The organism is Streptomyces sp. NPDC012835 (assembly GCF_042900885.1).
GTDB lineage: Bacteria > Actinomycetota > Actinomycetes > Streptomycetales > Streptomycetaceae > Streptomyces.
In genome coordinates this window covers 1-111,959 of record NZ_JBIBBW010000010.1, presented here as the reverse complement: position 1 = coordinate 111,959, position 111,959 = coordinate 1, and the positions used below count along the sequence as shown (strand labels likewise).

Annotated in this window: 103 protein-coding genes, 7 tRNA genes and 1 riboswitch; of the genes, 27 read left to right on the top strand and 83 right to left on the bottom strand. The window is 71.6% G+C overall.

The annotated features are described in order from the left end of the window. Positions 1-40: 40 nt before the first annotated feature. On the top strand, positions 41-1,303 hold the full coding sequence (locus tag ACFY6S_RS30905) for a glycoside hydrolase family 18 protein (RefSeq protein WP_388825878.1): 1,263 nt from the start codon (positions 41-43) through the stop codon (positions 1,301-1,303). 107 nt (positions 1,304-1,410) lie between these two features. On the opposite strand, the gene ACFY6S_RS30900 is transcribed toward ACFY6S_RS30905, so the two are convergent. The 3 genes from ACFY6S_RS30900 to ACFY6S_RS30890 form a co-directional block, all read right to left on the bottom strand. Further along, positions 1,411-2,109, bottom strand: a complete 699-nt coding sequence (locus ACFY6S_RS30900; protein WP_388825881.1) for a TetR/AcrR family transcriptional regulator — start codon at positions 2,107-2,109, stop codon at positions 1,411-1,413. A gap of 99 nt (positions 2,110-2,208) precedes the next feature. Further along, positions 2,209-2,385 (bottom strand): SCO1431 family membrane protein, encoded by a 177-nt coding sequence (locus ACFY6S_RS30895; protein ID WP_388825884.1) that lies wholly within the window; start codon positions 2,383-2,385, stop codon positions 2,209-2,211. Between the two features lie 248 nt (positions 2,386-2,633). Next, positions 2,634-3,995, bottom strand: a complete 1,362-nt coding sequence (locus ACFY6S_RS30890) for a peptidase C39 family protein (protein ID WP_388825887.1) — start codon at positions 3,993-3,995, stop codon at positions 2,634-2,636. Between the two features lie 367 nt (positions 3,996-4,362). Between ACFY6S_RS30890 and ACFY6S_RS30885 the strand changes: the two genes are divergently transcribed. The 3 genes from ACFY6S_RS30885 to ACFY6S_RS30875 all read left to right on the top strand — a co-directional run bounded on the left by ACFY6S_RS30885 (position 4,363) and on the right by ACFY6S_RS30875 (position 8,264). Beyond that, entirely contained in the window at positions 4,363-5,004 is a 642-nt protein-coding gene (locus ACFY6S_RS30885) for a nucleotidyltransferase domain-containing protein (RefSeq protein WP_388825890.1), read from the top strand. A 356-nt stretch (positions 5,005-5,360) separates the two neighbouring features. After that, positions 5,361-5,990 (top strand): hypothetical protein, encoded by a 630-nt coding sequence (locus ACFY6S_RS30880; protein WP_388825893.1) that lies wholly within the window; start codon positions 5,361-5,363, stop codon positions 5,988-5,990. Positions 5,991-6,362: 372 nt separating this feature from the next. Then, positions 6,363-8,264 carry an AAA family ATPase gene (locus ACFY6S_RS30875; protein ID WP_388825896.1) on the top strand — a complete coding sequence of 634 codons (1,902 nt, stop codon included), beginning with the start codon at positions 6,363-6,365 and terminating at the stop codon, positions 8,262-8,264. Positions 8,265-8,275: 11 nt separating this feature from the next. Here the strand turns inward: ACFY6S_RS30875 and ACFY6S_RS30870 are convergent, their stop codons facing one another. From ACFY6S_RS30870 to ACFY6S_RS30820, 11 genes are all read right to left on the bottom strand, one after another. After that, positions 8,276-9,376: a hemolysin family protein gene (locus ACFY6S_RS30870; RefSeq protein WP_388825901.1), complete on the bottom strand. Its 1,101-nt coding sequence runs from the start codon at positions 9,374-9,376 to the stop codon at positions 8,276-8,278. Beyond that, positions 9,373-10,839, bottom strand: a complete 1,467-nt coding sequence (locus ACFY6S_RS30865; RefSeq protein ID WP_388825904.1) for a hemolysin family protein — start codon at positions 10,837-10,839, stop codon at positions 9,373-9,375. Before ACFY6S_RS30865 ends, ACFY6S_RS30870 begins: the two co-directional genes overlap by 4 nt. Positions 10,840-11,038: 199 nt before the next feature. Then, positions 11,039-11,527 carry a PH domain-containing protein gene (locus ACFY6S_RS30860; RefSeq protein ID WP_388825907.1) on the bottom strand — a complete coding sequence of 163 codons (489 nt, stop codon included), beginning with the start codon at positions 11,525-11,527 and terminating at the stop codon, positions 11,039-11,041. A 35-nt stretch (positions 11,528-11,562) separates the two neighbouring features. Then, complete coding sequence (gene hisG / locus ACFY6S_RS30855; protein WP_388826790.1) at positions 11,563-12,411, bottom strand: ATP phosphoribosyltransferase; 849 nt, start codon at positions 12,409-12,411, stop codon at positions 11,563-11,565. Positions 12,412-12,493: 82 nt separating this feature from the next. Beyond that, positions 12,494-12,766, bottom strand: coding sequence for a phosphoribosyl-ATP diphosphatase (locus ACFY6S_RS30850; protein WP_329070370.1), 273 nt, complete (start codon positions 12,764-12,766; stop codon positions 12,494-12,496). A gap of 8 nt (positions 12,767-12,774) precedes the next feature. Further along, on the bottom strand, positions 12,775-13,287 hold the full coding sequence (gene ribH, locus ACFY6S_RS30845; protein ID WP_388825911.1) for a 6,7-dimethyl-8-ribityllumazine synthase: 513 nt from the start codon (positions 13,285-13,287) through the stop codon (positions 12,775-12,777). Between the two features lie 63 nt (positions 13,288-13,350). Continuing rightward, positions 13,351-14,649 (bottom strand): bifunctional 3,4-dihydroxy-2-butanone-4-phosphate synthase/GTP cyclohydrolase II, encoded by a 1,299-nt coding sequence (locus ACFY6S_RS30840; protein WP_388825914.1) that lies wholly within the window; start codon positions 14,647-14,649, stop codon positions 13,351-13,353. Next, positions 14,646-15,227 carry a nicotinamide riboside transporter PnuC gene (locus ACFY6S_RS30835; RefSeq protein ID WP_388826793.1) on the bottom strand — a complete coding sequence of 194 codons (582 nt, stop codon included), beginning with the start codon at positions 15,225-15,227 and terminating at the stop codon, positions 14,646-14,648. Before ACFY6S_RS30835 ends, ACFY6S_RS30840 begins: the two co-directional genes overlap by 4 nt. 65 nt (positions 15,228-15,292) lie before the next feature. Then, a complete protein-coding gene (locus tag ACFY6S_RS30830; RefSeq protein ID WP_388825917.1) occupies positions 15,293-15,913 on the bottom strand; it encodes a riboflavin synthase in 621 nt (206 codons plus the stop codon). Next, entirely contained in the window at positions 15,914-17,002 is a 1,089-nt protein-coding gene (gene ribD, locus ACFY6S_RS30825; RefSeq protein WP_388826796.1) for a bifunctional diaminohydroxyphosphoribosylaminopyrimidine deaminase/5-amino-6-(5-phosphoribosylamino)uracil reductase RibD, read from the bottom strand. It abuts the gene before it with no gap. Between the two features lie 185 nt (positions 17,003-17,187). Further along, positions 17,188-17,318, bottom strand: a riboswitch (FMN riboswitch). Between the two features lie 85 nt (positions 17,319-17,403). After that, positions 17,404-18,624, bottom strand: a complete 1,221-nt coding sequence (locus tag ACFY6S_RS30820) for an ROK family transcriptional regulator (protein WP_388825920.1) — start codon at positions 18,622-18,624, stop codon at positions 17,404-17,406. A 146-nt stretch (positions 18,625-18,770) separates the two neighbouring features. Between ACFY6S_RS30820 and ACFY6S_RS30815 the strand changes: the two genes are divergently transcribed. Together ACFY6S_RS30815 and ACFY6S_RS30810 are read left to right on the top strand one after the other, a co-directional pair. After that, a complete protein-coding gene (locus ACFY6S_RS30815) occupies positions 18,771-19,994 on the top strand; it encodes an MFS transporter (RefSeq protein WP_388825923.1) in 1,224 nt (407 codons plus the stop codon). A gap of 96 nt (positions 19,995-20,090) precedes the next feature. Next, the gene (locus ACFY6S_RS30810) at positions 20,091-21,485 is read left to right on the top strand and encodes a uracil-xanthine permease family protein (protein WP_388826799.1); all 1,395 of its coding nucleotides are present in this window, start codon (positions 20,091-20,093) and stop codon (positions 21,483-21,485) included. Between the two features lie 43 nt (positions 21,486-21,528). On the opposite strand, the gene ACFY6S_RS30805 is transcribed toward ACFY6S_RS30810, so the two are convergent. The 9 genes from ACFY6S_RS30805 to fmt form a co-directional block, all read right to left on the bottom strand. Further along, on the bottom strand, positions 21,529-23,250 hold the full coding sequence (locus ACFY6S_RS30805) for a flavin monoamine oxidase family protein (protein ID WP_388825926.1): 1,722 nt from the start codon (positions 23,248-23,250) through the stop codon (positions 21,529-21,531). A 23-nt stretch (positions 23,251-23,273) separates the two neighbouring features. Continuing rightward, complete coding sequence (locus tag ACFY6S_RS30800; protein ID WP_388825929.1) at positions 23,274-24,089, bottom strand: carbon-nitrogen hydrolase family protein; 816 nt, start codon at positions 24,087-24,089, stop codon at positions 23,274-23,276. Positions 24,090-24,294: 205 nt separating this feature from the next. After that, entirely contained in the window at positions 24,295-24,750 is a 456-nt protein-coding gene (locus ACFY6S_RS30795) for an Lrp/AsnC family transcriptional regulator (protein WP_388825932.1), read from the bottom strand. Positions 24,751-24,858: 108 nt separating this feature from the next. Next, the gene (locus ACFY6S_RS30790; protein ID WP_388826802.1) at positions 24,859-25,725 is read right to left on the bottom strand and encodes an RNA polymerase sigma factor SigF; all 867 of its coding nucleotides are present in this window, start codon (positions 25,723-25,725) and stop codon (positions 24,859-24,861) included. Positions 25,726-25,893: 168 nt separating this feature from the next. After that, on the bottom strand, positions 25,894-27,336 hold the full coding sequence (locus tag ACFY6S_RS30785) for a GuaB1 family IMP dehydrogenase-related protein (protein WP_388825935.1): 1,443 nt from the start codon (positions 27,334-27,336) through the stop codon (positions 25,894-25,896). A 154-nt stretch (positions 27,337-27,490) separates the two neighbouring features. Continuing rightward, complete coding sequence (locus tag ACFY6S_RS30780; RefSeq protein WP_329070348.1) at positions 27,491-28,540, bottom strand: sugar-binding domain-containing protein; 1,050 nt, start codon at positions 28,538-28,540, stop codon at positions 27,491-27,493. 106 nt (positions 28,541-28,646) lie between these two features. After that, the gene (gene rpe / locus ACFY6S_RS30775) at positions 28,647-29,330 is read right to left on the bottom strand and encodes a ribulose-phosphate 3-epimerase (RefSeq protein WP_388825938.1); all 684 of its coding nucleotides are present in this window, start codon (positions 29,328-29,330) and stop codon (positions 28,647-28,649) included. Positions 29,331-29,429: 99 nt separating this feature from the next. Next, a complete protein-coding gene (locus tag ACFY6S_RS30770; protein ID WP_388825941.1) occupies positions 29,430-30,863 on the bottom strand; it encodes an RsmB/NOP family class I SAM-dependent RNA methyltransferase in 1,434 nt (477 codons plus the stop codon). 48 nt (positions 30,864-30,911) lie between these two features. Further along, complete coding sequence (fmt, locus tag ACFY6S_RS30765; protein WP_388825944.1) at positions 30,912-31,856, bottom strand: methionyl-tRNA formyltransferase; 945 nt, start codon at positions 31,854-31,856, stop codon at positions 30,912-30,914. 282 nt (positions 31,857-32,138) lie between these two features. On the opposite strand from fmt, the gene ACFY6S_RS30760 reads away from it, so the two are divergent. After that, positions 32,139-32,681, top strand: coding sequence for a hypothetical protein (locus tag ACFY6S_RS30760; RefSeq protein ID WP_388825947.1), 543 nt, complete (start codon positions 32,139-32,141; stop codon positions 32,679-32,681). 322 nt (positions 32,682-33,003) lie between these two features. Here ACFY6S_RS30760 and ACFY6S_RS30755 read toward each other — a convergent pair whose 3' ends face one another. Then, entirely contained in the window at positions 33,004-35,205 is a 2,202-nt protein-coding gene (locus ACFY6S_RS30755) for a primosomal protein N' (RefSeq protein ID WP_388825950.1), read from the bottom strand. 212 nt (positions 35,206-35,417) lie between these two features. On the opposite strand from ACFY6S_RS30755, the gene ACFY6S_RS30750 reads away from it, so the two are divergent. The 4 genes from ACFY6S_RS30750 to ACFY6S_RS30735 are packed head-to-tail and all read left to right on the top strand — an operon-like array spanning position 35,418 to position 40,692. After that, positions 35,418-36,728, top strand: coding sequence for a helix-turn-helix domain-containing protein (locus ACFY6S_RS30750; RefSeq protein ID WP_388825953.1), 1,311 nt, complete (start codon positions 35,418-35,420; stop codon positions 36,726-36,728). Positions 36,729-36,787: 59 nt separating this feature from the next. Next, positions 36,788-37,570 carry a toll/interleukin-1 receptor domain-containing protein gene (locus tag ACFY6S_RS30745; RefSeq protein ID WP_388825956.1) on the top strand — a complete coding sequence of 261 codons (783 nt, stop codon included), beginning with the start codon at positions 36,788-36,790 and terminating at the stop codon, positions 37,568-37,570. After that, positions 37,567-39,543 (top strand): ABC transporter substrate-binding protein, encoded by a 1,977-nt coding sequence (locus tag ACFY6S_RS30740; RefSeq protein WP_388825959.1) that lies wholly within the window; start codon positions 37,567-37,569, stop codon positions 39,541-39,543. The genes ACFY6S_RS30745 and ACFY6S_RS30740 overlap by 4 nt, the downstream gene beginning before the upstream one ends. 18 nt (positions 39,544-39,561) lie before the next feature. Beyond that, on the top strand, positions 39,562-40,692 hold the full coding sequence (locus tag ACFY6S_RS30735) for a hypothetical protein (protein WP_388825962.1): 1,131 nt from the start codon (positions 39,562-39,564) through the stop codon (positions 40,690-40,692). Between the two features lie 86 nt (positions 40,693-40,778). On the opposite strand, the gene metK is transcribed toward ACFY6S_RS30735, so the two are convergent. The 13 genes from metK to pyrR all read right to left on the bottom strand — a co-directional run bounded on the left by metK (position 40,779) and on the right by pyrR (position 55,532). Continuing rightward, positions 40,779-41,987, bottom strand: coding sequence for a methionine adenosyltransferase (gene metK, locus ACFY6S_RS30730; protein ID WP_388825965.1), 1,209 nt, complete (start codon positions 41,985-41,987; stop codon positions 40,779-40,781). 419 nt (positions 41,988-42,406) lie between these two features. After that, the gene (gene coaBC, locus ACFY6S_RS30725; RefSeq protein ID WP_388825968.1) at positions 42,407-43,630 is read right to left on the bottom strand and encodes a bifunctional phosphopantothenoylcysteine decarboxylase/phosphopantothenate--cysteine ligase CoaBC; all 1,224 of its coding nucleotides are present in this window, start codon (positions 43,628-43,630) and stop codon (positions 42,407-42,409) included. Between the two features lie 186 nt (positions 43,631-43,816). Continuing rightward, positions 43,817-44,089, bottom strand: coding sequence for a DNA-directed RNA polymerase subunit omega (gene rpoZ / locus ACFY6S_RS30720; RefSeq protein ID WP_003970369.1), 273 nt, complete (start codon positions 44,087-44,089; stop codon positions 43,817-43,819). A 123-nt stretch (positions 44,090-44,212) separates the two neighbouring features. Beyond that, positions 44,213-44,776: a guanylate kinase gene (gene gmk / locus ACFY6S_RS30715; RefSeq protein WP_388825971.1), complete on the bottom strand. Its 564-nt coding sequence runs from the start codon at positions 44,774-44,776 to the stop codon at positions 44,213-44,215. A 38-nt stretch (positions 44,777-44,814) separates the two neighbouring features. Beyond that, complete coding sequence (locus ACFY6S_RS30710) at positions 44,815-45,138, bottom strand: integration host factor (RefSeq protein ID WP_388825974.1); 324 nt, start codon at positions 45,136-45,138, stop codon at positions 44,815-44,817. Between the two features lie 311 nt (positions 45,139-45,449). Then, positions 45,450-46,292 (bottom strand): orotidine-5'-phosphate decarboxylase, encoded by an 843-nt coding sequence (pyrF, locus tag ACFY6S_RS30705; protein WP_388825977.1) that lies wholly within the window; start codon positions 46,290-46,292, stop codon positions 45,450-45,452. Beyond that, positions 46,289-47,398, bottom strand: coding sequence for a quinone-dependent dihydroorotate dehydrogenase (locus tag ACFY6S_RS30700; protein WP_388825980.1), 1,110 nt, complete (start codon positions 47,396-47,398; stop codon positions 46,289-46,291). Before ACFY6S_RS30700 ends, pyrF begins: the two co-directional genes overlap by 4 nt. 75 nt (positions 47,399-47,473) lie before the next feature. Continuing rightward, positions 47,474-50,785 (bottom strand): carbamoyl-phosphate synthase large subunit, encoded by a 3,312-nt coding sequence (carB, locus tag ACFY6S_RS30695; protein ID WP_388825983.1) that lies wholly within the window; start codon positions 50,783-50,785, stop codon positions 47,474-47,476. Next, complete coding sequence (gene carA, locus ACFY6S_RS30690; protein ID WP_388825986.1) at positions 50,778-51,923, bottom strand: glutamine-hydrolyzing carbamoyl-phosphate synthase small subunit; 1,146 nt, start codon at positions 51,921-51,923, stop codon at positions 50,778-50,780. Before carA ends, carB begins: the two co-directional genes overlap by 8 nt. After that, positions 51,920-52,522: a hypothetical protein gene (locus tag ACFY6S_RS30685; protein WP_388825989.1), complete on the bottom strand. Its 603-nt coding sequence runs from the start codon at positions 52,520-52,522 to the stop codon at positions 51,920-51,922. Before ACFY6S_RS30685 ends, carA begins: the two co-directional genes overlap by 4 nt. A gap of 5 nt (positions 52,523-52,527) precedes the next feature. Continuing rightward, positions 52,528-53,814, bottom strand: a complete 1,287-nt coding sequence (locus ACFY6S_RS30680) for a dihydroorotase (protein ID WP_388825992.1) — start codon at positions 53,812-53,814, stop codon at positions 52,528-52,530. A gap of 2 nt (positions 53,815-53,816) precedes the next feature. Next, positions 53,817-54,833, bottom strand: coding sequence for an aspartate carbamoyltransferase catalytic subunit (locus tag ACFY6S_RS30675; RefSeq protein ID WP_388825995.1), 1,017 nt, complete (start codon positions 54,831-54,833; stop codon positions 53,817-53,819). 117 nt (positions 54,834-54,950) lie between these two features. Continuing rightward, positions 54,951-55,532, bottom strand: a complete 582-nt coding sequence (pyrR, locus tag ACFY6S_RS30670; RefSeq protein ID WP_388825998.1) for a bifunctional pyr operon transcriptional regulator/uracil phosphoribosyltransferase PyrR — start codon at positions 55,530-55,532, stop codon at positions 54,951-54,953. 268 nt (positions 55,533-55,800) lie between these two features. Between pyrR and bldD the strand changes: the two genes are divergently transcribed. Further along, positions 55,801-56,301 (top strand): transcriptional regulator BldD, encoded by a 501-nt coding sequence (bldD, locus tag ACFY6S_RS30665; protein ID WP_030355502.1) that lies wholly within the window; start codon positions 55,801-55,803, stop codon positions 56,299-56,301. Between the two features lie 92 nt (positions 56,302-56,393). Here bldD and nusB read toward each other — a convergent pair whose 3' ends face one another. The 15 genes from nusB to rpsD form a co-directional block, all read right to left on the bottom strand. Continuing rightward, complete coding sequence (nusB, locus tag ACFY6S_RS30660; RefSeq protein ID WP_329070317.1) at positions 56,394-56,822, bottom strand: transcription antitermination factor NusB; 429 nt, start codon at positions 56,820-56,822, stop codon at positions 56,394-56,396. 2 nt (positions 56,823-56,824) lie between these two features. Further along, a complete protein-coding gene (gene efp, locus ACFY6S_RS30655; protein WP_329070315.1) occupies positions 56,825-57,391 on the bottom strand; it encodes an elongation factor P in 567 nt (188 codons plus the stop codon). A gap of 61 nt (positions 57,392-57,452) precedes the next feature. Beyond that, entirely contained in the window at positions 57,453-58,559 is a 1,107-nt protein-coding gene (locus ACFY6S_RS30650; protein ID WP_388826002.1) for a M24 family metallopeptidase, read from the bottom strand. A gap of 108 nt (positions 58,560-58,667) precedes the next feature. Next, complete coding sequence (locus ACFY6S_RS30645) at positions 58,668-59,603, bottom strand: AAA family ATPase (RefSeq protein ID WP_388826005.1); 936 nt, start codon at positions 59,601-59,603, stop codon at positions 58,668-58,670. A gap of 183 nt (positions 59,604-59,786) precedes the next feature. Then, the gene (aroQ, locus tag ACFY6S_RS30640) at positions 59,787-60,227 is read right to left on the bottom strand and encodes a type II 3-dehydroquinate dehydratase (protein WP_388826008.1); all 441 of its coding nucleotides are present in this window, start codon (positions 60,225-60,227) and stop codon (positions 59,787-59,789) included. After that, on the bottom strand, positions 60,224-61,318 hold the full coding sequence (gene aroB / locus ACFY6S_RS30635; protein WP_388826011.1) for a 3-dehydroquinate synthase: 1,095 nt from the start codon (positions 61,316-61,318) through the stop codon (positions 60,224-60,226). The genes aroQ and aroB overlap by 4 nt, the downstream gene beginning before the upstream one ends. Continuing rightward, positions 61,315-61,908 carry a shikimate kinase gene (locus ACFY6S_RS30630; protein WP_388826014.1) on the bottom strand — a complete coding sequence of 198 codons (594 nt, stop codon included), beginning with the start codon at positions 61,906-61,908 and terminating at the stop codon, positions 61,315-61,317. Before ACFY6S_RS30630 ends, aroB begins: the two co-directional genes overlap by 4 nt. After that, entirely contained in the window at positions 61,905-63,089 is a 1,185-nt protein-coding gene (aroC, locus tag ACFY6S_RS30625; protein ID WP_388826017.1) for a chorismate synthase, read from the bottom strand. The genes ACFY6S_RS30630 and aroC overlap by 4 nt, the downstream gene beginning before the upstream one ends. 195 nt (positions 63,090-63,284) lie before the next feature. Then, on the bottom strand, positions 63,285-64,121 hold the full coding sequence (locus ACFY6S_RS30620) for a shikimate dehydrogenase (protein WP_388826020.1): 837 nt from the start codon (positions 64,119-64,121) through the stop codon (positions 63,285-63,287). Then, the gene (gene mltG, locus ACFY6S_RS30615) at positions 64,099-65,949 is read right to left on the bottom strand and encodes an endolytic transglycosylase MltG (RefSeq protein ID WP_388826022.1); all 1,851 of its coding nucleotides are present in this window, start codon (positions 65,947-65,949) and stop codon (positions 64,099-64,101) included. The genes ACFY6S_RS30620 and mltG overlap by 23 nt, the downstream gene beginning before the upstream one ends. A 123-nt stretch (positions 65,950-66,072) precedes the next feature. Next, positions 66,073-66,546: a Holliday junction resolvase RuvX gene (gene ruvX / locus ACFY6S_RS30610; protein WP_388826805.1), complete on the bottom strand. Its 474-nt coding sequence runs from the start codon at positions 66,544-66,546 to the stop codon at positions 66,073-66,075. Continuing rightward, positions 66,543-69,212: an alanine--tRNA ligase gene (gene alaS, locus ACFY6S_RS30605; protein WP_388826025.1), complete on the bottom strand. Its 2,670-nt coding sequence runs from the start codon at positions 69,210-69,212 to the stop codon at positions 66,543-66,545. The genes ruvX and alaS overlap by 4 nt, the downstream gene beginning before the upstream one ends. Then, on the bottom strand, positions 69,212-69,538 hold the full coding sequence (locus ACFY6S_RS30600) for a DUF6167 family protein (RefSeq protein ID WP_388826028.1): 327 nt from the start codon (positions 69,536-69,538) through the stop codon (positions 69,212-69,214). Before ACFY6S_RS30600 ends, alaS begins: the two co-directional genes overlap by 1 nt. Before the next feature lie 7 nt (positions 69,539-69,545). After that, positions 69,546-69,968, bottom strand: coding sequence for a DUF948 domain-containing protein (locus ACFY6S_RS30595; protein ID WP_388826031.1), 423 nt, complete (start codon positions 69,966-69,968; stop codon positions 69,546-69,548). Positions 69,969-70,295: 327 nt separating this feature from the next. Further along, entirely contained in the window at positions 70,296-70,910 is a 615-nt protein-coding gene (rpsD, locus tag ACFY6S_RS30590; protein WP_114622954.1) for a 30S ribosomal protein S4, read from the bottom strand. A 188-nt stretch (positions 70,911-71,098) separates the two neighbouring features. Here rpsD and ACFY6S_RS30585 point away from each other — a divergent pair, with 188 nt between their 5' ends. Next, entirely contained in the window at positions 71,099-71,788 is a 690-nt protein-coding gene (locus ACFY6S_RS30585; protein WP_388826035.1) for a DUF2470 domain-containing protein, read from the top strand. Positions 71,789-71,844: 56 nt separating this feature from the next. Here the strand turns inward: ACFY6S_RS30585 and ACFY6S_RS30580 are convergent, their stop codons facing one another. The 4 genes from ACFY6S_RS30580 to ACFY6S_RS30565 form a co-directional block, all read right to left on the bottom strand. Further along, the gene (locus ACFY6S_RS30580) at positions 71,845-73,203 is read right to left on the bottom strand and encodes a replication-associated recombination protein A (protein ID WP_388826038.1); all 1,359 of its coding nucleotides are present in this window, start codon (positions 73,201-73,203) and stop codon (positions 71,845-71,847) included. Positions 73,204-73,280: 77 nt separating this feature from the next. Then, entirely contained in the window at positions 73,281-73,916 is a 636-nt protein-coding gene (locus tag ACFY6S_RS30575; RefSeq protein ID WP_388826041.1) for a vitamin K epoxide reductase family protein, read from the bottom strand. Positions 73,917-74,069: 153 nt separating this feature from the next. Further along, positions 74,070-75,332 carry a histidine--tRNA ligase gene (hisS, locus tag ACFY6S_RS30570; protein WP_388826044.1) on the bottom strand — a complete coding sequence of 421 codons (1,263 nt, stop codon included), beginning with the start codon at positions 75,330-75,332 and terminating at the stop codon, positions 74,070-74,072. A 13-nt stretch (positions 75,333-75,345) separates the two neighbouring features. Continuing rightward, on the bottom strand, positions 75,346-76,071 hold the full coding sequence (locus ACFY6S_RS30565) for an MBL fold metallo-hydrolase (protein ID WP_388826047.1): 726 nt from the start codon (positions 76,069-76,071) through the stop codon (positions 75,346-75,348). A gap of 168 nt (positions 76,072-76,239) precedes the next feature. Between ACFY6S_RS30565 and ACFY6S_RS30560 the strand changes: the two genes are divergently transcribed. Further along, positions 76,240-77,028, top strand: coding sequence for a peptidylprolyl isomerase (locus ACFY6S_RS30560; protein ID WP_388826050.1), 789 nt, complete (start codon positions 76,240-76,242; stop codon positions 77,026-77,028). Positions 77,029-77,178: 150 nt separating this feature from the next. Next, complete coding sequence (locus ACFY6S_RS30555; RefSeq protein ID WP_388826053.1) at positions 77,179-78,408, top strand: DUF349 domain-containing protein; 1,230 nt, start codon at positions 77,179-77,181, stop codon at positions 78,406-78,408. A gap of 72 nt (positions 78,409-78,480) precedes the next feature. Here the strand turns inward: ACFY6S_RS30555 and ACFY6S_RS30550 are convergent, their stop codons facing one another. From ACFY6S_RS30550 to pgsA, 15 genes are all read right to left on the bottom strand, one after another. Continuing rightward, positions 78,481-81,030 (bottom strand): RelA/SpoT family protein, encoded by a 2,550-nt coding sequence (locus ACFY6S_RS30550; protein WP_388826056.1) that lies wholly within the window; start codon positions 81,028-81,030, stop codon positions 78,481-78,483. A 159-nt stretch (positions 81,031-81,189) separates the two neighbouring features. Then, complete coding sequence (locus ACFY6S_RS30545; protein WP_388826059.1) at positions 81,190-81,735, bottom strand: adenine phosphoribosyltransferase; 546 nt, start codon at positions 81,733-81,735, stop codon at positions 81,190-81,192. Further along, positions 81,732-82,871, bottom strand: a complete 1,140-nt coding sequence (secF, locus tag ACFY6S_RS30540) for a protein translocase subunit SecF (protein ID WP_388826062.1) — start codon at positions 82,869-82,871, stop codon at positions 81,732-81,734. The genes ACFY6S_RS30545 and secF overlap by 4 nt, the downstream gene beginning before the upstream one ends. Before the next feature lies 1 nt (position 82,872). Continuing rightward, positions 82,873-84,651 (bottom strand): protein translocase subunit SecD, encoded by a 1,779-nt coding sequence (secD, locus tag ACFY6S_RS30535; protein ID WP_388826065.1) that lies wholly within the window; start codon positions 84,649-84,651, stop codon positions 82,873-82,875. A 143-nt stretch (positions 84,652-84,794) separates the two neighbouring features. Next, positions 84,795-85,298 carry a preprotein translocase subunit YajC gene (gene yajC / locus ACFY6S_RS30530; RefSeq protein ID WP_388826068.1) on the bottom strand — a complete coding sequence of 168 codons (504 nt, stop codon included), beginning with the start codon at positions 85,296-85,298 and terminating at the stop codon, positions 84,795-84,797. A 165-nt stretch (positions 85,299-85,463) separates the two neighbouring features. Continuing rightward, positions 85,464-86,546, bottom strand: a complete 1,083-nt coding sequence (ruvB, locus tag ACFY6S_RS30525) for a Holliday junction branch migration DNA helicase RuvB (protein WP_388826071.1) — start codon at positions 86,544-86,546, stop codon at positions 85,464-85,466. Between the two features lie 71 nt (positions 86,547-86,617). After that, a complete protein-coding gene (gene ruvA / locus ACFY6S_RS30520) occupies positions 86,618-87,241 on the bottom strand; it encodes a Holliday junction branch migration protein RuvA (RefSeq protein WP_388826074.1) in 624 nt (207 codons plus the stop codon). Continuing rightward, entirely contained in the window at positions 87,238-87,795 is a 558-nt protein-coding gene (ruvC, locus tag ACFY6S_RS30515) for a crossover junction endodeoxyribonuclease RuvC (RefSeq protein WP_388826077.1), read from the bottom strand. The genes ruvA and ruvC overlap by 4 nt, the downstream gene beginning before the upstream one ends. Before the next feature lie 129 nt (positions 87,796-87,924). After that, positions 87,925-88,677: a YebC/PmpR family DNA-binding transcriptional regulator gene (locus ACFY6S_RS30510; RefSeq protein WP_388826080.1), complete on the bottom strand. Its 753-nt coding sequence runs from the start codon at positions 88,675-88,677 to the stop codon at positions 87,925-87,927. Between the two features lie 62 nt (positions 88,678-88,739). After that, positions 88,740-89,330: a pyridoxal 5'-phosphate synthase glutaminase subunit PdxT gene (gene pdxT, locus ACFY6S_RS30505; RefSeq protein ID WP_388826083.1), complete on the bottom strand. Its 591-nt coding sequence runs from the start codon at positions 89,328-89,330 to the stop codon at positions 88,740-88,742. A 7-nt stretch (positions 89,331-89,337) separates the two neighbouring features. Beyond that, complete coding sequence (gene pdxS, locus ACFY6S_RS30500) at positions 89,338-90,261, bottom strand: pyridoxal 5'-phosphate synthase lyase subunit PdxS (protein ID WP_388826086.1); 924 nt, start codon at positions 90,259-90,261, stop codon at positions 89,338-89,340. Between the two features lie 105 nt (positions 90,262-90,366). Beyond that, positions 90,367-90,912 carry a hypothetical protein gene (locus ACFY6S_RS30495; RefSeq protein WP_388826089.1) on the bottom strand — a complete coding sequence of 182 codons (546 nt, stop codon included), beginning with the start codon at positions 90,910-90,912 and terminating at the stop codon, positions 90,367-90,369. Positions 90,913-91,107: 195 nt separating this feature from the next. Then, positions 91,108-92,271, bottom strand: a complete 1,164-nt coding sequence (locus ACFY6S_RS30490) for a glycosyltransferase family 4 protein (protein WP_388826092.1) — start codon at positions 92,269-92,271, stop codon at positions 91,108-91,110. Continuing rightward, positions 92,268-93,194 carry a phosphatidylinositol mannoside acyltransferase gene (locus ACFY6S_RS30485; RefSeq protein ID WP_388826095.1) on the bottom strand — a complete coding sequence of 309 codons (927 nt, stop codon included), beginning with the start codon at positions 93,192-93,194 and terminating at the stop codon, positions 92,268-92,270. The genes ACFY6S_RS30490 and ACFY6S_RS30485 overlap by 4 nt, the downstream gene beginning before the upstream one ends. Beyond that, a complete protein-coding gene (gene pgsA, locus ACFY6S_RS30480) occupies positions 93,191-93,898 on the bottom strand; it encodes a phosphatidylinositol phosphate synthase (protein ID WP_388826098.1) in 708 nt (235 codons plus the stop codon). The genes ACFY6S_RS30485 and pgsA overlap by 4 nt, the downstream gene beginning before the upstream one ends. A gap of 545 nt (positions 93,899-94,443) precedes the next feature. On the opposite strand from pgsA, the gene ACFY6S_RS30475 reads away from it, so the two are divergent. After that, positions 94,444-96,099 (top strand): hypothetical protein, encoded by a 1,656-nt coding sequence (locus ACFY6S_RS30475; RefSeq protein ID WP_388826101.1) that lies wholly within the window; start codon positions 94,444-94,446, stop codon positions 96,097-96,099. A 30-nt stretch (positions 96,100-96,129) separates the two neighbouring features. Here ACFY6S_RS30475 and ACFY6S_RS30470 read toward each other — a convergent pair whose 3' ends face one another. Beyond that, complete coding sequence (locus ACFY6S_RS30470; RefSeq protein WP_388826103.1) at positions 96,130-96,693, bottom strand: HIT family protein; 564 nt, start codon at positions 96,691-96,693, stop codon at positions 96,130-96,132. Positions 96,694-96,757: 64 nt separating this feature from the next. On the opposite strand from ACFY6S_RS30470, the gene ACFY6S_RS30465 reads away from it, so the two are divergent. Continuing rightward, entirely contained in the window at positions 96,758-97,468 is a 711-nt protein-coding gene (locus ACFY6S_RS30465; RefSeq protein WP_388826106.1) for a potassium channel family protein, read from the top strand. A 48-nt stretch (positions 97,469-97,516) separates the two neighbouring features. On the opposite strand, the gene thrS is transcribed toward ACFY6S_RS30465, so the two are convergent. Beyond that, positions 97,517-99,493, bottom strand: a complete 1,977-nt coding sequence (gene thrS, locus ACFY6S_RS30460) for a threonine--tRNA ligase (protein WP_388826109.1) — start codon at positions 99,491-99,493, stop codon at positions 97,517-97,519. A gap of 222 nt (positions 99,494-99,715) precedes the next feature. Between thrS and ACFY6S_RS30455 the strand changes: the two genes are divergently transcribed. After that, the gene (locus ACFY6S_RS30455) at positions 99,716-100,462 is read left to right on the top strand and encodes a 3'-5' exonuclease (RefSeq protein WP_388826111.1); all 747 of its coding nucleotides are present in this window, start codon (positions 99,716-99,718) and stop codon (positions 100,460-100,462) included. A 117-nt stretch (positions 100,463-100,579) separates the two neighbouring features. On the opposite strand, the gene ACFY6S_RS30450 is transcribed toward ACFY6S_RS30455, so the two are convergent. Together ACFY6S_RS30450 and ACFY6S_RS30445 are read right to left on the bottom strand one after the other, a co-directional pair. Beyond that, positions 100,580-100,651 (bottom strand) — tRNA-Val (locus ACFY6S_RS30450). Positions 100,652-100,773: 122 nt separating this feature from the next. Further along, positions 100,774-100,845: transfer RNA gene (locus ACFY6S_RS30445), tRNA-Val, on the bottom strand. Between the two features lie 280 nt (positions 100,846-101,125). Between ACFY6S_RS30445 and ACFY6S_RS30440 the strand changes: the two genes are divergently transcribed. Together ACFY6S_RS30440 and ACFY6S_RS30435 are read left to right on the top strand one after the other, a co-directional pair. Next, positions 101,126-101,539 carry an SsgA family sporulation/cell division regulator gene (locus ACFY6S_RS30440; protein ID WP_003959770.1) on the top strand — a complete coding sequence of 138 codons (414 nt, stop codon included), beginning with the start codon at positions 101,126-101,128 and terminating at the stop codon, positions 101,537-101,539. A gap of 216 nt (positions 101,540-101,755) precedes the next feature. Then, positions 101,756-102,325, top strand: coding sequence for a CGNR zinc finger domain-containing protein (locus ACFY6S_RS30435; RefSeq protein WP_388826113.1), 570 nt, complete (start codon positions 101,756-101,758; stop codon positions 102,323-102,325). 45 nt (positions 102,326-102,370) lie between these two features. Here the strand turns inward: ACFY6S_RS30435 and ACFY6S_RS30430 are convergent, their stop codons facing one another. Together ACFY6S_RS30430 and ACFY6S_RS30425 are read right to left on the bottom strand one after the other, a co-directional pair. Continuing rightward, entirely contained in the window at positions 102,371-102,523 is a 153-nt protein-coding gene (locus tag ACFY6S_RS30430; protein WP_388826116.1) for a hypothetical protein, read from the bottom strand. A 182-nt stretch (positions 102,524-102,705) separates the two neighbouring features. Beyond that, positions 102,706-103,158 (bottom strand): hypothetical protein, encoded by a 453-nt coding sequence (locus tag ACFY6S_RS30425; RefSeq protein WP_388826119.1) that lies wholly within the window; start codon positions 103,156-103,158, stop codon positions 102,706-102,708. A 197-nt stretch (positions 103,159-103,355) separates the two neighbouring features. On the opposite strand from ACFY6S_RS30425, the gene ACFY6S_RS30420 reads away from it, so the two are divergent. Next, positions 103,356-103,862: a DsbA family protein gene (locus tag ACFY6S_RS30420; RefSeq protein ID WP_388826122.1), complete on the top strand. Its 507-nt coding sequence runs from the start codon at positions 103,356-103,358 to the stop codon at positions 103,860-103,862. Positions 103,863-103,874: 12 nt separating this feature from the next. Here ACFY6S_RS30420 and ACFY6S_RS30415 read toward each other — a convergent pair whose 3' ends face one another. The 3 genes from ACFY6S_RS30415 to ACFY6S_RS30405 form a co-directional block, all read right to left on the bottom strand. Further along, positions 103,875-104,714: a GNAT family N-acetyltransferase gene (locus ACFY6S_RS30415; protein ID WP_388826125.1), complete on the bottom strand. Its 840-nt coding sequence runs from the start codon at positions 104,712-104,714 to the stop codon at positions 103,875-103,877. Positions 104,715-104,775: 61 nt separating this feature from the next. Beyond that, positions 104,776-105,597 (bottom strand): aminotransferase class IV, encoded by an 822-nt coding sequence (locus ACFY6S_RS30410; RefSeq protein WP_388826128.1) that lies wholly within the window; start codon positions 105,595-105,597, stop codon positions 104,776-104,778. After that, on the bottom strand, positions 105,594-106,691 hold the full coding sequence (locus ACFY6S_RS30405; protein ID WP_388826131.1) for a chorismate-binding protein: 1,098 nt from the start codon (positions 106,689-106,691) through the stop codon (positions 105,594-105,596). The genes ACFY6S_RS30410 and ACFY6S_RS30405 overlap by 4 nt, the downstream gene beginning before the upstream one ends. A gap of 156 nt (positions 106,692-106,847) precedes the next feature. Here ACFY6S_RS30405 and ACFY6S_RS30400 point away from each other — a divergent pair. The 5 genes from ACFY6S_RS30400 to ACFY6S_RS30380 all read left to right on the top strand — a co-directional run bounded on the left by ACFY6S_RS30400 (position 106,848) and on the right by ACFY6S_RS30380 (position 107,300). Continuing rightward, positions 106,848-106,920 (top strand) — tRNA-Gly (locus tag ACFY6S_RS30400). Positions 106,921-106,957: 37 nt separating this feature from the next. Further along, positions 106,958-107,028, top strand: a tRNA-Cys gene (locus tag ACFY6S_RS30395). Positions 107,029-107,032: 4 nt separating this feature from the next. Beyond that, positions 107,033-107,104: transfer RNA gene (locus ACFY6S_RS30390), tRNA-Val, on the top strand. Between the two features lie 19 nt (positions 107,105-107,123). Then, a tRNA-Val gene (locus ACFY6S_RS30385) sits at positions 107,124-107,195 on the top strand. 30 nt (positions 107,196-107,225) lie between these two features. Next, positions 107,226-107,300 (top strand) — tRNA-Val (locus tag ACFY6S_RS30380). Positions 107,301-107,508: 208 nt separating this feature from the next. On the opposite strand, the gene ACFY6S_RS30375 is transcribed toward ACFY6S_RS30380, so the two are convergent. Beyond that, positions 107,509-107,715, bottom strand: coding sequence for a hypothetical protein (locus ACFY6S_RS30375; RefSeq protein WP_388826134.1), 207 nt, complete (start codon positions 107,713-107,715; stop codon positions 107,509-107,511). A 580-nt stretch (positions 107,716-108,295) separates the two neighbouring features. Here ACFY6S_RS30375 and ACFY6S_RS30370 point away from each other — a divergent pair. Beyond that, positions 108,296-109,546: a protein kinase gene (locus ACFY6S_RS30370; RefSeq protein WP_388826808.1), complete on the top strand. Its 1,251-nt coding sequence runs from the start codon at positions 108,296-108,298 to the stop codon at positions 109,544-109,546. 23 nt (positions 109,547-109,569) lie between these two features. On the opposite strand, the gene ACFY6S_RS30365 is transcribed toward ACFY6S_RS30370, so the two are convergent. Together ACFY6S_RS30365 and cobA are read right to left on the bottom strand one after the other, a co-directional pair. Beyond that, positions 109,570-110,388, bottom strand: coding sequence for a TrmH family RNA methyltransferase (locus ACFY6S_RS30365; protein WP_388826137.1), 819 nt, complete (start codon positions 110,386-110,388; stop codon positions 109,570-109,572). 80 nt (positions 110,389-110,468) lie between these two features. Beyond that, on the bottom strand, positions 110,469-111,692 hold the full coding sequence (gene cobA / locus ACFY6S_RS30360; RefSeq protein WP_388826140.1) for a uroporphyrinogen-III C-methyltransferase: 1,224 nt from the start codon (positions 111,690-111,692) through the stop codon (positions 110,469-110,471). Positions 111,693-111,959 lie beyond the last annotated feature (267 nt).

Sequence of the window (111,959 nt, the reverse complement as noted above, 5' to 3'; positions counted from 1 at the left end):
CTCCCCCCCCACTCGCTCTTCTCCCCCACGAGGAGACTCCATGCCCACCCTTCCCCGTGCCCGCCTCCGGGCACTGACGGCCGCCGCCTGTACGGCCGCGCTCGGCGTGACCCTGCTCTCCGGAGCGGCCGGTGCCTCGGCGCGCGACACGGCGACCGCCCAGCCCGCGGCGGCCACCACCACCGTGGCCGAACCGGCCGCCGCCGGCGACAAGGTCGTCGGATACTTCACCAACTGGGGTGTCTACGACCGGAATTACCATGTCAAGAACATCGAGACCTCCGGCTCCGCCGACAAGCTCACGCACATCAACTACGCCTTCGGCAACGTCACCGGCGGCAAGTGCGCGATCGGTGACTCGTACGCCGACTACGAGAAGGCGTACACCGCCGACCAGAGCGTGGACGGCGTGGCCGACACCTGGGACCAGGAGCTGCGCGGCAGCTTCAACCAGCTGCGCAAGCTGAAGGAACGTCACCCGGGGCTCAAGGTCATCTGGTCCTTCGGCGGCTGGACGTGGTCCGGCGGCTTCACCGAGGCGGCCAAGGACCCGGCCGGCTTCGCGAAGTCCTGCCACGATCTGGTCGAGGACCCGCGCTGGGCCGATGTGTTCGACGGCATCGACATCGACTGGGAGTACCCCAACGCCTGCGGGCTGACCTGCGACTCCAGCGGGCCGGACGCCTTCAGGAACGTCGCGGCGGCGCTGCGCGGCGCGTTCGGCACGGATCTGGTGACGGCGGCCATCACCGCGGACGGTTCGGACGGCGGGAAGATCGACGCCGCCGACTACGCGGGCGCCGCGCAGTACCTCGACTGGTACAACCCGATGACGTACGACTTCTTCGGCGCCTTCGCCGCGCAGGGCCCCACCGCCCCGCATTCGCCGCTCACCTCCTACGAGGGCATCCCGACCGAGGGCTTCACCTCGGACGCGGCGATCAGCAAGCTCAAGGGCCTGGGCGTCCCCGCCGAGAAGCTGCTGCTCGGCATCGGCTTCTACGGCCGGGGCTGGAGCGGCGTCACCCGCGCCGAGCCCGGCGGCACCGCCACCGGCGCGGCCCCCGGGACGTACGAGGCGGGCATCGAGGACTACAAGGTGCTCAAGACGTCCTGCCCGGCGAACGGTACGGTCGCGGGCACCGCGTACGCCTTCTGCGGCGACCAGTGGTGGAGCTACGACACCCCCGCGACCATCGCCGGGAAAATGGCGTACAAGGACCAGCAGGGCCTTGGCGGGACCTTCTTCTGGGAGCTGAGCGGGGACACCGGCGACGGTGAGCTGATCAAGGCCATCGAATAGGGCCGTCCGGAACTCGCCGGGGGCGGGGAGCCCGAGCGGCCCCCTCCCCCGGCGGCCGTGTCACCCGGCGGCGGTGGCCCCGGCCCGCCCGGGCCCCGGAGCACCGCCTACGCGCCGCTCTCGCCGCTCTCGTCGCCCGCGCCGCCCGGGACCGTCCGGCCGGTGAACGGGCGCCACTGGGGGTCGGGCGGCGGCGCCGGGCACTCGGGGGCGAACTCCTCGATCGTGTTCAGCGTGTGCCGCAGCATCCGCACCAGCAGATCCCGGGGCACCTCGCGCCGGAGGTCGTCCCGGTACTCCAGCCATTCGAGCGTCAGCCACTCCACGCTGCTGAGCCAGCCGAGCAGCGCGAGCCGGGCGATCGGCGGGATGTCGTGACGGCCGTAGGCGCCCTGGGCGACCGTCGCGACCAGCCCGGTGCGTACGGCGTCCCTGATCTCCTGCACCTGGGTGTCGAAGCCGACCCCGCCCGTGATGATGGTGCGGTACGCGGCCTCGTTCTCCTGGGCGAAGCGCAGATACGCCTCGACCGTCCGCCGCACCCGCTCGGTGCGCGGGAGTTCGCCTCCGCCGGCGGCGAGCGAGACGAGTTCCGCGACGGAATCCTCGACGATGGCGAGGTAGTAGCCGCGCTTGTTCTTGAAGTAGTAGTAGATCAGCCCCTTGGCGACCCCGGCGTGCCGGGCGATGTCGTCCATCGACAGCGCGTCGTACGAGGTGTGGGCGAACAACTTCCGTCCGGTCGCGATGAGTTCGGAGCGCCGCAGCTGCGATCGTAAGGAGGCGCCCCGCTGTTGACTGCTCATCAATGCGCGTCCTGGTCTCCGTCTGCCACAGAATCCACCCGAGAATTCCCGCAGTATCGCAGAGACACGACGGCCGCCTCTTCCGGGTCGCCCAAGCGGCTACAGCAGACCCGTGTGACTGACGAGGACGGCGAGCAGCACCACCAGGGCCCAGCCGAGCAGCTGCTCGACCAGCTCGGGTCCGTCGTCCTCGGGGCCTCCGGTGCGGGCCCGGTCGCGGAGGCGGTCGAGCGCGCCGGTGAGGGTCGTGCGGGCGGCGGTGGCGGTGGCAGTCATGGACATCTCGTTCGTTCGTACGGCGGTGGATGTCCCCCCGGCCACCGTCCCCTCGGCGGCCCCACCACAGTGCCGGACAATCCGGCCGCCGGGAAGAGACCCGCGTCACGCACCCGGGCGCCCGGCGGGTCCCGGCGCGTGAATTCGGGGGCGTACGGGGGTGTACGGCCACGAAATGTGCCGTACACCACACCGTGGCGCCCCACCGCGCGCCACCCCCGTACCCGCACGCCCTCCCGGTGCCGGGATCAGATCAGCCCCACCGCCCGCAGGGCCCGGCGCTGGGCGGCGGACGGCTCGGCGGGCCAGTAGACGTAGCAGACGCCGCCGGTGCCCGAGGAGACCTTGCCCGCCGCGTTGTACCGCTTGGTGCGGAGCCAGATCGTCTCCCACTCGGCGCGCCGGTAGACCCGGCGCACGGCGGCGTCGTCCGGGGAGGCCGGGTCGTTGGCGATCACGTCGCCGTCGGCGGTGAAGCCGATCAGGGTCATCAGATGGCCCGCGGTCCCGTATCCGGCCCCGGTCAGCTCCTCCTTGAGGAAGGACTGCGAGGTGATCAGGGGGATGCCCGCGCGGACGAGGGTCTCCGCCTCGGCGAGCGAGCCGAGCCTGGTGACGGCGGAGGACATCTCCCGATAGGTCGCGGCGTACGCGGCGTTGAACGGCCAGTTGCCGCAGCCCTCGTACTGGTAGTCGAAGGTGAACCGGGCCGCGTGACAGACCTGCGGATCGGCGAAGGCCGGGTTCACCCAGGCGAGTTCCTCCGCGGTGGGCCCGCGCCCCCAGTACTCGATGATCATCTGCGAGGAGGTGGGGCTGCACCACGCCTCGCCGCCGTTGTCGTACTCCGGGTACTGGCCGGCGTGGATGTTCTGCGAGTAGCGCGGTACGGGCAGCTCACGGACGAGCCCCGGCGTGGAGGCCGGGACCGTGAACCGGTCGGGGATGTCGGAGGCCATCGCGCCGACGCGGTGCACCACGGGCGTGAGCCGGGTGCCCGGCCTGCGGTGCAGCGTGAGCCGCAGCCGGTACGAGACGAGCCGGTCCCCGCCCGCCGCGTCGTTCACCGCGAGCGTGTCGGTCCAGACGCTGCTGCGCCCGTCGCCCTGGCCGTCCACGGAGGTGCGCCTGATGTCGTCGTCGCCGTCCCCGGAGGTCCAGCGGCCCATCACGTACCAGGGGGTGTCGGTGCCGTCGGAGTAGCGGCCGCGCAGTTCGATCTGGAGCCAGGTGCCGGCCGGGGTCCCGGCGTTCCAGGAGGCGATCACCTCGGTGGCGGGGACCTCGGAACGGTGCTCGGGCGAGGTCCAGCTCGCGTACTCCCAGGTGGTGGTCTTCCCGGTGTGCGGATCCTGGTAGTCGCGGCGGCCGGCCGGGTCGTCGATCACCAGCGAGGGGCGGGCGCCGGGGACGGCCCGGGTGCCGTGCCCCGTACCGGCGCGCCAGTCGGCGTACGAGGTCCAGAAGGCGTTGTCCACGAGCGGCTCCGCCGGGGCGTCGGGGGCGCCCGGGGCCGCCGCGGCGGCGGAGACGGCGGCGCTCGCCCCGGTGCCGGCGGCGACCGCGAGCGCGGCGGCGAGAACGGTTCTGCGCGAGGGGGGACGGGGCATGGGAACCTCCGGTCGAGAGGCGGAGAAGGGGAGGAGGGAGGTGAGGCGGAAGGCGAGGAGCGGGCGGAGTCCGGCCGGACGGGCCGGGTCGAGGTCGGAGTCGTCCACTATCGCGGCTCACGGCGCGCTTCTGCCAGCGATTCGCCCCGCGTCGGACGAGGAAATATTGGTCTGCGCCAGTGGCACGACCTGCGGTCGCGCCGGTGGGGCCGCCCCGGTGCCGGTGGGCTCGCGCGTGCAACCGACGCCAACCGGCCCCGGCCTTCTGTGAGCGCCGGCGGCGTACGGATCCACGTCCCGTCAGGTCCCGCCGGTCTCCTTCACCGACCACGGCCAGGGACTTCGCGGCCACTGATAGATTCCCGCGATGAGCGAGCTACTGCCCAGCGGCGGCACCGAGTTGTCACCCGACGAGATCGAAGCCCTCCACGCCAGATGGTCTTCCTGCTGGTCCCCGAGTGAGGTCGCGCGGCGGTTGGCCGGGATCGGCACGCCCTGGTACGTGGCGGCGGGCTGGGCGCTGGATCTGTTCCGCGGCAGGCAGACGCGGGCTCATGGGGACATCGAGATCGCGATTCCGGCCGCGAGCTTTCCCAAGGTCCGCCCCCGCTTCCCCGGATATGTCTTCGACGCGGCGGGCAGCGGCCGGATCTGGGAGGACGCCACACCGGAGGTACTGGCCGCCGTGCATCAGACATGGCTCCGCGATCCGGCCACCGGCAACTACCTGCTCGACGTGTTCCGTGAACCGCACGACGGCGACACCTGGGTCTGCCGCCGTGATGAGGGGATCCGGCTTCCCTACAGCGAGGTCATCCACCACACCCAGGACGGCATCCCGTATCTGGCGCCCGAACTGGTCCTGCTGTTCAAGGCCAAACACGTCCGCCGAAAGGACCAAACCGACTTCGACGCGACCGTCCCGCACCTGGCCCCGGCTCAGCGCGAGGCCCTGGCCCGGCTGCTCGCCCGCGTGCACCCGGGGCATCGCTGGCTCGCGGACCTGTAGCCCCCCGAACATCCGGTCGCTCGGGGGCGCGGACGGCGACGTCGCCGTGGGCGCGGGAGGAGCGGTTTCCCGAGTGGCCGCGGTGGGTGCGTCGGACCGGAAGCGGTGGTACGGCGGACTCGGCGTCCGCGACGTAGGAGCTGACGCCCCTCCGGCAAGCGCTGCCCCGGCGCGGCGCCGGAGCCCGTCCGGTCGATCGTGTGCGGAGCCGGATCATGAGAGCCGCGACCGCGACGGCGACCGCGGAGGCCGCGATCCTGTGCTCGCCTGTCCGCCGGAGACCGCTCCGTGCGGCATCGCCTGCGGCGCGCGGGGACGGTGCGGGCGGCGCCGCGCGGACTCGTAGGCTGGGCCGTATGGACGATCTGACCACGTCGGCCGCGGCCCTGCGCGCCGCGCCACCCTCCTGCGGCCCCGTCCGGCTGGTCGCGGTCGACGGCCACGCGGGCTCCGGCAAGAGCACCTTCGCCGACCGGCTGGCGGCGGCGCTGGACGGCGCGCCCGTGCTGCGGCTGGACGATCTGGCCAGCCATCGTCACCTCTTCGCCTGGACGGAACGGCTGACCGAGCAGGTCGTCGAGCCGCTCTCCCGGGGCGCGACCGCGCACTTCCGGGCGTACGACTGGACGGCCCGCCGGTTCGACGCGCCCCGCACCCTGCCGCCGGCGCCGGTCGTCGTCGTGGAGGGCGTCGGGGCCGGGCGCCGGGCGCTACGGCCGTATCTGGCCCGGCTGTTCTGGATGGACCGGGGCGCCGAGGAATCCTGGCGACGGGGCCGTCGCCGCGACGGCCCCGCCCAGTCCGGCTTCTGGGACGGCTGGACGGTGGCGGAGACACGCCACTTTGAGGTGGATCCGTCCCGCCCGTTCGCCGACGCGCTGGTACGGGAGACGCGGTCGGGGTACGAGGTGGCCCGGGGGCCCGGAGCGTCCCCGGGACCGGACCGGTCCCTCACCCAGGGTGATCAGCTCGGGCCGTCCCGCTGAAAGTCGGCGATCCGGCACCATGGAGTGCCCAACTCGGCTTGACCGGGGGGCCGGACAGGTCTTACGTTCTTAATGTGCGGCTTTTCGGAGCCGCCGCAGACGCGAAGCCCCCGGTTGTTCCCCCGTGACCGGGGGCTTCGTTCTGCCCGTATCGTCGCTTTTCCCGCCGGTCGTCCCGCACCGTCACCGGCGCCGCGATCACGTTGGGTCACGACCCTTCCTCCCTGGCGGCACCCTTAATCGCATACCCTCTGCGCAGGTACGATGCCTCTGAGTGCGGTCAATTCCCGTCCGCGACACAGTGGTTCGGCACGCCGCCGATGGGCGCCCGCCCTGCGGGACATCATGGGGGCACGGTTTGTGGGGGACCTGATGGATATCGGCACGCAGGGAACGGGAGCCCCGGCCGACCTCGCCTGGGCGCGCGGCGTGGACGCGTACACCATGGGGGCGTACCCGCAGGCGGAGGAGGAGTTCAGGAGCGCCGTCCGGCTCGACCCCGGTATGGCCGACGGCTGGCTCGGGCTGCACGCGCTGCGGGTCGACACCACCGCCGCCCTGCTGCACATGTACCGCCACCGCGAACGCTTCGGCGAACAGCGCTCCCGCCACCGCCGCACCCTGAACTCCTGGTACTGGCTGGGCTGGTGGGTCCAGCCCGTGCTGGAGAGCGGCCGTGATCTGCTGCTCGCCCACGCCTCCCACTGGCTGGACGGCCGTCATGTCCCCGAGCTGGACCGGGCGTTGGCCGGTCTGCCACCGGTGGACGCGGACGCCCAGGTGCGTTTTCTGCATGCCTGCCGCGCCTATCTGGTCAAGGACTGGGAGCAGTTGGTCCGCCACACCGAACCGCTGGTCCACGATCCGCTGCTCGGCATCGAGGCCGGGCTGTTCGGCGGCATGGCCCGGGTCCGGCTGGAGATGTACGGACAGGCCGAGCCGGTCCTCGCCACCTCCCTGATGCGCTGCCGCAGCGAGCAGCCGCAGCGCAAGGAGCTGCGTTACTGGCTGGCGCGGGCCCACGAGGGCACCGGCCGCAGCGCGGCGGCCCTGCCGCTGTACCGGGCCGTGCACCGGCTCGACCCGGCGTTCATGGACACCGCGGCCCGGCTCGCCGCGATCACCGACCTCGACGGGTACGAGGGGCCCGACGACCCGATGGGGCTCGCCTCCGTGGCGCTCGCCGGACTGGGCCAGGACACCGCCGACGGCGCCGAGGCCCAGCCGACGGCGCCGGGCGAGCCGGACGGGCCGCCCGGTTCCGACGTGCCGCTCGGCCGGGAGTCGCCGCCGGGGGCCGGCGGGGGCCCGGCCGCCGCCGTACCCGTACCGGCCCCCGTCCGCGAGAAGGCCGCGCCGCCGGCGCCGCCTCGCTTCCCCCAGGGGCCGACCGATCCGGCGCTGCTCGCCCGGGCGCTCGCCGAGCTGGAGCGGATGGTCGGCCTCGATCCGGTGAAGCGGCAGGTCAAGGCGATCTCCGCGCAGCTGAACATGGCCCGGCTGCGGGCCGGTGAGGGGCTGCCCGTGCAGCCGCCCAAACGTCACTTCGTCTTCTCGGGCCCCTCGGGCACGGGCAAGACGACCGTCGCGCGCATCCTCGGCCGGATCTTCTACGCCCTCGGGCTGCTCGGCGGCGACCATCTGGTCGAGGCCCAACGGGCCGATCTGGTGGGCGAGTTCCTCGGTCAGACCGCTGTGAAGGCCAACGAGCTGATCGACTCGGCGATCGGCGGGGTGCTGTTCGTGGACGAGGCGTACAGCCTCTCCAACTCCGGCTACAGCAAGGGCGACGCCTACGGCGACGAGGCCCTTCAGGTGCTGCTCAAGCGGGCCGAGGACAACCGTGACCATCTGGTGGTGATACTCGCGGGCTACCCCGAGGGCATGGACCGGCTGCTGGCCACCAATCCGGGGCTCTCCTCCCGTTTCACCAGCCGGGTGGACTTCCCCAGCTACCGGCCGCTCGAACTGACCGCGATCGGCGGGGTGCTGGCGGCGGAGAACGGGGACGTCTGGGACGAGGAGTCCACGGACGAGCTGCGCTCGATCAGCGGGCATGTGGTCGACCAGGGCTGGATCGACGAACTGGGCAACGGCCGCTTCGTACGCACCCTGTACGAGAAAAGCTGCGCCTACCGCGATCTGCGGCTCTCCGGCTACGGCTCCACGCCCACCCGCGAGGATCTGGCCACGCTGCGGCTGCCGGACCTGATGCAGGCGTACGGAGAGGTCCTGTCGGGCCGCGGTCCGGTCGACCGCGGCCCCCAGGAATGACGGCCTGACGCTCAGCGGGCCAGGACCTGGTCCGCCCGGTCGGTGCGCTGCTCGCCCACGAGGGTCGCGTGCTGGACGTCCTGCCGGTGGGAGGGGTCCCGTACCTCTCCCACGAGCTTCTCCAGCACGTCCTCCAGCGCGACGAGCCCCAGCACCCGCCCGGACGCGTCCGCGACCTGGGCGAGATGGGTGGCGGCGCGGCGCATCACGGCGAGCGCGTCGTCCAGCGGCAGTTCCGCCCGCAGGGTCGCCATCGGCCGCCACACGTGCTGCGGCACGGCCCGTTCGACGGCCTCCAGGTCGAGGACGTCCTTGACGTGCAGGAAGCCCATGAAGGCGCCGCTGCCCTCCGCGCAGACCGGGAAACGGGAGAAGCCGGTCCGCACGGTCAGCTCCTCGATCTCGCGCGGGGTGACGGCGGGGGTCACCGTGACCAGGGAGGCGCGGGTGAGGAGTACGTCGGTGACCGGGCGGCTGCCCAGCTCCAGCGCGTCCTCCAGGCGCTCCTGCGCCTCCGGTTCGAGCAGTCCGGCCTGGCCGGAGTCCTCGACGAGCCGGTTGAGCTGTTCGCTGGTGAAGACGGCCTCGACCTCGTCCTTCGGCTCGACGCGGAAGGCGCGCAGCACCAGCCGGGCGCAGGCGCCGAGGCCGGCGGTCACCGGCCGGCAGAGCCGGGCGAAGCCGACCAGACCGGGGCTGAGCCAGAGCGCGGTCTTCTCCGGCGCGGCCATGGCGAGGTTCTTGGGGACCATCTCGCCGATGACCAGGTGCAGGAAGACCACCAGGGCCAGGGCTATGACATAGCCCAGGGGATGGATCAGGCCCTCGGGCAGTCGCGCCGCCTCGAACACGGGCTCCAGCAGATGCGCCACGGTGGGTTCCGCGACGGCGCCCAGGGTCAGGGAGCAGACGGTGATGCCGAACTGGGCCGCCGCCATCATCCGCGGCAGGTTCTCCAGCCCGTACAGCGCCTGCCGGGCGCGGGCGGAACCGCGTGCGGCGTGCGGCTCGATCTGGCTGCGCCGTACGGAGACGAGCGCGAACTCGGCCCCGACGAAGAAGCCGTTGGCCAGGACCAGCAGCAGGGCGAAGACGAGTTGCAGGGCGCTCATCGGCCGCCCTCCGCCATCGCTCCGGCGCGCACGGGCACCGGCTGGTGCGCGGCCACCGGCTCGTACGGGCCGTCCGCCGGGTCGCAGGACCCGTCGGCGGGCAGGTCGGCCGGTACGGCGGCGGGCCGCTCGGGCAGCGGGCCCGCCGGGGCGCCGGCGGTCCGTACGAGCCGGACGCGTTCGGCCCGGTAGCGGTCCACCCGGCGCACCGAGAGCCGCCAGCCGGGCAGCTCGGCGCGGTCGCCCGGGGCCGGGATACGGCCGAGGAGATCGGCGACCAGCCCGGCCAGGGTCTCGTAGGGCCCCTCGGGGACGTCGAGTCCGATCCGGCGCAGGGTCAGGACCCGGCAGCTGCCGTCGGCCTCCCAGGCCGGCCTGCCGTCCTCGGGCGCGGCGGGCGCCAGATCGGGACGGCCGTCCGGCTCGGCGTCGTGCTCGTCGCGGACCTCTCCGACCAGTTCCTCGATGATGTCCTCCAGGGTGACGACACCGGCCGTGCCGCCGTACTCGTCGACCACGATGGCTATCGGCTGCTCGCTGCGCAGCCGCCCCAGCAGCTGCTGCACGGGCAGCGTCTCGGGCACCAGCAGCGCCGGGACGGCGATCCGCCCGGCGGGGGTGCGCGTCCGCTCGGGGACAGGCACCGCGAGGGCGTCCTTGAGGTGGACCATGCCGACGATCTCGTCGATGCGTTCCCGGTAGACGGGGAAGCGCGACAGACCGGTGGCCCGGGTGAGGTTGAGGACGTCCGCCGCCGTGGCGTCGGACTGGAGGGCGCTCACCTTCACGCGGGGCGTCATCACGTGCTGCGCGGTGAGCCGGCCGAGCGAGAGCGTCCGTACGAACAGGTCGGCGGTGTCCTGTTCGAGGGTGCCCGCCCGCGCGGAGTGGCGGGCGAGGGAGACGAGTTCGCCGGGCGTACGGGCCGAGGCGAGTTCGTCGGTCGGCTCCACACCGAGCATCCGGACGAGCCGGTTGGCGACGGTGTTGAGCAGCGAGATCACCGGCCGGAAGACAGCGGAGAAGCGGTGCTGCGGTCCCGCCACGAAGCGGGCGACCTGGAGCGGTCGGGAGACCGCCCAGTTCTTGGGGACGAGTTCGCCGATCACCATCTGGACGGCGGAGGCCAGCAGCATGCCGATCACCACCGCGATCCCGGAGACGGCCCCGGAGGGCAGCCCGGTCGCGGCGATCGGCCCGTCGAGGAGCCGCGCGAGGGCGGGCTCGGCGAGCATGCCGACGACGAGGGAGGTGATGGTGATGCCCAGCTGGGTGCCGGAGAGCTGGAAGGAGAGTTCCCGCAGGGCCTCGACGACGGTACGGGCGCGCCGGTCGCCGGCCGCGGCGGCTCGCTCGGCGTCGGGGCGGTCCACCGTGATGAGGCCGAATTCGGCGGCCACGAAGAAGCCGTTGGCGAGGATGAGAAGGAATGCTGCGGCGAGCAGCAGAAGGGGGATGGTCATGCCGCCGCCTCTTCGAAGGGGGCGGCGCAGGTACTACCGGACGATCCGTCCATTGCTGGAGGGAGTCACTCCTCGGGTCGCAGGATGCCCCGCGGGCCGGTCGCGGCCGTCGAGTGCGGGGCGGGGCGCACTCGGCGCCTCCACCACCAGAGTAATCAAGAGCGGGCGGGTGAGGGCAGTGGTGTGTGGGGCAAGTGGCTCAGTCGCCGGCCGGCGCCGGGTCCGGTCCGGCCGCGCCGGCGGCGGCGCGGGATTCGCCGAGGGCGCGCAGCGCGCGGGCGTCGCGCAGGGCGTGGGCCCTGGCCACTCCGGGCTGAATGCCCAGTACGGGCAGGCTGGAGCCGTCGCTGAGGTCGAGGAAGACCCAGGCGTCGCCGGACCGCAGATTGACCCGCAGGATCTCGGCCCACTCCAGGCGGTGCGTCCGCGTGATATTGACGACAGTCACCCCGGTCTCGTCGGCGACGACCTTGGGGCGGCTGAGCAGCACCAGCACGCCGGAGAAGAGCAGGGCCGTGAGGATGAAGCTCAGCCGCTCCCCCGGGTGCAGGTCGTCGAGCAGCAGTCCGACGGCCGAGATCGCCACGAACATCGCGGCGCCCGCCGTCAGCAGGACGGCTCTGGTGCGGGTCGGCCGGAAGGTGACCGGCAGGGCGGACGGGGCCGGCTGGGGCGCGGGGGCTGCCATGGGTTCTCGCTCTTCCCGGTGGAGGGTCGCGGGGCTCAGAGACGGCAGGCGTGAATGGCCGTGGTGAGGATCGCGCGGGCGCCCAGGTCGTAGAGGCCGTCCATGATCCGCTGCGCTTCCTTGGCGGGGACCATCGCGCGGACGGCCACCCAGCCCTCGTTGTGCAGCGGGGAGATGGTCGGTGACTCCAGCCCCGGGGTGAGGGCGACGGCGCGCTCCAGGTGCTCGGCGCGGCAGTCGTAGTCCATCATCACGTACGAGCGGGCGACGAGTACGCCCTGGAGCCTGCGCAGGAACTGCCGGACCTTGGGCTCGTCGGGGTCGGCGCCGGTGCGGCGGATGACGACGGCCTCGGAGGTCATGATCGGCTCGCCGATCACCTCCAGGCCGGCGTTGCGCAGCGAGGTGCCGGTCTCCACCACGTCGGCGATGATCTGGGCGACGCCCAGTTCGATGGCGGTCTCGACCGCGCCGTCCAGGTGGACGACGGAGGCGTCGACGCCGTGGTCCGCGAGGTGCCGGGCGACGATGCCCTCGTAGGAGGTGGCGACGGTCATGCCGCCGAAGTCGGCGACGCCGGTGGCGGTGCCGGGGCGGGTGGCGTAGCGGAAGGTGGAGCGGGCGAAGCCGAGCGGCAGGATCTCCTCCGCCTCGGCCTCGGAGTCCAGCAGCAGGTCGCGGCCGGTGATGCCGATGTCGAGCTTTCCGGAGCTCACGTAGATGGCGATGTCCCGGGGGCGGAGGTAGAAGAACTCCACTCCGTTCTCCGGGTCGACCAGGACGAGTTCCTTGCTCTCCTTGCGCTGCTGGTAGCCGGCCTCATGGAGCATCGCCGACGCCGGTCCCGAGAGTGAACCCTTGTTGGGGATGGCGATGCGCAGCATGAGGTCGGCTTCCTTCGTACGGTGGGTGGCGGAGTGAGCGGAGCGGGTGCCCGCCCGGTGCGGGCCGGGCACGGGTCAAGGCTCAGAGATGGGCGTACACGTCGTCAAGGGAGATTCCGCGCGCGACCATCATCACCTGGACGTGGTAGAGGAGCTGGGAGATCTCCTCGGCGGCGGCTTCCTTGCCTTCGTGCTCGGCGGCCATCCAGACCTCGGCCGCTTCTTCCACGACCTTCTTGCCGATGGCATGCACACCTTTTCCGACCAGTTCGGCGGTACGGGAGGTGGCGGGGTCGCCGTGGGCGGCCTTCTGCTGGAGCTCGCTGAACAGCTCCTCGAACGTCTTCTTCGGCATGGTGGGGCCTACTTTACGCGGCCCGCAGCGGCCTGCTGGCGCCAGGGTTCCGCGATGGTGCGCAGCGTGGTGGCGGTGGCCACGGCGGCGGTGACCGCCTCGTGGCCCTTGTCCTCGTGCGAGCCGTCGAGGCCCGCCCGGTCCAGGGCCTGTTCCTCGGTGTCGCAGGTCAGCACGCCGAAGCCGATGGGCACTCCGGTGTCGACGGAGACCTGGGTGAGGCCCTGGGTGACGCCCTGGCACACGTACTCGAAGTGCGGGGTGCCGCCCCGGATGACGACGCCGAGGGCCACGACCGCGTCGTATCCCCGGCCGGCGAGGACCTTGGCGACGACGGGGAGTTCGAAGCTGCCGGGCACCCGCAGCAGGGTCGGCTCGTCGATGCCGAGGTCGCGCAGGGCGCGCAGGGCGCCGTCCACCAGACCGTCCATGATCTTCTCGTGCCACTGCGCCGCGATCACGGCGACCCGCAGGTCACCGCAGTTCTTCACGCTCAGCTCGGGTGCGCCTTTGCCGCTCATGTCTCTCCTCGGATGCCGGACGGACGCCGGATGGCCGGCGTACGGGGTCGGTCTGGTCGGGTGCTACTGATTGCCGCAGGTCGACGCGGCGGCCGGGTCGAGCCAGGGCAGGTCGTGGCCCATCCGGTCGCGCTTGGTGCGCAGATAGCGGAGGTTGTGCTCCCCCGCCTGGACGGGCATCGGCTCGCGGCCCAGGACCCGCAGCCCGTGCCGGACGAGGGCGGTGGTCTTCTCCGGGTTGTTGGTCATCAGCCGGAGGCTGCGTACCCCGAGGTCGTCGAGGATCCGCGCGCCCGCCGCGTAGTCGCGGGCGTCGGCGGGCAGGCCGAGTTCCAGATTGGCGTCGAGGGTGTCCCGGCCGCGCTCCTGGAGTTCGTACGCCCGCAGCTTGGACAGCAGGCCGATGCCCCGGCCCTCGTGGCCGCGCAGATAGACGACGACGCCCCGGCCCTCGGCGGTGACGCGCTCCATGGACGCCTGGAGCTGGGGACCGCAGTCGCAGCGCTGCGAGCTGAAGATGTCCCCGGTCAGGCACTCGGAGTGGACCCGTACGAGCAGGTCCTCGCCGTCGCCGATCTCCCCGTGCACCAGGGCGACGTGCTCGACGCCGTCGGTCGTGGAGCGGTAGCCGTACGCGGTGAACTCGCCGTACGCCGTGGGGAGGCTGACCTCGGCCTCGCGGCGCACGGAGGGTTCGGAGGTGCGGCGGTAGGCGATCAGGTCCTCGATGGAGATGATCGTCAGGCCGTGCTTGCGGGCGAACGGGATCAGCTCGGGCAGCCGCAGCATCACCCCGTCCTCGCCGGCGATCTCCACGATCGTGCCGGCCGGCCGCAGCCCGGCCAGCCGCGCCAGATCGACGGCGGCCTCGGTGTGGCCGTTGCGGACGAGGACCCCGCCGGTCTTGGCGCGCAGCGGGAAGACATGGCCCGGCCTGACGAAGTCGGCGGGCTCCGCGTCGCCCGCCGCGAGCAGCCGCAGGGTGGTGGCGCGGTCGGCGGCGGAGATCCCGGTGGTGACGCCGTGGTCGGCCGAGGCGTCGACGGAGACGGTGAAGGCCGTGCGCATCGACTCGGTGTTGTGGCCGACCATCTGCGGGAGTTCGAGCCGGTCCAGCTCGGGGCCTTCCATGGGGGCGCAGATCAGGCCGCGGCACTCGCTCATCATGAAGGCGATGATCTCGGGGGTGGCCTTCTCGGCGGCGATGACGAGGTCGCCCTCGTTCTCGCGGTCCTCGTCGTCCACGACGACGACGGGGCGGCCTGCGGCGATGTCGCGGACGGCCTGCTCCACCGGGTCGAGGGCGAGGTCCTCGGCGTTGTCGGTGGAGTACCACGTGAGGGGCCGGGGGCTGGAGGTCATGCTGCTGCTCCTTCCAGGGACGGGGCGCCGGCGCGGGAGCGCTGCCACCAGTCGCGCATGCCCCACAGGACCAGGGCGAGGTAGATCACGTACACGAGGCCGGAGAAGGCCAGGCCGCTGCTGAAGGCGAGCGGTACGCCGACGATGTCGACGAGCAGCCAGGCGAACCAGAATTCGACGAGTCCGCGGGCCTGGGCGACCATCGCGGCGAGGGTGCCGACGAAGATGTACGCGTCGGGCCAGGGGTTCCAGGAGAGTTCGGGTACGGCGACGAACAGGCCGCCGACGGCGAGGGTGCCCACGGCGGTCCCGGCGAGGAGCAGACCGCGCTCGCGCCAGGAGGCGAACCGGACGGCGATCGAGCCGTCCTGCGCCTGCCGCCTGCCGCGCTGCCACGCGCGCCAGCCCCACAGGGCCACGCCGATGACCAGGAGCTGTTTGCCGATCCCGCCGCTGAGTCCGGCGGAGGCGTAGGCGCCGACCAGGATGACGCCGGACAGGAACTGGGCGGGCCAGGTCCAGATCGAGCGGCGCCAGCCGAGCGCGAGGGCGGCCAGCCCGATGGTGTTGCCGACCATGTCGGACCAGAGGATGTGCTGGCCGAAGGCGGCGAACGCCTCGCCGTTCAGCCAGGAGAGGGTGTTCACCGTTCGGACTCCTCGGCCGGGGCCGGCCGGCCGGGGGCCAGCAGCCGTTCGACGTATTTCGCGATGACGTCGACTTCGAGGTTGACCGGGTCGCCCGGTCCCTTGATGCCGAGGGTGGTCAGCGCGAGGGTGGTGGGGATGAGGCTGATGGTGAAGTGGTCGGCTCCGGCGTCGACCACGGTGAGGCTGACGCCGTCCACGGTGATCGAGCCCTTCTCCACGACGTAGCGGCTCAGGGCGGCGGGCAGCGAGACCTTGACGATCTCCCAGTGCTCGGAGGGGGTGCGCTCGACGACGGTGCCGGTGCCGTCCACATGGCCCTGGACGATGTGTCCGCCGAGCCGGCCGCCGACGGCCATGGGCCGCTCCAGGTTGACCCGGGAGCCGGTCCGCAGCGCGCCGAGACTGGAGCGGTTCAGCGTCTCGGCCATCACATCGGCGGTGAACTCGCCGTCCCCGTGGTCCACGACCGTGAGACAGACGCCGTTGACGGCGATGGAGTCCCCGTGCCCGGCGCCCTCGGTGACGACGGGGCCGCGCAGCCGGAAGCGGGAGGCGTCGCCGAGGTTCTCGACGGCGACGACCTCACCCAGCTCTTCGATGATTCCGGTGAACACTCAACGCTCCTTCGGGACGGTGGGAACGGCGGTGGGAGCGACCGGGACCGCGGTGATCCGCAGGTCGGGTCCGATCCGTACGGCCTCGGTCAGCCGCAGGCGCAACGCCTCGGTGATGGTGCTGATTCCGGCGTCGGCCAGGGCGGCCGGCCCGGCGCCGAGCAGGGCGGGTGCGAGATAGCCGACGACCTTGTCGACCGCTCCGGCGGCGACGAAGGAACCGGCCAGCGCCGGGCCGCCCTCCAGGAGTACGGAGCGCACCCCGCGTTTGTGCAGGGCGGCCAGCAGGGCGGGGATGTCCAGGCCCCGGTCGGAGCGCGGCAGCCGTACGACGTCGGGCAGCGCGCCCGCGTCGGCGTCCTCGGCGACGGCGACCAGGGTGGGCGCGGCGTCGTCCAGCACCCGGGCGCCGGGGCGCACGGCGGTGGCCTCGGTGTCCACGACGACCCGCAGCGGCTGGACGAGGTCCTCGGCCGGCCCGGCGACGCGGGCCGCGAGGTGCGGGTCGTCGGAGCGGGCGGTGCCGGAGCCGACCACGACGGCGTCGGCCTCGGCGCGCAGCCGGTGGACGTCGGCGCGGGCCTCGGCGGAGGTGATCCAGCGGCTGGTGGAGTCGGCGGCGGCGCTGCGGCCGTCGAGGGTGGCCGCGTACTTCCAGGTGACATGGGGGCGGCCGAGCCGTACGGAGGTGAGCCAGGCGATGTTGCCGTCGGCCGCCTCGTCGGCGAGCAGACCCCGCTCGACGGTGACGCCGGCGGCCCGCAGAGTCTCGGCGCCGCCCCTGGCCTGCGGGGTGGGGTCGGCGACCGCGTACACGACACGGGCGACGCCCGCGTCGACGAGCGCGCGGGCGCAGGGCCCGGTCCTGCCGGTGTGGGCGCAGGGTTCGAGGGTGACGTACGCGGTGGCGCCCCGGGCCCGTGCGCCGGCCGCGCGCAGGGCGTGCACCTCGGCGTGCGGGCCGCCCGCACGCCGGTGGTATCCCTCTCCGACGAGCCGGCCCGCGGCGTCGAGGATCACGCATCCGACGACCGGGTTGGGGCTGGTGGAGCCGAGTCCACGCGCGGCCAGTACGACGGCCCGCCGCATGGCGTCCGCGTCGGTGACGGCTTCGGCTTCCGTGGCCACCGGGTCCTCCTGCCTCTTCGGGCACGGACTCCGGGGCCTGTCGATGACGACAGATGAAGCGGGAACGCACATGGGTGGCGCCACGGCCGGACACCCGGTCCTCCGAAGGACCGGTCGTCGGACACCGACGCGCCCGTGAGGGCCCGCCGCGCACTGCCTCCCATCCGGACTTTCACCGTCGGTCCAGGAATCTCACCTGGTCAACCGGCCGCTGGCTGCGGACGGGTCGCGGACTATAACCGCCGGTTCGGAATTGCACCGACCCCGGAGTGCGCTGCTTCTGTTACCCGACCAGTGTGCCACGGCTGATCGTCGGCCATCCGGGTGAGCCCTGTGGCGTGACTCACAGGCAGGCGGGCGTCTCATGGAGTGAACAGCTCGTCCTGCGCCGCCTCCCGGGCCGTCAGCAGCGCCCCGCGCAGCACGGCGGTGCCGCCGAGGGTCCCGGCCCTGACCTCCGTACGGAGCGGGGACATGAGGGCGAGCCGGTCCTCGACGCGGGCGGCCAGCGTGTCGCCGCCCGCGTGGCCGGTCTCACCGGCGAGCACGATCCGGCCGGGGTCGAGGACCGCGCCGACCGCCGCGGCGCCGATGGCCAGCCGGTCGGCGAGCGCGTCGAGGAACGCCCCGGCGTCCTGCCGTTCGGACCCGGACCCGGACCCGGACCCGGACCCGGCCCCCGCCTGCGCCCGCGCGACCGCCGCGCGCACCAGGGCGGCGGCGGGCGGTTCCTGGGGGCCGGCCGCCGCCGAGACGCCGTATTCGGCCGCGAGTTGGGCGACGGCGGCCGACCCCGCCAGGGAGTGGAAGCCGCCCTCGCAGCCGGCCGCCGAGGGCAGCCGGCTGGTGCCGGGCACGGGCAGGAAGCCGATCTCGCCCGCGCCGCCCGAGGCACCCTTGCGGAGCCTGCCGTCGAGGACCACGGCGGCGCCGACGCCGTGGCCGAGCCAGAGCAGCACGAAGGTGTCGTGGCCCCTGGCCGCGCCGAGTCGCTGTTCGGCCAGGGCGGCGAGGTTGGTCTCGTTCTCCACCAGGACGGTGGCGGGCAGCCGTTCCTGGAGCGCGGCGACGAGCCTTCGGTGCCAGGCGGGCAGCCCGGTGGTCTCGCGGAGTTCCCCGGAGACCGGGTCGACCAGCCCGGGGGCGCCGATGCCGACGCTGTGCAGGGGCACGGCGCCGGCCTGGCGCGCCGTGCGTTCCAGCAGGGCGGCGGCCTGTTCCACGGCGGCTTCCGTGGCGGTCTCACCGCCGATGGGCGCGGTGGCCTCGGCGAGGGTCTCCCCGAGCAGATCGGCGACGACCACGGAGACGCTGCCGGTCCTGACGTCGAGGGCCGCGAGATGGGCGCGGTCCGCGGCGATCCCGTACAGCCGGGCGTTGGGACCCCGGCGCCGGTCGCCGGCCTCCCCGACCACCCTGACCAGACCGGAGTCCTGGAGCCGCTCCACCAGATCGGCGACGGTGGGCCGGGAGAGCCCGGTCATGGTCTTGAGCTGTCCCGCCGTCAGGGGGCCTTCCCGCTGGAGCAGTCCGAGGGCCAGCCGGTCGTTGATGGCCCGGGCGGTACTCGGGGATGCGGCCATGCCGGGATCCTTCCAGATGAGACAGAACCGGCCCGGACGGTACCGGCGCCGGTGCTCCGATTGAAAGCCCTATTTATCAGGCAAGCTTCCTGATAGTTTACTGCGGCGCCGGAGGTCGGCGCACCACCGGAAGGGAAAAGACGCGGATGCCGGCTGAAGTGGTCTACGACAAAGAGCGGTTGCGGCGGGCCAGGATCGCCATCGCCGCCGTCTTCTGCACGCACGGCGCGGTCACCGGCAGCTTCGCGACCCGGGTCCCCTGGATCCAGGACCACGCGGGGCTCAGCGCCGGGCAGTTGGGGTTCGCGCTCGCCTTCCCCGCGATCGGGTCCGTGACCGCGATGCCGCTGGCGAGTGCGATCAGCCACCGCTTCGGGGGCCGTAACGCGCTGCGCGGACTGCTCGGGCTGTGGACGCTGGCGTTGACGCTGCCGTCCCTCGCCCCCAATCTCCTCACGCTGTGCGTGGCGCTCTTCGCGTACGGCGCCGCCGCGGGCACGTCGGACGTGGCGATGAACGCCATCGGTCTGGAGACCGAGTCCCGTCTCGGCCGGTCGATCATCTCCGGTCTGCACGGCATGTGGAGCGTGGGCGCGCTGATCGGCTCGGCGGTCGGCGCCCTCGCGGCGCACCTGGGCACCGACGCCCGGCTGCACCATCTGTTCGCCGCGCTCGCCCTCACGCTGCTCGGCACCGTCGCCTGCCAGGGCGTGCTGAACATCCGTCCGGCGGCCGAGGAGGAGCCGCCCCCGCGCTTCGCGCTGCCGCCGAAGTCCTCGCTGCTCATCGGCGCGATCGGGTTCTGCGCCGTCTTCGCCGAGGGCGCGAGCATGGACTGGTCCGCCGTCTACCTCCGGGACATCCTGGACACCTCGCCCGGCGTCGCCGCCGCCTCGACGACGGCCTTCGCGCTCACGATGGCCGTCGCACGGCTGGTGGGCGACCAGGTGGTCGACCGGTTCGGTGCCGTACGGACGACACGGGTCGGCGGGCTGCTGGCGGCGGCCGGCGGCGTCCTCGTGATCGTGGCCCCGCATCCGGTGGTCGCCATGGGCGGTTTCGGACTGCTCGGACTCGGGATCGCCACGGTCGTCCCGCTCGCCTTCGCTGCGGCGGCGCGCTCCGGGCCGAACGCGAGCCCGGCCATCGCGGGCGTGGCCACCATCACGTACACCTCCGGACTGGTCGCGCCCTCCGCGATCGGCGCGGTCGCCGACGCGACCTCGCTGGTGGTGTCCTTCGGTCTGGTGACCCTGCTCGCCTGCGGCCTGGTGCTGGGCGCCGGGGTGCTGCGTTCCGGCCGTACGAAGGCGGTGGGCGCGCAAGCGCCGGCGGGCGGCGGCGTGGAGACGACCCCGGCGGCCGACTGAGGGCGGCGGTCTCCGGAGCGGGGGCGTCCGGGGGCCGACCGGACCACGACTAATATGAACTGATCTTTTTCGGCCATGACTGACGTGGAGCCCCTCATGAATCTCGGCGTGCGCTGGACCCTGCACGGAGACGGGCGCACGCCCGCCCCCGGCGCCGTCGTACGCCCCGACGAGCGGCTCTCCTGGCCCCGTACGGCGGGGCTCGGCGCGCAGCACGTGGTCGCGATGTTCGGGGCGTCCTTCGTCGCTCCGGTGCTGATGGGCCTGGACCCCAACCTCGCGATCATGATGTCCGGCGTCGCGACGGTGATCTTCCTGCTGGCGACCCGGGGCCGGGTGCCGAGCTATCTGGGCTGCTCGCTCTCGTTCGTCGGCGTGGCCGCCGCCATCCGGGCCTCGGGCGGCGACAGCGCCACCGTCACCGGCGCGATCCTCGTCGTCGGCGCCGTGCTCTTCCTGGTGGGGCTCGTGGTCCGGCGCTTCGGCGCCCGGGTCGTCCACGTGGCGATGCCGCCCGTGGTGACCGGCGCGGTCGTCATGCTGATCGGTTTCAACCTGGCGCCGGTGACGGCCGCCACGTACTGGCCGCAGGACCAGTGGACGGCGCTGCTGGTGATGGTCTTCACCGGGCTCGCGGTGGTCTGTCTGCGCGGCTTCTGGTCCCGGATCGCGATCTTCCTCGGGCTGGTCTTCGGATACGGCGTCTCCTGGCTGTTCGACCGCGTCTTCGGCCGTATCCACTCCACCGCCGGCGGCGCGGAGGCGGTGGACCACTGGCGGCTCGATCTGTCCGGCGTCGGCAGGGCCGACTGGATCGGCCTGCCCGACTTCCACGCGCCGAGCTTCGAGTGGTCGGCGATCCTCGTCGCGCTGCCGGTCGTCATCGCGCTGATCGCGGAGAACGCCGGCCATGTGAAGGCCGTCGGCGAGATGACCGGCGATCCCCTCGACGACGAACTGGGCACGGCGATCGCCGCCGACGGCGCCGCCTCGATGCTCTCCACCGCCGTGGGCGGCCCGCCCAACACCACGTACTCCGAGAACATCGGCGTCATGGCCGCCACCCGCGTCTACTCCACCGCCGCCTACTGGGCCGCCGCCGGCTTCGCCCTGCTCTTCGGGCTCTGCCCCAAGTTCGGCGCGGTCGTCGCGGCGATCCCCGGCGGGGTGCTGGGCGGGATCACCGTCATCCTGTACGGCATGATCGGGCTGCTCGGCGCGCAGATCTGGACCAACGCCGGGGTGGACCTGCGCAATCCGCTCAATCTGGTGCCGACGGCCGCCGGGATCATCATCGGGGTCGGCGGGGTGAGCCTGAAGATCACCGACACCTTCGAGATCGGCGGGATCGCCCTCGGCACGATCGTGGTGATCTCCGGTTACCACGTGCTGCGGGCCTTCGCCCCCGCCCACCTCAAGGAGCAGTCGCCGTTGCTGGACTCCGGCACCTCGGCCTACGACAAGGACGGGTCCCGCACTCCGGGCGAGTGAGACCTCGCTCGTCACGGCCGGGGATCAGTCCTCGGGCCGGGGATCAGTCCTCGGGAAGCTCGACCGGCGCCAGCGCGTCGAACAGATCGCCGGGGCCCGGGTTGGTGGGGTCGGTGGCGCCGCCGAAGTGGCTCATCACCCCCCACACCGCGTTGAGCGCGGTCTGCACGGCGCCCTCGGCCCAGCCCGCCGTCCACGAGATGTCGTCCCCGGCGAGGAAGATCCCGCGCTTGTCGGCGGGCAGCCGGTCCTGCATGAAGTGGGTGAACAGGCGCCGCTGGTAGCGGTAGTGGCCCGGCAGGTTCGCCTTGAAGGCGCCCATGAACCAGGGCTCGTTCTCCCAGGACACGGTCACCGGCGCCCCGATGACATGACGGCGGATGTCGACCTTCGGATAGATCTCGCCCAGCGAGGTCAGCATGACCTCCATCCGCTCCTCGGCGGAGAGCGGAAGCCATTTGAGGCTGTCGTCGCACCAGGTGTACGAGAGGCACATGACGGCGGGCCGATCGGGGCCGTTGTCCAGCAGATAGGTGCCGCGCGTCATCCGGTCGGTGAGCGTCATCGACATCACGTCGCGCCCCGTCTCCTCGTCCTTGTCCAGCCAGAACGGCCGGTCGACGGGGACGAACAGCTTGGACGACTCCATGTAGTGGGTGCGCTCCATCGCCGTCCAGTGGTCGATCGGGAAAAGCCCGTCGTCACAGGCGATCCTGGAGAGCAGCAGCCAGGACTGCGCGGTGAAGACGGCAGCGCGGTAGCCACGGACGGCGCCGGAGGCGTCCGTCACGGTGATCCGGCCGTCGGCGGCGCGCCGCAGCCGGGTGACGGCGGGCAGCGGCTCGCCGCCGTGCAGCGAGGAGAGCGAGGTACCGGCGGGCCAGTGCGTGATCTTGCCCGGCTCGCGCTCCCACAGCCGCAGCGGCAGCTGTCCGCTGCCGCCGACGATGGAGCGGTGGTGGTCGTCGGCCTCGGTGTAGACCACCCGGAGGATCTCCAGGATGGAGTGCGGGAAGTCGGTGTCCCAGCCGCCGGTGCCGAAGCCGACCTGGCCGAAGATCTCCCGGTGCCGGAACGAGGCGAAGGCCGGCGAGTCGCAGAGGAAGCCGTAGAAGGTCTGGTCGTCGAGCTTCTCGACCAGCCGTGCCCAGATCTCCCGGATACGCGGGATGTCGCGCTCCCGCAGCGCCCGGTTCATACCGGAGAAGTCGGCGCCCTCTTCGAGACAGGTGTTCCAGGCGTCCATGACGTCGCGGAAGACCCGCGGCAGGTCCTCGACGGTCTCGGCGTAGTGGGAGACGCCCTTCAGATCGACGACGGTCGAGGGCGTGCCGGGGGCGAGCGGGTTGGGGAACGGCCGGGTGCGCAGCCCGACCAGGTCGATGTAGTGCTGGAGCGCGGTGGAGGAGGGCGGGAAGCGCATCGCGCCCATCTCGGCGGTCAGTTCGGGATCGCAGCCCTCGAAGCCGACGGTACGCAGCCGGCCGCCGAGCCGGTCGGCCTCGTACACCACCGGCCGGAGGCCCATCTTCATCAGCTCGTACGCGGTGATCACCCCGGAGAGCCCGCCGCCGATGACCGCGACCTCGGCGCCGTGTTCGGTCGCGGGGATCTGGCCGAGCCCGGCGGGGTGGGCGAGGAAGTCGTCGTACGGGTAGGGGAAGTCGGGGCCGACCATGGTGATGGGCGGCAGCTCGCCGGAGGCGTGCGGGGCGGGGTGCTCCGGCCCGGCGGGCCGGTCGGCGGCGGGCGGCGTGGATGTCATGGGGTACGGGCTCCTTGCGGGCGCTACGGGGTGCGGGAGGGGCGGACGAGGGAGCCGTACAGGGCGGGGCGACGGTCCCGGAGATACGGATTGGCCGCGCGCGAGACGGCCAGCAGCTCCGGATCCACCTCGCCGAGGACCAGTTCCTCCCCGCGCCCCGCCCGTGCCCGGGTCGCGCCGTCGGGCCCCGCCAGACAGCTCAGCCCGACGAACTCGAACTCGCCCTCCGGGCCGGTCCTGTTCACATACGCCACGTACATCTGGTTCTCGAACGCCCGGACCGGCACGACGGACTCGGCGACGAACTGGAAGGGGTGCATCTGGGCGGTGGGCACGAGCAGCAGATCGGTGCCGGCGAGCGCGTGGGCCCGCGTGTTCTCCGGGAACTCCACGTCGTAGCAGATCATCAGGCCGAGCCGGAGCCCCGCCACTTCGGCCTGGACGACGGCGTGCTCCCCCGGTGTGAACCACTCGCGTTCGAAGCAGCCGAAGAGATGTGTCTTGCGGTAGTTCGCGAGCCGGGTCCCGTCGGCGCCGATCAACTGCGCGGCGTTGAAGATCCGTTCCCCTTCCCGCTCGGGGTAGCCGTAGACCACCGCGAGTCCGTGCCGGGCCGCGACGGCGGCGACGGCCTCGGCCCCCGGGCCGTTGGCCGGCTCGGCCAGCCGGGGGACGGCGTCACCGAGGGCGTACCCGGTCAGGAACATCTCGGGACACACCAGCAGCCCGGCCCCGGCGGCCGAGGCGCGCTCGGCGGCCGCCGCCAGGACGTCCAGGTTGGCCGCCACCGCACCGGGGCGGCCGGAACTCTGGAGCAGGGCGGTGCGCAGGGGCGGCATGGCTGACCTCGGGCGTGACGAAAGGGGCGGCCGGGGCCGCCGGGCGGGTGGTGGGGAGCAACACACCGACCGTACGGTCCGGGCCGATCACGCGACAAGACACGCCTGTTGCGCGCAGACCATCGATCTGTTGCGTCTTTCCCACGCCCGTCGGCGATCCGTTGCCGAGGGAGGGGCGCCCCGCCCGGCTCACCTGGTCATCCGGTCAGCGCGGCGCGCCCGAGGAGTAGCGGCGCAGCAGCGGGGAGAGGACGAGCACGGACTTGGTGCGCTCCACATACGGCTCGCCCGCGATCCGTTCGAGTACCTGCTCGAAGTGGCGCATGTCGGCGGCGAACACCTGCGCGATCGCGTCCGCCTCACCGGTGACGGTGGAGGCGGCCACCACCTCCGGCATCCGTTCGAGGCTCCGGTGGATGACCTCGGGCGAGGTGTTGCCGCCGCAGTAGATCTCGATGAACCCCTCGGTCCGCCATCCCAGCGCCGCCGGGTCCACCCGTACGGTGAAGCCGGTGATCGCCCCGGCGGCGCGCAGCCGGTCGACGCGCCGCTTCACGGCGGGCGCGGACAGACCGATGCGCGAGCCGATGTCGGCGTAGGTGCGGCGGGCGTCCTCGGCGAGGGCGTGGACGATGCGTTCGTCGAGATCGTTGAGTCGCACGGCTGGTGGTTCTTTTCTGCGCGGTGACCGGTCGGGGACGGCGCGGGCCGGGTGCCCGTGGTGCCGTATCCGAAGTAGACCACGCGCCCGCGCGGTGCCGCGTCGCGGCTACGCGGCGGCCAGCAGACCCGCCCGGAGCCGGCCGGTGACGCGGCTGAGCAGGCGCGACACCTGCATCTGGGAGATGCCGAGTTCGGCTCCGATCTCGGCCTGCGTCATCTCGTCGCCGAACCGCATCCGCAGGATGAGCCGCTCCCGGTCGCTCAGCAGCGCGAGGAGCGGCTTCAGCGCCTGGACGTCCTCCACCGTCTCCAGCGCGGCGTCCGGGGCGCCCAGCCGGTCGGCCAGCGGGGGCGGCGAGTCCGACGTGTCGTCGGCGGGGATGTCGATCGAGCCGGCCGTGTAGCCGTTGCTCGCGACGATGCCCTCGATGACCTCCTCCTCGTCCAGCCCGAGGTGGTGCGCCAGCTGCGCGGTGGTCGGCGCGCGGTCGAGGCGCTGGGTCAGCTCGTCGGTGGCCTTCGCCAGGTCGAGGCGGAGTTCCTGGAGCCTGCGGGGTACGTGCACGGCCCAGCTGGTGTCGCGGAAGAACCGCTTGATCTCCCCGACGACGTACGGGACGGCGAAGGTCGCGAACTCCACCTCCCGGCTGAGTTCGAAGCGGTCGATCGCCTTGATCAGACCGATGGTGCCGACCTGGACGATGTCGTCCATCTGGTCGGCGCGGTGCCGGAAGCGGGTGGCGGCGTAGCGCACGAGCGCGAGATTCAGCTCGATCAGGGTGTTGCGCACGTACTGGTGCTCGCGCGTGCCCTCCTCCAGCCGGGTCAGCCGGGCGAAGAAAAGCTTCGACAGCTCCCGGGCGTCCCGGGGCGCCACCTCCACCGGGCAGGGCACATCGGGAAGCCCCGGAACCACCGCCTCGGCCCGCGGGCGGCTTCCGTACCCTGTGCGTCCGGTCGGGACCGTACTCACCGTGGCCACTTCGGCCTCCCCTGTTCCGCTGCTCCGTCTTCCGGCGCGCCGCGACGGCGCAGGGCGCGTGTACCCCGTCCCGGCGCGCTCATGCCGGTTTCCCCGGAATCGGGATATGCCGGAACGGGCCCCCGCGTGAAGCGGGGGCCCGGACGGGACCCGAGGGCCCTAGCTCCAACTGGCGTGCAACGGCTTGCCCTCGGCGTATCCGGCGGCGCTCTGGACGCCGACGACGGCCTTCTCGGCGAACTCCTCCAGGGAGCCGGCACCCGCGTAGGTGCAGGAGGAGCGTACGCCCGCGATGATCGAGTCGATCAGGTCCTCGACGCCGGGACGGGCCGGGTCCAGGAACATCCGCGAGGTGGAGATGCCCTCCTCGAACAGCGCCTTGCGCGCCCGGTCGTAGGCCGACTCCTCGCTCGTACGGTTGCGTACGGCGCGGGCGGAGGCCATGCCGAAGGACTCCTTGTAGAGCCGGCCGTCGGAGGACTGCTGGAGGTCGCCGGGCGACTCGTACGTACCGGCGAACCAGGAGCCGATCATGACGTTCGAAGCGCCGGCGGCGAGCGCCATGGCGACATCGCGCGGGTGCCGGACGCCGCCGTCGGCCCAGACGTGCTTGCCGTGCCTGCGGGCCTCGGCGGCGCACTCCAGGACGGCCGAGAACTGCGGCCGGCCCACCCCGGTCATCATGCGGGTGGTGCACATGGCGCCGGGGCCGACCCCGACCTTGATGATGTCGGCGCCCGCCTCGATCAGGTCCCGTACGCCCTGGGCGGAGACGATGTTGCCCGCGACGACCGGCACCTTCGGGTCGAGGGCGCGGACCGCCCTGACCGCGGCGATCATCGACTCCTGATGACCGTGGGCGGTGTCGACGACGAGTGTGTCGACGCCCGCGTCGAGCAGCTGCGCCGCCTTGCCCGCGACATCGCCGTTGACACCGACGGCCGCGGCGACGCGCAGCGTGCCCGAGGCGTCGGTGGCGGGCGTGTAGAGGGTCGCGCGCAGGGCGCCCTTACGGGTGAGGATGCCGACCAGCCGGCCGTCGGCGTCGACCGCGGGGGCGAGCTTGCGGTTGGCGTTGTCGAGGGTGTGGAACGCCTCGCCCGGGTCCATGTCGGCCGAGATCAGCACCAGGTCCTTCGACATGACCTCGGAGAGCTGGGTGAAGCGGTCCACCCCGGTGAGGTCGTGTTCGGTGACGATCCCGACGGGCCTGTTCCCGTCGTCGACCACGACGCCCGCGCCGTGTGCCCGCTTGGGCAGCAGGGACAGCGCGTCCCCCACGGTCTGCAGGGGCGCCAGCACGATCGGGGTGTCGAGCACGAGATGGCGGGTCTTGACCCAGGAGATGACGTCGGTGACGACCTCGATCGGGATGTCCTGCGGAATGACGACGAGACCGCCGCGCCGCGCGACGGTCTCGGCCATCCGGCGGCCGGCGATCGCGGTCATGTTCGCGACGACGAGAGGGATGGTGGTGCCGGTGCCGTCCTGGGCGGAGAGGTCCACCGCCTGGCGGGAGCCCACGGCCGACCGGCTCGGCACCATGAAGACGTCGTCGTACGTCAGGTCGTACGGCGGCTGCTGGTCATTGAGGAAACGCACGCGCAGAACATCCCAGTCGATCGGAGTTGCCCCGGTCGGTGGAGCCGGGGAAAACGCACGTACTCGATTGTCCCATGCGGGCCTCCGCACCCGCCCCGGGCCGAACCTCCAGCCCGCGGCGGGGGCACTCGTACGATCCGCCAGGACCGGACCGTCACGCGGCGTCGGGGTCCGCGCGCTCCAGTGCGGGCTTGGGCGCGGGGGTGAACTCCGTCAGCAGGAAATCGGCCGCCGCGGTGTCCGTGACCAGGCTGGTCACCAGCCCGGAGCGCAGCACGGCGCCGATCGCCTCGGCCTTGCGCAGCCCGCCCGCGATCGCCACGACCTCGGGTATACGGCGCAGCCGGTCGGCCTCGACCGTGATGCACCGCTCGCCCAGGTCGCGGCCGACGAGCCGCCCCTCGGCGTCGAAGAGGTGCGCGGACATCTCGGCGGCGACACCGAGCGTGGAGTAGTGCGTCCGCTCCTCGTCGGTGAGCATGTCGTGGACCGTGGAGATGCCCGGCTCCCAGGAGCCGATGGAGACCGCGGCGACGGTGACCTTGTCGAAGTACTCGAAGGCGCGCGCGATCCCGGTCTGGCCGCGCAGCGCGGCGGCCGTGGCCGGGTCGGGGAGCAGCATCGGCGCGTAGATGGGATGCGCCTCGCCGCCGGAGACCTGGGCGGCCCGCCGGACCGCCTCGACGGATCCGCGCTCCGCGGTGCCCGCGTCGTAGACGCCCGTGAGCTGGACGACCGTGCAGGGCGGCAGCCGGTCGAGCGCGGCGGCCATGTGGATGGTGGAGCGGCCCCAGGCGAGGCCGAGCACATCGCCCTCGACCACCAGTTCGCCGAGGAGTTCGGCGGCGACCTCCCCGAGGTTCTCCGGGTCGGGCGACTCGTCCTCGCCCTCGGCGGGCGATTCGACGACCACCGCGTGGCGCAGGCCGTAGCGGGCGCGCAGCGCGTCGGAGCGCTCGGCGTCGAGTTCGGCGGGGACCCGGATCTCGATCCGTACGAGATCACGCTCCAGGGCCGTCTCCAGGACCCGCGCCACCTTGAAGCGGCTGACGCCGAACTCCTCGGCGATCTGGATCTTGGACTTGCCCTCCAGGTAGAAACGGCGCGCCATGGCCGCCGCCTGTACCAGCTCCGCCGGTCCCATCCGCAGCCCCGGCCGACCTGCCGACATACCAGGCACCGCGATCTCCTCACTTCTGTTCACACTCTGGGCTCGCTGTTCATCCTGTCAGATCCAGCGGTCCTCGATCGGCCCGTGAAGGCCCTGTTCATGTTCCCGTGGCCCGGGGGCCGGTCGCCCGTCCGACGGGTCAGTGTCCGCAGGCCCAGGAGGCCGCGGCGGTCGCTTCGGCCGCCTGGTTGCGCAGCATCCGCACGGCCGCCGCCGGGTCGTCCGTCCCGTACACCGCGGACCCGGCGACGAACACATCGGCGCCCGCCTCCGCGCACCGCTCGATGGTGGTGGCGGAGACGCCGCCGTCGACCTGGAGCCACAGTTCGAGACCGTGCTTGGAGATCAGCTCCCGGGTCCGGCGGATCTTGGGCAGCATGATGTCCAGGAACGCCTGGCCGCCGAAGCCCGGCTCCACCGTCATGATCAGCAGCATGTCCAGCTCGGGCAGCAGATCCTCGTACGGTTCGATGGGCGTCGCGGGCTTCAGCGCCATCGACGCCTTCGCGCCCTTGGCCCTGATCTCGCGGGCCAGCCGTACGGGGGCCGCCGCCGCCTCCACGTGGAAGGTGACGGACCCGGCGCCCGCCTCGACGTACTGCGGGGCCCAGCGGTCCGGGTCCTCGATCATCAGATGGCAGTCCAGCGGTGTGTCCGTGGCCCGGCCGAGCGCTTCGACCACGGGCACACCGAGGGTCAGGTTGGGCACGAAGTGGTTGTCCATCACATCGACATGGAGCCAGTCGGCGCCTTCGACGGCCTTCGCCTCCTCGGCGAGGCGGGCGAAGTCGGCGGACAGGATGCTGGGGTTGATCTGGGCCATGTGCCAAGCCTGCCATGCTCCGGACGTGTTCCCGACCGCGCGGTGGGCCCCGGCCGGGGCCCATACCTCGCACTCCGCTCAATCCGCGCGTCTCAGCGCTCAGGCCGTACGCCGCAGCAGCGCGAGATACATGGCGTCCGTGCCGTGCAGATGCGGCCAGAGCTGGACGTCCGGTCCGTCGCCCAGCGCCGGTACGCCGGGCATCAGCGGCCTCGCGTCGATCCATTCGGCCTCGACGGCCGGACCGCCGCGTCCCTTGAGGACGTCCTCGACGACGGCCCTGGTCTCGGCGAGATGCGGGGAGCAGGTCGCGTAGCCGACGACGCCGCCGACCCGTACCGCGCCCAGCGCCTCGCGCAGCAGGCCGCGCTGGAGCGGCGCGAAGCCCTCCAGGTCGGCGGGCCGGCGCCGCCAGCGCGACTCCGGGCGGCGCCGCAGCGCCCCGAGGCCGGAGCAGGGGACGTCGGCCAGGACCCGGTCGAAGGAGCCGGGGGCCCAGGGCGGCCGGGTGCCGTCGGCGGTGATCACCTGGTACGGGCCGGGGTTCCCGGCGAGCGCGCGCTCCACGAGCCGGGCCCGGTGGTGCTGCTTCTCGGCGGCGAGGAGGAAGGCGTCGCGCCCGGCGGCGAGCGCGGCCAGCAGCGCCGCCTTGCCGCCCGGCCCCGCGCAGGCGTCGAGCCAGCGCGCGTCGGCACCGTCCAGCGGGGCGTTGGCGAGCGCGACGGCGACGAGCTGGCTGCCCTCGTCCTGCACACCGGCCCGGCCGTCCCGTACGGCGTCGAGCGCGCCCGGCTCGCCGCCCTCCGCGAGCCGTACGGCATACGGCGACCAGCGTCCCGGCAGCCCGGAGTCCTCGCCGACCGCTGCCAGCAGCTCGTCGGGGGTGGAGCGGCCCGGCCGGGCGACGAGGGTGACCTCGGGCCGCTCGTTGTCCGCTTCGAGCAGGTCCTCGATCCCGGCCCGGCCGCCGCCCAGCGCGTCCCAGAGCGCGGAGACCACCCAGCGGGGGTGCGAGTGGACGACCGCGAGGTGGTCCTCCGCGTCCTCGTCGTAGGGCGGGGCGACCCGCTCCACCCAGGTGTCCAGATCGTCCCGCGCGATCTTGCGCAGCACGGCGTTGACGAACTTGGCCCGGCCGTCGCCGAGCACCACCCGGGCCAGCTCCACACTGGCCGAGACGGCGGCGTGCGTCGGAATCCGCGTCCCGAGCAACTGGTGGGCGCCGAGAGCCAGTACGTCGAGCACCGGCGGGTCGACCTCACGCAGCGGCCGGTCGACGCACGCCGAGATGATCGCGTCGTACGTCCCCTGCCGGCGGAGCGTCCCGTACACCAGCTCGGTGGCGAGGGCGGCGTCGCGCGCTTCGAAGCCGGTGTTCTCACGGGCCTTCTTGAGCAGCGGCGGCAGCACGAGATTGGCGTACGCGTCCCGCTCGTCGACGGCCCTGAGCACCTCGAACGCGAGGAGCCGCACGGGGTCCTTCTTGGGGCGGCGGTACGGCTTGGCGGGACGGCGGGGGGCCTGCTGGTTCAAAGGTGCTCCGCGGTGAGATGAAGACCGACCGGCACGAGTCGGTCCCTCTCAGCCTACGTCCGCCCGGCCGAGCCGCTCGCCCGGGGCGATCCGCACCCCGCGCGCCCAGTCGGCGGCGCGCATCGGCTTCTTCCCCTGCGGCTGGACCCAGAGCAGTTCGGTGGCGTGCGAACCGGTGCCGACGTGCACGCTGTTCTTGCCGACGGCCAGCTCCCCCGGCTCCAGCTCCGTACGGTCGGGCACCGGCGTCAGCTGGACCAGCTTCAGCCGCTCACCGCGGAAGACGGTCCAGGCACCGGGCGCGGGGGTGCAGGCGCGGACCACCCGGTCGACGCGCAGCGCGGGCGCCGCCCAGTCCACCTCGGCGTCCTCCACCTTGATCTTGGGAGCGAGCGAGACGCCGTCGGTGGGCTGCGGCACGGGCTTGAGGGTGCCGTCCTCGATGCCGTCCATGGTGGCGGCGAGCAGCCCGGAACCGGCGAAGGCCAGCCGGGTCAGCAGATCGCCGCTGGTGTCGGTCGCCCGGACCCGCTCGGTGATCACACCGTAGACCGGCCCGGAGTCCAGCCCCTCCTCGATCTGGAAGGTGGCCGCGCCGGTCATCTCGTCGCCCGCCATCACGGCGTGCTGCACGGGCGCGGCGCCGCGCCAGGCGGGCAGCAGCGAGAAGTGCAGATTGACCCAGCCGTGCACCGGTACGTCGAGGGCGCTCTTGGGCAGCAGGGCGCCGTAGGCCACCACCGGGCAGCAGTCGGGGCCGATCTCCCGCAGCCGGGCCAGAAACGCCTCGTCGCGCGGCTTCGCCGGCCTGAGCACCTCGATCCCGGCCTCCTCCGCCCGCTGCGCGACGGGACTGGCGACGAGCCTGCGACCACGTCCGGACGGCGCGTCGGGCCGGGTGACGACGGCGACGACGTCATGCCGCTCGGAGGCGATGAGTGCGTCCAGGGCGGGTACGGCGACCTCGGGGGTGCCGGCGAAGACGAGCTTCATCGGTGGCTGACTGCCTCTCGTACGTACTTCGGGCTGACGCGAGCGGTCAAGGAACGGCCCATCAGTCTAGTGCGTGTCGCGGAAGGCCCGCCTGGCGCGCCCGCCCGCGCGGGAATCGCGCCGAGCGGGGGGCGTACGACGGCCTGCGCGCCCGGCGCACATGCGCATACGCCCCCGCAGCGTGACCAGATCGCCGGGTGGCGCGTTGTCAAGAGAGATTGACCGAGCGGGCCGCACCGGTGCGGCCCTCCGTAATTCAACGCCGGTTCGAGAGGCTTGTTCATGGCCGACCACGCAACCCACGACGCACAAGCCCGGGCAAGTCTGCACCTGTTGGTGCGGGACATCGAGCGGGTCAGGCGGCAGGTGGACGCACTGCGCACGCTCACAGCCCAGTTGGGCAATGTCTACCGTCCACGCCGGTCGGGCCCCTCCACGGGCTTCGTCGTCTATGGCAGGGCACCCGCTCCGACCGTACGGCTCGCCCAGGAGCTGCGGGACAGCGTCGAAACACTGGTGACCGCGGCGGTGGACTTCGACCGCTCGCTGGGCTTCTCGTGGGACGCGGTGGGTTCGGCGCTGGGAGTCACCAAGCAGGCGGTGCACCGACGTTACGGGACGCGACGGGCCACGCAGCAGCCCGTGGCGGCCGACGCTGACCGCCCCCAGGACCCCACGGCGCCCCGCCCGCCGCTCACGGTGGGGCCGGGCGCCACCCCGTCGGTCCCGGCCGCCCGCTCCATGCCGCCACAGCCGACGGTGACGGCGCACACGCTCAGGGACGACCCGCGCCCGTCGGCCTTCCCTGGCCCCCGAGGAGGCTGACGCCACAAGTCCCCCGCCCAGGCGGGCGGGGGACCAACCCACCCACCACAGACGACCGGGCGCGGGGAGGGGGCCCACCGGCGGGAGGGGGCCGGGGCCGCAGGAGGCGGGTGTCCGGACAATAAAGCGTGAGGTGCGGCGCGAAACGCAGCCGAGGGGTCACGACAACCCGCACGCGCCATACATCATGCCGTCCGGACACCCGCCTCCGGAGGCCCCGGCCCCCGCACCACACACCGCACCACCAAGCACCGCATCCGCATCCGCACCCGCACCCGCACCCGCACCCGCCGTCACCAGACGGCCACGCCCCCGTACCACCTCACCCGATATCCGGCGGATCGATCCGAATCCGCACCGGCACAGCGCCCCCCGCGCCCGCGCCCGCCGCACCGCGCGCCGCCCGCGCGGACTTCAGCGCCGCCGCCAGCGCCGCCCCGCTCCCCGGCGGCACCCGCACCAGCGCCCGCTCCCAGCGCTCCCCCACGGGCGGATCACCGGGCCGCCGAGCCCGCGCCCCGCCGCCCGCACCGGCGCCACCCACACCGCCGACGCCCCGCCCCGGCTGCTCCACCGCCAGCGGCACCGGCCCCAGCACTTCCGCGTCGCCGGGGAGTTCGGCCCCGGCGAGAAAGAGGCCGACGGTGTCGAGGGGCCCCGCTACCGAGGCCATCCGGGAGACCGGCGGGAATCCGAGTTCGGCGCGCTCCGACAGCTCGCGCCGCGCGTGGCCCACCGGATCCCAGCGCACCAGGGCCTGCACGGGACGCAGCGTCGGTTCCGCGACCACGACCACCGTGCCGCCCTCGCTCTGCCCGCGGACCAGCGACGCGGCGTGGATCCACCGGCGCAGGGCCTCCTCCCCGGCCCGCAGGTCGGGCCGCCCGAGCATCGCCCAGCCGTCGAGGAGCAGCGCCGCCGCGTAGCCGCCCTCGGCGACGGGTTCGGCTCCCGGAGTGCTGACCACGAGCGCGGGGCGGGCCGGTACGGAGTCGAGCACGTGGTCGCGTCCGGAGGTGCGGACGGGTACGGCGGGGAAGGCGCGGCCCAGCTCCTCCGCCGTGCGCCGGGCGCCCACGATCCGCGCGCGCAGCCGGTCGCTCCCGCACTCGGCGCAGTGCCAGCCGGGCTGGTCACGGCCGCACCAGCCGCAGCGCAGCTCGCTTTCGCGCGGGGCTTCCAGCGGGCCGGCGCAGTGCCGGCAGCGGGCGGGGGTGCGGCAGCGTTCGCAGGAGAGCCGGGGGACGTAGCCGCGCCGGGGGACCTGGACGAGTACCGGCCCGGACCGCAGCCCCTCCCTGACGGCCTGCCAGGCGATGCTGGGCAGCCGCGCGGCGCGCGCGGCCTCGTCCCGCGCCAGGTCGCCGTCGCCGATCGTGCGGACGAGCGGGGCGGCCGTACGCACCTGGTCGCGGGCGGCCACCAGCGGCAGGGCCCAGCCGGTGGCGACGAGCTGGGCGGCCTCGACGGTGCATCCCGTTCCGCCGACGAGGAAGGCGCATTTGTCGTGGGCCGCGCGCAGTTCCAGCACTTCGCGGGCGTGCGGCTGGGGTGCGTGCGGTTCGCTGTGGCTGCTGTCGCCGTCGTCCCAGACGGCGACGAGTCCCAGGTCCCGTACCGGCGCGAACATGGCGGCGCGGGTGCCGACGACGGCCCGTACGGAGCCGCGCCGGACCGCGAGCCACTCCCGGTAGCGTTTCTCCGGCCCGGCCTCCGCGGTGAGGTGCGCGTGCCGCCCTTCGCCGAGCTGCGCGGTGAGCGCCGCGTCGACCCGGGCGGCGGCCCGTCCGTCCGGTACGACGACGAGCGCGCCCCGCCCGGACGCCAGCGTCGCCGCGACGGCGCGGGCCAGTTCACCCGCCCAGTGGGGTCCGGGCAGCGCGGTCCACACGGCGCGGGGGGCACCGCCACCGGCGAGGGCGCCGAGGAACGCGGGGCCGTTGACGTACCGCTCCCAGGTGCCCGCTTCCGGGGCGACGGGCGGCGGGAGCGGCTCCGGGGAGGGCTTGGCCTCGGCCCGCGCGTTGCGCGGTGGGACGGCGAGCTGGAGGACGTCCGCGAGGCTTCCGGCGTACCGGTCGGCGACGGCCCGTGCGAGGCCGAGCAGCCCGGCGCCGAGTACGGGCTCGGGCGAGACGACTCCGGCGAGCGCGGCGAGCGGTCCCGTGTAGTCCGACTCGGCCCGCCGCTCGACCACGAACCCGTCGATCAGCCGCCCGCCTTCGCGCCGCCCGCCGCGCACCCGGTGGGCCCCGGCGCCGAACCGCACCCGCACCCGCACGCCCGGCTGCGCCGCTTCGTCCAGTTCCTCCGGCACGGCGTAGTCGAAGAACTGGTCGAGGTGGAGCACCCCTTTGTTCACCACCACCCGCGCGACGGGCAGCTCCCTCGCCAGCGCGGCCCCCCGCCACGTCCTCGGCTTGGCCCGCGGCACCTTCGCCTCGCGCACGCTCTCCCGAATCAGCGCAAGCTGCTCCGGCCCACCCCCGGCGGGCTCCCCGGACTGCTTGTCGTCGCTGCTCACAGCTTCATACCTACCAGATGCCACGGACAGCGGCGGGCGGCGAAGGGGCCACTACGTCACGTGACCACCTCGACACACCCCCCTGGTTCCGGTTCGCTCCGGAAGAGAGGAAACGGGAAACACCCCCATCGACCTTGTTCCGCCCCGACCGGCTGCCGCACGCTGATGCATGTCACCGACGCCGGCCCGACGGCGGAGTGACGGAGGCTGAAGTGTCGGACGGTCCGAACGGCTTCGGGCAGGAACTGCGACGTCGGCGACTGGCGGCGATGCTCTCGCTGCAACAGCTGAGCAAGCTCGTGCACTACAGCAAGGGCCACCTCAGCAAGGTGGAGAGGGGACTCAAACCCCCCACCCCCGAACTGGCCCGGCTGTGCGACGCCCGGCTGTCGGCCGGAGGAGCGCTCTCCGGTCTCGTATCCCGGCAGGTGGCGCGCTCTCCCCTGCCCGAATCCGGTCATGAAGGCGATCAAAGCCATGAAGGTGAGGTGTGGTTGATGCACTTGGGCAAGGACGGATCGAGTTCGTTCCAGTGGGTGCGACGCCGGAGCGTGATAGTCGCGGGCGCCGCTACGGTCATGTCGATGCGGGGCGACGCCATGGGCACGTACGACCCGGCGGACACCGGGGCCCAGACCGTCGTGGACGCGTCCCGTTTGCTGTTCGACCAGTTCCGGCGGATCGGGCAGTCTTCCGGTCCCGCCGCGGTACTTCCCACGTTGGTCGCCCAGACCCACGCTCTCGAACAGCTGTCGGTCCGCAGCGGGACCCGCAGCCGAACGGCACTGCTGCTGCTCGCCTCCCGGTACGCGGAGTACGCGGGCTGGATGGCGCAGGAATCGGGGGACGATCACTCGGCCCTGTGGTGGACCGATCGCGCGGTGCTGCTCGCCCGAGCGGGCGACGATCAGGGGCTCGCCACATACGCCTTGGTACGTCGCGCCCTGATCTGCCTGTACCGGGGGGACACGCGGCAGGCCGTCGAACTGTCGGAGCGGGCCCTGGGCAGTGACGCGTCCCCGCGGGTCAGAGGACTCGCGGCGCAGCACCTGGCCCAGAGCCTCGCGGCCGAGGGCCGGTACGACGCCTGTATGCGCAGCCTGGACACGGCACGCGAACTGCTTACCGAGGATGCTGCCGATCCGGCGGCGCCGGTCCTGGGCGCGTCCCATGTACCCGATGTGGTGTCCATGTTCACGGGCTGGTGCCTGTACGACCTGGGCCGACCGCGAGAAGCCGCTGACGTACTGGACCGCGAACACGTGCGGGTCCCCGACCACGCGTTGCGCACCCGTGCCCGCTACGGGATCAGGCGCGCCCTCGCCCATGCCGCCGCCGGGGATATCGATCACGCGTGCCGCCTCGCACACGAGGCCCTTCCCGGGGTTCGGCAGACGCACTCCGCGACGATCCTCACCGATCTGAAGCGGCTCGGCCACACCCTGCGTCGGTATCCGACCCATCCCGCCGTGCGGGAGATCAGCCCTGATCTCTCCTCGGCCCTGGCCCGCACGGACAGCTGATCCCCTCCCGGCAAGACAGACCGGTCGGAAGAGACCGGCCAGAAAGTGAGGACAGGACCATGCACGAGATCTTCATCAACTACCGCACAGAGGGCGGCAAGGACGCCGCGTTCAACTGCCACGAAAAGCTGTCGTCCCGGTTCGGCGAGGAAAGTGTCTTCCTTGCCGGGAAGTCCATCGAGTTGGGCTCGAACTTCACCGACGTGCTGATCGAAGCCGTACGCCGCAGCCGTGTCCTGCTGGCGCTGATCGACGAGAACTGGCTCGATGCGCCCGACCGCAGCCACCCGGGCAGGAGGGCGCTCACCAACCGGCGGGACTGGGTGCGACGCGAGATCGAGGAAGCCCTCAGGTCCGGCATCCTGGTGGTTCCGCTCATGACCGGACGCCGTACGGAACAGTTGGACGCCCATCGGCTCCCCGCGTCGTTGGCCGAGATGGCGGAGTGCCAGTACGAACGGCTCTCGCTCCGCTCCCAGGACGCCGATATGGCCCGGTTGGGCGACCGGCTCGTCCGTCAGGTGCCCGCATTGGCAGCTCTCGACCGTCGGTCCCCGGCGCCGTCGGCCGCCCGCGCGGAATCCGGTGTCCGCAACCAGGGCCAGAGCGGCGGAATTGGCCAGGTGACGGGGGCTGTGGGCACATATGTGCATGAGTCGCACGCGCCTTTGCACACCGGGACCGGCGATCAGGTCCGGGGAGCGAAGATCATGGGAGACGGTGACCAGGTCAGCGGGGCGAAGATCGTCGGCGATGGCACGAACCACGTGGCCGGGGACAACCACGGTGGCTTCCGGCAGCAGTTCGGCTCGCGCGGGCCCGGACGGGACGGCCGACAGTGATCGGGGATTTGCGCTCGTACATCAACGAGGCGCGGAGCGCGGTGCACAGCGGTGACGGAACCCAGATGAACTTCTATCTGGAGGCCTCCTATCTGGAGGCAGCGTCCTTACTGCGGGAACAGGCGCCCGAACGCACGCGCGCGTTCGCGGAGGACGACCGTGACCGGCTCGCCCAGCGCTTCGTTCCACCTGTCCACTTCCAGCACGCCCGTCGCCAGTTGCACACCCACCACACCACTCTCGTGTCAGGCCCGCCCGGCAGTGGCCGGCGCACCGCCGCGCTGATGCTCCTGCACGAACTGCCCGATGCCGGCGGAAGCTTCCACGAACTGCCCGACACCCCGGACGACGCATCTTCTTCGTCCCTCCTCGACCATGGAGTCATCAGCAGCGGGGACCGGCTCCTCCTCGATCTCTCCCGGGACGACGAGCCGCGCCGCTATCTGGAAGTCCAGGACAGGCTCTCCGACTTCAGAAGCAGGCTCATCGAACGCGCGGCGCATCTCGCCGTCATTCTGCCGCATCGCTTCGGTCATCTGCGGCGCAGTGACCTGCTCCCGCTCACCACGGACATCGGGCGCCCCGAGGCTCGCAGGGTGCTCGCCGTTCAACTCCGGTACGACGGCATCGTCCCGCCGCAGAGCGCCCTGAGCACTCCCTCGCTCACGACTTACCTGGCCAGGGCTCCCTTGCGGGACGTGGCCGAGCTGGCCGACCGGATCCGGCGGGCACGGGACGCCCCGGGGGGCAACGCGGAAGGGGGGTTCCCGCGCTGGGTGGAACAAGCCCTCACCGCGCTGACCGACCAGTCCGCCCGGGTCGCGGCGGACCTGTCGGACCGCCATACGGGCCGGAACCGGGCGCTGCTGCTCGCCCTGGCCATGTTCCACGACACCACGCCCGCCACGGTCTTCAGCGCCACCGTCGCGCTGCTCAAGGCTCTGGATCATCCGCCGGACGACCGTCCCCGGCTGGAACACTCCGACCTCAACGCCGAGTTCGGGTCCATTGAGGCTCAGACCCAAGCCTCCGGTCGGGTCCGGTTCACCAGGGAGGGCTACGACCGCGCGGTACGGAACCATTTCTGGACGTATCTGCCGGACGTACGGTCCCAGCTCCGCGACTGGGTCGGTGAGTGTGTGGCTGAGCACGCTCTCGCACCAGAGGAACAGCGCCAGGTGATTCCCCGGCTCGCCGAGCAGGTGCTGCGTACGGGACGGCCCGACGACCTGGTCGAGCTGACCACCCAGTGGACGAAGCAGGCCGCTTCCCAGCGTCTGATGCCGGCCGCTTCCCAGGCGCTGGCACTCGGCCTCACCGACGATCAGTACGGCCGGTCCTTCCGCCAGCTGATCTACACCTGGTCCAAGAACGCCGAGCTGAGTCCGAAGCTCAAACAGGTCCTTGTACTGGTCTGTTCGGAGGTGATGGCCCGGACCCACCCAGATCAGGCGATGGTCCGGCTGCACCATCTGGTGCGACGAGCGGAGAGGCCGGTGGAAGAGAACGCTCAGCGTGCCCTGCTTCACCTGGCACACTCCGACAACCGGCTGTACCGCCTTTTGCTGGCACGGATCGACACCGAGTTGCCCGATAACCCGTGGAGGGCTGAAGCCAACGTCTTTCTCGCGGTGGCCGATCCGACCCGGCTGATCGGTCAGGCCTCCGTACGGGCGGTGCTCAGCTCCGGCTGGGCCGGGGTCCTGCGGCGTCGGTCAGTCGAAGACTGGCGGCCGACCGCCGCCCGATGGCTGACCGCGTGTGGCGACCTCCGATACCAGGACATTGTCCTCGATGTGCTCGTCGATGCGTGCAGGGGCGAGAGTTCCGCGCTCGGGAGCCTCTATCAGGTGGCCTGCGACTGGGCTCGCGAGCCTTCCGACGGATCCGTCAACCGTACCGGCACCGCCGCTTCACTGCTCCGGAAGATCGACAGAGCCCAGGGACTCGAACCCTGTGACTTCGGCGCCTGACCCAAAACGGGGGTACACATGAGTTCGGGCCGTAAGACCATGACGGTCTTCGTCACCATCATCCTGGGGCTGATTCTCGTCATCGTCGGCCTCCTGTCCCGCTGGCCCCCGTGGGCCTGGCCTGCGGCGGCCGTCCTGCTCACGGTGGTCGCCACCGTGACCCACAAGATCCTCACCCACGAGTCCGACGGGTTTCCCCGCGAATTCACCCTCGATCCCGATATGCCCGTACCACCGATCCAGCGTCAGGAGCAGCGCGTCACCGACGTGGCCCTGCCGAGCGCTACACCTGACTACGACTTCGCGTTCTGTGCGACTGTGCGCTGGATCCTGCTGGAGGCCGACCACGACGCTCCGCTCATCAACCCCGGCGGACTCGCGGTGGACGCCGTGCTGCGACGGGCCCGTACGGTGGCGGCGAATCAGCAGCCGACCCGCAGCGGGCTGGTGCAGCATCAGCTCGAAGCCGCGCTGGGGACCATGCAGTCCGATCCCTCCGGGCGGGTCCTCGCGATGGCGCAGGATGTCTCGCTCACCCTCCCCGACCCCGACCGGGCACGGCTCTCAAGGCTCTCGGACGTCCGCAAGGACGAGGATATCTGGGAGCACGAACGTAATTACGAACGCAACAAGCGTGCCTACCTGGGTGAGGACGTGCTCAGGGACACCGGCAGCGCTGTGGTGTGGTGGCTGGCCAAGAACGACAACCAGGTGGAAGGAGCGGTGGACCGGATCGGGCTGCTGGCAAGCCTCTCCGCCGCCGCTCGCAATGACACCGTCGATCCGACGTTCCAGCACCTCGTGCCGTCAGCACTGCCTCGGTGGAGCGAAAGGGAATACGGACCGGAGGAGGACCCGTGGTACGCGGACGAGGCAGGCCTCCCGTCAGAGCCCGGATTCCCCGGCCCCGAACCGGAGCCATCGCTCGACACCCTGCTGGACTGGTTCGGCTTCGGCCCTGACGACGCCGATCTGACCCTCTTCGGGACCCGGCTCGTCAGGATCGCGAAGCTCCACGGAAAAACCGAAGCGGCGGAGCGGATCAGATCGCGGCTCGGCTCCCCGGAGCCGGAGCCGGAACCGGATCCGAAGCCGAACGAAGATCCCGACGGGCCCCCGGACGGCGAGGACCCGTCGTGTGAAGGGTGAAGCGGCCACGTCCCTCCCGCCGGTACAACGCCATGGGGCCCCGGACACCGTGTCGGTGTCCGGGGCCCCATGGGGACGGCGGTGGGTCAGACTCCGGCGGCCTGGCGCAGGGCGTCCACGCGGTCGCGGCGTTCCCAGGTGAATTCGGGGAGTTCGCGGCCGAAGTGGCCGTACGCGGCGGTACGGGCGTAGATCGGGCGGAGCAGTTCGAGGTCGCGGATGATCGCGGCCGGGCGGAGGTCGAAGACCTCGGAGATGGCCTGTTCGATCCTCTCCGTGTCGACCGTGGCGGTGCCGAAGGTCTCGACGAAGAGGCCGACCGGCTCGGCCTTGCCGATCGCGTACGCGACCTGGACCTCGCAGCGCGCGGCGAGGCCGGCGGCCACCACGTTCTTGGCGACCCAGCGCATGGCGTAAGCGGCGGAGCGGTCGACCTTGGACGGGTCCTTGCCGGAGAAAGCGCCGCCGCCGTGGCGGGCCATGCCGCCGTAGGTGTCGATGATGATCTTGCGACCGGTGAGGCCGGCGTCGCCCATGGGGCCGCCGATCTCGAAGCGGCCGGTCGGGTTGACCAGCAGGCGGTAGCCCTCGGTGTCCAGCTTGATGCCGTCGTCGACGAGGGCCTTGAGGACGTGCTCGACGACGAACTCGCGCACGTCGGGGGCGAGCAGCGAGTCCAGGTCGATGTCCGACGCGTGCTGGGAGGAGACGACGACCGTGTCGAGGCGCACCGGCTTGTCGCCGTCGTACTCGATGGTGACCTGGGTCTTGCCGTCGGGGCGCAGGTACGGGATGGTCCCGTTCTTGCGGACCTCGGAGAGGCGGCTGGAGAGCCGGTGCGCGAGGTGGATCGGGAGCGGCATCAGCTCGGGCGTCTCGTCGCAGGCGTAGCCGAACATCAGCCCCTGGTCGCCGGCGCCCTGCTTGTCCAGCTCGTCCTCGTCACCCTCGACGCGCTTCTCGTACGCCGTGTCGACGCCCTGGGCGATGTCGGGCGACTGCGCTCCGATGGAGACCGAGACGCCGCAGGAGGCGCCGTCGAATCCCTTTTTGGAGGAGTCGTAGCCGATCTCCAGGATTTTGTTCCGCACGAGCTGTGCGATGGGCGCGTAGGCCTTGGTGGTCACCTCTCCGGCGACGTGCACCAGACCGGTGGTGATCAAGGTCTCCACGGCGACCCTGGAGGAGGGGTCCTCTTCGAGGAGGGCGTCGAGAATGGTGTCGCTGATCTGGTCAGCGATCTTGTCGGGGTGACCTTCGGTCACGGACTCCGAGGTGAACAGACGGCGGGACACATCGCTCCCTGTGGTTGCAGCGGCTGCTGGCTGATCATTGGCGGACCGGCGGGGGGCTGCGGCTCCGCGACGTTCCACGACCACTTTATCGGTCGATTCGGGCCACGGGGGCACGTGTCTCGTTCTGTGGGAGTCGTACCGTCCGTGGCTCTGGAATTATGGGCCCTGGAGAACGCCCCGGCCAGAGGCCGTTCCGGCGTTTCCGATGGCCCTCGGGTGTGATCACGGAGCCCGCCCCCGGAGCGCGGGCGGGGGCCGCGCACGCCGTCCGCGTGACGCGCCGTTCCCGCGCGCCACTGGTACGCGCCCGCGTCATCAGGACCCGACGCCCGCCCCCGCGCGGTACCGCGGCGACCAGCAGCCCGTCGAGCGTCAGCAGCCCGCCCGCGCGGCGTGCCGGGCGCCCGCCCCGCGGCCGTTCAGCCGTCGCTTCCCGCGCCGCCGGGCAGCCGGCGGGCCACCAGGTCCCACACCACGTCCGCCAGCGTCTCCTTCGGCCCGTACGGCACCGGTGTCTCGTCCCCGTCCGCCGCCAGCACGACCGCCTCGTTCTCCTCGGACCCGAAGGTCTTCCGTTCCCCGACCTCGTTGACCACCAGCAGGTCACAGCCCTTGCGCCGCAGCTTGTGCCGGCCGTTGGCCAGCACGTCGTCCGTCTCGGCGGCGAAGCCGACCACCACCTGGCCGTGGCGGGCGCGCTCGGCGGAGACCTCGGCGAGGATGTCCGGGTTGCGGACCAGGGCGACCGGCGCGGGCTCCTCGCCGTCCTTCTTCTTGATCTTGCCCGAGGCGTACGTGAGTGGCCGGAAATCGGCCACGGCCGCCGCCATGACCACCGCGTCGGCCTCGGCGGCGGCCTTCAGCACGGCCTCCCGCAGCTGTACGGCGGTCCCCACATGGACCACGTCGACGCCTGCCGGGTCGGTCATCCCCGTATTGGCCTCGACCAGGGTGACCCGCGCGCCCCGGGCCGCGGCGGTACGCGCCAGGGCGTACCCCTGCTTGCCCGAGGACCGGTTGCCGAGGTAGCGCACGGGGTCGAGCGGTTCGCGCGTGCCGCCCGCGCTGATCACCACGTGGCGGCCGGCCAGATCGGGCTCCGGCACGCCCCGCGCCAGTACCCGGCGGCAGAGTTCGAAGATCTCCCCCGGGTCCGGCAGCCGGCCCTTGCCGGTGTCCACACCGGTCAGCCTGCCGACGGCGGGCTCGATGACGACGGCGCCGCGGCGGCGCAGCGTGGCCACGTTCTCCCGGGTGGCGGGGTGCTCCCACATCTCGGTGTGCATGGCCGGTGCGAAGACGACCGGACATCGCGCGGTCAGGAGCGTGTTGGTCAGCAGATCGTCGGCGAGGCCGTGCGCGGCCTTCGCGAGCAGGTCGGCGGTGGCCGGGGCGACCACGACCAGATCGGCGGACTGCCCGATCCGTACGTGCGGCACCTCGTGGACATCGGACCAGACCTCGGTGGAGACGGGGTGGCCCGAGAGCGCCGACCAGGTCGCGGCGCCGACGAAGTGGAGGGCGGAGGCGGTCGGGACGACCCGTACGTCGTGGCCCGATTCGGTCAGCCGCCGCAGCAGCTCGCACGCCTTGTACGCGGCGATCCCGCCCGCGACCCCCAGTACGACCCTCGGCCTGTCCACCGTGTCTCTCCCCTCCGCCGACCCCACACGAACCGGCACACGAATCCGGTCGGCCCACACGAACCGGCCGCCCCGCGAGGACATGCCGGCTCCCATGACATCTGCCGCCTGACACCCATGACACACCACAGGCCCGGCAGTCGCTCTACCGGGCCTGTGGTGACAAAGTCTGTTCCGTTGGGACGCCTACTGGGCCGGGCCCTCGATGGCCTCGGAGGTCAGCAGACCCGCGTTGATCTCGCGCAGGGCGATCGAGAGCGGCTTCTCGTGGACGTGGGTGTCCACCAGCGGACCGACGTACTCCAGCAGGCCCTCACCGAGCTGCGAGTAGTACGCGTTGATCTGACGGGCGCGCTTGGCCGCGTAGATCACGAGGCTGTACTTCGAGTCCGTGGCCTCGAGCAGCTCGTCGATCGGCGGGTTGATGATGCCCTCGGGCGTGGTGATGGAAGAGGACACTCTCTTGCCTTCCGAAGAAAATTCAGGGAAAAACAGGTGGTCGCGCATTCACGCGTACTGCGGATCACACGCCGCGGGCCGGGCGATTCTCGCCGCTGCGGAATCCGGACAGCACACAAAAGATCATGCAGCTGCCATCAAGGCTAGCAGCTCGCGCGCCACATCCTCGACGGAGGTGTTGACCAGCGTCGTATCGAACTCCGACTCGGCGGCCAGCTCCACCTTGGCGGCCTCCAGCCGGCGCTCGATCACCTCGGCCGATTCGGTGCCGCGTCCGGTAAGCCGGCGCACCAGCTCGTCCCAGCTCGGGGGAGCCAGGAAGACCAGCCGGGATTCGGCCATCGACTCCTTGACCTGCCGGGCCCCCTGGAGATCGATCTCCAGGAGTACGGGCTCACCCGCCGCCAGCCGGTCGAGGACCGCCTGGCGCGGGGTGCCGTAGCGATTGCCCGCGAACTCCGCCCATTCCAGCAGTTCGCCATTGGCGACCAGCTTGTCGAATTCTTCGTCGGAGACGAAGAAATACTGGACGCCGTGGCGCTCGCCGGGGCGCGGCTTTCTCGTGGTGGCCGACACCGAGAGCCATACCTCGGGGTGGACCTTGCGCATATGGGCGACGACCGTGCTCTTGCCGACCCCGGAGGGGCCGGAGAGCACGGTCAGCCGCGGTCGTACCTCTGCTGCCATGCAGCGATTATCCAGCTTCCGGGGGGTGCCCCGGAACGTCAGGCGACCTTGCCGCCGAACTCGCGCTCCAGGGAGGCGATCTGGTTGGAGCCGAGACCGCGGACGCGGCGGCTTTCGGAGATGCCGAGTCGCTCCATGATCTGCTTTGCACGGACCTTGCCCACTCCGGGCAGGGATTCGAGCAGGGCGGAGACCTTCATCTTCCCGATGACATCGTTCTCCTGGCCCTGCTTGATCACGTCATGAAGCGACGCACCGGAGTGCTTGAGTCGATTCTTGACCTCGGCCCGCTCCCGGCGAGCCGCGGCGGCCTTTTCGAGCGCGGCTGCGCGCTGTTCAGGGGTAAGGGGCGGAAGAGCCACGCCTACGTCACCTCGGATGTCGAACTGTCGGATACGGACCGGTGAGGAACCTAATCGCCCCACACCAGGCGAGCAACGGGCAACGCACTGCACGTTGGCTCCTGACGGAGACTAGCGGCCAAGGCCGCCGGAGTCAGCGAGAACAGACGAAAAGTCCTGGTCAGCATCGATCGCAGATGACTTTTGCGGCATTTTGCCCAACTTTTTGGACATGATCCCAGACATCCGTCCTCGCATCCGACAGCTCGTCTGCCCCGTCGGAGCGCTCCTACGCCCCCGTCCGGTCACCCGTACGACCCCCGCCGGAGCGCTCACGCGCCACCGACCGCCGCCCTCACCTCGTCCGCCAGGCGCTCAGCGGCCCCCCGCAGGGCTCCGGCGTCGGGACCGTGACGCAGGACACCCCGGCTGACGCTCGGCACCACCTGGCCGACCGCGGCGCCGAACACGCGGGGCAGATCGGCCGGGGTCGCGCCCTGCGCGCCGATGCCGGGCGCGAGCAGCGGCCCGTTGACGGCGAGATCCACCCCGGCGTCGCCGAGTGTCGCGCCGACGACCGCGCCGACCGACCCCAGCGGGGCGGCGCCCGCGTTCTCCGCCGCGATGTGGCCGAGCATCACCCCGGCGAGGGACCGGCCGTCGGCTGCGGTGGCCCGCTGCACCTCGGCGCCCTCCGGGTTGGACGTCAGGGCGAGGACGAAGACACCGCAGCCGGCCGTCCGCGCCGCGTCCAGCGCCGGACGCAGCGAGCCGAAGCCGAGGTACGGGGAGAGCGTCACCGCGTCCGAGAAGAGCGGCGACGCGGGGTCGAGGTAGGTCGCCGCGTAGGCGCCCATGGTGGAGCCGATGTCGCCGCGCTTGGCGTCCATCAGCACCAGCGCCCCGGCCGACCGCGCCTCCGCGACCGCCTTCTCCAGGACGGCGGTGCCGCGCGACCCGAAGCGTTCGAAGAAGGCGGACTGCGGCTTGAGCACGGCCACCTGCCCCGCCAGCGCGTCCACCACCGTGCGGGTGAAGCGCTCCAGGCCCGCGATGTCGTCGTTCAGGCCCCAGTCCGTGAGCAGCGAGCCGTGCGGGTCGATGCCGACGCAGAGCGGGCCGCGGGTGTCCATCGCGTGGCGCAGCCGGGTGCCGAAGGGAGCCAGGGCGGTCATGCGGTCACCTTCCGGGTGTCGGCGCCGACGGCCTCGGCGAGGGTGGCGTACGGGGAGACGGCGAGGCGTGCCGCCAGCCCCTTGTGGATCGCGCGGCTCCAGAACGGGCCCCGGTAGATGAAGGCGCTGTAGCCCTGCACCAGCGTGGCACCCGCCAGCACGCGCTGCCAGGCGTCCTCGGCGTCCTCGATGCCGCCCACGCCGACCAGGGTGACGCGGTCGCCCACGCGCGCGTAGAGCCGCCTGAGCACCTCCAGGGAGCGCGCCTTCAGCGGCGCGCCCGAGAGCCCGCCCGTCTCGGCGGTGAGCGCCGGGTCCGAGGCCAGGCCGAGGGTGTCGCGGGCGATGGTGGTGTTGGTGGCGATGATGCCGTCCAGGCCCAGTTCCACGGCGAGGTCGGCGACCGCGTCGATGTCCTCGTCCGCCAGGTCGGGCGCGATCTTGACCAGGAGGGGGACGCGCCGGCCGGTGACGGTGCGGTCGGCGGCCTCCCGTACGGCGGTCAGCAGCGGGCGCAGCTGGTCGACGGCCTGGAGGCTGCGCAGTCCCGGCGTGTTGGGCGAGCTGACGTTGACCACGAGGTAGTCGGCGTGGCGGGCCAGCCGCTCGGTCGACCGTACGTAGTCGGCGGTGGCCTCGCTCTCCGGGGCGAGCTTGGTCTTGCCGATGTTGACGCCGACGGTGGTGCGGAAGACGGCTCTGCGGGCCGCCAGCCGGGCCGCCACGGCTGCGGAGCCCTCGTTGTTGAAGCCCATCCGGTTGATCAGCGCGCGGTCGGGCAGCAGCCGGAAGAGGCGCGCGGGCGGGTTGCCGGGCTGCGGTTCGCCGGTGACCGTGCCGATCTCGACGTGGTCGAAGCCGAGCATCGCCATGCCGTCCACGGCGACGGCGTTCTTGTCGAAGCCGGCGGCGAGCCCGAACGGGCCGTGCATCCGCAGCCCGAACGCCTCGGTGCGCAGTTCCGCGTAGCGGGGGGCGAGGGCGGCGGCGACGAAGGTGCGCAGGACGGGGACGCGGGCGGCGAGCCGGATCCAGCGGACGGCCAGGTGGTGGGCGCGCTCGGGGTCCATCCGGCGGAAGACCAGCTGGAAGAAGATCTCGTACATGTGGGTGGTGTGTCCTCTGCAGACCTCATGAGGAGGGGGACACCGCTTCCGGTGTCCCCCTCTTCCGCTGGCTGATCAGTCCTGGCGTGCCGCGATCAGGTGCTGGGCGTGTTCCTGGAGGGAACGGACGCCCACCTCGCCGTGTTTGAGGGCGTCGATGCCCTGGACGGCGGCGGCCAGCGCCTGCACCGTCGTGAGGCACGGGACGCCGCGTGCCACGGCCGCGGTGCGGATGTCGTAGCCGTCGAGCCGGCCGCCGGTGCCGTACGGCGTGTTGACGATGAGGTCGACGCCGCCCTCGTGGATGAGCTGGACGATCGTCTTCTCGCCGTTCGGGCCCTCGCCCTCGAACTGCTTGCGTACGACGGTCGCCTTGATGCCGTTGCGCTTGAGGACCTCGGCGGTGCCGGAGGTGGCGAGCAGTTCGAAGCCGTGGGCGACCAGCTCGCGCGCCGGGAAGATCATCGAGCGCTTGTCGCGGTTGGCGACGGAGATGAAGGCGCGGCCCGTGACGGGCAGCGGCCCGTAGGCCCCGGCCTGCGACTTGGCGTACGCGGTGCCGAAGGCGGAGTCGATGCCCATGACCTCGCCGGTGGAGCGCATCTCCGGGCCGAGGACGGTGTCCACACCGCGGCCGTGGATGTCACGGAAGCGCGACCACGGCATCACGGCCTCCTTGACGGAGATCGGCGCGTCCAGCGGCAGGGTGCCGCCGTCGCCGTGGGCCGGCAGCAGCCCCTCGGCGCGCAGCTCGGCGACGGTCGCGCCGAGCGAGATGCGGGCGGCGGCCTTGGCGAGCGGTACGGCGGTCGCCTTCGAGGTGAAGGGGACCGTACGGGAGGCGCGCGGGTTGGCCTCCAGGACGTACAGGATGTCGCCGGCCATGGCGAACTGGATGTTGATCAGTCCGCGCACGCCGACGCCGCGCGCGATGGCCTCGGTGGAGGCGCGCAGCCGCTTGATGTCGTATCCGCCGAGCGTGATGGGCGGCAGGGCGCAGGCCGAGTCGCCGGAGTGGATGCCGGCCTCCTCGATGTGCTCCATGACGCCGCCGAGGTACAGCTCCGTGCCGTCGTAGAGGGCGTCCACGTCGATCTCGATGGCGTCATCGAGGAAACGGTCCACCAGGACGGGCCGGGACGGGCTGATCTCGGTGGATTCCGCGATGTACGAGGAGAGCCGCGTCTCGTCGTACACGATCTCCATGCCGCGTCCGCCCAGGACGTACGAGGGCCGTACGAGGACCGGGTAGCCGATCTCGTCCGCGATGGCCTTGGCCTCGCCGAAGGTGGTGGCGGTGCCGTGCTTGGGCGCGGGCAGCCCGGCCTCGGCGAGGACCCGGCCGAAGGCGCCACGGTCCTCGGCGGCGTGGATCGCCTCGGGGGACGTGCCGACGACGGGGACGCCGTTGTCCTTGAGCGCCTGGGCGAGCCCCAGCGGGGTCTGGCCGCCGAGCTGGACGATGACGCCCGCGACGGGCCCGGCCAGCGTCTCGGCGTGCACGATCTCCAGGACGTCCTCCAGGGTGAGCGGCTCGAAGTAGAGCCGGTCGGAGGTGTCGTAGTCGGTGGAGACGGTCTCCGGGTTGCAGTTGACCATCACGGTCTCGTAGCCCGCCTCGCTCAGCGCGAAGGAGGCGTGGACACAGGAGTAGTCGAACTCGATGCCCTGGCCGATCCGGTTGGGACCGGAGCCGAGGATGATCACGGCGGGCTTCTCGCGCGGCGCGACCTCGCTCTCCTCGTCGTACGAGGAGTAGAAGTACGGGGTCTTCGCGGCGAACTCGGCGGCGCAGGTGTCCACCGTCTTGTAGACGGGACGGATGCCCAGCGCGTGCCTGACCTCGCGTACGACGTCCTCGCGCAGCCCGCGGATCCCGGCGATCTGGGCGTCGGAGAAGCCGTGGCGCTTGGCCTCGGCGAGCAGCTCGGGGTCGAGCTTCGGGGCGGCGGCCAGCTCGTCCGCGTACTCCTTGATCAGGAACAGCTGGTCGACGAACCAGGGGTCGATCTTCGTGGCGTCGAAGACCTCCTCGGGGGTGGCTCCGGCGTGGATCGCCCGCATGACCGTGTTGATCCGGCCGTCGGTGGGGACCTTGGCGGTCTCCAGCAGCGCGGCCCGGTCGCCCGGCTCCCCGGTGAAGTCGAACTGGCTGCCGGCCTTCTCCAAGGAGCGCAGCGCCTTCTGGAGCGCCTCGGTGAAGTTGCGGCCGATGGCCATGGCCTCGCCCACCGACTTCATGGTGGTGGTGAGGCTGGCGTCGGCGGCCGGGAACTTCTCGAAGGCGAAACGCGGCACCTTGACGACGACGTAGTCGAGGGTGGGCTCGAAGGAGGCCGGGGTCTTCTCGGTGATGTCGTTGGGGATCTCGTCCAGCGTGTAGCCGATGGCGAGCCGGGCGGCGATCTTGGCGATCGGGAAGCCGGTGGCCTTGGAGGCGAGCGCGGAGGAGCGCGAGACGCGCGGGTTCATCTCGATGACGATGACCCGGCCGTCGTCGGGGTTGATCGCGAACTGGATGTTGCAGCCGCCGGTGTCCACGCCGACCTCGCGGATGACGGCGATGCCGACGTCCCGCAGGATCTGGTACTCGCGGTCGGTGAGCGTCATCGCGGGGGCGACGGTGATGGAGTCGCCGGTGTGCACGCCCATCGGGTCGAAGTTCTCGATGGAGCAGACGACCACGACGTTGTCGTGCTTGTCGCGCATCAGCTCCAGCTCGTACTCCTTCCAGCCGAGGATGGACTCCTCCAGGAGCACCTCGGTGGTCGGGGAGAGCATCAGGCCCTGGCCGGCGATCCGGCGCAGGTCCTCCTCGTTGTGCGCGAAGCCGGAGCCCGCCCCGCCCATGGTGAAGGAGGGGCGGACGACGACGGGGTAGCCGCCGAGCGTCTCGACCCCGCCGATGACGTCGTCCATGGAGTGGCAGATGACCGAGCGCGCGGACTCGCCGTGGCCGATCTTTTCCTTGACGGCGGTGACGACATCCTTGAAGAGGTCGCGGTCCTCGCCCTTGTTGATCGCCTCGACCTTGGCGCCGATCAGCTCGACGCCGTACTTGTCGAGCGTGCCCGCGTCGTGGAGCGAGATGGCGGTGTTGAGCGCGGTCTGGCCGCCGAGGGTGGGCAGCAGCGCGTCGGGGCGCTCCTTGGCGATGATCTTCTCGACGAACTCGGGGGTGATCGGCTCGACGTAGGTGGCGTCGGCGATCTCCGGGTCCGTCATGATCGTGGCGGGGTTGGAGTTGACCAGGATGACGCGCAGACCCTCGGACTTGAGGACGCGGCACGCCTGGGTACCGGAGTAGTCGAATTCAGCGGCCTGGCCGATGACGATCGGTCCTGAACCGATGACCAGGACGGACTGGATATCGGTGCGCTTAGGCACGCTGGTCCTCCATCAGGGATACGAAGCGGTCGAAGAGGTAGGCGGCGTCGTGCGGGCCGGCTGCCGCCTCGGGGTGGTACTGGACGCTGAAGACGGGCCGGTCGAGCAGCCTGAGCCCCTCCACGACGTTGTCGTTGAGACAGACGTGGGAGACCTCGGCGCGGCCGTAGGGGGTGTCGGAGACCCGGTCGAGCGGCGCGTCGACGGCGAAGCCGTGGTTGTGCGCGGTGACCTCGACCTTGCCGGTCGTCCGGTCCTGGACGGGCTGGTTGATGCCGCGGTGGCCGTACTTCAGCTTGTACGTGCCGAAGCCGAGCGCGCGGCCGAGCAGCTGGTTGCCGAAGCAGATCCCGAAGAGCGGCGTACCGCGCTCCAGCACCCCCTTGACGACGGTGAGGTCGGCGGTGGCCGGGTCGCCGGGGCCGTTGGAGAGGAAGACCCCGTCGGGGGCGGCGGCGTACACCTCGTCCAGCGTGGCGGTGGCGGGCAGGACGTGCACCTCGATGCCGCGTTCGGCCATCCGGTGCGGGGTCATGCCCTTGATGCCGAGGTCGAGCGCGGCGACGGTGAAGCGCTTCTCGCCGATCGCGGGGACGACGTACGCCTCGGTGGCGGAGACCTCGGCGGAGAGGTCGGCGCCGGTCATCTCGGGGGCCCGCCGGACGCGGGCGAGCAGGGTCGCCTCGTCCGCGAGGGACTCCCCGGAGAAGATGCCGACGCGCATGGCGCCGCGCTCGCGCAGATGGCGGGTGAGGGCGCGGGTGTCGACGCCGCTGATGCCGACGACGCCCTGGGCGACCAGCTCGTCGTCGAGGGAGCGGCGCGAGCGCCAGTTGGACGGGGTGCGCGCGGGGTCGCGTACGACATAGCCGGAGACCCAGATCCGCTTCGACTCGGCGTCCTCGTCGTTGACGCCGGTGTTGCCGATGTGCGGGGCGGTCATCACGACGACCTGGCGGTGGTACGACGGGTCGGTCAGGGTCTCCTGGTAGCCGGTCATGCCGGTGGAGAACACCGCCTCTCCGAAGGTCTCCCCCACGGCCCCGTAGGCACGGCCGCGGAAGCTGCGGCCGTCCTCCAGGACGAGTACGGCGGGAGACACCGCGTCGCGGGCGGTTCCCGGGGTGGAGGTGGTCATCGTGCGGGGCCTTCCGTCGTGATCAGGTGGTTCATGGAGTTGATGGCCTCGACCCAGGCGGCGTGTTCGGCCGACCGGTCGGAGCGGAAGCCGGAGTCGATCAGCGTGTCGCCGAGCTGCCAGGTGACGATCAGCAGACCGCCCTCGGCGAGCACCTTGCCGGCGATGCCCTTGTCGAGCCTGGCCTCGCGCAGCCGCTCCGCGGGGATGAAGAAGTCGTTCGCTCCGGGCCGTACGACGTCGAGACCGGCGTCCGTGAGCGTCAGCTCGACACGGCTGCGGGAGCCGAGGCCGTGGGCCACGATCCGGTCCAGCCACTGCCCGGCGGTCGTGGAGCCGTGGTAGCGGCCCTCTGTACGGAGGCGGGCCTCGCCCGGGTGCTCCGGCGTCCCGGTGGCCGGGCGGGTGGGCAGCTCGGGCAGATCGGACTGGAGGCTGCCGCGCCATTTCCAGCCCTGGCGCATCAGCCAGTACACGAGCGCGATGAAGAGCAGCAGGCCGACCACCCAGCCGATGCGGGCGGCCCAGTCGGTCACGTCCGCCGATTTCTGCTCGGCGGCCAGGGGCAGAAGGAGCTTCGCACTGGTCACGCTTGTCATGCCTGTCACGCCAGATTCCCCTCGACGACCGTGGCGCGGCCCCGGAGGAAGGTGTGGGTCACGCGTCCCGGCAGCTCTCGGCCCTCGTAGGGGGTGTTGCGGCTGCGGGAGGCGAAACCCGCGGGGTCCACCGCTCCACGGTATGCCGGATCGACCAGGGTCAGGTTGGCGGGCTCGCCTGCCGAGACGGGACGGCCGTGCCCTTCGAGACGGCCGATGCGCGCCGGGCGGAACGACATCCGGTCGGCGACCCCGGCCCAGTCGAGCAGTCCGGTGTCCACCATCGTCTCCTGGACCACGGACAGCGCGGTCTCCAGCCCCACCATGCCCATGGCGGCGGCGGCCCACTCGCAGTCCTTGTCCTCGTGCGGGTGCGGGGCGTGGTCGGTGGCGACGCAGTCGATCGTGCCGTCGGCGAGGGCGGCGCGCAGGGCGAGGACGTCGGCCTCGGTGCGCAGCGGCGGGTTCACCTTGTAGACGGGGTTGTAGGACCGTACGAGTTCGTCGGTGAGCAGCAGGTGGTGCGGGGTGACCTCGGCGGTGACGTTCCACCCCTTGGACTTGGCCCAGCGCACCAGCTCGACGGAGCCGGCGGTGGAGAGGTGGCAGATGTGCACCCGGGACCCGACGTGCGCGGCGAGCAGGACATCGCGGGCGATGATCGATTCCTCGGCCACCGCGGGCCAGCCGCCGAGCCCCAGTTCGGCGGAGACGACACCCTCGTTCATCTGGGCGCCCTCGGTGAGCCGGGGCTCCTGGGCGTGCTGGGCGATGACGCCGTCGAACGCCTTGACGTACTCCAGCGCCCTGCGCATGATCACGGCGTCGTCCACGCACTTGCCGTCGTCGGAGAAGACCCGGACGCCCGCGGCGGAGTCGTGCATGGCGCCCAGCTCGGCGAGGTGCTTGCCCTCCAGGCCGACGGTGACGGCGCCGACCGGCTGCACGTCGCAGTAGCCGGACTCCCTGCCCAGCCGCCAGACCTGCTCGACGACCCCGGCGGTGTCCGCGACGGGGAAGGTGTTGGCCATGGCGTGGACGGCGGTGAAGCCGCCGACGGCGGCGGCCTTCGTGCCGGTCAGCACGGTCTCGGAGTCCTCGCGGCCGGGCTCGCGCAGATGGGTGTGCAGATCGACGAGGCCGGGCAGCAGGATCTGTCCCCCGGCCTCCACGACGGTGGCGCCGGCGGCGTCCAGCCCGGTGCCCACGGCCTCGATGGTCTCGCCGTCGATCAGGACGTCGCGCACCTCGCCGCCGAGGATCCGCGCGCCCCGGACAATGGTCTTGCTCATGGTTACTTGGTCTCCTCGGACGACGGGCGGGAAGTGGTGACGGCGGGCTCGTTGCCGCCCAGCAGCAGGTAGAGCACGGCCATCCGGATCGAGACTCCGTTGGTGACCTGCTCGACGGCGGTGCAGCGGTCGGAGTCCGCGACCTCGGCGGTGATCTCCATACCGCGGTTCATCGGCCCGGGGTGCATGACGACCGAGGTGCCGGGCATCCGGCCCATCCGGTCGCCGTCCAGGCCGTAGCGGCGCGCGTACTCGCGCTCGGTCGGGAAGAACGCGGCGTTCATCCGTTCGCGCTGCACGCGCAGCATCATCACGGCGTCGGACGTGGGCAGCACCCGGTCCAGATCGTACGAGACCTCGCACGGCCAGTGCTCGACGCCGATCGGCACGAGGGTGGGCGGGGCGACCAGCGTCACGTGGGCGCCGAGCGTGTGCAGCAGCAGGACGTTCGAGCGGGCGACCCGGCTGTGCAGCACGTCGCCGACGATCGTGATCCGCCGCCCTTCCAGGTCGCGTCCCAGGCCGGCGTCCGCGCCGACCAGCCGGCGGCGCAGGGTGAAGGCGTCCAGCAGCGCCTGGGTGGGGTGTTCGTGGGTGCCGTCCCCGGCGTTGACGACCGCGCCGTCGATCCAGCCGGAGGTGGCGAGCCGGTAGGGCGCGCCGGAGGCGGGGTGGCGGATGACGACGGCGTCGGCGCCCATCGCCTCCAGGGTCAGCGCGGTGTCCTTGAGCGACTCGCCCTTGGAGACGGACGAGCCCTTCGCGGAGAAGTTGATCACGTCGGCGGACAGGCGCTTGGCGGCGGCCTCGAAGGAGATCCGGGTGCGGGTCGAGTCCTCGAAGAAGAGGTTGACGACGGTGCGGCCGCGCAGGGTCGGCAGCTTCTTGATCGGCCGGTCGGCGACCCGGGCCATCTCCTCGGCGGTGTCGAGGATCAGTACGGCCTCCTCGCGGCTGAGGTCACCGGCGGAGATGAGATGGCCGGGCGTGCGGGGGCTTGCCCCTGGAAGGCGCAGCATCGGGAGAGTGCTCCGGTTGTCTGGGGTGCGGGCATGCGGGCGCGCGGGCCCGTCCGTCGGGGCGGCGCGCGGACGCGTCCGTACGGGACGGAGGCGTACGGGGGACGGTGGGGCGCGCTACCGCTCGCCGGGGCCGGCGGGCCGCTGGAGGCCGAGCAGCACGGTGTCCCGGCCGTCCTCCTCGGCGAGCTGGACGCGCACGGTCTCCCGCAGCGACGTGGGGAGGTTCTTGCCGACGTAGTCCGCGCGGATGGGCAGCTCGCGGTGGCCCCGGTCGACCAGGACGGCCAGCTGCACGGCCCGGGGGCGCCCGATGTCGCCGAGGGCGTCGAGCGCGGCGCGGATGGTGCGGCCGGAGAAGAGGACGTCGTCCACGAGGACCACGAGGCGGCCGTCCACGCCGTCGCCGGGGATGTCGGTGCGGGCCAGCGCGCGGGCGGGCCGCAGGCGCAGATCGTCGCGGTACATGGTGATGTCGAGGGAGCCGACCGGGATCGAGCGGCCGGTGATCTCCGCGAGCTTTTCGGCCAGTCGGCGGGCCAGGAAGACGCCTCGGGTCGGAATGCCGAGGAGCGTCACGTCGTCGGCGCCCTTGGCGCGTTCGACGATCTCGTGGGCGATACGGGTCAGCACCCGTGCGATGTCGGGGGCTTCCAGGACGGCGCGGGCGCCGCTCTCACTGGTGGGGCTGGTGTCCATACGAAACGGACCTCCTTCTCCGCCTCACGGGACGGATCTTAAAGGACGTCGAAATTACGCCACCCAGGCTAGCAGGGCGTCCGGCCCCCGCTCGGGCCCACCCCCGCCGCGGCCCGGTGGGGACGCGGTACGGAGCGCGGTACGGAACCGTTGCCGACCTTGTCACTCCACTTTCGGCTTGACGCATCCAAGTAACGCTGCGTAACCTCACAGTGAGTTACCAGCCACGCGGCGGAGCCGCACGATGTTCCAGCGTCCGGGGAGCTATATGTCCAGCGAATACGCAAAGCAGCTCGGGGCCAAACTCCGCGCCATCCGCACCCAGCAGGGCCTCTCGCTCCATGGCGTGGAGGAGAAGTCCCAGGGCCGTTGGAAGGCAGTGGTGGTCGGTTCGTACGAGCGTGGGGACCGTGCGGTCACGGTGCAGCGCCTCGCCGAGCTGGCGGATTTCTACGGGGTCCCGGTGCAGGAGCTCCTTCCCGGCACGACGCCCGGCGGAGCCGCTGAGCCGCCGCCGAAGCTCGTTCTCGACCTGGAGCGGCTGGCCCACGTCCCGCAGGAGAAGGCGGGCCCCCTCCAGCGCTACGCGGCGACGATCCAGAGCCAGCGCGGCGACTACAACGGCAAGGTCCTGTCGATCCGCCAGGACGATCTGCGCACCCTCGCCGTGATCTACGACCAGTCGCCCTCGGTCCTGACCGAGCAGCTCATCAGCTGGGGCGTGCTGGACGCGGACGCGCGCCGCGCGGTCGCCCACGAAGAGGGCTGACCGGCAGAAACGTCACCTCGTCAACGCCGGAGGGCGGCCCCGTACATCCGTGTACGGGGCCGCCCTCCGGTGCGTCGTGGCGCTCGGACGGCCTAAGCGCGGCGCAGGTTCTGCTTGAGCCCCTTGAAACGGCCCAGCAGGCCGTTGACGAAGGCCGGGGACTCGTCGGTGGAGAACTCCTTGGCGAGCTGTACCGCCTCGTCGATCGCCACCGCGTCCGGTGTCCCGTCCTCCCACACCAGCTCGTAGGCGCCCAGCCGGACGATGTTCCGGTCGGCGACCGGCATCCGGTCGAGCGTCCAGTCCACGGCGTAGGTGGAGATCAGCTCGTCGATCCGGGCCGCGAACTCCGCGTACCCCTCGACCAGCTCCATCGTGTACTCGTTGACCGCGGGCTGTCGGTCGTCGCTCCGGGAGTGGCGCACCCAGTCCGCGAGGACCGTCTGCACGGATTCCCCGCGCTGGTCGGCCTCGAAGAGGATCTGGAAGGCCCGCTTGCGGGCGTTGCTCCGGGCAGCCACGGTTAGCTGTTCACCCGGCCGAGGTAGTCGCCCGAGCGGGTGTCGACCTTGATCTTCTCGCCGGTGGTGATGAAGAGCGGGACACCGATCTCGTAACCGGTCTCCAGCGTGGCCGGCTTGGTGCCACCGGTGGAGCGGTCGCCCTGGACCCCCGGGTCGGTGTGCTGGATGACCAGCTCGACGGCGGCGGGCAGCTCGACGTAGAGCACCTCGCCCTCGTGGGTGGCGACCGTGGCGGTGAAGCCCTCGATCAGGAAGTTCGCCGCGTCACCGACCGACTTGCGGTCGATCATCAGCTGGTCGTACGTGTCCAGGTCCATGAAGACGAAGTACTCGCCGTCCATGTACGAGAACTGCATGTCGCGGCGGTCAACGGTGGCCACCTCGACCTTCACACCGGCGTTGAAGGTCTTGTCGACGACCTTGCCGGAGAGCACGTTCTTCAGCTTGGTGCGCACAAAGGCCGGGCCCTTGCCGGGCTTGACGTGCTGGAACTCGACGACGGACCAGAGCTGGCCCCCGTCGAGCTTGAGCACCAGGCCGTTCTTGAGGTCGTTCGTGGAAGCCACGGTTGCGGAATCTCCTGGACTGAAGCTGGTGGACGACCGAGGCGACGCGCCAGGACAGGTCCTAGAGCGCGAGCAGTTCCTTGGTCGTGATGGTGAGTAGCTCGGGTCCGCCGTCCGCCTCGGGGCGGACGACGAGCGTGTCAGCGATCCGGACACCGCCCCGGCCCGGGAGGTGGACCCCCGGTCCGACGGTGACCGGCACACAAGCGTCCAGTTTACCCATGGCGGCGGGGGCGAGCTGCGGGTCCTCCTCGATTTCCAGCCCGACGCCGTGTCCGGTACGGGGCGCGAGCCCCTCGCCGTACCCCGCCGCCTCCAGCGGCTGCCGGGTCGCGCGGTCCACGTCGCGGTAGCCCGTGCCCGGCACCAGCCCCTCCCGACCTGCGCGTTGTGCCGCGAAGACCAGCTCGTACAACTCGATCTGCCAGTCGGCGGGAGAGGTCCCGATGACGAACGTGCGGCCGATCAGACACCGGTATCCGCGGTATTCGGCGCCGAGACCGACGAAGAGGAAATCACCTTCCTCGACCCGCCGGTCCGAGGGACGGTGCCCGGCGCGGCCCGCGTGCGGGCCGGTGGCGACGCTGGTGGGGAACGCGGGGCCGTCGGCGCCGTGGTCGATCAGGCGCCGCTCCAGTTCCAGCGCCAGATGACGTTCGGTGCGGCCCACCAGAATCGACTCCAGGAGCTCCCCCAGCGCCTGGTCGGCGATCTCCGCCGCGATCCGCAGACAGGCGATCTCCGCCTCGTCCTTGACGATCCGCTGCTGTTCGACGGCGCCGGCCAGATCCGTGAGGACCAGCCGGGGCGCGACCGCGCCGATCGCCCGGTGCCGGGAGACCGTCAGATGATGCTCCTCGACGGCCAGCGACCCGGCGGCCGAGGTACCGAGCAGCCCGGCGGCGGCGACCGCGGGGTCCCCGGTGGCGGTGGGCAGCACCGAGATTCGCAGCCGATCGTCGATCCGCACACCCCCGTCGTCCTCGGTGGCGGCAGGGGGGCAGAGCAGCGTGTCCTCGCCGGGCCCGAGCAGCAGCACGGCGCCCGGCGGCGCCCCGCCCGCGAGATAGCGGACGTTGGCGGGGCGCGAGACCAGAGCCGCCGTGCCGCCCGCCGCGGCGTACCGGTCCCGCAGCCGCGCGCGGCGGGCCGCGTACACGTCTGACATGACCCGATCGTACGAGCGGCCCCGTCACCCGGCCGGTTCAGCGCGTCCGGACGGGCGAGTACCCGTCACCGGCCGGAGACCCCGCGCCGGTGGCGCGGGGACCCCGTGTCACCAGCTGGGCGGGCTGGCCAGCGAGCGGGCCAGGACATCGTCCAGGACCCGGGCGGTGGTCTCCACGTCGTAGCCGGAGTTGTCGATGATCGGCAGCCCCGAGCCGTACCAGCCCGCCATCCGGCCGTGGATTCCGGCCACTTCCTCGTCCGCGAGCCGCCGGTTGCCGCTGCGCTCGGCGTTGCGCTCCAGCACGATCTCCAGACCGGGGAGCAGCACGACCGGCAGCAGCCCCGGTCCGACGTGGCGCTTCCAGCCGCCGAGGCCGACCACCGGGCGGTCCGGGAAGACGGCGTCGTCCAGGATGCAGGAGATGCCGTTGGCCAGGAAGTTGCGGGCGGCGAAGCCGCAGGTGCGGCGGGCCAGCCGGTACTGCGCCTCGGAGTGCTCGTTCCACCCGCTCTGCGGATCGGCGAAGCCGGCGCGGACCCACTCGCGGACATCGTCCAGGCTGATGTGCGCGGTGGGCGCCCGGCGGGTGTGCGCCCAGTGGCGCGCCACGGTCGTCTTGCCCGCGCCGGCCGGGCCGATCAGCAGGACGGCGAGGGTCGCCGTGCCCGTGCCGCCCTCGGTCCGGGGCGGGGCGGGCAGGGTGACGGGGCCGCCCGGCGGCAGCCGGACATGGCCGGTGACGTCCGGCGGCGGCCCGGACGGCGCGCCGGCGGGGGGACCCGAAGGCGGTCCAGGAGGCGGCATGGGTGGCGGCTGCGTGGGCGGTGCCCCGTACGTGCCGTGAGCGGGGTCGGGCGTCTGCCGCGGCGCCGGTCCCGGCCCGTGGGGCGCCGGAGCCTGCCGGTCGGCGGGGTGGTGCCCCTGATGTCCTTGCGGTCCGGGGAGGTGCCCCGGAGCCGGGTGCGGCGGGGGCGGCGGGCCCCACCCGCCGGGTCCCGGGCCCTGGGGAGAAGGCAGCGGATCCCCGAGTGAATGCTGCATCCGGTGCCACTCCGTCTCGTGCGACTGACGCTGGTCGGCGGCCACCGGCCCGCTGGTGCGAGGCCCGGGGCGGCGCGCTACCGAACGGTACCGCCCCCGGCCGCCGCCGAGCCTGTCGGGTGACCTCAGTGACAACGGCGGGGAACCGCTCGACGTGCCCCGCCGTCTCCCCTCGTGCCCCCGTCAGCCCGCCAGTTCGTCCGCGAGCGCACGCAGCGCGAGCCGGTACGAGCCGATGCCGAAACCGGCGACCGTACCGCTGGCGACAGCCGCGACCACCGAGGTGTGCCGGAACTCCTCGCGGGTGTAGGGGTTGGAGAGGTGCACCTCGATCAGCGGCGCGGTCCGCTGCGCCGCCGCGTCCCGCATCGCGTACGAATAGTGCGTGAAAGCACCTGGGTTGAGCACGACCGGGAGCGCCGCGTCCGCCGCTTCGTGGAGCCAGCGGATCAGCTCACCCTCGTCGTTCGTCTCGCGCACCTCCACATCGAGGCCCAGCTCGCCGCCGAGCGTCCGGCAGACGTCCACCAGGCCCCGGTACGAGGTGGATCCGTAGACGTCGGGCTCCCGGGAGCCCAGCCGTCCCAGATTGGGCCCGTTCAGGACGAGGACCCGGCGGCTCACGCCGACACCTCCCCGTACGCCGCGAGCAGCACCGCGGGGTCGGGGCCCTCCAGTACGGTCGGCTTCGCCAGACCGTCCAGCACGATGAAGCGCAGCAGGTCGCCGCGCGACTTCTTGTCGACCTTCATGGTCTCCAGCAGCTTGGGCCACTGGTCGCCCCGGTAGGTCAGCGGCAGCCCGACGGACTCCAGTACGGCGCGGTGCCGGTCGGCGGTCGCGTCGTCCAGCCGGCCCGCCAGCCGGCCCAGTTCGGCGGCGAAGACCATGCCGACCGAGACGGCCGCGCCGTGCCGCCACTTGTAGCGCTCGTTCTTCTCGATGGCGTGCGCCAGGGTGTGACCGTAGTTGAGGATCTCGCGGAGCCCGGACTCCTTCAGGTCGTTGGAGACGACCTCGGCCTTCACCCGGATCGAACGCTCGATCAGTTCGGCGGTGTGCGGCCCGGCGGGGGTACGGGCGGCTGCGGGATCGGACTCGACCAGATCGAGGATGGCCGGGTCGGCGATGAAGCCCGCCTTGATGATCTCGGCGAGACCGCTGACGTAGTCGTGGACGCCCAGCGAGTCCAGCGCGGCGAGGTCGCACAGGACCCCGGCGGGCGGGTGGAAGGCGCCGACGAGGTTCTTGCCCTCGGCGGTGTTGATCCCGGTCTTGCCGCCGACCGCCGCGTCGACCATGGCCAGCACGGTCGTCGGCACGGCGATCCAGCGCACCCCGCGCAGCCAGGTGGCCGCGACGAACCCGGCCAGGTCGGTGGTGGCGCCGCCGCCCACGCCGACGACCACATCGGTACGGGTGAAGCCGGTCTGCCCGAGCGCCTTCCAGCAGTACGCGGCGACCTCGACGGTCTTGGCCTCCTCGGCGTTGGGCACCTGGATGGCGACCGCCTCGTACCCCTGGTCCGCGAGATCCTGCCGCAGCGCCTCACCGGTCCCGGCGAGCGCCTCGGGGTGCAGGACCGCGACGCGCTTGGCCCTCGGGCCGATCAGCGCGGGCAGCTCACCGAGCAGCTGCCGGCCGACCAGCACCTCGTACGGGTCGTGTCCCGCCGTGCCGCCGACCTGGATACGGGTGACTGTCTGCTCCGTCATGCCTGCTTCTCCTTGCCCGGGGCACCGGGGTCACCGGGGCCGCCGGGGTTGTCGGTCTGATCCGCTTCCTGCGCCGGCACCCGTGTCAGCCTCAGCGCGTCCAGCACCGCCTCCGCCACCTCTTCCGGGGTGCGGTCGTCGGTCGGGACGACCACCCGCGCCACGTCCGTGTAGTGGTGGCGGCGCGCCTCCATCAGCAGCTTCCACTGCTGACGGGGGTTGACGGCGAGCAGCGGACGCGCCGTGTTCAGCCCGGAGCGCCTGACCGCCTCGCCGACCTCCATCGTCAGATAGACGACGGGCAGCCCGGCGAGCAGCTCGCGCGTGGACGCGTCGAGGACCGCGCCGCCGCCGAGCGCCAGCACACCGGTGTGCTCGGCCAGCGCGAGCCGTACCGCTTCCCGCTCCAGCTCCCGGAAGTGGCTCTCGCCCTCGTCGACGAAGATGTCGGCGATCGGGCGCCCCTGGGCGGCGACGATGTCGGCGTCGCTGTCGCGGAAGGCCGTCCCGAGCCGCTTCGAGAGCAGTTCGCCGACGGTGGACTTGCCGACCCCCATGGGGCCGACGAGCACGACGACCGGCGCGCTCATCGGATCTGGAGGTGGTCGAGGTACGAACGGACGTTGCGGCTCGTCTCGGCGACGCTGTCGCCGCCGAACTTCTCCGCGACCGCGTCGGCCAGGGTCAGCGCGACCATGGCCTCGGCGACGATGCCGGCGGCCGGCACCGCGCACACGTCGGAGCGCTGGTGGTGCGCCTTGGTGGCCTCGCCGGTGGCGACGTCCACGGTGGCGAGCGCGCGCGGCACGGTCGCGATGGGCTTCATCGCGGCCCGTACCCGCAGCAGTTCACCGGTGGTCAGCCCGCCCTCGGTGCCGCCGGAGCGGCCCGAGGAGCGCCTGATGCCCTCGTCGGTCGGGACGATCTCGTCGTGCGCCTGCGATCCGGGCACCCGGGCGAGCCCGAAGCCGTCACCGACCTCGACGCCCTTGATCGCCTGAATGCCCATGAGCGCGGCGGCCAGCCGCGCGTCCAGCCGGCGGTCCCAGTGGACGTGCGAGCCGAGCCCGACCGGCACACCGTACGCCAGCACCTCGACGACGCCGCCGAGCGTGTCGCCGTCCTTGTGGGCCTGGTCGATCTCGGCGACCATCGCCTCGCTCGCGTCGGGGTCCAGGCAGCGCACCGGGTCCGCGTCCAGCTTCGCCACATCGGCCGGGGTGGGGTACACCCCGTACGGGGCCTTGGCCGCGGCCAGTTCGACGACATGGGACACGATCTCGATCCCGGCCGTCTCCTTCAGGTACGAGCGCGCCACGGCGCCGAGCGCGACCCGCGCCGCGGTCTCCCGCGCGCTGGCCCGCTCCAGGACCGGCCTGGCCTCGTCGAAGCCGTACTTCTGCATCCCGGCGAGGTCGGCGTGGCCGGGCCTGGGGCGGGTCAGCGGCGCGTTGCGGGCCGATTCGGCCAGCACGGCGGGGTCGACCGGATCGGCCGACATGACCTGCTCCCACTTGGGCCACTCGGTGTTGCCCACCATGATCGCGACGGGCGAGCCCATGGTCAGTCCGTGCCGTACGCCGCCGAGGAACGTGATCTCGTCCTGCTCGAACTTCATCCGCGCACCGCGGCCGTAACCGAGGCGGCGCCGGGCGAGGTGGTCCGCCACCATCTCCGTGGTGATGGGCACACCGGCGGGAAGACCCTCCAGTGTCGCCACGAGTGCGGGGCCGTGCGACTCCCCCGCGGTCAGCCAGCGCAACCTGCTCAACGGTGCTCCTCATACTCGCGCCTGGACTGCCAGTGCCTCCTGACAGGCTTTGCGCCGGGCGGTCGCCCGTCGCGGCTCTGGCGGCACGACCGGGTGCGCGGCCACGGCCCGCCGGGGCCGATTCTCCCACGTCGCCGCCTTCGGACGGGCATCCGTCCGGCTCGCGGACGACCGCCCGCCACCGGGCGGCGCCGGTCAGCGCAGCGCTTTCTCGCCCGCCGCGCGCATCACGTCCAGCGGCGCGGGCGCCCGCCCCGTCATCAGCTCCACCTGGAGCACGGCCTGGTGTACGAGCAGGTCGAGGCCCGAGACGACCCGGCCGCCCGCGCGTGACCAGGCCGAGGCCAGCGGGGTGGGCCACGGCTCGTACAGCACGTCGAAGAGCGTGCCGGGGCGGTCGGGGACGCTCGCCGCGAGGGCGTCGGTGGTGCCCGCCGGGGTGGTCGCGATCACCAGCGGGGCGTCGAAGGCGGCGGCGGCCTCCGACCAGGGGGCGGTACGGATGTCCACGCCGAGCCGCTCGCCCCAGCCCCGCATCTCGGCGGCGCGGGCCTCGCCTCGTACATACGCGGTGACCGGGCCCGTACAGATACGGGAGAGCGCCGCGACGGCGGACGACGCGGTCGCGCCCGCCCCGAGGACGGCGGCGGACTCGGCCTTCTCGACGCCACGCTCGCGCAGGGCCGCGACCATGCCGGGGATGTCGGTGTTGTCACCGGTGCGCCGGCCGTCCGCGCCGAGGACGACCGTATTGACGGCCTCCACCGACGCGGCGGTTTCGGTGACCGCGTCGAGCAGCGGGAAGACGGCGCGCTTGAGCGGCATGGTCAAAGAGAGCCCGGCCCAGGAGACGTCGAGCCCGGCGAGGAAACCGGGGAGCCCGGCCTCGTCCACCTCGAAACGGTCGTACGACCAGTGGGCGAGGCCGAGTTCGCGGTAGGCGGCCCGGTGCAGCACGGGTGAGAGGGAGTGTGCGATGGGCGACCCCAGGACGGCCGCGCGGCGCCCCTCAGCCGTTGCTGTTCCGGTCATTGAACTTGTCCCTGAGTGGCTCGAACTCGGCATAGGTCTTGGCGAACTCGGTCTTGTGCTGACCGTCGGTCGCCACGAAGTAGAGCCAGCCGTCGTCCGTCGGGTTCAGGGCGGCGGCCAGCGCCTCGTTGCCCGGGTTGCCGATGGGCCCGGGGGTGAGGCCCTTCTGGGTGTAGGTGTTGTACGGGTCCTGATTCTTGTTGATCTCGGACTCGCTGATGTCGATCTTGCTCTGGCCCTTGAGGTAGTTGAACGCGGAGTCGAACTGGAGCAGCTGGTTCGTCTCCGTATTGCTGGGCTTGAGCCGGTTGTAGATGACTTCGGCCATCTTACGGAAGTCGTCGTGCGTCTTGCCCTCGGCCTGGACGAGGCTGGCGACGGTGAGCAGCTGCCAGGGATTTTCGAGGTCGTGCTTCTTCGCGTTCTCCTCAAGATCCAGCCTGCTGTACTCCGCGTTCGCCCTGGAGACCATCTTCTTCAGGACGGCCTCGGGTTTGGTGCCCTTGGCGACGGGGTAGCTGGCGGGATACAGGAAGCCCTCCAGCGGATCCTTTATCGGGGAGCCGCTCTTGGCCCACTTGGGCAGGCCGAGGTTGGCGGCTTCCTTCTTCGCGACGCCCTGTGTGGTGCCCGCGGCGAGGCCGAGCTGCTTGTCGATCTTGGCGTAGACCGTGACATTCCGCGTGCCCTCGGGGATGATCAGAGCGTTGCGGCTGTTGGGGCTCAGCATGGTCTTCACGGCGTTCGCCGCGGACATCTCCTTGCTGAGGGTGTAGACACCCGCCTGGATCGTGTTGCCCTTCGGGTTCACCCGCTGAGCGGAGACGAAGGCGCGCTGGCTTTTGACGATCCCGTTCTTCACCAGGATGGCGCCGATCTCGTAGCCGCCGGCGCCCTGCGGGATCTCGATCTGCACCGAGCCCGAGCCGGTGCCCGTGTAGTCCGGCGGCGGCCCGAACTTGCTCTGCCAGAACTGGAAGCCGACGTAGCTGACGCCGCCCACTCCGCCCACCAGCACCACGGCGACCACCAGACAGGCGACGCCGTTGCGGCCCTTCTTCTTCGACTTGCCCCGGCCCTCGCGGCCGTCGCCGCGGCTCGTCGCCGCGGCCTCGGGTCTGTCGCCGTCGCCTCCCTCGCCGGTGAAGAAGGGGTGGTCCTCCTTCTCCTCCTCGCCCTGCTCCGGCTGCGCCGGGTCCTCGGCCCGCGGTTCGGGCTCGGTGCGGCGCTGGCCGGGGGGCTGGGGCGGGGGGTAGGCGTCGGGGGTGGCGTAGGGGTCGTGGTTCTCGCCGTAGCCGCCCTGCTGGCCCTCGTAGGGGCCGGAGGCGTTGCCTCCGTACGGCATCCCGGACTGCTGCCCCGAGTCCCAACCGCCGTTGTACTGCGGGTCGTTGTACTGCGGCTCGATGTACTGGGGGTCCTGGTACGGGGCGTCCCGGTACGGGGCCTGCTGCTGGTGCTGCGGAGCGTGCTGCTGCGGCTGCTGGACATGCGCCTGGTCGCCGTACTGGCCGTTGCCGTACTGCGGATCGCCGTACTGCTGCGCACCGTACTGCCCGGCGTCGTACTGCTGGGGGTCGTACTGCTGCTGCCCACCCTGCTGCTGATGCTGCTGATGCTGCTGGTGGTACTGCTGCTGATACGGGTCGGCGCCGCCCGCGTACGTCTGATGCTGGGCCTGCTGCGGGTACTGCTGATGCGGCTGCTGCGGCCCGCCGTAGGGAGCGCCGGCGTCAGCGGCCTGCTGTGCCGGCCACCCCTGATCCCCGAACAAGGGGTCCTCGGGGTGCCACGGTTCGGAGCCGGGGCCCCGGCCATAGTCAGTCATCGATCCCCTTGAGCCGCGAGCGGACGACCACTGAGCCTCGCGGCACGGCGTTCGTTTCGTCTCTTTTCTGTGCAGCAGCTGTTCGGACGCTGTCGCATCGCGCGGAACGTTACCGTACCGCGATCAGATGACCACTTCGACGCTCTCGCCGGGAGGATTACCTGATACCCGTTCGGCCTCCAAGGCACTCTGGAGGATGACGACCGCCGCCACTTGGTCGATGACGGAGCGACCTTTCTTGGAGGTGACGCCGGAAGCGCGCAGCCCCTGACTGGCCGTCACCGTGCTCATCCGCTCATCGACCAGTCGTACCGGCAGCGGTGCGATGCCGAGCGCGACCTCCCGGGCGAAGGCGCGTACCTTCGCCGCCGCCGGGCCCTCGCCCCCGTTGAGGGAGCGCGGCAGACCGACCAGCACTTCGATGGGCTCGTACTCGGCCACGATCTGGCGCAGCCGCCGGTGGGCGGCCGGGACGTCACGTCCCGGCACGGTCTCCACCGGCGTGGCGAGGATCCCGTCGGGGTCGCACGAGGCGACCCCGATCCGGGCGTCCCCGACGTCGATCGCGAGTCGGCGTCCGCGTCTCACCGGCGTCAGGCCGTCTCGGCGACGAGGCGCTCGACGGCCGCCACGGCGACCCCGATCGCCTCGGGGTTCTGACCGCCGCCCTGGGCGACGTCGGGCTTGCCGCCACCGCCGCCGCCGAGCGTCTTGGCGGCGGTACGCACCAGGTCACCGGCCTTGAGACCGCGGCCCCTGGCCGCCTCGTTGGTGGCGATGACCGTGAGCGGGCGTCCGTTGGCCGTGGTGAACAGGGCGACGACCGCCGGCCTGTCGCCACTGATGCGGCCCCGCACGTCGAGCACCAGCTTGCGCAGGTCGTCGGCCGAGGTGCCGTCCGGTACCTGCCCGGTGACCAGAGCGGTGCCCCGGATGTCCTTCGCGCTCTCGACGAGTCCGGCGGCGGCGGCGAGCACCTTCTCCGCGCGGAACTTCTCGATCTCCTTCTCGGCGTCCTTCAGCTTGCCGAGCATGGCCGCGATCCTCTCGGGGAGCTCCTCGGAGCGCCCCTTGACCAGCTCCTGGAGCTGGGCGACGACGGTGTGCTCCTTGGCGAGGAAGTTGTACGCGTCCACGCCGACCAGGGCCTCGATGCGCCGCACGCCCGAGCCGATGGACGACTCGCCGAGCAGCTTCACCAGCCCGAGCTGGGCGGTGTTGTGGACGTGCGTGCCGCCGCACAGCTCCTTGGAGAAGTCCCCGATGGTCACGACGCGGACCCGCTCGCCGTACTTCTCGCCGAACTCGGCGATGGCGCCCTGCTTCTTGGCCTCGTCGATGGACATGACCTCGGCCTGGACGTCCAGCTCCCTGGCCAGCACCTCGTTGATCTTCTGCTCGACATCGAGCAGGACCGTGCCGGGTACGGCGGCGGGCGAGCCGAAGTCGAAGCGGAACCGGCCCGGCGAGTTCTCCGAGCCCGCCTGGGCGGCCGTCGGGCCGAGGGCGTCGCGCAGCGCCTGGTGGGTGAGGTGCGTGGCGCTGTGGGCGCGGGCGATGGCCCGGCGGCGGTTCAGGTCGATGGCGGCGTAGGCAGAGGCTCCCACGGTCACCTCGCCGACCTGCACGAACCCCTTGTGCACGGAGACGCCGGGGACCGGCTGCTGGACGTCGCGGACCTGGATGACGGCGCCGCTGTCGAGCCTGATCCGGCCCTGGTCGGCGAGCTGACCGCCGCCCTCGGCGTAGAACGGGGTCCGGTCGAGTACGACCTCGACCTCGTCGCCCTCGGTGGCGGCGGGCGAGGAGACTCCGTCGACGAGCAGGCCGACGACCGTCGACTCGCCCTCGGTGGCGGTGTAGCCGGTGAACTCGGTGGAGCCGCCGGCGTCCGCGACCGCGCGGTAGGCGGAGAGGTCGGCGTGGCCGGACTTCTTGGCCTTGGCGTCGGCCTTGGCGCGCTCCCGCTGCTCCTTCATGAGGCGGCGGAATCCGTCCTCGTCCACGGACAGGCCCTGTTCGGCGGCCATCTCCAGGGTGAGGTCGATCGGGAAGCCCCAGGTGTCGTGGAGCAGGAACGCCTTGTCGCCGGCGAGGACCCGGCCGCCGGCGGCCTTGGTCTCGGTGACGGCGGTGTCGAGGATGTTGGTTCCGCCCTTGAGGGCCTTGAGGAAGGCGGCCTCCTCGGCGAGAGCCACGGTCTCGATGCGCTTGCGGTCGGTCTCCAGCTCCGGGTACTGCTCACCCATGGTGCTGACGACCACGTCGACCAGGGCGGCGACGACCGGCCCGGTGGCGCCCAGCAGCCGCATGTTGCGGATGGCGCGGCGCATGATGCGGCGCAGCACGTAGCCGCGTCCCTCGTTGCCGGGGGTGACACCGTCGCCGATGAGCATCACCGACGTACGGATGTGGTCGGCGACGACCCGGAGCGAGACGTCGGAGCCGTGCTCGGCGCCGTAGCGGACACCGGTCAGCTCGGTGGCCCTGTCCATGACGACGCGCAGGGTGTCGGTCTCGTACATGTTCTGTACGCCCTGGAGGATCATGGCGAGACGTTCGAGGCCGAGACCCGTGTCGATGTTCTTCGACGGCAGGTCGCCGAGGATCGGGAAGTTCTCCTTGTCCTCGCCGGCGCCGCGCTCGAACTGCATGAAGACCAGGTTCCAGATCTCCACGTAGCGCTCGTCGTTGACGGCCGGGCCGCCCTCGACGCCGAACTCGGGGCCCCGGTCGTAGTTGATCTCGGAGCAGGGGCCGCAGGGTCCCGGCACGCCCATGGACCAGAAGTTGTCCTTCTTGCCGAGGCGCTGGATGCGCTCGGCGGGCACGCCGATCTTCTCGCGCCAGATCCGCTCGGCCTCGTCGTCGTCCAGGTAGACGGTGATCCAGAGCTTCTCCGGCTCCAGGCCGTAGCCGCCGTCCGCCACGGAGCTGGTGAGCAGCTCCCAGGCGTAGGCGATGGCGCCTTCCTTGAAGTAGTCGCCGAAGGAGAAGTTGCCGCACATCTGGAAGAACGTGCCGTGCCGGGTGGTCTTGCCGACCTCTTCGATGTCGGGCGTCCGGACGCACTTCTGCACGCTGGTGGCGCGCGGGGCGGGCGGCTTGACCTCGCCGAGGAAGTACGGCTTGAAGGGCACCATGCCCGCCGGGACCAGCAGCAGAGTCGGGTCGTCCGCGATGAGCGACGCCGAAGGGACGACGGTGTGACCGCGCTCCTCGAAGAAGCTCAGCCAGCGGCGACGAATTTCAGCCGACTCCATCAGTGGTCCTCATTCCGGTTGTGCGGGTTGCAGGGGTGTGTGGTTCGGGGGCGTTCGATGGCGGCGAGCCGCCGGGGCGCGGGCAGTGCCGGGTCGGCCGTCGCCTCCAGGCCGAGTGCCTCGCCCAGTTCGGCTTCCCGCCGCACCATGCCCGACCTCACGTCGACGGCGAACTCCCTGACCTTGTGACCGGCGTCGATCGCCTTGTTGGCGGCCTGCGCGGCGAGGCTCTCCGGGGTCAGCTGCTTGAGCTTGCGGTTGACCTTGGTGGTGGCCCAGACTCCGGCGGCCGCGCCCGCGGTGAACCAGAACGTACGGCGGAACATCGCTGCGTCAGCCCTTCCTCTTCCTGCGCCGGACGGCCGGCAGGGTGCGGCCGACGACCACCGGTCCCTCGGCGGGGGCGGGCGCGCCCCTGCGGCCCATGGCCTGCCGTACGCCGTATCCGAAGGCCGCGACCTTCACCAGCGGTCCGCCGAAGGTCGAGGCGACCGTGGTGGAGAGGGCGGAGGCGTTGGAGGTGACTTCCTGGACGTCCGACGCGATGGCGTCGACCCGGTCGAGCTGGGTCTGCGCCGAGCGGACGGTCGCCGAGGCGTCGGCCAGCAGCGGCACCGCCTGTTCGGTGACGTCCGCCACCAGTCTGGTCGTCGCCCTGAGCGTCTGGGCCAGTCTCACCAGCACCACGGCCAGGAAGGAGACCAGGATGGCCCAGAACACGGCCACCAGGATCCCGGCAACCTCTCCACCGGTCACGCCGCACCGCTCCCTGATCGTCGACGGTCATCTGGAAGGCGACTGGAAAGTCGTCCTCCGACCTTATCGCGCCGGTGGTCGCGTCCCGTACCGGATTACCGGCGGGCGGCCGGGGTTCGGGCGGAAAGCGGCCTGAACGACGGTACGGAGCGCGGTCGGTCGATTCCTCCGGTGTGGCGCCCCGTGCGCCCCCGAGGCCGGGGGACCCGGCCGGGGCATCCCCGGGAACGCGGAAGCCCGCCGACTCCCCCACCACGCGGGGCGGGGAATCGACGGGCCGACTCGCCGGGATGATGCTGTCGCGCCCGGGTGAGCGGGCGCGGAGCGTCAGCGGGCGTAGTACTCGACGACGAGCTGCTCGTCGCAGATGACCGGGATTTCCTTGCGGTTCGGGTCACGGTCGAGACGGAACGCGAGGGCCTTCAGGTTGACCTGGAGGTAGCGCGGGGTCTCGCCGTCCGTGTCGTAGCCACCCTCACGGGCGACCTGGAACGGAACCTTGTCACGGCTGCGCTCGCGGACCATCACGACGTCGTCGGGACGGACGCGGAACGACGGCTTGTCGACCTTGCCACCGTTGACCTCGATGTGACCGTGGACGACCATCTGGCGGGCCTGGTAGATGGTGCGGGCGATGCCCGACCGCAGGACCAGGGCGTCCAGGCGGCGCTCCAGCTCGACGACGAGCGCCTCGCCGGTCTTGCCGCCGGCCTTCTTGGCGCGGTCGTAGGCGCGGGCCATCTGGCGCTCGCTGATGTCGTACTGCGCACGCAGGCGCTGCTTCTCCAGCAGACGGACCTTGTAGTCACTGTTCTGCTTGCGTCCGCGGCCGTGCTCGCCCGGCGGGTACGGACGGGCCTCGAAGTACTTGACAGCCTTCGGCGTCAGCGCGATACCGAGCGCGCGTGACTTCTTGACCTTGGGACGCGACTGGTTAGGCACGTTCTCCAGACCTCCGTTGTAGGTTAGGTTAGGCTCACCTTACTTAAGGAGATCGCATGTCTCGCCCTGGGAACACCACGCGCATCACAGACAGCAGCCTCGACGCCCGCACAGAGGAAGGCGACGATTCGACGGAGGTCCGATCAGCTCATGGTCAGCCGCGTCCCAGCGGGCTTGAAATCGATCGGATGCCGTCAGCAGCCGAGCGCACACGAACTCTCGTACAGAGTACATGCTCGGCCGTACTGATCATTCCGGGGCTGGACGGGGCCCTCCCCTACCAGCTGATGCCGGACCACCGCTCGGTCGGGCCGGACGGCGAGGTGTTCCTCGTCTTCCCCGCCGACTCCCCCGCCGTACGGGCCGCGACCCACGCCCAGGACGACGAACTCAACGCGGTGCTGGAGGTCACGGATGTCGCGCCCGTCTCCGTACCCCACCGTATCCGGGGCCGCGCCTGGCTCTCCGGCTGGCTCACCCGGGAACCCCGGCAGGCCGAACCCGGCCGGATGGTGCTGCGCCTGGAGATCGGCGAAGCCTGCGTGGACGACCTCTGGGGCGCTGAGCAGGTCGAGCCGGAGGACTTCGCCACCGCCGCGGCCGACCCGCTGGTGGAGCACGAGGCGGAGCTGCTCCAGCATCTGCACTCCGCCCATGGCGCGGAGGTGCGCTCCCTGCGTGAGCTGCTGGGCGAACGCGGTGAGCGGACCACGGCCGGGAGCGCCGCCGTACCGGTCGCGATCGACCGCTTCGGACTGCGGGTGCGCTTCACCGGCGTCCAGTGCTTCGACGCCCGCTTCGACTTCCCCGAGCCGGTGCGCAACGTGAACGAACTGCGCTACGCCATGCACACCCTCTTCGACGCGGCGGGGCGATAGCCGGGCCGCCGCGGCCCGGCCGGGCCGCGCACCCGGCTTCGCGAAGGGCGTCCCGCTCAGCCGGCGCCTGCCCCGCGCAGCCGCTCACGCACCTTGTCGACCACATCCGCGTAGCGCGCCTCCGCGCCGTACCGCGTCGGCTCGTAATAACGCCTGTCCCGCACCGGGTCCGGCGCGTACTGCTGGGCGGCGATCCCGCCCGGTACATCGTGCGGATAGACATAGCCCCGGGCGTGCCCCAGCTTGGCCGCGCCCTGGTAGTGGCCGTCGCGCAGATGGGCCGGGATCTGCCCGGTCAGCCCCTTGCGCACGTCTTCGAGCGCCGCGCAGATCGCGGTCGTCGCCGCGTTCGACTTGGGGGCGAGGGCGAGGGCGATGGTGGCGTGGCTCAGGGTGAGGGCGGCCTCGGGAAAGCCGATCATGGCCACGGCCTGAGCGGCGGCGACGGCGAGCGGCAGGGCCGTGGGATCGGCCAGACCGATGTCCTCGCTCGCCGAGATCATCAGCCGTCGCGCGATGAACCGGGGGTCCTCCCCCGCGTCGATCATCCGGGCCAGGTAGTGCAGGGCCGCGTCCACGTCGGACCCGCGGATCGACTTGATGAGGGCGCTCGCCACGTCGTAGTGCTGGTCCCCGTCGCGGTCGTACCGCACGGCGGCCCGGTCGACGGTCTCCTCGACGGTGGCGAGGGTGATCTCCCGCTCGCCCTTGTCGATCGCGGCGCCGGCCGCCGCCTCCAGCGCGGTCAGCGCGCGCCGGGCGTCCCCGCCCGCGATCCGCAGCAGATGCGCCTCGGGGTCGTCGGGCAGCGAGAGGGCGCCGCCGAGCCCGCGCTCCTCGGTGAGCGCCCGGCGCAGCAGGCCGCGTACGTCGTCGTCGGTGAGCGGCTCCAGCGTCAGCAGCAGGGAGCGCGACAGAAGCGGCGAGATGATCGAGAAGTAGGGATTCTCGGTGGTGGCGGCGATCAGCGTCACCCAGCGGTTCTCCACGGCGGGCAGCAGGGAGTCCTGCTGCGCCTTGCTGAACCGGTGGATCTCGTCCAGAAAGAGGACGGTCTCCTTGCCGTAGCCGCCGGAGGCGCGGCGCGCTCCGTCGATGACGGTCCGCACTTCCTTGACGCCCGCCGTGATCGCGGACAGCTCGACGAAACGCTTCTCGGTCGCCTTGGAGACGACATGGGCGAGCGTGGTCTTGCCGGTGCCCGGCGGTCCCCAGAGGATCACGGACGAGGGTCCGGCCGGACCGCCGCCGCCCTCGCCCACCAGCCTGCGCAGCGGCGACCCCGGCTTCAGCAGATGCCGCTGGCCGACCACCTCGTCCAGGACACGCGGGCGCATCCGGACGGCCAGGGGGCTGCTGGTCGGGTCCTTCTCCTGGCGGTCTTCCGCCGCTGCGGTAAAGAGGTCGGGCTCCACGTGTGCAGCCTATGCCAGGGCACTGACAGCGCCCGTACGGGCGGCCGGCCGGGCCCCTTCCGCCGGCCCGGCGGGGCTCAGCTCGTCCAGAAGTCCCACCAGCGGGTCAGGATCAGCATCCCGATGATCCCGATGTGCAGCGCCGGCAGGAGCCAGGTGAACTCGTCCAGGAACCCGCGCAGCCAGGACGGCGCGGGGAGCAGGCCGGCCCGGATGTTGTGGGACGTGACGTACCAGAACATGACGATGGTGCCGACCCACGCCAGACAGCACCACAGACACAGCGAATTGATGCTGTACAGCGACTGGTACTGGAGCCAGGCGCAGAACCCCACCCCGAACAGCGTCCCCGCGTTCAGCCCCAGCCAGAACCACCCCCGGTAACGCGCCCCCGCCAGCAGCCCCACCCCGATACAGACCACCACCCCGTAAGCCACCAGACCCAGCATCGGATTGGGAAACCCGAAGACCGACGCCTGAGCGCTCTTCATGATGTTCCCGCACGACACCACCGGATTCAGACTGCACCCCGGCGTGAAACCCGGATCCTCCAGCAACTTGAACTTGTCGATGGTGATCACCCAGGCGGCCAGCAGTCCGGCCGCTCCCGTGATGATCAGCAGGAGGGCGAAGGCCCTGCTGCCGCCGACCGTACCCGCGACGTCTTCGCTCCTCCGGCCGGAGGAGACGTCGTCAACCGCTGCACTCGTCATATCGCCGTTCCGTCACTGAGGTCCTGTGAGCCCCCGCGGGGCACTGTGGAGCAGGCTCATTGTGCCGCAAGGCACCCCGGCGGCACCGTTCGCCCGGCATAAAGAAGGGCGGGGCGAGGACGGTGCACGCCCTCGCCCCGCCGCTGCCCGCGCTCAGCCGAGCCGCCGGGTCACCTCCGTGACCAGGGCGTCCAGCGCGACCGGAACCTGCTCGCCGGTCTCCATGTCCTTGAGCTGGGCCACGCCCTCCGCGAGATCGCGCTCGCCCGCGACGACGGTGTACCGGGCGCCCGACCGGTTGGCGTTCTTCATCGCGCCCTTCAGCCCCTTGCCGCCGTAGCAGAAATCGGCCGCGACACCGGCCCGGCGCAACTCGGTGACCAGCGCGAACAGCGTCCGCCTGGCCTCCTCGCCCAGCGGCACCGCGTAGACGCTGGTGGCGTTCGGCACGTCGAGCGCGATGCCTTCGGCCTCCAGCGCCAGTACCGTACGGTCGACCCCCAGCGCCCAGCCGACCGACGGCAGCGCCGGGCCGCCGATCATCTCGGAGAGCCCGTCGTAACGGCCGCCGCCGCCCACCGCCGACTGCGACCCCAGACCGTCGTGGACGAACTCGAAGGTCGTGCGCGTGTAGTAGTCGAGGCCGCGCACGAGCTTCTCGTCGTCCTCGTACGCCACCCCGGCGGCGGCCAGCAGCTCCCTGACCTCCTCGTGGTACGCCTTGCAGGCGTCGCACAGATAGTCGCGGAGCAGCGGCGCCCCGACGAGCCGGCGCTGTACGTCGGGGCGCTTGTCGTCGAGGACCCGCAGCGGGTTGATCTCGATACGGCGACGGGTCTCCTCGTCCAGGTCGAGTCCGCGCAGAAAGCCCTGGAGCGCCTCCCGGTAGACCGGCCTGCACTCCTTGTCTCCCAGCGAGTTGAGCAGGATACGGAACTGCCGCAGCCCCAGCGAGCGGTACGCCTGGTCGGCCAGGATGATCAGTTCGGCGTCGAGCGCCGGGTCCTCGGTGCCGATGGCCTCGGCGCCGACCTGCGAGAAGTGGCGGTAGCGGCCCTTCTGCGGGCGCTCGTAGCGGTAGTACGAGCCGGAGTACCAGAGCTTGACCGGCAGGTTCCCGGCCTTGTGGAGGTTGGCCTCCAGTGCGGCGCGCAGCACGGAGGCGGTGCCCTCGGGGCGCAGCGCGAGCTTGTCGCCGCCCTTGGTCTCGAAGGCGTACATCTCCTTGGAGACGATGTCGGTGGACTCACCGACGCCGCGTGCGAACAGCTCGACGTTCTCGAAGCCGGGCGTCTCGACGTATCCGTAGCCGGAGTCGCGCAGCGGCGCGGAGATCGCCTCCCGTACCGCGAGGAAGGTCGCGGAGACGGGCGGGATCAGGTCGTAGGTGCCCTTGGGGGCCTGGAAGGTGCTCATGGGGATCGGTGTGTCACATTCCTCGTCGCGGAGCGGCGGTGGGGCCGCTTCCGTAGCCTGCGGCCACCTCGCGCAGATACGGGTTGGTGGCGCGCTCCCGGCCGATGGTGGTCTGGGGGCCGTGGCCGGACAGCACCACGGTCGAGTCGTCGAGCGGCAGGCACACCCGGCCCAGCGAGTCGAGGATCTCGGCGTGGTCGCCGCCGGGCAGGTCGGTGCGTCCGATGGAGCCGGCGAACAGCAGGTCCCCCGAGAACAGCACCGGCGGTACGTCCGCGCCGCCGCCGGTGGACTCGGGCATCCCGAAGGTCACCGACCCCTTCGTATGGCCCGGCGCGTGCGCGACGGTGAACTCCAGGCCCGCCAGGGGCAGTGCGGCGCCGTCGGTCAGCTCATGGACGTCGTCCGGCTCCCCCACGGTCAGCTCGCCCATGAGCGGCATCCCGATCGAACGGCCGAGGGCCTTCTCCGGGTCGCTCATCATGTAGCGGTCGGCGGGGTGGATCCACGCCGGTACGTCGTGGGCGCCGCAGACCGGCACGACCGAGGCGACATGGTCGATGTGGCCGTGGGTGAGGATGACGGCGACGGGCTTGAGGCGATGCTTCCTGACCGCGTCCTCGACTCCTGACGCGGCCTGGTGGCCGGGGTCGATGATCACGCACTCCTCGCCCGCGGCGGGGGCGACCAGATAGCAATTGGTCCCCCAGGCCCCGGCGGGGAACCCGGCAATGAGCACGATCGTCCTTATATGTCGTAGGTCGGGGTGGGTCGCGATGGCGGGAAAGCGGCCGACAGAAGCGTACCGGCGCTGCTCATTCCACAGCCAACCCATATACCGTACGGGGCCAGGTGCCTGGCCTGGTCGGGCGGCACGTGATCACACGACATTCGAGGAGAAGACCCGGTGGTCAACAGCGATCAGCGGCGGCGGCAGCTCGCCCGGGAGAAGTTCGAGCGGCAGCAGCGGCGCAGGACCGAGGCGCGGAAGCGGGCGAAGGTCCGCAACACCGCCATCGGGGCCGCACTGGCCGTGGTGGTGATCGGCGGCGCGGGCGCGTACGCGGCGGTCAAGAGCTCCGACGGCGACAGCAAGAGCGACACCGCGGCGGAGAAGGCGGCCTCGCCGTCGCCCGCGGAGACCGAGAGCGCCGAGCCCGAGCCGAAGATGACGATCGACAAGTCGGCGAAGTACACGTTCGATCTCAAGACGGACCAGGGAACCATCAAGATCGCGATGGACGCAAAGAAGACACCGCACACGGTGAACTCCTTCAAGGCGCTCGCCGACAAGGGGTACTTCGACAAGACGAAGTGCCACCGGCTCACCACCCAGGGGATCTTCGTGCTCCAGTGCGGTGACCCGAAGGGCGACGGGACCGGCGGGCCCGGCTACACGATCGAGGACGAGAATCTGACGGCCCTCGGCAAGGCGGGCGCGGACGGCACCGTCACATTCCCCGCCGGCACGGTGGCGATGGCCAATACCGGCCAGCCGCACACGGGCGGCAGCCAGTTCTTCCTGGTCTACAAGGACACCGAACTCGCCCCCAGTTACACCCCGTTCGGGACCATGGACGCGGACGGCCTCCAGGCCGTGAAGGCCGTGGCGAAGGCCGGAGTGGAGGGCGACGGCGGCGACGGAGCGCCCAAGAAGGCCGTCACCGTGGAGAAGGGCACGGTCGACAAGGCGTGACCCTGTGAATTTCGGCCGCGCTGAGTGCGGACAGCCGGGCGGCCGGTCGCCTAGATTGGCGTTGTGCAGGGCGGGCGCGGCCCGCCCCGGGAAACTGTGGACGATGTCCGGGGGCCATTCCCCTCACGGGCATCAGGTGGAGGAGGCGCTGTGAGCAGCGAGCCGTGGGGCCGTGTCGACGAGACGGGCACCGTGTACGTGCGGACGGCCGAGGGCGAGCAGGTCGTCGGATCGTGGCAGGCGGGCTCTCCGGAGGAGGCTCTGGCCTATTTCGAGCGCAAGTACGAGGGCCTGGTCGTCGAGATCGGCCTCCTCGAACGGCGGGTGAAGACCACCGACCTGTCCGCCAAGGACGCGACGGCGGCCATCGATCATCTGCGCGGTCAGGTCGACGAGCATCACGCGGTGGGCGATCTGGCGGCGCTGGGGGTACGGCTCGACGCGCTGGTCGCGACGGTCGAATCGCGCCGTGAGGAGCGCAAGGCGCAGCGGGCGAAGCAGACCGACGAGGCGCGTGTCGCCAAGGAGGCTCTGGTCGTCGAGGCGGAGGAGCTGGCGGCGAGCGACCAGTGGCGGTCGGCCGGTGAGCGGCTGCGGGCGCTGGTGGACATCTGGAAGGGCCTGCCGAGGCTGGACCGGAAGTCCGACGACGAGCTGTGGCACCGCTTCTCGCACGCGCGCTCGGCGTTCTCCAAGCGTCGCAAGGCCCACTTCGCCGCCCTCGACGCGCAGCGCGAGGACGCCCGTAAGGCCAAGGAGAAGCTGGTGGCGGAGGCCGAGTCGCTGTCGGGCTCCACCGACTGGGGCGGCACGGCGGCCCGCTACCGGGAGCTGATGACGGACTGGAAGGCGGCCGGCCGGGCCCAGCGCGAGGCCGAGGACGAGCTGTGGAACCGCTTCCGGGGAGCCCAGGACGTCTTCTTCGCCGCGCGTGGCGAGGTCTTCGCCGAGCGTGACGCCGAGCAGGCGGAGAATCTGAAGCTCAAGGAGGAGCTGGCGGTCGAGGCCGAGCGGCTGCTGCCGGTCACGGACCTCAAGACGGCCAGGGCGGCTTTCCGGGCCCTCAACGAGCGCTGGGAGGCCATCGGTCATGTGCCGCGGGACGCCCGGCCGAAGATCGAGGGCAGGATGCACGCGGTCGAGCGGGCTCTCCAGGAGTCCGAGGAGACCGAGTGGCGCCGTACCAACCCGGAGGCCCGGGCGCGGGCGGCCGGTCTCACCGGCCAGCTCCAGGCGGCCGTCGACAAGCTGCGCGGTCAGATCGACACGGCGCGCGCGGCGGGCAACAACTCCCGCGCGGACAAGCTGGCGCGTGAGCTGGAGGGCCGTCAGGCGCTGCTGGACCAGGCGCTGAAGGGCTTGCAGGAGTTCGGCGGCTGACGGCGCGCCCGTCCGCACACGGCAGAGGGGCGCCGCGTACCTTCGGGTACGCGGCGCCCCTCTGCCGTTGTCCTACGGGCGGCGCGCCGAGGTGACCCGGTAGACGTCGTAGACGCCCTCCACGCCCCGTACCGCCTTCAGTACGTGCCCGAGGTGCTTGGGGTCGCCCATCTCGAAGGTGAAGCGCGAGGTGGCGACCCGGTCGCGGGACGTCTGCACGGCGGCCGACAGGATGTTGACGTGCTGGTCGGACAGGACGCGGGTGACGTCCGAGAGCAGCCGGGAGCGGTCGAGCGCCTCGACCTGGATGGCGACCAGGAACACCGAGGACTGGGTCGGCGCCCACTCGACTTCCTTGATCCGCTCGGGCTGCTGGGAGAGCGCGTCCACGTTGAGGCAGTCGGCGCGGTGCACCGAGATGCCGCTGCCGCGGGTGACGAAGCCGATGATCGGGTCGCCCGGGACCGGCGTGCAGCAGCGGGCGAGCTTCACCCAGACGTCGTCGACGCCCTTGACGACCACGCCGGGGTCGGCGCTGGAGCGTCGTTTGGTGCGGCTGTGCGAGGGCGGGGAGTTCTCGGCGATGTCCTCGTTGGCCGCGTCCTCGCCGCCGAGCGCCTGGACCAGTTTCTGCACGACGCCCTGGGCGGCCACATGGCCCTCGCCGATGGCCGCGTACAGCGACGAGATGTCGGGGTAGCGCATCTCGTGGGCGAGGGTGACCAGCGAGTCCCCGGTGAGGATGCGCTGGATCGGCAGGTTCTGCTTGCGCATGGCCCGCGCGATGGCGTCCTTGCCCTGCTCGATCGCCTCGTCGCGGCGCTCCTTGGAGAACCACGCCCGGATCTTGTTCCTGGCCCGGGGCGACTTGACGAAGCCCAGCCAGTCGCGGGAGGGGCCGGCCCCGGACGCCTTGGAGGTGAAGACCTCCACCAGGTCGCCGTTGTCGAGTGTCGATTCGAGCGGTACGAGCCGCCCGTTGACCCGGGCTCCTATGGTGCGGTGGCCGACCTCCGTGTGCACGGCGTACGCGAAGTCGACGGGGGTGGCCCCGGCGGGCAGCGCTATGACATCGCCCTTGGGCGTGAAGACGAAGACCTCGTTGCGCGAGAGGTCGAAGCGCAGCGACTCCAGGAACTCGCTGGGGTCCTCGGTCTCCTTCTGCCAGTCCAGCAGCTGACGCAGCCACGCCATGTCGTTGACGGTGTCCTGACCGGCGCCCCGGCCGGCGCTCCGGGGGACGTCCGTGCGGACCTTGGAGGCCCCGGCGACGGCTTCCTGCTTGTACTTCCAGTGCGCGGCGATGCCGTACTCGGCGCGGCGGTGCATGTCGAAGGTGCGGATCTGGAGTTCGACCGGCTTGCCGTTGGGTCCGATGACCGTCGTGTGCAGCGACTGGTACATGTTGAACTTGGGCATGGCGATGTAGTCCTTGAACCGCCCGGGCACCGGATTCCACCGCGCGTGGACGGTGCCGAGCGCCGCGTAGCAGTCGCGGACCGTGTCGACCAGGACCCTGATGCCCACCAGGTCGTAGATCTCCGCGAAGTCCCGGCCGCGGACGATCATCTTCTGGTAGACGCTGTAGTAGTGCTTCGGCCGGCCGGTGACGGTGGCCTTGATGCGGGCCGCGCGCAGGTCGGACTGCACCTCGTCGGTCACTATGGCCAGGTACTCGTCGCGCTTGGGGGCCCGCTCGGCGACCAGCCGGACGATCTCGTCGTACATCTTGGGGTAGAGGATCGCGAAGGCGAGGTCCTCCAGCTCCCACTTGATGGTGTTCATGCCCAGCCGGTGGGCCAGGGGGGCGTAGATCTCCAGCGTCTCGCGGGCCTTCTTCTCCTGCTTCTCCCGCTTGAGGTAACGCATGGTGCGCATGTTGTGCAGGCGGTCGGCGAGCTTGATGACCAGGACGCGCGGGTCCTTGGCCATGGCGACGACCATCTTGCGTACGGTCTCGGCCTGCGCGGCCTCACCGAACTTGACCTTGTCGAGCTTGGTGACGCCGTCCACCAGCAGCGCGACCTGGTCGCCGAACTCGCGGCGCAGGGTGTCGAGGCCGTACTCGGTGTCCTCGACGGTGTCGTGCAGCAGCCCGGCCATCAGGGTGGCCGGGTCCATGCCCAGCTCGGCGAGGATCGTCGTCACCGCGAGGGGGTGGGTGATGTACGGGTCGCCGCTCTTGCGTTTCTGGCCCCGGTGCCAGCGCTCCGCGACCTGGTAGGCGTTCTCGACCTGGCGGAGGGTGGCGGTCTCGATCTTGGGGTCGTTGATCCGCACGGTCCGCAGCAGCGGCTCCAGGACCGGGTTGTACGGCGACGAGCGCTGTACGCCCAGCCGGGCGAGCCTGGCCCGTACCCGGTTGGAGGATCCGCCGGAGCGCGAGGACGCGGCGTGGCCCGGCTTGGGGGCGGTGACGGGGGCCGGGCGGTGCTCGGGAGCGGGCGACGCGGGGGCGGGGCTCACCGGGGGTGCCTGCTCGGAGCGGGCGGGGTCCGCGGCCGGCTTCGCCGCCCTGTCCTGGGCGGCGGCCTTGTCACGCGGCGCGGCTGATGCCGTCGCGGCCCGGTCGGCGGGGCGGTCGGGCGTTGCGGCGGCCAGTGGCTGGACCTCTTCTGGCAAGGGCGCTCCTCGTGCGGATCCAGGTACCCCGGTCAGGCCCGGAGCTTCCATGGTATCGACCTCGGCCGTCCCTCTCGTCCCGGGGACGCCGGGCCGCTTACAACGCGGGACGGGCACCCGGTTGTTCCCGGGTGCCCGTCCGCGAGGTCGTGAAACCGCTCAGAGCGTGATCAGGGCCTCCAGCGGAGCCCCGGCGAGCGCGGCCTCCAGGCGGGCCCGGCCGCCCAGGAAACCCAGCTCCATGAGGACGGCGACGCCCACCACCTCGGCGCCGGCCCGCCGGACGAGTTCGAGGGACGCCTCGGCCGTACCGCCGGTGGCGAGGACGTCGTCGATGACGAAGACGCGGTCACCTTCGTCCAGGTCCTCGGCGTGGACCTCGATCTCGGCGGAGCCGTACTCCAATTCGTACGACTGTGCGAGCGTGGCGCCGGGGAGCTTGCCCGCCTTGCGCACGGGGATGAAGCCGACGCCCGCCCGGACGGCCACCGGGGCGGCGAGGATGAAACCGCGGGCCTCCAGGCCGACGATCTTCGTCGCGCCCGAGCGTACGCACAGCTCGGCCAGGGCGTCGGTCAGGGCCGAGAACGCCTTGGGGTCCGCGAGCAGCGGGGTGATGTCCTTGAACACCACACCGGGCTCGGGATAGTCCGCTACGTCCCGGATCCGGCTGAGCAGCAGCTCCCGGGTGCTGGTGTCGGTCATCGACGCCTCCCCGGACCGGAGGGGCGGCCTCCGGACCGGCCACCGCGGCCTCGGGGGCCGGCCACGGCACCGGCGGGCGCGACGGCGCCGTCGCGCGTGTCGCCCTCGAAGCCGTCGTCCCCGTCACCCTCCTCGTCGGCCGAGCCGTCCGCGGACTCGCCCTTGGCGGCAGCGGCGGCCCGCTTGGCGAGCACCCGCTTCTTGAGCGCCTTGATCTGCGGGTCGCGCTCCTTCAGGTCCGCGACGAGCGGAGTGGCGATGAAGATCGACGAGTAGGCGCCGGCGGCGAGGCCGACGAACAGCGAGAGCGAGATGTCGTTGAGCATGCCGGCGCCGAGGAAACCGCCGCCGATGAACAGCAGCCCGCCGACCGGGAGCAGCGCGACCACGGTGGTGTTGATGGACCGCACCAGCGTGCTGTTGATCGAGCGGTTGGCGATCTCGCTGTAGGTCCAGCGGGACTGCTTGGTGATCCTGTCGGACCCCTCCTTGAGACTGTCGAAGACGACGACGGTGTCGTAGAGGGAGTAACCGAGGATGGTCAGCAGACCGATCACCGTGCCGGGCGTGACCTCGAAGCCCACCAGCGCGTACACACCGACGGTGATGGTGAGGTCGTGGATCAGGGCGATCAGCGCCGCGACCGCCATGCGCCATTCGAAGGCGATCGCCAGATAGATCACCACGAGGATCATGAAGATCCCCAGCCCGGTCCACGCCTTGTTGGCGATGGTCGCGCCCCAGCTGGGGCCGACCAGGTCGGCGTTGATCTCCGCCTCGTCGACCTTGAGGTCCTTGGCGAGCTGCGTCTTCACCTTGTCGGACTGTTGCGTGTCCAGCTCGGTGACCTGGATGCGCATGCCGCCGTTGCCGAGCTCCTGGACGATGGCGTCGTGTCCCGACGCCCGTTCGGTGTCCTCCTGGGCCTGGGTGGCGGAGACGCTCGTGCTCGGGACGGTGAAGACGGCGCCGCCCTTGAACTCGATGCCCATGTTGAGCCCGCGCACCGCCAGACCGGCGATGGCCGTGATGGTGATCAGAATGGAGAGCGCGTACCAGAACTTGCGCTTCCCGATGAAGTCGTAGCCGACTTCACCGCGGTAGAGCCGGGCGCCGAGATCGCCGAGTCGCGACATCTCACGCCTCCTTCGGGTCGGTGGGGGCGCTGACGCGGTTGGCGGTCCTGGAGCGGCGCAGGGGCGGCTTGGCGCCGAGCCGCTTCGGGTCGAGCCCGGACCAGGGATGGCCGCTGGAGAAGAACTTCGTGCGGGCCAGGAGCGTCATCACCGGCTTGGTGAAGAAGAACACCACGACCACGTCGAGGACGGTGGTCAGGCCGAGCGTGAACGCGAAGCCCTGGACCTTGCCCACCGTCACCACGAACAGCACGGCGGCGGCCAGGAACGACACGAAGTCGGAGACCAGGATCGTGCGCCGGGCGCGCGGCCAGGAACGCTCGACGGCCGGGCGGAGCGTACGGCCCTCGCGGATCTCGTCCCGGATGCGTTCGAAGTACACGATGAACGAGTCCGCGGTGATACCGATGGCGACGATGGCGCCGCAGACGGCGGGCAGGTTCAGCGCGAAGCCGATGGCGGGGCCGAGCAGCGACATGATCGTGTACGTCAGGATGCCCGAGGCGCCGAGGCTGACGATGGCGATGGCCGCGAGGCCGCGGTAGTAGGCGATCAGATAGATGATCACCAGGGCGAGGCCGATGGCGCCGGCGATCAGACCGGCGTCGAGCTGCTCACCGCCGAGCGCGGCGGTGACCGTGGTGACGCTCTGCTCCTGGAAGCTGAGCGGCAGCGCGCCGTAGGACAGGATGTTGGCCAGGTCCTGGGCGGACTGCTGGTTGAAGCTGCCGGAGATCTCGGCGCTGCCGCCGAGGCGCTGGCTCACCGAGGGGGCGGAGACCACGTTGCCGTCGAGCACGATGGCGAACTGGTTCATCGGCGCCTGCTGCTGCGAGAGCTTGCTGGTGATCGCCGAGAACTTCTTCGTGCCCGCGCCGGTGAAGTCCATCGTGACGATCCACATGTTGCGCTGCGGGTCGAGCACGCCCTTGGCGTCGTCCACGTCGGTGCCTTCGAGCTCCGCCGGGCCGAGCAGGTACTTCTGCCACGCGCCGTCGGACTCGCCGCAGGCCACGATCGTGTCCTTGGGCGCTGCGCCCTGGTTGATCTCGGTGCGCTGGGAGCGCTTGGTGCAGTCGAGGTCGGTGAACTTCTTCTCCAGGGCGGCCGAGGCCGGGTCGCTGGAGGCGGAAGCGGAAGGGGCGGGGGAGTCGGAGGAACCGGCCTTGTCCGAGTCGGAGGCGGTCGGGCTCGGCGTCGCGTCCTTCTTCAGGGCGTCGGTGACAGCTCGTCCCTGGGTGGTGGCGCTCGAACTGGGGTCGGCCGACGTCTTGGGTGTCTCGTCCTTGTCCCCGCTCACGGAGGAGCCGGCGGAGGGAGAGGGGGAACCGCTCGGGGAGCCGCTGGCCGACGGCTGAGCGGTCGGGCCGCTCGGCGCGTAGGTCACCACGGGCCGGAAGTACAGCTGGGCGGTGGTGCCGACCTGCGCCCTGGCCTGCTTCTCGTTCGTACCCTTGGGGATGTTGACAATGATGTTCTTGTCGCCCTGGGTCTGAACCTCGGCCTCGGAGACGCCAAGACCGTTGACACGCCGCTCGATGATGCCGACGGCGGTGTCCATGTTGGTCTTGTTGATCGCGTTCGGCTTGCCCGGCGTGTTCTTGGCTTCGAGCGTGATGCTCGTGCCGCCCGCCAGGTCGATCCCCAACCGTGGCGTGACATGACCGGACCAGAACATCCCGCCCGTGAGGACGACCACGGCAATCAGGAACAGTGCCAGGGTGCGGCCCGGCCTGCCTGGGGACCCCGCTTGCCTTCGGCCCTTATTAGGTGCTGCCACCTTCTCGTTTCTCCCTGTCCAACCGCCCCGCGCCGGGTGTGCGCCGGAGCGGCCACGAAGTGTTGTGGGGACCCGCCCCCGCATGAATCAGCGCGATCCCGTGCCGTGGAGCGCCGGTGGACGGCGCGCAGGCCAGGACGAGACTACTTCGCGTCGGCCTCGCCGTCGGACTTGGCGTCCTTCGCCCCGGCGTCCTTGGCCTCGGAGACCTCGGCGTCGGCCTTGGCGGCGTCCGCGGACCCGGTCTCCGTGTCCTTCGCCTCGGCGTTCTCGCCCTCGGGCTTCTTGCCGAGGTCGATCCGCGCGACGTCGGGGTCGGTCAGCGAGGAGGCGTCGTCCGGGACGACCGGGGTGTCCGAGTCGTCCTCGCCGTGCACGATGCGGTTGTACTCGTCGTCGTCCAGCACCGCCCCGACGGCGTTCTTCGCGTACACGGCGTGCACGCCGGGCGCGACCTCCAGGAGGACCGTCTCGTCGTGCACCTCCTTGACGGTGGCGTACATGCCGCCGATGGTGCGGACACCCGATCCGGGCTGCATTTCGTTGCGCATCTGCACAGCGGCCTGCTGCTTCTTCTTGGCGGACCGGGTCATCAGGAACATGGCCCCGATGAGCAGGAGGAAGGGGAAGATGGCGGCGAGACTCACGGGAGGGAACTTCCTTCGCACGACCGCGCTGTCGAGCGGCCTGATATACGGGGGTGGGCATGCCGACCTGTAGGTGCGGCATCGGCGGAGTCTAAGCGAGTCCGCATCATTGGAACAACGCCCAGCGTCGCACCGGGGTTCCTGACCGTATCCGCTCCCGTGCGCTCAGGCCCCGAACAGACCGGCCTGCCCGCTCGCGCCCTGGGGGTACGGAGGGACGAGCCCGAGGTGCGTCCAGGCCGCCGGCGTGGCCACCCGGCCACGCGGAGTACGGGCGAGCAGCCCCTCCCGGACCAGGAAGGGCTCCGCGACCTCCTCCACCGTCTCGCGCTCCTCCCCCACGGCCACCGCCAGGGTCGACAGCCCCACCGGCCCGCCGCCGAAGAGCTTGAGCAGGGCCTGGAGCACGGCGCGGTCGAGCCGGTCGAGCCCCCGGGCGTCGACCTCGTACACCCCCAGGGCCACGGCCGCCACCTCACGGGTGATGTAGCCGTCGGCCTTGACCTGGGCGTAGTCCCGGACCCGGCGCAGCAGCCGGTTGGCGATGCGCGGTGTGCCCCGGGAACGGCCCGCGATCTCGGCGGCGGCGTCGGCGTCGATCTCCAGGTCGAGCAATTGGGCCGAACGGTGGATGACGCGCTCCAGCTCGGCGCTCTCGTAGAACTCCATGTGCCCGGTGAAGCCGAAGCGGTCGCGCAGCGGCGGCGGCAGGAGTCCGGCCCGGGTGGTGGCGCCGACCAGGGTGAAGGGCGGCAGCTCCAGGGGGATGGCGGTGGCACCGGGCCCCTTGCCGACGATGACGTCGACCCGGAAGTCCTCCATGGCCATGTAGAGCATCTCTTCAGCGGGCCGGGACATCCGGTGGATCTCGTCGAGGAAGAGGACCTCCCCCTCCTGAAGGGAGGAGAGGATCGCCGCGAGATCCCCCGCGTGCTGGATGGCGGGGCCCGAGGTGATGCGGATCGGCGCGTTCATCTCCGCCGCGATGATCATGGAAAGGGTCGTCTTGCCCAGTCCCGGGGCCCCCGAGAGCAGTACGTGATCAGCGGTGGCGCCGCGCGCCAGGGCCGCCTTGAGCACCAGGTCCAGCTGCTCCCGCACCCGCTCCTGCCCCACGAACTCGCCGAGCGACTTGGGACGCAGCGCCGCCTCGACGGCCTGGTCCTCACCGTCCGCGGACGCGCCGACGAGCCGCTCGGCCGTGGCGTCGGGCGCCTCGGCCTCGCTGCTGGTGTCGTCCCAGTTCACTCTGTTTCACCTCGGGGCGTAGGACACGGGAAGGCTGCTGCCGGGAAGACCCGCCGGAACGCGGGCGCGGCTCAGCGGGTGCGGTTCAGACTCTGGAGCGCGGCACGCAGCAGCCGGGGCACCGGCGGCTCAAGGCCCTCCGCGAGCGCTGCCTCGGCCTGCGGCGCGACCAGGGCGACGGCCTCGTCCGCCTCCCGGGCCGCGTATCCGAGGCCGATCAGCGCGGCGTGCAGCTGATCGCTCCAGGAGGCGACAGGGCTGCCGGTGGCCTGCCGCCCGACCGTGGCACCGACCGGCGCGCCGAGTTTGTCCTTCAGTTCGAGCAGCAGCTTCTGCGCGCCCTTCTTGCCGATGCCGGGGACGGCGGTCAGCGCCTTCTCGTCCCCGGTGGAGACCGCCAGCCGCAGCGCGTCCGGGCTGTGCACGGCGAGCATCGCCTGCGCCAGCCGTGGACCCACACCGCTGGCGCTCTGGAGCAGCTCGAAGACCTGGCGCTCGTCGTCGTCCGCGAAGCCGTACAGCGTGAGGGAGTCCTCCCGGACGACGAGGGAGGTGGCGAGCCTCGCCTCCTGGCCGACGCGCAGCGTGGCGAGCGTCCCCGGTGTGCACTGGACGGCCATGCCGATACCGCCGACCTCGACCACGGCCGTGGTGGGGGCGAGAGCGGCGACCGGGCCGCTGACGAAGGCGATCATCGGGTGACCTTCCGTACGGGTGCGGTGGTGGGGAGGCGGGAGGCGCGGGCCGCCGCGTGGGCCTGCTGGAGGCGGCTGACCGCCGGGGCGCGCCAGATGTGGCAGATGGCGAGCGCCAGGGCGTCCGCAGCGTCGGCCGGCCTGGGCGGCTCGGACAACCGCAGCAGCCTGGTCACCATCGCGCCGACCTGCGCCTTGTCCGCGCGCCCGCTGCCGGTGACGGCGGCCTTGACCTCGCTGGGCGTGTGCAGGGCGACGGGGATGTCACGGCGTGAGGCGCAGAGCATGGCGACCGCGCTGGCCTGGGCGGTGCCCATCACCGTACGCACATTGTGCTGGGCGAACACCCGCTCCACCGCGACGAGTTCCGGCCGGTGCTCGTCGAGCCAGGCGTCGATGCCCCGCTCGATGGCGACCAGCCGGGGGCCGATCTCGTCGTCGGAGGGGGTCCTGACGACCCCGACACCGAGCATCGTCAACGGACGGCCGGCGACGCCCTCGACGACCCCGATCCCGCACCGGGTCAGGCCGGGGTCCACACCCAGCACCCGCATCGCGCCCTCCCTCGGTCATATGTTCCCGCTGATCAAGACAGTATCGGTCAGCACCGACAACGCGACGGGCAGACAGGCCGACGGGCCGAGGGGAGGGATGCTCCCTTCGGCCCGTCAGATGAGGCGCTGTCAGGCGTCGACCTTCTCCATGACGTCGTCGGAGACGTCGAAGTTGGCGAAGACGTTCTGCACGTCGTCGCTGTCCTCCAGCGCGTCGATCAGCTTGAAGATCTTGCGCGCGCCGTCCTCGTCCAGCTCGACCTGCATGGTCGGTACGAAGTTGGCGTCGGCCGAGTCGTAGTCGATACCGGCCTCCTGGAGCGAGCTGCGCACCGCGACCAGGTCGGTGGCCTCGCTGAGCACCTCGAAGGACTCGCCGAGATCGTTGACCTCCTCGGCACCGGCGTCCAGGACGGCGCCCAGGACGTCGTCCTCGCTCAGCTCGCCCTTGGGGACGATCACGACGCCCTTGCGGTGGAAGAGGTACGAGACGGAACCCGGGTCGGCCATGGAACCACCGTTACGGGTCATGGCGACGCGGACATCGGAGGCCGCGCGGTTGCGGTTGTCGGTGAGGCACTCGATGAGCACCGCGACGCCGTTGGGACCGTAGCCCTCGTACATGATCGTCTCGTAGTCGGCGCCACCGGCCTCAAGACCGGCGCCGCGCTTGACGGCGGAGTCGATGTTCTTGTTCGGAACCGAACTCTTCTTCGCCTTCTGGATGGCGTCGAAGAGGGTCGGGTTGCCGTCGACATCGGCGCCACCGGTACGGGCCGCGACCTCGATGTTCTTGATCAGCTTCGCGAAGAGCTTGCCGCGCTTGGCGTCGATCACGGCCTTCTTGTGCTTCGTCGTAGCCCATTTAGAGTGGCCGGACATCTGCCTGTCTCCTTCGCGTAACCAATCCTGCTCCGTTCGGCAGCGATCCTACCGGGACGCGGTCACCGCGCGGAGCGCACCATGTCGGTGAAGAAGCGGTGCAGACGATGGTCGCCCGTGAGTTCGGGATGGAACGACGTGGCGAGCGCGCCGCCCTGCCGCACCGCGACGACATGCCCCCCGTACTCCGCCAGCACCTCCACCCGGGCCCCCACCGACTCGACCCAGGGCGCCCTGATGAAGACGCCCTCCACCGGGCCGCCCGCCACGCCCGCGACCTCCACGGCCGCCTCGAAGGACTCGTTCTGCCGGCCGAAGGCGTTGCGGCGCACGATCATGTCGATCCCGCCGACCGTCTCCTGCCCCGAGCGCGGATCGAGGATCTTCTCGGCGAGCATGATCATCCCGGCGCAGGTGCCGTACACCGGCATCCCGCCGCGCACGCGCGCCCGCAGCGGCTCCAGCATCCCGAAGAGCGCGGCCAGCTTGGACATCGTGGTGGACTCGCCGCCCGGGATCACCAGCCCCGCGACACCGTCCAGTTCCACGGGCCGCCGTACGGTCCTGGCCTCGGCGCCCGCCGCCGTCAGCGCCGAAAGGTGCTCCCGGACATCTCCCTGGAGCGCCAGAACCCCGACCACCGGTGCGGTCATGGCCGCTTTACCAGCCACGGTTCGCGTAGCGCTCACCCTCGGGCAGGGTGTCGCAGTTGATACCGACCATCGCCTCACCGAGGTTGCGGGACGCCTCGGCGACGACCTTCGGGTCGTCGTAGAACGTGGTCGCCTTGACGATCGCGGCCGCCCGCTTGGCCGGGTCACCGGACTTGAAGATGCCCGAACCCACGAAGACACCCTCGGCGCCCAGCTGACGCATCAGCGCGGCGTCCGCCGGGGTGGCGACACCGCCCGCCGAGAACAGCACCACCGGCAGCTTGCCCAGCGCGGCGACCTCCTTGACGATCTCGTACGGGGCCCTCAGCTCCTTGGCCGCCGCGTACAGCTCGTTGTGGTCGAACCCGCGCAGCCGCGCGATCTCGTTCTTGATCCGGCGCAGATGCCGTACGGCCTCCACCACGTTGCCCGTACCGGCCTCCCCCTTGGAACGGATCATCGCCGCGCCCTCGCCGATACGGCGCAGCGCCTCACCGAGGTCGGTGGCACCGCAGACGAACGGCGTGGTGAACGCCCACTTGTCCGAGTGGTTCGCCTCGTCGGCCGGGGTCAGCACCTCCGACTCGTCGATGTAGTCCACGCCGAGCGACTGGAGGACCTGGGCCTCCACGAAGTGCCCGATCCGCGACTTGGCCATCACCGGGATCGAGACCGCGTCGATGATGCCCTCGATCATGTCCGGGTCCGACATCCGGGCGACGCCGCCGTCCTTGCGGATATCGGCCGGCACCCGCTCCAGCGCCATCACCGCCACCGCGCCGGCGTCCTCGGCGATCTTCGCCTGCTCGGGCGTGACCACGTCCATGATCACGCCGCCCTTCAGCTGCTCGGCCATACCGCGCTTGACGCGCGCGGTGCCGGTCGCGGTGGGTTCTGCGGTCGTGGCGGGGGCGGGAAGCGTAGTGGACACGGAGGCGACCTCACTGGCTGAAAAGGGTGGAATTCTGCACCACCAGGGAACTCCCGGTGACCAGTCCACAGCAAGGGCCAATGCACAGCCGGTGGATCGTTCTGCTCAGGTCCCCGGCCGGTCGGCCAACGCGACGGGCGGCTCGTCGTCCATCTCGAACGCGAGCGGGAACGGGGCGTGGCCGGCGAGCCGGAACCAGCGCACCGTGCGGTGCCGCCGCAGGGCGCGGGCCGCGCGTACGGCATCGTTGTGGAACCTCCGGGCCATCGGTACGCGCCGTACCGCGGCGGCGAGTTCCCCGGCGGCCTCCTCACCGCCCGGCGCCTCCCGCACCGCCTCCACCTGCGCCGGCTCACCGAACACGGCCCGCAGCGCCTGGCTCAGCTCGCTCTCCGCCACCTCCCGCTGCTCCTCCTCGGCCTGCCGTGCGGCGTGGGCGGCCTGGTACAGCACGATCGAGGCGGCCGGATCGAGCACACCCGAGGTCGCCAACTCCTGCGTGACGGAGGCCCGGCGCAACAGCTGGGCGTCGAGGGCGGCGCGGGCGGCGTCGATACGCGTATGCAGTCGGTCGAGCCGCCCGGCGGTCCAGCTGAGGTACAGCCCGACCGCGATGACGGCGACGACGATCCAGACGAGGGTAGAGGTCACGACGGGCAGGCTACGTGGTGGACGAGGGCATGGGTGGGGGGCGGTGGGTGGTGGTGGGGGCGTCACGTGGTGGGCGGCCGGCGGAAAAGGGGGGCCCGCCGCCGCCAGGCGGCCCCGGTGGGACACCCGGACCCCACCCGCACCCGACCACCGGCCCCCGCCGACAACCCGCCGCCGCCAGGCGGTACCGCCCGGCTACTGCTCCCGCGCCAGGCCGAACCTCGCCCGCAGGCCCGTTCGTTCGTCCGTCGCCACCGACGCCGCGCCGTCCGTCACCGTCTCGTACACCGCCAGAATGTCCGCACCCACCGTCGACCAGTCGAAGCGCCGTACGTGCGCACTGCCCCGCGCGCGCAGCTCCGCGCGTCTGTCCGGGTCGCCGAGCAGCCGTACCGCCGCCCCGGCCAGCGCGTCCGCGTCCTCGTTGGTGAAGAGTTCGCCGGCGGCACCGTGGTCGAGGACCTGCGCGAACGCGTCGAGGTCGCTGGCGAGCACCGCCGCGCCCGCGGAGAGCGCTTCGACCAGGATGATGCCGAAGCTCTCGCCGCCGGTGTTGGGCGCGACGTAGAGATCGACGCTGCGCAGCAGCCGCGCCTTGTCCTCGTCGCTGATCATGCCGAGGAACTCGACGCGTTCGCGCATCTCCCTGGGCAGGCGCCCCACCGCTTCCTTCTCGTCTCCGCGGCCCGCCACCAGCAGTCTGGTCTCGGGGTGGACGGCGAGGATCTTCGGGAGGGCGTTCATCAGGACGGGCAGGCCCTTGCGCGGCTCGTCGATGCGGCCGATGAAGCCGATGGTGCCGCCCTGCCAGGCGGGGTTGACGTCGGCGTCGGCGAAGAAGTCGACGTCGACGCCGTTGGGGATGACCACGGCGTCGCCGCCGAGGTGTTCGACCAGGGTCCGGCGGGCGTACTCGCTCACGGCGATACGGGCGCTGATCTTCTCCAGTGCGGGCTGGAGGATGGGATAGGCCGCGATCATGGCGCGGGAGCGGGGGTTGGAGGTGTGGAAGGTCGCGACGATGGGGCCCTGGGCGGCCCAGCAGCTGAGGAGTCCCAGGGACGGCGAGGCGGGTTCGTGGATGTGGATGACGTCGAAGGTGCCGTCGTGGAGCCAGCGCCGCACCCGCGCCGCCGACAGGAAGCCGAAGTTGAGCCGGGCGACGGAGCCGTTGTACGGCACGGGGACCGCGCGGCCCGCCGAGACGACGTAGGGCGGCAGCGGGGTCTCGTCGTCCGCGGGGGCGAGGACGGAGACCTCGTGGCCGAGCCGGATGAGGTGCTCCGCGAGGTCTCTGATGTGGAATTGGACCCCGCCGGGCACGTCCCAGGAGTACGGGCAGACGATGCCGATCTTCACCGGGGGCCTCCGCCCGGGCCGGTCGCGCCGGGTTCGAGATCGGTGAGCCACAGACGTTGCAGCATGTGCCAGTCCTCCGGGTGCTCGGCGATTCCGGCGGCGAAGGCGTCGGCCACCGCCTGTGTCATCACAGACGTCTTCTCCGCGCGGGTGCCTGTCCCGGGGATCTCGATGGCTGGGTAGACCTGTCCGCGCATCACGGGCGAGCCGTCGAACCAGAGCGCGGCCGGCAGCAGCAGTGCCCCGGTCTGCTGGGCGAGCAGTGCGGGGCCGGCGGGCATTCTGGCGCGGTCGCCGAAGAAGTCGACCTCGACGCCGGACGAGGAGAGGTCGCGGTCGGCGACCAGACAGACCAGGCCCCCGGCGCGCAGTCGCCGGGCGAGCAGGCCGAAGGCGGAGCCGCCGGTGTGCGGCAGGACTTCCATGCCGAGGCTCTCGCGGTAGGCGACGAAGCGGTCGTAGAGCGTCTCGGGCTTGAGGCGTTCGGCGACGGTGGTGAAGGGCACGTCCCGCGCGCGGGTGAGCCAGGCTCCGGCGAGGTCCCAGTTGGCCATGTGGGGCAGTGCGAGGACGACGCCCCGGCCGGTGGCGAGGCCGTCGAACAGCAGGTCGATGTCTTTGATCTCGACGCCGTCGCTGACGCGCTGTCTGCTCCAGGAGGGCAGTCGGAAGGACTCCATCCAGTAGCGGGTGTACGAGCGCATGCCGGCCTTGGACAGCGCGGCCAGCTTTTCGGGCCCGGCGTCGGGCACCACGCGCGCGAGGTTGGCCTCCAGACGCAGCACGCTCTTGCCGCGCCGCTTCCACAGGGTGTCGGCGACGGTGCGGCCCAGCGCGCGGGCCGCGGGCTCGGGGAGCTTTCTCACCGTGCTCCAGCCGATCCCGTACAGCGCGTCGGTCGCCCGGTCGCTCAGGGCGGTCATGGCGCGGACCCACTCCCCCGTGTGGTGCTTCCCGAGCTCTCCTGCGGGCCACCCTGCCGTTCGGCCGCCGCGGCGGCGTCGGCCTCGGCGGATTCGCGCCGTACCGTGACGACGCGTTGACCGAGGGTGACCACGCTGCCCGCCGCGACGATCCACAGGGCGATCGGCAGCAGGATGTCGATCCCCGGGACGCCGAAGCCGTGCAGTCCGGCGAGGCCGGCCGCGACGAGGGAGATGACGAGACGTTCCGCGCGCTCGATCAGCCCGTTGACGGCGACGGGCAGCCCGATCGACTCGCCCCGCGCCTTGGTGTACGAGACGACCTGGCCGCTGGCGAGGCAGAAGATCGCCACGGCGCACAGGGTGTCGCTGTCCCCGCTGCCCGCGTACCAGAGCGCGAAGCCGGCGAAGATCGCGCCGTCCGCGACCCGGTCGAGGGTCGAGTCGAGGAAGGCGCCCCAGCGGCTGGTGATCCCGGCCTGGCGCGCCATATTGCCGTCGACGAGGTCGGAGAAGACGAAGACGGTGATGACGATGGTGCCCCAGAAGAACTCCCCGCGAGGGAAGAAGACCAGCGCACCCGCCACCACTCCGGCCGTACCGATGAGCGTGACCGCGTCCGGACTGACTCCGCGACGGAGCAGAAACGCGGCGAACGGTGTGAGGACACGCGTGAAGAATGCACGCGCGTACTTGTTCAGCATGGCCTTCCCGAGGTTCGGCGGTGCCGTGCGGCCCCGACGGCCACCGGCTGGCCCATCGTAGCCACGACCGTCGTACGCCACCGCCGGGCACCCGTGCCGTGCCGTCGCGTCCGGCGTATGGACGCACCGTGACCGGAGCGCGCGGCGCGAGGGACCGCGGCGCGAAGGATCACCGCGGGCATCGCGGGAGCCGGGGGATCAGGTCGGGCCGCGGTCGCTCCCGTACGGCACCGGCCGGTCGTACGAGCGCCACGGAGCGGGGCCGCCGAGCGTGGCGGAACGGCTGCCCGCCGAGCGGCGCCGGGAAGATCAACGTATCAACGCGTGACGACATCGGGCCTGGTCGGCCGGGGCGGCGCGGCTGTTTCCCCGATTCCGGGCGGCTCTTGGGCACAGGTCGTGGACATGTGGCGTAGACCCGCCAACTCCGCTGACGCGACAGGCATCGCACGGTTACTCTGAGGTGCCCAGCTCCGGCAGGTGTGCGGGGCACGCGGGCCGGGAAGTGACCGCGGCAGCGGAACCGTGCGGTGAGGGGGCGGCAAGTGGCCAACGATGTATTCGACTTCAGTCCGGGGGCGCAGATTCCGCTCCAGGGGTCGGCGGGGACGACGGCGGCCACCCAGGCCCTCGCCTCGGCGGCCTATCGGGACAGCCCGATGGAGGAGATCCTCAAGGCCGACAACGACTGGCACAAGTCGAAGGTGACCAAGGGGAAGTTCACGCTCTTCGAGCCGAACCTCGGCGAGGCGTTCTCCCAGGCCGTGCAGTCGCGGACGCTGGGCGGCGGCCGGGGCGCTCTCATCCAGTCCTTCGGGATGGCGCCGCAGACCGTCGTCGAGCACTGTCTGGCGGCGACCCACATCCGCAAGGAGCGGGACAAGCGGCTCACGGCGGTGACCGTGGTGGCCGGGGTGCTCTTCCTGCCGGGGCTGCTGATCTGGCTGGGCGTGTTCCAGCTGCGCCGCACACTGGCGGGGGCCAAGGACCGGCGGGCCGGCGCGCTCGGCACCGCGCTGCTGGCGGCGGTCGCCGTGCTGGCGGTGCTGTTCCTGATCAAGCTGCCCTTCAACGGCGTGCTGGGCTGGTATCTGCGCGGCCTGATCGTCGCCCCGGTGATCGGCTGGTGGCTGGCCAAGCGCATCTGCGAGTCGGCGGCGCAGGATCTGCGCAACCGCTGGAGCGGGCTGCTCTCCGGCGGCGGCACCGGCGCCAAGATCCCCGAGGCGGTGCCCGGCAATCCCGGCGACTCCTCCCGCGAGGAGCTGCGCCTCGGTCTGGAGAAGCTGAGCGCCGAGCAGCAGTCCAATGTGGTCTTCTACGCGGGCCCCAAGGGCATATTGGGCATGGGGACGCGCTGGGGCAGCTGGCAGCTGGCCGAGGAGCTGGTCCCCAAGGACCCCGGCAAGGAGATCCACCAGTTCCGCAGTTACGACGTGATACGCGCGATCCACGACAAGATGAAGCTGCTGGAGCGCGGGCCGCTCAACTCCGGTGGTTTCCCGACTCCTTCGGTCAAGCACTGGATCGTCTGCCCGGTCGGTGAGGGCGCCGGTTCCGTCTCCCGGCCGGACGGCGCGGAGGTCGAGGCGTACCAGGTCAAGAGCCACGAGATTCAGCGCATCTGCAATCACCAGCAGTTCGGGAGCGGCAATCGGCACTATCTCGGGGTGCAGTTCACGCTCTGGGACAGCCAGTTGGTCATCACGATGATGATCTCGGTCACCGTGCTCCACGAGACGCTGCGCATCGAGGTCTCCGGCTATGCGCTGGGGCCGGTGCACTCGCTGTTCTTCTCGAAGCCCTCGCCGAAGAGCGTCACACGCGCCAAGGCGGTCCGCTTCTGGGAGACCACCTCCCGGAATCTGCCCCTGGTGGAGCCCCGCGAGGCGGTCCGGCTGGCGGTGCGCGCGCCCTTCACCTGGTACCCGCCGGTGCTGGACTTCCTCGGTGGCAAGCTGTCGCTGCCCGAGCCGTTCGGTATGCGGCACGCCTGGGCCGAGCAGCCCTGGCGCCACCGCTTCATGGCCGACGACGCGATGAGGGCGGCCACGCCGGTGCTGCGGGTCGCGCACAACGCGGCCATGCGGGTGCTGGACGAGCACGGCGTGAGCACGGCGGGCTTCAGCAGCCGCTCGTCCTCGCTGATAGGAGCGGTGCAGGACCCGTCACCGAAGAAGATCGACGCCTACGACGCGTAGCGCGCCGATGGTCGCCCGCCGCACCGGCCGTCACGGCTGGTGCGGCCAGGCGTCCGCGAGCATCGCGCGGGTGTCGGCGAGCAGTTGCGGCAGCACCTTCGTGTGGCCCACCACCGGCATGAAGTTGGTGTCGCCTCCCCAGCGCGGCACCACATGCTGGTGCAGATGCGCGGCGATACCGGCACCGGCGGCCGCGCCCTGGTTCATCCCGATGTTGAAGCCGTGCGCCCCGGACGCCTTGCGGAGGGCGGTCATGGCGTGTTTGGTGAGGAGGCCCAGCTCGGCGGTCTCCGCGTCGTCCAGCTCGGTGTAGTCGGCGACGTGCCGGAACGGCACGACCATGAGGTGCCCGCCGTTGTACGGGTAGAGGTTCAGCACCGCGTACACCCGCTCACCACGGGCGATGACCAGCCCGTCCTCGTCGGACTTGGCCGGGATGGAGCAGAAGGGACAGCCGTCGCCCTCGCCCGGCCCGGTGGGCTTGTTCTCGCCCTGGATGTAGGCCATCCGGTGAGGCGTCCACAGGCGCTGGAACGCGTCCTGGGTCCCCACTCCGATCTGCTGCTCCGGCTCACTCGTCATGCTGTGCAGCATATGACTTGGCTCCGGCGAAGCGTGTCGGCGGGCCTGCCCCGTCGGCCGCCACGATGCTGGCACGATGCATGTCCGCAACGGCCCCGACCGGAAGCGAGCGTGGGAGCGGCGTCTGGAGCTGCCGCTGCTCGTCGCCTCGCCCCTCTTCCTCGCCTGCTACGCGGTACTCGTGCTCGTCCGGGACTCCGACCCCGTCTGGCACGATGCCGCGCTGGCCGGGCTGCTGCTGATCTGGGCGCTCTTCGTGGCGGACTACGGAGTGCGCCTGGTGCTGAGCGGCCAGGGCCCGCGATTCGTCCGGACGCACTGGCTGGACACCGTCGTCCTGGTGCTGCCGCTGCTGCGCCCGCTGCGCATCGTCAACACGTATGTGGCCCTGCAACGGCGGCGCGGCCGGCCCCGGCTCAGTCTCTACGGGCGGGTCATGGCGTACGCCGGGGTGACGGCGGCCCTGCTCAGCTTCGCCGCCGCGCTGGCCGTCCTCCAGCAGGAGCGGGACGCGCCGGGCGCCACCATCCGGACCTTCGGGGACTCCGTCTGGTGGGCCTGCTCGGCGATCACCACCGTCGGCTACGGCGATGTCACCCCGGTGACGCCGCTGGGGAGGCTGTTCGCGGTGGCGCTGATGATCTGCGGCCTGGCGCTGCTCGGGGCGGTGACGGGCTCGTTCTCGTCCTGGCTGATCCAGGTCTTCGACCGGGAGGACCAGGAGGGGGCCAGGGACGGCGCGAAGGGGGCCCCGGGGAGCGAGAACTCCCCGGGACCCCCTTCCTGAAGGCCCAAATACGGCCCGACGGCCCGAAGGCGCCGGTCGTTCCGCCCGTCAGACCTGGACGCGGTCCTCGACGGCCTTCGCGATCTTCGCGAGGGCGTCCTCGACCGGGATGCCGTTCTCCTGCGAGCCGTCGCGGTAGCGGAAGGAGACGGCCCCGTTGGCCATGTCCTCGTCACCCGCGATGATCATGAAGGGAACCTTCTGCTTCTGCTGGTTCCTGATCTTCTTCTGCATACGGTCCGACGACGCGTCGACATCGACCCGCAGCCCCTGCTTCCTGGCCTGCGCGGCGAACTCCTGGAGGTAGGGGATGTGCGTGTCACCGATCGGGATGCCGACGGCCTGCACCGGCGCCAGCCAGACCGGGAAGGCGCCCGCGTAGTGCTCCAGCAGCACCGCGAAGAACCGCTCGATGGAGCCGAACAGCGCGCGGTGGATCATGACGGGCCGCTGCTTGGAGCCGTCCGGCGACGTGTACTCCAGGTCGAAGCGCTCCGGAAGGTTGAAGTCGAGCTGGACGGTCGACATCTGCCAGGTACGGCCGATGGCGTCCCGCGCCTGGACCGAGATCTTCGGACCGTAGAACGCGGCGCCGCCCGGGTCGGGGACCAGCGGCAGGCCCTGCTTCTCGGCGACCTTGCGCAGCGTCTCGGTGGCCTCGTCCCACGCCTCGTCGGTGCCGACGAACTTCTCGGGGTCCTTGGTGGAGAGTTCGAGGTAGAAGTCGGTCAGACCGTAGTCGCGCAGCAGGTTCAGCACGAAGGTGAGCGTCGAGTCCAGCTCGTCCGCCATCTGCTCCTTGGTGCAGTAGATGTGCGCGTCGTCCTGGGTGAAGCCGCGGGCCCGGGTCAGCCCGTGCACCACGCCGGACTTCTCGTACCGGTACACGGTCCCGAACTCGAACAGCCGCAGGGGGAGTTCACGGTAGGACCGCCCCCGGGCGTCGAAGATCAGGTTGTGCATCGGGCAGTTCATGGGCTTGAGGTAGTAGTCCACGCCCTCGTCGAGCTGCATGGGCGGGTACATGCCGTCGGCGTACCAGTCCAGGTGCCCCGACTTCTCGAAGAGCTTCCCCTTGGTGGCGTGGGGCGTGTAGACGAACTCGTAGCCCTCCTCCTCGTGCCGGCGGCGCGAGTAGTCCTCCATGGCCCGGCGGATGATGCCGCCCTTGGGGTGGAAGACGGCGAGGCCCGAGCCGACCTCGTCGGGGAAGGAGAAGAGGTCCAGTTCGTTGCCGAGCCGGCGGTGGTCGCGCTTCTCGGCCTCGGCGAGGAACTCCAGGTGCGCCTTCAGCTCGTCCTTGGACGGCCAGGCGGTGCCGTAGATGCGCTGGAGCATCGGGTTCTTCTCGCTGCCCCGCCAGTACGCGGCGGCGTTGCGCATCAGCTTGAACGCCGGGATGTTGCGGGTGGTGGGCAGGTGCGGGCCCCGGCAGAGGTCCTTCCAGCACAGCTCGCCGGTCTTCGCGTCGAGGTTGTCGTAGATGGTCAGCTCGCCGCCGCCCACCTCGACATCCGCGCCGTCGTCCGCCGAGGCCGAGCCCTTGATGCCGATCAGCTCCAGCTTGTACGGCTCGTCGGCCAGCTCCTCGCGGGCCGCCTCGTCCGTGACGACCCGGCGCGAGAAGCGCTGTCCGCGCTTCTGGATCTCCTGCATCTTCTTCTCGATGGCCTTGAGGTCATCGGGGGTGAAGGGGGTCGCCACGTCGAAGTCGTAGTAGAAGCCGTCCTTGACCGGCGGGCCGATGCCCAGCTTGGCTTCGGGGTGCAGCTCCTGCACGGCCTGCGCCATGACGTGCGCGGTGGAGTGGCGCAGGATGTTCAGGCCGTCCTCGGAGGAGATCTCGACGGGCTCGACGACCTCGCCCTCGGCCACGCCGTACGCGAGGTCCCGCAGCTCGCCGTCCACGCGCGCGGCGACGACGGTGCGCTCGCCGGGGAAGAGGTCGGCCGCCGTAGTGCCCGTCGTCACCACGCGCTCTTCCCGCTCGGAATCGCGTTGGATGATCACACGGACGTCTGACACCGGTCTCTCCTGACCTACGGGGTACGACAGCGGACACTGCGCGTCTGAATCGTACCGAGCCCGCGGGTCCGCTCGCGAAACGGTTTCCCGGCACCCGGCCGCCGGGGCGGCCCGCGCGGGGTGTCCTCCACCGTAAACGACGCATACCGTACGACCTGTCCGGGTAGCACCGATTCGGGCAGGGGGAGCGCCATCTGCCGCCGAGGCACGAGGAGTTCGGGGATGACGTGTTGGTTCGAAGGGCCGCTGGCCGCATTCGGGACCGGGACGACGGGGACAGACACCGAGGAGGACCGGATCCTCTCGGGAGCCCTCGTCGTGCAGGAGATGGCGGGGGTACGGCCACGGGTGACGCGGTGGCTGGTGGACCCCGGGGTGCCGGTGCCCGAGGCGGCCATCGCGGCGCACGGCCTCACCGAGGACCTGCTGCACCGCAACGGACGCTGGCCGGCGCCCGTGATGGCCGAGATGGCCGGGGCGCTGGGCAGGCAGTGCGCGGCGGGCCGCCCGCTGGTGGTGATGGACGCGCCGTTCGATCTGACGATCCTCGACCGCGAGCTGCGCCGCCACCGGGCCACCTCGCTCCTCCGTCAGCTGGAAGGCGTGCCGTTCTGCGTGCTGGACCCTCGGGTCCTCGACGCGCAGCTGGACCGGTACCGCAAGGGCCCGCGCGCCCTCTCGGACCTGCGCGACCACTACAAGGCCGAGACGGCGGACCCCGACGACGTGGGCGGCGGAGAGCCGACGGCGCTGTGGGCGCTGACGGCCCTGGAGGTGGCGCGGGCGGTCGGCCGCAGATTCTCCGCGCGGCTGGAGCGGCTCAGCGCGAGGGAGCTGCACGGTCTCCAGTCCGGGTGGCACGCGGAGCTGGTACGCGGGCAGCAGTCCTGGTTCTCGCGGGGCGCCGAGAGCGGCCCGGCGGGCGCGGGCTGGCCGCTGCGGCCGCGGCGACCGGCGGAGGCCGCCTGACGGCGGTCCGGCGGCCGGCTCGTCACCGGTCTCCCGGCTCACCGATCCACCGGCGTCGCGGCGATGCCCCGGAACGCGCGAAGGCCGGTCCGTCGATGACGGACCGGCCTTTCCCGGTGGGCGATACTGGGTTCGAACCAGTGACCTCTTCGGTGTGAACGAAGCGCTCTCCCACTGAGCTAATCGCCCGGGAACGCCTGAACCATACAGGCCCCGGAGCCTTTCCTTCAAACCCGTTCCGAGCCCGTTTCCGGGCGGAACGGGCGAGGCCCCGAAGACCTGTCGGTAGGTCTTCGGGGCCCCGGTCCGGGTGGGCGATACTGGGTTCGAACCAGTGACCTCTTCGGTGTGAACGAAGCGCTCTCCCACTGAGCTAATCGCCCGGACGCACCGCATACGTTACCCCATGTCAGCGGGTGCCCGGTCACCCGCCGGTCACCGGCCGGTCACCGGCGGGCACGGGAGGTCGGCGAAAGACGCGGAAGCCGCCTCTCCGTCACATCACCTCAATGGCGGTACAACCCGAAGTAACACACCGCCATACGAGTTACCCGAAGCGCCACAAAACAGACAGAGGGGTTTACAACGGCACCGTAGGTGGCATCTCGATTTCGCCGACGTGCGAATCCCCGAGCGCACACTGAGCGAAAGGCCATGGCGCTTATGAACACCACGGTCAGCTGCGAGCTGCACCTGCGCCTCGTTGTATCGAGCGAGTCCTCACTGCCTGTACCCGCGGGCCTCCGGTATGACACGGCCGATCCCTACGCCGTGCACGCCACCTTCCACACCGGAGCCGAAGAGACGGTCGAGTGGGTCTTCGCCCGCGACCTGCTCGCCGAGGGGCTGCACCGGCCCACCGGCACCGGCGACGTCCGGGTCTGGCCGTCCCGCAGCCACGGCCAGGGCGTCGTCTGCATCGCCCTCAGTTCGCCGGAGGGCGAAGCCCTGCTGGAGGCCCCGGCGCGGGCCCTGGAGTCGTTCCTCAAGCGGACCGACGCCGCGGTGCCACCGGGCACCGAGCATCGTCACTTCGATCTCGACACCGAGCTGTCCCACATCCTGGCCGAGAGCTGAGCCAGGCCGAGGACTGCTCGGCGCCGTCCGACTCGGGGAGACGGCGCCGCGCGGACAATCGCATACGGAGGACACCGGCGCCGGCGCCGCGGAACCCACCGCGGCTCCGGCGCCGGCGCTTTCCGCCCCGGCACGGCGGGGCGTCGCGCGGGGGCAGCGGCTACAGTCGGCGGGATTCTGCGGGCACCGGCCCGTGGGCAGTCCAGGGAGCGGACCGTGCTGATTCCCCACGACACCCGGATCGCCCTCGACACCGTCGTCGATCTGGTGAACACCGCGCCGGAGGCCGGCGACGGGACCGACCGGCTCACGGACATCGGGGCGCTGTACGCCTTCGTACGCGACCACAACATCAGCGGTGTGCGGGAGCTGGGCGTCCGGGACCTGCGGGCCGTGCTGAACGTGCGGAGCCGCTTCGCCGAGGTCTTCGCGGCCCCCGACGCCCGGGCCGCCGCCGATCTGATCAACCGGCTGGTGGCCGCCGCGGGGACGACACCGCAGCTGACCGACCACGACGGCTACGACTGGCACGTCCACTACTTCGCACCGGGCGCCTCGGTCGCCGACCACCTCGCGGCCGACTGCGGAATGGCGCTGGCCTTCATGGTCGTGGCCGGCGAGCAGGACCGGCTGCGGCGCTGCGAGGCCCCGGACTGCGGGCACGCGTTCGTCGACCTGTCGCGCAACCGCTCCCGTCGCTACTGTTCCAGCCGCACCTGCGGCAACCGGCTGCATGTGGCCGCGTACCGGGCGCGCCGCAAGGAAGCCGAGGAAGCGGAGGGATAGGGCGAGTCCGGGTCCGGCGACCGCCGACCGGACGGGAACCGAGCGTCACAGCAGGAACAGATCGTGCAGCGCCGCCACCAGCAGCAGGGCGCCGATCACCGTCAGGAAGATCATCAACGGTGGCTGGGAGAGCGCGTAGAGGCAGCCGCGAGGCTCCTCGGTGGGTGCGGGGGTCTCCCCCTGGGAGGTATCGAACATCTCGGGGCCGATCATGGCGCACCCCGGAGGCCGCTCCCGACGAACCTGGGCGTTGCGCCCCGCAGTTCATCATTTCCCGTGGTTTGAATCCGGGAAAGCCAGCCGGATCAGTGCTGACCTGGGATGCTGCCCCGCTCCTGGAGACGGTGACCGGCCGTCGCCGCCGCGCTCACCGCGCTGATTCAGATGCCGTGCTTCTTCAAAATGGCCTCGATGTCACTGAAGTCGTCCCCTGGACGCTCCTCGCGCTGCTTGCCCTTGGGCTGCGCCGCCGGCCGCTCTCCGGCGCCGAGCGCGGGGCCGGAGGCCGCGGGCTCCACCGCGCCGCCGCCCTGGGCCGCCGCTCTGGCGGCCGCCTTGCGCTCCTTGCGCGAGCCGCCGCCGCGCCGCTCCACCGCGCGGGTCGTCATGAAGAGGAGCCAGGCGACGCCGAGGACCGCGAAGCCCGCCCAGGCGGTCGGGCTGAAGGCCGTGGCGGCGAGCCACTTCACCGCGCCCACCATCACCAGCCCGACCGGGACCAGCGCGTAAGCGGCGATCCTGGTGGCGGCGAGGAAACGCCTGCGGTACGCGGTGATGGCCGCGACGCCCAGGCCCGCCGCTGACACCGCCGCGCAGATGGTCTCGGCAATCATCAGGTCCTCCAGGCAGAGCGGGTCATCGGCCGAACACGTCTTCCCCTCCATCCTGCACCTGACGGCGCGGTCGGGGCCACGGTGCGGGGCCGCTCCGGACGGATCTGGGGGAGATCTCGGGGACGCCGTCCTCCCCAGGTCCCGGTCGGTGGCGGGCGGGGGACATCGGGGTGCCGTCGTACTGGAAGACTGGTCCCATGAGCGACTCCACCACCATCCGCCCCGTCGTCCTCGACATCTGGTGCGAACTCCAGTGCCCCGACTGCCGTACTGCCCTGGACGACGTGCGTGCGCTGCGCGCCCGCTACGGGGACCGGCTGGAGCTTCGGCTGCGGCACTTCCCCCTTGAGAAGCACCGGCACGCCTACGCCGCCGCGCAGGCCGCCGAGGAGGCGGTCGAGCAGGGCGCGGGATGGCCCTACGTGGAGGCCGTGCTGGCCGGGACCGAGGAACTCGCCGCGCAGGGCGAGCCGTTCCTCGTCGAGACCGCGCGCGGGCTGGGTCTGGACGCCGAGGAGTTCGACACCGCCCTGATCGACGGCCGGCACTTCCTCACCGTCGACGCCGACCAGGCCGAGGGCAGGGCGATCGGCGTGACCGGCACCCCGACCTATGTGATCGACGGCGAGCGGCTCGACGGCGGCAAGAGCCAGGAGGGGCTGCGCGAGCGGGTCGAGGCGATCGTGGACCGGCTGCTGGGATAGCTCCCGAGCCGGTCAGAGCAGTCTCTTGAAGTAGTTGCGGCGGACCGTCCGGTACCGGAGCGACTCGTAGAGCCGGACCGCCGGGGTGTTGTCCGTGAAGACGTGCAGACTCAGCAGATCCGAACCCGACGCGTGCGCGACCCGCTCGGCGAGCAGCATGAGAGCACGGCCGAACCCCCTGCCGCGCATCTCCTCGGTCACGGCCACGTCGTAGACGTACGATTCCCACCGGCCGGGGCCGACCTCGCGGCGGGAGACCCAGACATGGCCCACGGCGCCTCCCTCGTGGGCCAGAACGCTGAACGTGACCCCGGGGGTGTCCAGGCCGTCGGGCAGGTTCTCCCGGTGGCTCCGCTCCGACTTGGCGCGGGCGGCCTCCGGCGGGGTGCCCCGGTCGGTCCAGACCCGCGCGAAGTCGTCGACGGCGCCCGCCAGCCAGGTCGCGTACTCGGCGCCGCTCATGGGGCGGCCCTCGACGCCCTCGGGGAGCGCCGGCGGTTCGGGTCCCAGCTCCTTGTCCATGTTGCGGCTGCGCTCGGTGTAGCCGAGGGAGTCCAGCAGACGCAGCGCGGCGGTCTCACCGGGCGCAGCCGAGGCCAGCACCTGGTCGCAGCCCCAGTCGCGCAGCACTTCCTCGGCGGCGAGTACGGCGACGGTGCCGCGGCCCCTGCGCCGGTCGGGCTCCTCGACCCGCAGCCCCTGGAGGATTCCGGCCGCGTGGCCGAAGGCGGCGTCCGTGGAGATGTCCAGCGCGCCGACGGAGCGGCTGTTCACGCACACCTCGTAGGAGCGTGACTTGCCGCCGTCGGCGGTCTGCTGAAGCGGTCCCGTGGGCCGCAGGGTGGTGGTCATCAGAGGAGTTGTACCCGCCGCGCGGCCCACGGTCATCCGTTTTACGGTTCGGGGGCGGCCGTCACGGGTCCAGGTCGGCGCCGGAGCGCTCGTCGAAGACGCGCATCGCCTTGCTGGTGACGGGTCCGGGCGCGGTCGGCAGCCCGCGGCCGTCCACCCGGTGGACGGCCTGGACGTCGCGCAGCGTCGAGGTCAGGAAGACCTCGTCCGCGCGTTCCAGTACGTCCAGCGGCAGATCGGTCTCGCGGGCGCCGCTCCACTCGGCGACCAGGGCGCGGGTGATGCCGTCGAGGCAGCCGGAGGCGAGAGGCGGGGTGTGCAGTTCGCCGTCGATGACGACGAAGACGTTGGAGCCGGTGCCCTCGCAGAGCGCGCCGACGGTGTTGGCGAACAGCGCCTCGGTGCAGCCGTGTTCGGTCGCACGGGCGAGCGCGACGACGTTCTCGGCGTACGACGTGGTCTTGATCCCGGTCATCGCGCCGCGCTCGTTGCGTGTCCAGGGGACGGTGACGACGGCGGTGGTGTCGGGGCGGCGTGCGGTGGCTCCGAGGGCGACGACGAGGGTGGGGGCGGCGTCGCCCCGGTCGGAGCCGAGCGGGGAGAGGCCGCCGGTGAGGGTGATCCGCAGCCGCCCCAGCTCCACCGGGTCGGCGTCGAGGACGGCCGCGCAGGCCCGGCGTATCTCGTCGGGATCGGGCTCGGCCAGTCCCAGGCCGCGGGCGGAGCGGGCCAGCCGGTCCAGATGGCGGGTGAGGGCGAAGGGGCGTCCCCGTACCGCCTTGACCGTCTCGAAGACGCCGTCGCCCACGGTCAGCCCGTGGTCGAGCACGGACACCACGGCGGTCTCTGCCGTGCGCAGCCCGCCGTCGACCCAGATCCTCATCGCGCGATCCTTCCGTTCACCGGCCGGGCTCCCGTCCTGTCCGGGTCTCCCGGCTCGTACGTTCCCGACGCTATCGCGAGCAGCCTGGACGCCTTCAGTTCGGTCTCGCGCCACTCCCCCTCGGGGTCGGAGTCCCAGGTGATCCCGGCGCCGGCGCCGAAGCGCAGGACGGGTCGGGCGTCCGTGGCCCGGTCGATCCAGAACGTCCTTATCCCGACGGCCAGTTCGGCCCTCCCCCGGTCGGCGTCGACCCAGCCGACGCCGCCGCAGTAGGGGCCGCGCGGCGCGGTCTCCAGCTCCTCGATGATCGCCAGGGCGCTGGACTTGGGGGCGCCGGTGACCGAGCCGGGCGGGAACGTCGCGCGCAGCAGCTCCGGCCAGCCGGCGGCCGCGCCGAGTTCGCCCCGTACCGTCGAGACGAGGTGGACCAGGCCGGGGTGCGGCTCCAGGGCGCAGAGCGCGGGGACGGTGACGCTCCCGGTGGCGCAGACCCGGCCGAGGTCGTTGCGGACCAGGTCCACGATCATCACGTTCTCCGCGTGGTCCTTGGCCAGCAGCTCCCCGGCGGTGCGGGCGGTGCCCTTGATGGGTCCCGACTCGACGGTGCGGCCGTCGCGGCGCAGATACAGCTCGGGGGAGGCGGTGGCGATCTCCACGCCGTGCGCGGGCAGCCGGACCGTCCCCGCGTACGGTGCCGGGTTGCCCCGCGCGAGCAGGGCGGTCAGGGCGTCGACGTCGCCGGCGGCGGGGTCGGGGTCGGGCAGCGGGGCGGAGAGCACCCGGCAGAGGTTGACCTGGTACACGTCGCCCGCCGCGATGTACTCGCGGATCCGGCGCACGCCCTTCGTGTACGCGGCGCGGTCGAGCGAGGACGTCCACTCCCCCGCCCCCGGCCCCACCCACCGGCCGGGCACGGGCGGCGGGACCGGCTCCGTCCGTACGTCCTCGAACCGGGCGCAGGTGAGACGGCCCTCGAAGTCCGCGGCGACGGCCCAGAACCCGGCGGAGTCCAGCGCCTCCGGGTCGTGGGTGACATCCCGCAGACCGGACGCGACAAGGCCGCCGAAGCGGGCCAGAGCAGGCAGATCGTGCACATTTGCGAGTCTAGAACAGGCTCCTGCCGACTGCCTCGGGCCGAACGCACGGCAAACGCACCGCAGCACGCTGCGGAAACGCGTTTTTGTGCTGGCCCCGGAATCCGCTAGAGTTCAACACGTCGCCAGGCCGTCACCGACAGCCGGAAACGATACGCGGACGTAGCTCAGTTGGTAGAGCGCAACCTTGCCAAGGTTGAGGTCGCCAGTTCGAACCTGGTCGTCCGCTCGATTGTGGGGGATATTTTCCCGACCCCCGCACTCCTGGTGGAGTGGCCGAGAGGCGAGGCAACGGCCTGCAAAGCCGTCTACACGGGTTCAAATCCCGTCTCCACCTCTGCGGACGATTAGCTCAGCGGGAGAGCGCTTCCCTGACACGGAAGAGGTCACTGGTTCAATCCCAGTATCGTCCACTGGACCCACGAGGTTCCCGCGCGATTAGCTCAGCGGGAGAGCGCTTCCCTGACACGGAAGAGGTCACTGGTTCAATCCCAGTATCGCGCACGCAGTACGCACGAAACACAGGTCCCACCTGCGCGATTAGCTCAGCGGGAGAGCGCTTCCCTGACACGGAAGAGGTCACTGGTTCAATCCCAGTATCGCGCACCACCTCAAGCCCCCGGCCACCTCGGTGACCGGGGGCTTTGCCGTACGGTCCGATGCCGCCCGTGACGCGGACCCGGCCCGGACAGCGCGATGGCCGGTCAGCTCCCCAGCTGACCGGCCAAACGCTGCCGTCCGCCGCACCCCCGTCCCCACGGGGTTGTTGGCCGGATGTCCCCGACCCGGGCCGCTCTCCCGGGTCCGGAGCGCTGTATCAGCGCCCCAGCATCACGCCCACGGACGACGCCTGTGTGACCACCGCTTCCCAGCCGCCGAAGACGACCACCAGCAGTGCCGCGAGAGGAAGGACCATGGCCGTCGCCACCAGCGGATGACGCGTACCGGACCGGTGCCCGCCGAAAGCGGCGACCGCCTTGCGTCCCCGGGTGCCGATCGCCGCCCGTGATGCCGTCTCCGCCATGGTCCCTCTCCTGTCATGTTCAGCAGCGGCGAGTGTCTGACCTCGGGGGACGAGTGCTGCACCCGCCGCTTGACCTCAAGCCTAGGGACGGGGCGGCTCCCGGTCGTCATGCCCGCGTACCCATATCCGGGCCTCCCGGAGGATGAGCGCGCGGCGACGGCGTACTCCCCTGGGTGGAGAGCCCGGCCCCCGGAGTCTGAGGGACTTCCCCGAGAGCGCGCGCCGGCGGACCGGTCACGGGACGGTCACGGGTGACTTCGCTCACTTCCGCACCGCCGGCCGGTGGCCTCCCCGCCCCCGGTGACCTGCCGGGACAGCGACGGGAGCAGCACCCCACGACCGGCCGGCGGCGACCCGGCAGCCCTGTCGGGGACATCCCCCACGATCCAATCCCCCTGCTGTGAGGGAGCTTTGGGATCATGCCCCGGTCCGGACGCGGGCCGGCCCGTCCGCCTGACCACTCCTCAAGTTTCCTCCCCGGCACAGACAATCGGTCGGTCCACGAGGGCGCGGCCTATGAGCGCGCCGGGGCACGGGTACGTAAGCTGTGCCACGTCACACGGACGACCGGGCAGCGGGGATGGACATGGCGATGATGCGGCTCCGGCGGGAGGACCCGCGTGTCGTCGGCTCGTTCAGGCTCCACCGACGACTGGGCGCGGGCGGGATGGGCGTCGTCTACCTGGGCTCCGACCGGCGCGGCCAGCGGGTCGCCCTGAAGGTGATCCGACCGGATCTCGCCGAGGACCAGGAGTTCCGCTCGCGGTTCGCCCGCGAGGTCTCGGCCGCACGCCGTATCCGCGGTGGCTGTACGGCGCGGCTGGTGGCCGCCGATCTCGACGCGGACCGGCCGTGGTTCGCCACCCAGTACGTGCCGGGGCCCTCGCTGCACGACAAGGTCAACGAAGACGGGCCACTGTCCGCCGCCGAGGTCGCCTCGGTCGGCGCGGCGCTCTCCGAAGGACTGGTGGCCGTCCACGAGGCCGGCGTGGTGCACCGCGACCTCAAACCGTCCAACATCCTGCTCTCCCCCAAGGGCCCGCGCATCATCGACTTCGGCATCGCCTGGGCGACCGGCGCGAGCACCCTGACCCATGTCGGCACCGCCGTCGGATCACCCGGCTTCCTCGCCCCCGAGCAGGTACGGGGAGTGGCCGTCACACCCGCCACCGACGTGTTCTCGCTCGGCGCCACCCTGGCGTACGCGGCAACCGCCGACTCGCCCTTCGGACACGGCAGTTCCGAGGTCATGCTCTACCGGGTGGTCCACGAGGAGGCACACCTGTACGGGATGCCCGACGCGCTGGCGCCCCTCGTGCGGGCCTGCCTCGCCAAGGACCCCGAGGACCGGCCCAGCACCCTCCAGCTGTCGATGCGGCTCAAGGAGATCGCCGCCCGCGAGGCCCAGGGCCTGATCGACAGCCGGCCACCCGTGCAGCGGACCCGCGGCGGACAGGAGATCCCCACCGGCCCGCTCACCGAGCGGTACACCGAACGCGGCCCCACGCGCGGCCCCGGCGCCCCGGCCCGTACGCCCGGCACAGCGGGCGGCCCCGCGCCCCGGGCGGGCCGGATGCGGCCGGGCGGCACCGCCCCACGTACCGGCGGCCCCTCGCGCAGCGGCCCGGCCCGCCCGCCCCGGCCCCGGAACACCGGCCGCGACTCCGCGCGCGACGCCTCCCGCGCCGGCGGCCGGCAGAAATCCGGCCCGCGCACGACCCCGGGAAAGCTGCGCCCCGCCAACCCCAGGCTGCTGCGGCAGCGGCTCATCGTCTTCGTCGTCGTGACCCTCATCGTGGCACTCGGGATCGCCGCGGCGCAGCAGCTCTGAACCCGTCCCGGCCGCCCGGGGGTTCAGCTCTCCGGACGGCCCGCCGTGACCGCGTAGAAGGCGACCGCGGCCGCCGCGCCCACGTTCAGCGAGTCCACCCCGTGCGCCATCGGGATACGGACCCGGACGTCCGCGGCGTCCAACGCCCGCCGGGAGAGCCCGTCGCCCTCCGCGCCCAGCATCAGCGCCACCCGCTCCAACCGGTGCGGCGCCGCCTCGTCCATCGGCACCGCCCTCTCGTCCGGAGTGAGCGCCAGCAGCCGGAACCCCGCCTCCCGCACCGCCCCCAGTGCCCCGGGCCCGCTCGCGAGCCGGGCGTACGGAACGGAGAACACCGCCCCCATCGAAACCTTCACCGAGCGGCGGTAGAGCGGATCCGCGCAGTCCGGGGAGAGCAGCACCGCGTCCATCCCGAGCGCCGCCGCGCTGCGGAAGATCGCGCCGATATTGGTGTGGTCGTTGACCGCCTCCATCACCACCACCCGCCGCGCCGCGCGCAGCACCTCGTCCACCGGAGGCAGCGGCTTGCGCGCCATCGACGCCAGCGCGCCACGGTGCACGTGGTAGCCGGTGACCCGTTCGGCCAACTCCGGGCTGACCGCGTACACCGGCGCCCGCGCCTCGTCGATGACATCACGCATCGTGTCGACCCACTTGGCCGACAGCAGCATCGACCGCATCGGATAACCCGCCTGCCCCGCGCGGCGGATGACCTTCTCCCCCTCCGCGATGAACAGCCCCTCGGCGGGCTCCCTCCTGCGTCGCAGCTCCACATCGGTCAGTCCGGTGTAGTCGCTCAGGCGCGGGTCGTCGGGGTCGTCGACGGTGATGAGTTCAGCCACGTGATCTGCCCTGTTCGATGGAGAGTGCGGAATCGTGCGGGTACGGGGTGCCGGCGCGCGCCGGACCGGGGAAGCGGGCCCTACCCGCCGTCGCCGAGCGCCACGACATCGCCGATCACGATCACAGCCGGCGGCCGCACCGCCGCCGCCCGTACGACCTCCGCGACCGTCGCGAGCGTCGCGTCCACCCTGCGCTGGGCCGCCGTCGTGCCCTCCTGGATCAGGGCCAGAGGCGTGTCCGCCGCCTTGCCGTGCTCCACCAACGCGCGGGCTATCGAGCCGATCTTGTCCACCCCCATCAGCACGACGAGCGTGCCCCGCAGCTTCGCGAGCGCCGACCAGTCCACCAGCGAACGCTCGTCGTCCGGCGCCACATGGCCGCTGACCACGGTGAACTCATGGGCGACCCCCCGGTGCGTCACGGGGATCCCCGCGGCACCCGGCACACTGATCGAACTGGAGATGCCCGGCACGACCGTGCAGGCGATACCCGCGGCCGCGAGCGCGTGCGCCTCCTCCATCCCCCGCCCGAACACGAACGGGTCGCCGCCCTTGAGGCGCACCACCGCCTTGCCCGCCTTCGCGTGTTCGATCAACGCGTCGTTGATCGCCTCCTGCGCCATCGCACGGCCGTACGGGATCTTCGCCGCGTCGATCAACTCGACGTGCGGCGGCAGCTCGTTGAGCAGGTCGCGGGGGCCCAGACGGTCCGCGATCACCACATCCGCCTCCGCGAGCAGCCTGCGGCCACGCACCGTGATCAGGTCCGGGTCGCCCGGCCCACCGCCGACAAGGGCGACACCGGGCGTACGGGTGCGGTGGTGCGGCGCGGCGAGCGTGCCGTCGCGCAGCCCCTCGACGATGGCGTCCCGCACGGCGGCGGAACGGCGCGGGTCGCGGCCCGTGAGCACGGCGACGGTGACCCCCTCGCTGCGACCGGTCGCCGGCGTCCACGCGGTGGCGGCGTCCGCGTCGTCGCTGCGCACGCACCAGACCCTGGAACGCTCGGCCTCGGCGGACGCGACCCGGTTGGCGTCGGGATCACTGGACGCGATCAACGCGTACCACGCGTCCTGGAGGTCGCCCTCCCGGTACCGGCGGCGCTCCCAGCGGATCTCCCCGGCCGCCGCCATGGCCTCGACCGACGCCTTCGCCGACGGCGAGACCAGCACGACATCGGCGCCGGCCGCGACCAGCGCGGGCAGCCTGCGCTGGGCGACCTGCCCGCCCCCGACGACGACAACGCGGCGCCCGGACAGGCGGAGTCCTACGGGGTAGGCGTGGTGCTCGGCGTGCTGGGCCATGTCGGTGGGGACTCCTCGGGGCGGTGGGGCGGGGCCGCGGTACGGCTCGAAGCGGCTGGTGGGACGGGGTCTGGTCCCGTCCCCACCTTACGGGGGGCGGGGGTGCGGGGCGGGGGCGGCGGTGGGTGGTGCGGGGGTGGGGGGTGCGGTGGGTGGTGCGGGTCCGCCGTGGTGGTGCGGGGGCCGGGGGCTCCGGAGGCGCATGTCCGGACGGCATGATTTACGGCGCGTGCGGGTCGTTGATCAGGGTGCGGGTGCGTCATGCGC

Excerpts from the sequence above, each read along its gene's own strand:
- ACFY6S_RS30905 (WP_388825878.1), top strand. The coding sequence starts at position 41 with ATGCCCACCCTTCCCCGTGCCCGCCTCCGGGCACTGACGGCCGCCGCC.
- ACFY6S_RS30900 (WP_388825881.1), bottom strand. The coding sequence starts at position 2,109 with ATGAGCAGTCAACAGCGGGGCGCCTCCTTACGATCGCAGCTGCGGCGC.
- ACFY6S_RS30895 (WP_388825884.1), bottom strand. The coding sequence starts at position 2,385 with ATGACTGCCACCGCCACCGCCGCCCGCACGACCCTCACCGGCGCGCTC.
- ACFY6S_RS30890 (WP_388825887.1), bottom strand. The coding sequence starts at position 3,995 with ATGCCCCGTCCCCCCTCGCGCAGAACCGTTCTCGCCGCCGCGCTCGCG.
- ACFY6S_RS30885 (WP_388825890.1), top strand. The coding sequence starts at position 4,363 with ATGAGCGAGCTACTGCCCAGCGGCGGCACCGAGTTGTCACCCGACGAG.
- ACFY6S_RS30880 (WP_388825893.1), top strand. The coding sequence starts at position 5,361 with ATGGACGATCTGACCACGTCGGCCGCGGCCCTGCGCGCCGCGCCACCC.
- ACFY6S_RS30875 (WP_388825896.1), top strand. The coding sequence starts at position 6,363 with ATGGATATCGGCACGCAGGGAACGGGAGCCCCGGCCGACCTCGCCTGG.
- ACFY6S_RS30870 (WP_388825901.1), bottom strand. The coding sequence starts at position 9,376 with ATGAGCGCCCTGCAACTCGTCTTCGCCCTGCTGCTGGTCCTGGCCAAC.
- ACFY6S_RS30865 (WP_388825904.1), bottom strand. The coding sequence starts at position 10,839 with ATGACCATCCCCCTTCTGCTGCTCGCCGCAGCATTCCTTCTCATCCTC.
- ACFY6S_RS30860 (WP_388825907.1), bottom strand. The coding sequence starts at position 11,527 with ATGGCAGCCCCCGCGCCCCAGCCGGCCCCGTCCGCCCTGCCGGTCACC.
- hisG (WP_388826790.1), bottom strand. The coding sequence starts at position 12,411 with ATGCTGCGCATCGCCATCCCCAACAAGGGTTCACTCTCGGGACCGGCG.
- ACFY6S_RS30850 (WP_329070370.1), bottom strand. The coding sequence starts at position 12,766 with ATGCCGAAGAAGACGTTCGAGGAGCTGTTCAGCGAGCTCCAGCAGAAG.
- ribH (WP_388825911.1), bottom strand. The coding sequence starts at position 13,287 with ATGAGCGGCAAAGGCGCACCCGAGCTGAGCGTGAAGAACTGCGGTGAC.
- ACFY6S_RS30840 (WP_388825914.1), bottom strand. The coding sequence starts at position 14,649 with ATGACCTCCAGCCCCCGGCCCCTCACGTGGTACTCCACCGACAACGCC.
- ACFY6S_RS30835 (WP_388826793.1), bottom strand. The coding sequence starts at position 15,227 with ATGGTCGGCAACACCATCGGGCTGGCCGCCCTCGCGCTCGGCTGGCGC.
- ribD (WP_388826796.1), bottom strand. The coding sequence starts at position 17,002 with ATGCGGCGGGCCGTCGTACTGGCCGCGCGTGGACTCGGCTCCACCAGC.
- ACFY6S_RS30820 (WP_388825920.1), bottom strand. The coding sequence starts at position 18,624 with ATGGCCGCATCCCCGAGTACCGCCCGGGCCATCAACGACCGGCTGGCC.
- ACFY6S_RS30815 (WP_388825923.1), top strand. The coding sequence starts at position 18,771 with ATGCCGGCTGAAGTGGTCTACGACAAAGAGCGGTTGCGGCGGGCCAGG.
- ACFY6S_RS30810 (WP_388826799.1), top strand. The coding sequence starts at position 20,091 with ATGAATCTCGGCGTGCGCTGGACCCTGCACGGAGACGGGCGCACGCCC.
- ACFY6S_RS30805 (WP_388825926.1), bottom strand. The coding sequence starts at position 23,250 with ATGACATCCACGCCGCCCGCCGCCGACCGGCCCGCCGGGCCGGAGCAC.
- ACFY6S_RS30800 (WP_388825929.1), bottom strand. The coding sequence starts at position 24,089 with ATGCCGCCCCTGCGCACCGCCCTGCTCCAGAGTTCCGGCCGCCCCGGT.
- rpe (WP_388825938.1), bottom strand. The coding sequence starts at position 29,330 with ATGGCCCAGATCAACCCCAGCATCCTGTCCGCCGACTTCGCCCGCCTC.
- fmt (WP_388825944.1), bottom strand. The coding sequence starts at position 31,856 with ATGAAGCTCGTCTTCGCCGGCACCCCCGAGGTCGCCGTACCCGCCCTG.
- ACFY6S_RS30760 (WP_388825947.1), top strand. The coding sequence starts at position 32,139 with ATGGCCGACCACGCAACCCACGACGCACAAGCCCGGGCAAGTCTGCAC.
- ACFY6S_RS30745 (WP_388825956.1), top strand. The coding sequence starts at position 36,788 with ATGCACGAGATCTTCATCAACTACCGCACAGAGGGCGGCAAGGACGCC.
- ACFY6S_RS30735 (WP_388825962.1), top strand. The coding sequence starts at position 39,562 with ATGAGTTCGGGCCGTAAGACCATGACGGTCTTCGTCACCATCATCCTG.
- gmk (WP_388825971.1), bottom strand. The coding sequence starts at position 44,776 with ATGGCAGCAGAGGTACGACCGCGGCTGACCGTGCTCTCCGGCCCCTCC.
- pyrF (WP_388825977.1), bottom strand. The coding sequence starts at position 46,292 with ATGACCGCCCTGGCTCCCTTCGGCACCCGGCTGCGCCACGCGATGGAC.
- ACFY6S_RS30700 (WP_388825980.1), bottom strand. The coding sequence starts at position 47,398 with ATGTACGAGATCTTCTTCCAGCTGGTCTTCCGCCGGATGGACCCCGAG.
- carA (WP_388825986.1), bottom strand. The coding sequence starts at position 51,923 with ATGACCACCTCCACCCCGGGAACCGCCCGCGACGCGGTGTCTCCCGCC.
- ACFY6S_RS30685 (WP_388825989.1), bottom strand. The coding sequence starts at position 52,522 with ATGACAAGCGTGACCAGTGCGAAGCTCCTTCTGCCCCTGGCCGCCGAG.
- ACFY6S_RS30680 (WP_388825992.1), bottom strand. The coding sequence starts at position 53,814 with ATGAGCAAGACCATTGTCCGGGGCGCGCGGATCCTCGGCGGCGAGGTG.
- ACFY6S_RS30675 (WP_388825995.1), bottom strand. The coding sequence starts at position 54,833 with ATGCTGCGCCTTCCAGGGGCAAGCCCCCGCACGCCCGGCCATCTCATC.
- pyrR (WP_388825998.1), bottom strand. The coding sequence starts at position 55,532 with ATGGACACCAGCCCCACCAGTGAGAGCGGCGCCCGCGCCGTCCTGGAA.
- bldD (WP_030355502.1), top strand. The coding sequence starts at position 55,801 with ATGTCCAGCGAATACGCAAAGCAGCTCGGGGCCAAACTCCGCGCCATC.
- ACFY6S_RS30650 (WP_388826002.1), bottom strand. The coding sequence starts at position 58,559 with ATGTCAGACGTGTACGCGGCCCGCCGCGCGCGGCTGCGGGACCGGTAC.
- ACFY6S_RS30645 (WP_388826005.1), bottom strand. The coding sequence starts at position 59,603 with ATGCAGCATTCACTCGGGGATCCGCTGCCTTCTCCCCAGGGCCCGGGA.
- aroB (WP_388826011.1), bottom strand. The coding sequence starts at position 61,318 with ATGACGGAGCAGACAGTCACCCGTATCCAGGTCGGCGGCACGGCGGGA.
- ACFY6S_RS30630 (WP_388826014.1), bottom strand. The coding sequence starts at position 61,908 with ATGAGCGCGCCGGTCGTCGTGCTCGTCGGCCCCATGGGGGTCGGCAAG.
- ACFY6S_RS30620 (WP_388826020.1), bottom strand. The coding sequence starts at position 64,121 with ATGACCGGAACAGCAACGGCTGAGGGGCGCCGCGCGGCCGTCCTGGGG.
- mltG (WP_388826022.1), bottom strand. The coding sequence starts at position 65,949 with ATGACTGACTATGGCCGGGGCCCCGGCTCCGAACCGTGGCACCCCGAG.
- alaS (WP_388826025.1), bottom strand. The coding sequence starts at position 69,212 with ATGGAGTCGGCTGAAATTCGTCGCCGCTGGCTGAGCTTCTTCGAGGAG.
- ACFY6S_RS30600 (WP_388826028.1), bottom strand. The coding sequence starts at position 69,538 with ATGTTCCGCCGTACGTTCTGGTTCACCGCGGGCGCGGCCGCCGGAGTC.
- ACFY6S_RS30585 (WP_388826035.1), top strand. The coding sequence starts at position 71,099 with ATGCCGTCAGCAGCCGAGCGCACACGAACTCTCGTACAGAGTACATGC.
- ACFY6S_RS30575 (WP_388826041.1), bottom strand. The coding sequence starts at position 73,916 with ATGACGAGTGCAGCGGTTGACGACGTCTCCTCCGGCCGGAGGAGCGAA.
- hisS (WP_388826044.1), bottom strand. The coding sequence starts at position 75,332 with ATGAGCACCTTCCAGGCCCCCAAGGGCACCTACGACCTGATCCCGCCC.
- ACFY6S_RS30545 (WP_388826059.1), bottom strand. The coding sequence starts at position 81,735 with ATGACCGACACCAGCACCCGGGAGCTGCTGCTCAGCCGGATCCGGGAC.
- secF (WP_388826062.1), bottom strand. The coding sequence starts at position 82,871 with ATGTCGCGACTCGGCGATCTCGGCGCCCGGCTCTACCGCGGTGAAGTC.
- ruvA (WP_388826074.1), bottom strand. The coding sequence starts at position 87,241 with ATGATCGCCTTCGTCAGCGGCCCGGTCGCCGCTCTCGCCCCCACCACG.
- ruvC (WP_388826077.1), bottom strand. The coding sequence starts at position 87,795 with ATGCGGGTGCTGGGTGTGGACCCCGGCCTGACCCGGTGCGGGATCGGG.
- ACFY6S_RS30510 (WP_388826080.1), bottom strand. The coding sequence starts at position 88,677 with ATGTCCGGCCACTCTAAATGGGCTACGACGAAGCACAAGAAGGCCGTG.
- pdxT (WP_388826083.1), bottom strand. The coding sequence starts at position 89,330 with ATGACCGCACCGGTGGTCGGGGTTCTGGCGCTCCAGGGAGATGTCCGG.
- ACFY6S_RS30485 (WP_388826095.1), bottom strand. The coding sequence starts at position 93,194 with ATGACCGCCCTGAGCGACCGGGCGACCGACGCGCTGTACGGGATCGGC.
- pgsA (WP_388826098.1), bottom strand. The coding sequence starts at position 93,898 with ATGCTGAACAAGTACGCGCGTGCATTCTTCACGCGTGTCCTCACACCG.
- ACFY6S_RS30470 (WP_388826103.1), bottom strand. The coding sequence starts at position 96,693 with ATGCTGCACAGCATGACGAGTGAGCCGGAGCAGCAGATCGGAGTGGGG.
- ACFY6S_RS30465 (WP_388826106.1), top strand. The coding sequence starts at position 96,758 with ATGCATGTCCGCAACGGCCCCGACCGGAAGCGAGCGTGGGAGCGGCGT.
- ACFY6S_RS30455 (WP_388826111.1), top strand. The coding sequence starts at position 99,716 with ATGACGTGTTGGTTCGAAGGGCCGCTGGCCGCATTCGGGACCGGGACG.
- ACFY6S_RS30440 (WP_003959770.1), top strand. The coding sequence starts at position 101,126 with ATGAACACCACGGTCAGCTGCGAGCTGCACCTGCGCCTCGTTGTATCG.
- ACFY6S_RS30430 (WP_388826116.1), bottom strand. The coding sequence starts at position 102,523 with ATGTTCGATACCTCCCAGGGGGAGACCCCCGCACCCACCGAGGAGCCT.
- ACFY6S_RS30425 (WP_388826119.1), bottom strand. The coding sequence starts at position 103,158 with ATGATTGCCGAGACCATCTGCGCGGCGGTGTCAGCGGCGGGCCTGGGC.
- ACFY6S_RS30420 (WP_388826122.1), top strand. The coding sequence starts at position 103,356 with ATGAGCGACTCCACCACCATCCGCCCCGTCGTCCTCGACATCTGGTGC.
- ACFY6S_RS30415 (WP_388826125.1), bottom strand. The coding sequence starts at position 104,714 with ATGACCACCACCCTGCGGCCCACGGGACCGCTTCAGCAGACCGCCGAC.
- ACFY6S_RS30410 (WP_388826128.1), bottom strand. The coding sequence starts at position 105,597 with ATGAGGATCTGGGTCGACGGCGGGCTGCGCACGGCAGAGACCGCCGTG.
- ACFY6S_RS30375 (WP_388826134.1), bottom strand. The coding sequence starts at position 107,715 with ATGGCGGAGACGGCATCACGGGCGGCGATCGGCACCCGGGGACGCAAG.
- ACFY6S_RS30370 (WP_388826808.1), top strand. The coding sequence starts at position 108,296 with ATGGACATGGCGATGATGCGGCTCCGGCGGGAGGACCCGCGTGTCGTC.
- cobA (WP_388826140.1), bottom strand. The coding sequence starts at position 111,692 with ATGGCCCAGCACGCCGAGCACCACGCCTACCCCGTAGGACTCCGCCTG.